At 53.3% G+C, this 115,343-nt stretch carries 83 protein-coding genes and 16 pseudogenes (2 of these 99 running past the window's edge); 57 read left to right on the top strand and 42 right to left on the bottom strand.

The features are described 5' to 3' along the window. Nucleotides 1–521 carry the 5' portion of an osmolarity response regulator transcription factor OmpR gene (gene ompR / locus ACQ86O_RS06960; RefSeq protein ID WP_037402839.1) on the bottom strand. 199 nt of this gene lie to the left of the window's left edge, so 521 of the gene's 720 nt are visible here — the first part of the coding sequence; the start codon lies at nt 519–521; its stop codon lies beyond the left edge, outside the window. 472 nt (nt 522–993) lie between these two features. Here ompR and greB point away from each other — a divergent pair, with 472 nt between their 5' ends. The 5 genes and pseudogenes from greB to ACQ86O_RS06935 all read left to right on the top strand — a co-directional run bounded on the left by greB (nt 994) and on the right by ACQ86O_RS06935 (nt 7,428). Continuing rightward, nucleotides 994–1,476: a transcription elongation factor GreB gene (gene greB, locus ACQ86O_RS06955; RefSeq protein WP_431224641.1), complete on the top strand. Its 483-nt coding sequence runs from the start codon at nt 994–996 to the stop codon at nt 1,474–1,476. A gap of 118 nt (nt 1,477–1,594) precedes the next feature. After that, nucleotides 1,595–3,931, top strand: a complete 2,337-nt coding sequence (locus tag ACQ86O_RS06950; RefSeq protein WP_431224640.1) for a Tex family protein — start codon at nt 1,595–1,597, stop codon at nt 3,929–3,931. A 642-nt stretch (nt 3,932–4,573) separates the two neighbouring features. Then, nucleotides 4,574–4,798 carry a ferrous iron transporter A gene (gene feoA / locus ACQ86O_RS06945; RefSeq protein WP_431224639.1) on the top strand — a complete coding sequence of 75 codons (225 nt, stop codon included), beginning with the start codon at nt 4,574–4,576 and terminating at the stop codon, nt 4,796–4,798. Nucleotides 4,799–4,874: 76 nt separating this feature from the next. Continuing rightward, nucleotides 4,875–7,189 (top strand): annotated as a pseudogene (gene feoB, locus ACQ86O_RS06940) (Fe(2+) transporter permease subunit FeoB). Beyond that, nucleotides 7,189–7,428, top strand: a complete 240-nt coding sequence (locus ACQ86O_RS06935; protein WP_431224638.1) for a FeoC-like transcriptional regulator — start codon at nt 7,189–7,191, stop codon at nt 7,426–7,428. The pseudogene feoB and the gene ACQ86O_RS06935 overlap by 1 nt, the downstream one beginning before the upstream one ends. A 45-nt stretch (nt 7,429–7,473) precedes the next feature. Here ACQ86O_RS06935 and ACQ86O_RS06930 read toward each other — a convergent pair whose 3' ends face one another. Both ACQ86O_RS06930 and bioH read right to left on the bottom strand, forming a co-directional pair. Continuing rightward, on the bottom strand, nt 7,474–7,755 hold the full coding sequence (locus ACQ86O_RS06930) for a YdgH/BhsA/McbA-like domain containing protein (RefSeq protein ID WP_431224637.1): 282 nt from the start codon (nt 7,753–7,755) through the stop codon (nt 7,474–7,476). 301 nt (nt 7,756–8,056) lie between these two features. Beyond that, a complete protein-coding gene (gene bioH, locus ACQ86O_RS06925; protein WP_431224636.1) occupies nt 8,057–8,824 on the bottom strand; it encodes a pimeloyl-ACP methyl ester esterase BioH in 768 nt (255 codons plus the stop codon). A 60-nt stretch (nt 8,825–8,884) separates the two neighbouring features. Here bioH and gntX point away from each other — a divergent pair. After that, nucleotides 8,885–9,567 (top strand): annotated as a pseudogene (gene gntX, locus ACQ86O_RS06920) (DNA utilization protein GntX). Nucleotides 9,568–9,625: 58 nt separating this feature from the next. Continuing rightward, nucleotides 9,626–10,201, top strand: coding sequence for a Fe-S biogenesis protein NfuA (gene nfuA, locus ACQ86O_RS06915; RefSeq protein WP_431224635.1), 576 nt, complete (start codon nt 9,626–9,628; stop codon nt 10,199–10,201). A gap of 137 nt (nt 10,202–10,338) precedes the next feature. Here the strand turns inward: nfuA and malQ are convergent, their stop codons facing one another. Then, entirely contained in the window at nt 10,339–12,420 is a 2,082-nt protein-coding gene (gene malQ / locus ACQ86O_RS06910) for a 4-alpha-glucanotransferase (protein ID WP_431224634.1), read from the bottom strand. A gap of 9 nt (nt 12,421–12,429) precedes the next feature. Continuing rightward, nucleotides 12,430–14,835 (bottom strand): maltodextrin phosphorylase, encoded by a 2,406-nt coding sequence (gene malP, locus ACQ86O_RS06905; RefSeq protein ID WP_431224633.1) that lies wholly within the window; start codon nt 14,833–14,835, stop codon nt 12,430–12,432. Between the two features lie 544 nt (nt 14,836–15,379). Here malP and malT point away from each other — a divergent pair. Beyond that, nucleotides 15,380–18,094, top strand: coding sequence for an HTH-type transcriptional regulator MalT (malT, locus tag ACQ86O_RS06900; RefSeq protein WP_431224632.1), 2,715 nt, complete (start codon nt 15,380–15,382; stop codon nt 18,092–18,094). A 62-nt stretch (nt 18,095–18,156) separates the two neighbouring features. On the opposite strand, the gene ACQ86O_RS06895 is transcribed toward malT, so the two are convergent. From ACQ86O_RS06895 to ulaA, 6 genes are read right to left on the bottom strand one after another with little or no spacing between them, the layout of a single operon-like run. Then, nucleotides 18,157–18,843 carry an L-ribulose-5-phosphate 4-epimerase gene (locus tag ACQ86O_RS06895; protein WP_431225672.1) on the bottom strand — a complete coding sequence of 229 codons (687 nt, stop codon included), beginning with the start codon at nt 18,841–18,843 and terminating at the stop codon, nt 18,157–18,159. 2 nt (nt 18,844–18,845) lie between these two features. Further along, nucleotides 18,846–19,703, bottom strand: coding sequence for an L-ribulose-5-phosphate 3-epimerase (locus tag ACQ86O_RS06890; protein WP_431224631.1), 858 nt, complete (start codon nt 19,701–19,703; stop codon nt 18,846–18,848). A 9-nt stretch (nt 19,704–19,712) separates the two neighbouring features. Further along, the gene (locus ACQ86O_RS06885) at nt 19,713–20,369 is read right to left on the bottom strand and encodes a 3-keto-L-gulonate-6-phosphate decarboxylase UlaD (protein WP_431224630.1); all 657 of its coding nucleotides are present in this window, start codon (nt 20,367–20,369) and stop codon (nt 19,713–19,715) included. A gap of 10 nt (nt 20,370–20,379) precedes the next feature. Beyond that, on the bottom strand, nt 20,380–20,853 hold the full coding sequence (ulaC, locus tag ACQ86O_RS06880; RefSeq protein WP_431224629.1) for a PTS ascorbate transporter subunit IIA: 474 nt from the start codon (nt 20,851–20,853) through the stop codon (nt 20,380–20,382). Between the two features lie 10 nt (nt 20,854–20,863). After that, nucleotides 20,864–21,169 (bottom strand): PTS ascorbate transporter subunit IIB, encoded by a 306-nt coding sequence (ulaB, locus tag ACQ86O_RS06875; protein ID WP_039996172.1) that lies wholly within the window; start codon nt 21,167–21,169, stop codon nt 20,864–20,866. 14 nt (nt 21,170–21,183) lie between these two features. Further along, nucleotides 21,184–22,581 (bottom strand): PTS ascorbate transporter subunit IIC, encoded by a 1,398-nt coding sequence (gene ulaA, locus ACQ86O_RS06870; RefSeq protein ID WP_431224628.1) that lies wholly within the window; start codon nt 22,579–22,581, stop codon nt 21,184–21,186. A 419-nt stretch (nt 22,582–23,000) separates the two neighbouring features. Between ulaA and ulaG the strand changes: the two genes are divergently transcribed. The 7 genes and pseudogenes from ulaG (at nt 23,001) to glpD (ending at nt 30,544) form a co-directional block, all read left to right on the top strand. Further along, a complete protein-coding gene (gene ulaG / locus ACQ86O_RS06865; RefSeq protein ID WP_431224627.1) occupies nt 23,001–24,065 on the top strand; it encodes an L-ascorbate 6-phosphate lactonase in 1,065 nt (354 codons plus the stop codon). Between the two features lie 451 nt (nt 24,066–24,516). Continuing rightward, nucleotides 24,517–25,271: pseudogene (ulaR, locus tag ACQ86O_RS06860) on the top strand (HTH-type transcriptional regulator UlaR). A 267-nt stretch (nt 25,272–25,538) separates the two neighbouring features. Continuing rightward, nucleotides 25,539–26,531 carry an autotransporter outer membrane beta-barrel domain-containing protein gene (locus ACQ86O_RS06855; protein ID WP_431224626.1) on the top strand — a complete coding sequence of 331 codons (993 nt, stop codon included), beginning with the start codon at nt 25,539–25,541 and terminating at the stop codon, nt 26,529–26,531. 122 nt (nt 26,532–26,653) lie between these two features. Continuing rightward, entirely contained in the window at nt 26,654–26,980 is a 327-nt protein-coding gene (gene glpE / locus ACQ86O_RS06850; protein WP_431224625.1) for a thiosulfate sulfurtransferase GlpE, read from the top strand. A 153-nt stretch (nt 26,981–27,133) separates the two neighbouring features. Next, complete coding sequence (glpG, locus tag ACQ86O_RS06845) at nt 27,134–27,970, top strand: rhomboid family intramembrane serine protease GlpG (RefSeq protein WP_431224624.1); 837 nt, start codon at nt 27,134–27,136, stop codon at nt 27,968–27,970. A gap of 47 nt (nt 27,971–28,017) precedes the next feature. Further along, nucleotides 28,018–28,776 (top strand): DeoR/GlpR family transcriptional regulator, encoded by a 759-nt coding sequence (locus ACQ86O_RS06840; protein WP_431224623.1) that lies wholly within the window; start codon nt 28,018–28,020, stop codon nt 28,774–28,776. A gap of 259 nt (nt 28,777–29,035) precedes the next feature. Then, nucleotides 29,036–30,544 (top strand): glycerol-3-phosphate dehydrogenase, encoded by a 1,509-nt coding sequence (glpD, locus tag ACQ86O_RS06835; protein WP_431224622.1) that lies wholly within the window; start codon nt 29,036–29,038, stop codon nt 30,542–30,544. Nucleotides 30,545–30,620: 76 nt separating this feature from the next. On the opposite strand, the gene glgP is transcribed toward glpD, so the two are convergent. The 6 genes and pseudogenes from glgP to asd all read right to left on the bottom strand — a co-directional run bounded on the left by glgP (nt 30,621) and on the right by asd (nt 41,617). After that, on the bottom strand, nt 30,621–33,068 hold the full coding sequence (gene glgP, locus ACQ86O_RS06830; RefSeq protein WP_431224621.1) for a glycogen phosphorylase: 2,448 nt from the start codon (nt 33,066–33,068) through the stop codon (nt 30,621–30,623). 24 nt (nt 33,069–33,092) lie between these two features. Beyond that, nucleotides 33,093–34,526: a glycogen synthase GlgA gene (glgA, locus tag ACQ86O_RS06825; RefSeq protein WP_431224620.1), complete on the bottom strand. Its 1,434-nt coding sequence runs from the start codon at nt 34,524–34,526 to the stop codon at nt 33,093–33,095. 83 nt (nt 34,527–34,609) lie between these two features. Next, a complete protein-coding gene (glgC, locus tag ACQ86O_RS06820) occupies nt 34,610–35,887 on the bottom strand; it encodes a glucose-1-phosphate adenylyltransferase (protein ID WP_431224619.1) in 1,278 nt (425 codons plus the stop codon). A gap of 12 nt (nt 35,888–35,899) precedes the next feature. Continuing rightward, nucleotides 35,900–37,883, bottom strand: a pseudogene (gene glgX, locus ACQ86O_RS06815) (glycogen debranching protein GlgX). Continuing rightward, nucleotides 37,883–40,066 (bottom strand): 1,4-alpha-glucan branching enzyme, encoded by a 2,184-nt coding sequence (gene glgB, locus ACQ86O_RS06810; RefSeq protein WP_431224618.1) that lies wholly within the window; start codon nt 40,064–40,066, stop codon nt 37,883–37,885. The pseudogene glgX and the gene glgB overlap by 1 nt, the downstream one beginning before the upstream one ends. A gap of 448 nt (nt 40,067–40,514) precedes the next feature. Next, nucleotides 40,515–41,617: pseudogene (gene asd, locus ACQ86O_RS06805) on the bottom strand (aspartate-semialdehyde dehydrogenase). A gap of 279 nt (nt 41,618–41,896) precedes the next feature. Between asd and ACQ86O_RS06800 the strand changes: the two are divergent. Further along, a complete protein-coding gene (locus ACQ86O_RS06800) occupies nt 41,897–42,490 on the top strand; it encodes a YhgN family NAAT transporter (RefSeq protein WP_431225671.1) in 594 nt (197 codons plus the stop codon). 51 nt (nt 42,491–42,541) lie between these two features. Here ACQ86O_RS06800 and gntT read toward each other — a convergent pair whose 3' ends face one another. Then, nucleotides 42,542–43,858, bottom strand: coding sequence for a gluconate transporter (gene gntT / locus ACQ86O_RS06795; RefSeq protein ID WP_431224617.1), 1,317 nt, complete (start codon nt 43,856–43,858; stop codon nt 42,542–42,544). Between the two features lie 299 nt (nt 43,859–44,157). Between gntT and ACQ86O_RS06790 the strand changes: the two genes are divergently transcribed. Continuing rightward, nucleotides 44,158–44,664: a gluconokinase gene (locus tag ACQ86O_RS06790; protein ID WP_431224616.1), complete on the top strand. Its 507-nt coding sequence runs from the start codon at nt 44,158–44,160 to the stop codon at nt 44,662–44,664. 38 nt (nt 44,665–44,702) lie between these two features. On the opposite strand, the pseudogene gntR reads toward ACQ86O_RS06790, so the two are convergent. From gntR to ACQ86O_RS06775, 3 genes and pseudogenes are all read right to left on the bottom strand, one after another. Then, nucleotides 44,703–45,697: pseudogene (gntR, locus tag ACQ86O_RS06785) on the bottom strand (gluconate operon transcriptional repressor GntR). A 131-nt stretch (nt 45,698–45,828) separates the two neighbouring features. Beyond that, a complete protein-coding gene (locus ACQ86O_RS06780; protein WP_431224615.1) occupies nt 45,829–46,524 on the bottom strand; it encodes a pirin family protein in 696 nt (231 codons plus the stop codon). Between the two features lie 632 nt (nt 46,525–47,156). Then, a complete protein-coding gene (locus tag ACQ86O_RS06775; protein WP_431224614.1) occupies nt 47,157–47,957 on the bottom strand; it encodes a fimbrial protein in 801 nt (266 codons plus the stop codon). A 71-nt stretch (nt 47,958–48,028) separates the two neighbouring features. Here ACQ86O_RS06775 and ACQ86O_RS06770 point away from each other — a divergent pair, with 71 nt between their 5' ends. Then, nucleotides 48,029–48,196: a hypothetical protein gene (locus tag ACQ86O_RS06770; protein ID WP_431224613.1), complete on the top strand. Its 168-nt coding sequence runs from the start codon at nt 48,029–48,031 to the stop codon at nt 48,194–48,196. A gap of 613 nt (nt 48,197–48,809) precedes the next feature. Here the strand turns inward: ACQ86O_RS06770 and ACQ86O_RS06765 are convergent. The 4 genes and pseudogenes from ACQ86O_RS06765 to iolD all read right to left on the bottom strand — a co-directional run. Beyond that, nucleotides 48,810–48,944: pseudogene (locus ACQ86O_RS06765) on the bottom strand (IS6 family transposase); the annotation flags it as partial. 58 nt (nt 48,945–49,002) lie between these two features. Continuing rightward, nucleotides 49,003–49,899 (bottom strand): myo-inosose-2 dehydratase, encoded by an 897-nt coding sequence (gene iolE / locus ACQ86O_RS06760; RefSeq protein ID WP_431224612.1) that lies wholly within the window; start codon nt 49,897–49,899, stop codon nt 49,003–49,005. A gap of 60 nt (nt 49,900–49,959) precedes the next feature. Continuing rightward, the gene (locus tag ACQ86O_RS06755) at nt 49,960–50,973 is read right to left on the bottom strand and encodes a Gfo/Idh/MocA family protein (RefSeq protein WP_431224611.1); all 1,014 of its coding nucleotides are present in this window, start codon (nt 50,971–50,973) and stop codon (nt 49,960–49,962) included. A 34-nt stretch (nt 50,974–51,007) separates the two neighbouring features. Further along, nucleotides 51,008–52,948: a 3D-(3,5/4)-trihydroxycyclohexane-1,2-dione acylhydrolase (decyclizing) gene (iolD, locus tag ACQ86O_RS06750; RefSeq protein WP_431224610.1), complete on the bottom strand. Its 1,941-nt coding sequence runs from the start codon at nt 52,946–52,948 to the stop codon at nt 51,008–51,010. A 552-nt stretch (nt 52,949–53,500) separates the two neighbouring features. Between iolD and ACQ86O_RS06745 the strand changes: the two genes are divergently transcribed. Both ACQ86O_RS06745 and ACQ86O_RS06740 read left to right on the top strand, forming a co-directional pair. After that, a complete protein-coding gene (locus tag ACQ86O_RS06745; protein WP_431224609.1) occupies nt 53,501–55,414 on the top strand; it encodes a bifunctional 5-dehydro-2-deoxygluconokinase/5-dehydro-2-deoxyphosphogluconate aldolase in 1,914 nt (637 codons plus the stop codon). 216 nt (nt 55,415–55,630) lie between these two features. After that, nucleotides 55,631–56,466, top strand: a pseudogene (locus ACQ86O_RS06740) (MurR/RpiR family transcriptional regulator). A gap of 57 nt (nt 56,467–56,523) precedes the next feature. On the opposite strand, the gene iolB reads toward ACQ86O_RS06740, so the two are convergent. Beyond that, a complete protein-coding gene (gene iolB / locus ACQ86O_RS06735) occupies nt 56,524–57,333 on the bottom strand; it encodes a 5-deoxy-glucuronate isomerase (protein ID WP_431224608.1) in 810 nt (269 codons plus the stop codon). 271 nt (nt 57,334–57,604) lie between these two features. Then, nucleotides 57,605–59,110: a CoA-acylating methylmalonate-semialdehyde dehydrogenase gene (locus ACQ86O_RS06730; protein ID WP_431224607.1), complete on the bottom strand. Its 1,506-nt coding sequence runs from the start codon at nt 59,108–59,110 to the stop codon at nt 57,605–57,607. A 533-nt stretch (nt 59,111–59,643) separates the two neighbouring features. On the opposite strand from ACQ86O_RS06730, the pseudogene ACQ86O_RS06725 reads away from it, so the two are divergent. Both ACQ86O_RS06725 and ACQ86O_RS06720 read left to right on the top strand, forming a co-directional pair. After that, nucleotides 59,644–61,088: pseudogene (locus ACQ86O_RS06725) on the top strand (sugar porter family MFS transporter). 34 nt (nt 61,089–61,122) lie between these two features. Then, nucleotides 61,123–61,959, top strand: a complete 837-nt coding sequence (locus tag ACQ86O_RS06720) for a TIM barrel protein (RefSeq protein WP_431224606.1) — start codon at nt 61,123–61,125, stop codon at nt 61,957–61,959. Nucleotides 61,960–62,100: 141 nt separating this feature from the next. On the opposite strand, the gene ACQ86O_RS06715 is transcribed toward ACQ86O_RS06720, so the two are convergent. Then, nucleotides 62,101–62,391 carry a FaeA/PapI family transcriptional regulator gene (locus ACQ86O_RS06715; RefSeq protein ID WP_431224605.1) on the bottom strand — a complete coding sequence of 97 codons (291 nt, stop codon included), beginning with the start codon at nt 62,389–62,391 and terminating at the stop codon, nt 62,101–62,103. 1,130 nt (nt 62,392–63,521) lie between these two features. Between ACQ86O_RS06715 and ACQ86O_RS06710 the strand changes: the two genes are divergently transcribed. From ACQ86O_RS06710 to ACQ86O_RS06665, 10 genes and pseudogenes are all read left to right on the top strand, one after another. Continuing rightward, nucleotides 63,522–64,052, top strand: coding sequence for a fimbrial protein (locus tag ACQ86O_RS06710; protein WP_431224604.1), 531 nt, complete (start codon nt 63,522–63,524; stop codon nt 64,050–64,052). Between the two features lie 195 nt (nt 64,053–64,247). Further along, nucleotides 64,248–64,691, top strand: a complete 444-nt coding sequence (locus ACQ86O_RS06705) for a fimbrial protein (RefSeq protein ID WP_431224603.1) — start codon at nt 64,248–64,250, stop codon at nt 64,689–64,691. Between the two features lie 93 nt (nt 64,692–64,784). Further along, nucleotides 64,785–67,280 (top strand): fimbria/pilus outer membrane usher protein, encoded by a 2,496-nt coding sequence (locus ACQ86O_RS06700; RefSeq protein ID WP_431224602.1) that lies wholly within the window; start codon nt 64,785–64,787, stop codon nt 67,278–67,280. A 78-nt stretch (nt 67,281–67,358) separates the two neighbouring features. Continuing rightward, nucleotides 67,359–68,059: pseudogene (locus ACQ86O_RS06695) on the top strand (fimbrial biogenesis chaperone). Nucleotides 68,060–68,070: 11 nt separating this feature from the next. Then, the gene (locus ACQ86O_RS06690; RefSeq protein ID WP_431224601.1) at nt 68,071–68,700 is read left to right on the top strand and encodes a fimbrial protein; all 630 of its coding nucleotides are present in this window, start codon (nt 68,071–68,073) and stop codon (nt 68,698–68,700) included. Then, nucleotides 68,678–69,625 carry a fimbrial protein gene (locus ACQ86O_RS06685; RefSeq protein ID WP_431224600.1) on the top strand — a complete coding sequence of 316 codons (948 nt, stop codon included), beginning with the start codon at nt 68,678–68,680 and terminating at the stop codon, nt 69,623–69,625. The genes ACQ86O_RS06690 and ACQ86O_RS06685 overlap by 23 nt, the downstream gene beginning before the upstream one ends. Before the next feature lie 11 nt (nt 69,626–69,636). After that, the gene (locus tag ACQ86O_RS06680; protein ID WP_431224599.1) at nt 69,637–70,164 is read left to right on the top strand and encodes a fimbrial protein; all 528 of its coding nucleotides are present in this window, start codon (nt 69,637–69,639) and stop codon (nt 70,162–70,164) included. A 27-nt stretch (nt 70,165–70,191) separates the two neighbouring features. Beyond that, nucleotides 70,192–71,088, top strand: coding sequence for a pilin glycosylation ligase domain-containing protein (locus ACQ86O_RS06675; protein ID WP_431224598.1), 897 nt, complete (start codon nt 70,192–70,194; stop codon nt 71,086–71,088). Then, complete coding sequence (locus ACQ86O_RS06670) at nt 71,019–71,795, top strand: Wzy polymerase domain-containing protein (protein ID WP_431224597.1); 777 nt, start codon at nt 71,019–71,021, stop codon at nt 71,793–71,795. Before ACQ86O_RS06675 ends, ACQ86O_RS06670 begins: the two co-directional genes overlap by 70 nt. After that, nucleotides 71,792–72,415: a LuxR C-terminal-related transcriptional regulator gene (locus ACQ86O_RS06665; RefSeq protein WP_431224596.1), complete on the top strand. Its 624-nt coding sequence runs from the start codon at nt 71,792–71,794 to the stop codon at nt 72,413–72,415. The genes ACQ86O_RS06670 and ACQ86O_RS06665 overlap by 4 nt, the downstream gene beginning before the upstream one ends. Before the next feature lie 441 nt (nt 72,416–72,856). On the opposite strand, the gene ACQ86O_RS06660 is transcribed toward ACQ86O_RS06665, so the two are convergent. After that, complete coding sequence (locus ACQ86O_RS06660) at nt 72,857–73,159, bottom strand: hypothetical protein (protein ID WP_431224595.1); 303 nt, start codon at nt 73,157–73,159, stop codon at nt 72,857–72,859. 564 nt (nt 73,160–73,723) lie between these two features. Next, a pseudogene (locus ACQ86O_RS06655) lies at nt 73,724–74,925 on the bottom strand (NAD(P)/FAD-dependent oxidoreductase). A 305-nt stretch (nt 74,926–75,230) separates the two neighbouring features. Between ACQ86O_RS06655 and pitA the strand changes: the two are divergent. Beyond that, nucleotides 75,231–76,736, top strand: coding sequence for an inorganic phosphate transporter PitA (gene pitA, locus ACQ86O_RS06650; protein ID WP_431224594.1), 1,506 nt, complete (start codon nt 75,231–75,233; stop codon nt 76,734–76,736). Between the two features lie 69 nt (nt 76,737–76,805). On the opposite strand, the pseudogene uspB reads toward pitA, so the two are convergent. After that, nucleotides 76,806–77,140: pseudogene (gene uspB, locus ACQ86O_RS06645) on the bottom strand (universal stress protein UspB). Between the two features lie 627 nt (nt 77,141–77,767). Here uspB and uspA point away from each other — a divergent pair. Together uspA and gdhA are read left to right on the top strand one after the other, a co-directional pair. Then, the gene (gene uspA / locus ACQ86O_RS06640) at nt 77,768–78,205 is read left to right on the top strand and encodes a universal stress protein UspA (RefSeq protein ID WP_142008235.1); all 438 of its coding nucleotides are present in this window, start codon (nt 77,768–77,770) and stop codon (nt 78,203–78,205) included. 183 nt (nt 78,206–78,388) lie between these two features. Next, nucleotides 78,389–79,732, top strand: coding sequence for an NADP-specific glutamate dehydrogenase (gene gdhA / locus ACQ86O_RS06635; RefSeq protein ID WP_431224593.1), 1,344 nt, complete (start codon nt 78,389–78,391; stop codon nt 79,730–79,732). 108 nt (nt 79,733–79,840) lie between these two features. On the opposite strand, the gene ACQ86O_RS06630 is transcribed toward gdhA, so the two are convergent. The 3 genes from ACQ86O_RS06630 to prlC form a co-directional block, all read right to left on the bottom strand. Next, nucleotides 79,841–81,733 carry a bifunctional metallophosphatase/5'-nucleotidase gene (locus ACQ86O_RS06630; protein ID WP_431224592.1) on the bottom strand — a complete coding sequence of 631 codons (1,893 nt, stop codon included), beginning with the start codon at nt 81,731–81,733 and terminating at the stop codon, nt 79,841–79,843. Between the two features lie 178 nt (nt 81,734–81,911). Then, on the bottom strand, nt 81,912–82,658 hold the full coding sequence (gene rsmJ, locus ACQ86O_RS06625; RefSeq protein WP_431224591.1) for a 16S rRNA (guanine(1516)-N(2))-methyltransferase RsmJ: 747 nt from the start codon (nt 82,656–82,658) through the stop codon (nt 81,912–81,914). Between the two features lie 8 nt (nt 82,659–82,666). After that, the gene (gene prlC, locus ACQ86O_RS06620) at nt 82,667–84,709 is read right to left on the bottom strand and encodes an oligopeptidase A (protein ID WP_431224590.1); all 2,043 of its coding nucleotides are present in this window, start codon (nt 84,707–84,709) and stop codon (nt 82,667–82,669) included. Between the two features lie 302 nt (nt 84,710–85,011). Here prlC and ACQ86O_RS06615 point away from each other — a divergent pair, with 302 nt between their 5' ends. From ACQ86O_RS06615 to ACQ86O_RS06580, 8 genes are all read left to right on the top strand, one after another. Further along, nucleotides 85,012–86,019: a hypothetical protein gene (locus tag ACQ86O_RS06615; protein WP_431224589.1), complete on the top strand. Its 1,008-nt coding sequence runs from the start codon at nt 85,012–85,014 to the stop codon at nt 86,017–86,019. Nucleotides 86,020–86,024: 5 nt separating this feature from the next. Next, a complete protein-coding gene (locus ACQ86O_RS06610) occupies nt 86,025–86,858 on the top strand; it encodes an AAA family ATPase (RefSeq protein ID WP_431225670.1) in 834 nt (277 codons plus the stop codon). A 5-nt stretch (nt 86,859–86,863) separates the two neighbouring features. Next, nucleotides 86,864–87,493: a 4Fe-4S single cluster domain-containing protein gene (locus tag ACQ86O_RS06605; RefSeq protein WP_431224588.1), complete on the top strand. Its 630-nt coding sequence runs from the start codon at nt 86,864–86,866 to the stop codon at nt 87,491–87,493. 161 nt (nt 87,494–87,654) lie between these two features. Next, nucleotides 87,655–88,923, top strand: coding sequence for a protein kinase domain-containing protein (locus tag ACQ86O_RS06600; protein WP_431224587.1), 1,269 nt, complete (start codon nt 87,655–87,657; stop codon nt 88,921–88,923). Nucleotides 88,924–88,979: 56 nt separating this feature from the next. Continuing rightward, on the top strand, nt 88,980–93,218 hold the full coding sequence (locus tag ACQ86O_RS06595; RefSeq protein ID WP_431224586.1) for an AAA domain-containing protein: 4,239 nt from the start codon (nt 88,980–88,982) through the stop codon (nt 93,216–93,218). Nucleotides 93,219–93,220: 2 nt separating this feature from the next. After that, the gene (locus tag ACQ86O_RS06590; RefSeq protein ID WP_431224585.1) at nt 93,221–93,820 is read left to right on the top strand and encodes a hypothetical protein; all 600 of its coding nucleotides are present in this window, start codon (nt 93,221–93,223) and stop codon (nt 93,818–93,820) included. Continuing rightward, on the top strand, nt 93,817–95,082 hold the full coding sequence (locus tag ACQ86O_RS06585; RefSeq protein ID WP_431224584.1) for a hypothetical protein: 1,266 nt from the start codon (nt 93,817–93,819) through the stop codon (nt 95,080–95,082). Before ACQ86O_RS06590 ends, ACQ86O_RS06585 begins: the two co-directional genes overlap by 4 nt. A gap of 374 nt (nt 95,083–95,456) precedes the next feature. Next, a complete protein-coding gene (locus tag ACQ86O_RS06580; protein ID WP_431224583.1) occupies nt 95,457–95,699 on the top strand; it encodes a helix-turn-helix domain-containing protein in 243 nt (80 codons plus the stop codon). A gap of 642 nt (nt 95,700–96,341) precedes the next feature. Here the strand turns inward: ACQ86O_RS06580 and ACQ86O_RS06575 are convergent. The 3 genes from ACQ86O_RS06575 to ACQ86O_RS06565 form a co-directional block, all read right to left on the bottom strand. After that, complete coding sequence (locus ACQ86O_RS06575) at nt 96,342–96,680, bottom strand: DUF2645 family protein (protein WP_431224582.1); 339 nt, start codon at nt 96,678–96,680, stop codon at nt 96,342–96,344. Continuing rightward, nucleotides 96,677–96,847: a hypothetical protein gene (locus ACQ86O_RS06570; RefSeq protein ID WP_431224581.1), complete on the bottom strand. Its 171-nt coding sequence runs from the start codon at nt 96,845–96,847 to the stop codon at nt 96,677–96,679. Before ACQ86O_RS06570 ends, ACQ86O_RS06575 begins: the two co-directional genes overlap by 4 nt. Before the next feature lie 508 nt (nt 96,848–97,355). Then, nucleotides 97,356–97,619 (bottom strand): Arm DNA-binding domain-containing protein, encoded by a 264-nt coding sequence (locus ACQ86O_RS06565; protein ID WP_431225669.1) that lies wholly within the window; start codon nt 97,617–97,619, stop codon nt 97,356–97,358. Nucleotides 97,620–97,778: 159 nt separating this feature from the next. Between ACQ86O_RS06565 and ACQ86O_RS06560 the strand changes: the two are divergent. From ACQ86O_RS06560 to gorA, 9 genes and pseudogenes are all read left to right on the top strand, one after another. Then, nucleotides 97,779–98,620 (top strand): annotated as a pseudogene (locus tag ACQ86O_RS06560) (23S rRNA (adenine(2030)-N(6))-methyltransferase RlmJ). 192 nt (nt 98,621–98,812) lie between these two features. After that, nucleotides 98,813–99,667, top strand: a complete 855-nt coding sequence (locus ACQ86O_RS06555) for a tagatose bisphosphate family class II aldolase (protein WP_431224580.1) — start codon at nt 98,813–98,815, stop codon at nt 99,665–99,667. A gap of 493 nt (nt 99,668–100,160) precedes the next feature. Then, nucleotides 100,161–101,462, top strand: coding sequence for a tagatose-bisphosphate aldolase subunit GatZ (gatZ, locus tag ACQ86O_RS06550; RefSeq protein ID WP_431224579.1), 1,302 nt, complete (start codon nt 100,161–100,163; stop codon nt 101,460–101,462). Further along, nucleotides 101,455–101,958: a PTS galactitol transporter subunit IIA gene (gene gatA, locus ACQ86O_RS06545; protein WP_431224578.1), complete on the top strand. Its 504-nt coding sequence runs from the start codon at nt 101,455–101,457 to the stop codon at nt 101,956–101,958. Before gatZ ends, gatA begins: the two co-directional genes overlap by 8 nt. Next, nucleotides 101,955–102,237: pseudogene (gene gatB / locus ACQ86O_RS06540) on the top strand (PTS galactitol transporter subunit IIB). The gene gatA and the pseudogene gatB overlap by 4 nt, the downstream one beginning before the upstream one ends. 4 nt (nt 102,238–102,241) lie before the next feature. Then, a complete protein-coding gene (locus tag ACQ86O_RS06535) occupies nt 102,242–103,624 on the top strand; it encodes a galactitol-specific PTS transporter subunit IIC (RefSeq protein ID WP_431224577.1) in 1,383 nt (460 codons plus the stop codon). 47 nt (nt 103,625–103,671) lie between these two features. Then, a pseudogene (gene gatD, locus ACQ86O_RS06530) lies at nt 103,672–104,719 on the top strand (galactitol-1-phosphate 5-dehydrogenase). A gap of 125 nt (nt 104,720–104,844) precedes the next feature. Next, the gene (locus tag ACQ86O_RS06525; protein WP_431225668.1) at nt 104,845–105,633 is read left to right on the top strand and encodes a DeoR/GlpR family DNA-binding transcription regulator; all 789 of its coding nucleotides are present in this window, start codon (nt 104,845–104,847) and stop codon (nt 105,631–105,633) included. A 121-nt stretch (nt 105,634–105,754) separates the two neighbouring features. Beyond that, entirely contained in the window at nt 105,755–107,107 is a 1,353-nt protein-coding gene (gene gorA, locus ACQ86O_RS06520; RefSeq protein WP_431224576.1) for a glutathione-disulfide reductase, read from the top strand. A 127-nt stretch (nt 107,108–107,234) separates the two neighbouring features. Here gorA and ACQ86O_RS06515 read toward each other — a convergent pair. Next, nucleotides 107,235–107,443 (bottom strand): annotated as a pseudogene (locus ACQ86O_RS06515) (IS1 family transposase); the annotation flags it as partial. Nucleotides 107,444–107,634: 191 nt separating this feature from the next. On the opposite strand from ACQ86O_RS06515, the gene ACQ86O_RS06510 reads away from it, so the two are divergent. The 5 genes from ACQ86O_RS06510 to ACQ86O_RS06490 all read left to right on the top strand — a co-directional run bounded on the left by ACQ86O_RS06510 (nt 107,635) and on the right by ACQ86O_RS06490 (nt 111,323). Next, nucleotides 107,635–108,141, top strand: coding sequence for a hypothetical protein (locus tag ACQ86O_RS06510; protein ID WP_431224575.1), 507 nt, complete (start codon nt 107,635–107,637; stop codon nt 108,139–108,141). 14 nt (nt 108,142–108,155) lie between these two features. Next, a complete protein-coding gene (locus ACQ86O_RS06505; RefSeq protein WP_431224574.1) occupies nt 108,156–108,590 on the top strand; it encodes a hypothetical protein in 435 nt (144 codons plus the stop codon). Beyond that, complete coding sequence (locus tag ACQ86O_RS06500) at nt 108,583–108,819, top strand: hypothetical protein (protein WP_431224573.1); 237 nt, start codon at nt 108,583–108,585, stop codon at nt 108,817–108,819. Before ACQ86O_RS06505 ends, ACQ86O_RS06500 begins: the two co-directional genes overlap by 8 nt. A 44-nt stretch (nt 108,820–108,863) precedes the next feature. Beyond that, on the top strand, nt 108,864–109,649 hold the full coding sequence (locus tag ACQ86O_RS06495; protein ID WP_431224572.1) for an SPASM domain-containing protein: 786 nt from the start codon (nt 108,864–108,866) through the stop codon (nt 109,647–109,649). Between the two features lie 126 nt (nt 109,650–109,775). Further along, complete coding sequence (locus ACQ86O_RS06490) at nt 109,776–111,323, top strand: hypothetical protein (RefSeq protein ID WP_431224571.1); 1,548 nt, start codon at nt 109,776–109,778, stop codon at nt 111,321–111,323. A gap of 61 nt (nt 111,324–111,384) precedes the next feature. Here ACQ86O_RS06490 and ACQ86O_RS06485 read toward each other — a convergent pair whose 3' ends face one another. From ACQ86O_RS06485 to nagA, 4 genes are all read right to left on the bottom strand, one after another. Further along, nucleotides 111,385–112,212, bottom strand: a complete 828-nt coding sequence (locus ACQ86O_RS06485; RefSeq protein WP_431224570.1) for an autotransporter outer membrane beta-barrel domain-containing protein — start codon at nt 112,210–112,212, stop codon at nt 111,385–111,387. After that, on the bottom strand, nt 112,173–113,015 hold the full coding sequence (locus ACQ86O_RS06480; protein ID WP_431224569.1) for an autotransporter-associated beta strand repeat-containing protein: 843 nt from the start codon (nt 113,013–113,015) through the stop codon (nt 112,173–112,175). Before ACQ86O_RS06480 ends, ACQ86O_RS06485 begins: the two co-directional genes overlap by 40 nt. Further along, a complete protein-coding gene (locus ACQ86O_RS06475; protein WP_431224568.1) occupies nt 112,931–114,529 on the bottom strand; it encodes a S8 family peptidase in 1,599 nt (532 codons plus the stop codon). The genes ACQ86O_RS06480 and ACQ86O_RS06475 overlap by 85 nt, the downstream gene beginning before the upstream one ends. Before the next feature lie 397 nt (nt 114,530–114,926). Further along, nucleotides 114,927–115,343: the 3' end of an N-acetylglucosamine-6-phosphate deacetylase gene (nagA, locus tag ACQ86O_RS06470; RefSeq protein WP_431224567.1), read on the bottom strand. The gene runs 792 nt beyond the window's last position; the window shows 417 of its 1,209 coding nt (coding positions 793–1,209); its start codon lies beyond the right edge, outside the window; the stop codon is at nt 114,927–114,929.

The following is a 115,343-nucleotide window of genomic DNA, read 5'->3' as shown; positions in this document are numbered from 1 at the left end:
CTGACCAAAGCCTTCAACACGGCAAACTCACCGCTGGTCAATGGCATAGGTTCATCTTCACGGAACATTTCGCGCGTGCCGAGGTTCAGTTTGAATTTACCGAAGGCAATCACGGCTTCTTCCTGAGAAGGCGCTCCCGGCAATTCATTGGCCTGGCGGCGCAGTACCGCGCGGATACGGGCCAGCAACTCCCGTGGGTTGAACGGTTTGGGAATATAGTCGTCAGCACCAATTTCCAGCCCGACAATACGATCTACCTCTTCACCCTTGGCGGTCACCATAATGATCGGCATCGGGTTGCTTTGGCTACGCAGACGACGGCAAATTGACAACCCGTCCTCCCCCGGCAACATCAGATCCAGCACCATCAGATGGAAAGACTCACGCGTCAGCAAACGATCCATTTGCTCAGCGTTGGCTACGCTGCGTACCTGGAAACCCTGTTCGGTTAAATAACGTTCTAAAAGCGCACGCAGGCGCATGTCATCATCGACGACCAGAATCTTGTGATTCTCTTGCATTGTCTTACTCCCAAAGGCTGTATTGCCTGATTCTAGGCTGTGGCCCGCACTGATGCGTTGATCCCGCTGGCGGCTATTTGGCAACAGCCTCGTATTGTTAAAAAACCGCATCATTACTGACAGCGTTTAATGGTATACATTCTAGACGAAATTGTTACAAAGCTTATTCTTTTGCCCAAATATCAACAATTTTCACTCAAATCAGGGCTATTAAACTGCGGTGATTTAACACCGCCCACAGAGAAAAGATTACCTGCCCGAGGGATTTCATGTTGGCCGCTTTAGCGCATTCGTGTGCCCGCGTCATTTGTACATCCCTGTACAGCACAGCCAGGCACCCACCCTGGCGCTTCCTTAAGGGGTGACTGAGCGCTGCTGCTTGAAAGACGACGGGTACAGGAGGTTACTTTATGCGAGAATCCCCCTAAGACCAACAGCAATTGCCCCCTGTGACTTGATGGATCGATGATTGATGAAAACAATGCTGATCACCCGAGAGGGTTACAACAAACTAAAGCAAGAACTGGATTATCTCTGGCGGGAAGAGCGCCCGGAGGTCACCAAAAAAGTGACCTGGGCGGCCAGCCTGGGGGATCGGAGTGAAAATGCCGATTACCAATACAATAAAAAGCGTCTGCGTGAGATCGATCGCCGGGTGCGTTATCTCACCAAGTGCCTCGAACAACTGAAAATCGTCGATTACTCGCCGCAGCAGGAAGGCCGTGTATTCTTTGGTGCCTGGGTAGAGATCGAAAACGATGACGGCGATCTCAAACGTTTCCGCATCGTCGGCTACGACGAAATCTTTGGCCGCAAAGACTATATCTCCATCGATTCCCCGATGGCCCGTGCGCTGCTGAAAAAAGAGGTTGGCGATACGGCCACGGTACAGACACCGGCTGGTGAAGCCTTCTGGTCGGTCAATGAGATTGAATACGTCAAAGAGCGCGAATAATTCGGGCTTTTCCGAATGGCTTTCCCTGCTTGAAAAACCACGGGTGACTGGCATTTTCTCCCTGCAAACCGTATAACTGTCCCCCTATTGATTATCGTCCCTAACAGATACCTGACCTATGACTGACCCACTGAGCCGCATTATTGCAACCGAACTACAGGCCCGACCGGAGCAAGTTGACTCCGCTATCCGCCTGCTGGATGAAGGTAATACCGTGCCGTTTATCGCACGCTATCGTAAGGAAGTCACCGGGGGCCTGGATGACACCCAACTGCGTCAGTTGGAAACTCGCCTGGGCTATCTGCGTGAACTGGAAGATCGCCGCCAGACCATCCTCAAATCGATTGAGGAGCAAGGCAAGCTGACCGATCAACTGGCAGGGGCGATTAACGCCACCCAAAGCAAAACCGAACTCGAAGACCTCTACCTGCCATATAAACCCAAGCGCCGCACCCGCGGGCAGATTGCTATCGAAGCCGGTCTGGAACCGCTGGCCGAATCACTGTGGCAAGACCCGCAACAGCAGCCAGAACAGCTGGCCGAGCAGTTTGTGGATGCCGAAAAGGGCGTTGCCGATGTCAAAGCAGCGCTGGACGGCGCGCGCTATATCCTGATGGAACGCTTTGCCGAAGATGCCACCCTGCTGGCCAAGGTGCGCGACTACCTGTGGAAAAACGCCCATCTGGTGTCCCGGGTTTTGGAAGCTAAAGAAGAAGAAGGCGCGAAATTCCGCGACTATTTCGATCACCACGAACCTATTGCGCAGGTGCCTTCACACCGTGCACTGGCGATGTTCCGTGGCCGTAATGAAGGCGTACTGCAACTGGCGCTGAATGCCGACCCGCAGTTTGAAGAAACCCCGCGTGAAAGCCAGGGTGAGCTGATTATCATTAATCATCTCAACCTGCGCCTGAACAACGCACCGGCCGATGCCTGGCGCAAATCCGTGGTTAACTGGACCTGGCGCATCAAGGTGCTGCTGCATCTGGAAACCGAACTGATGGGCACCGTACGTGAGCGTGCAGAAGATGAGGCCATCAACGTCTTTGCCCGTAACATGCACGATCTGCTGATGGCCGCACCTGCTGGTATGCGTGCCACCATGGGCCTCGATCCCGGTTTGCGCACCGGGGTCAAAGTGGCGGTTGTCGACGCGACCGGCAAGCTGGTTGCCACCGATACGGTCTACCCACACACCGGGCAGGCGGCCAAAGCCGCCACGGTGGTCGCTGCGCTGTGCATCAAACACCAGGTTGAACTGGTGGCCATCGGCAACGGCACCGCCTCACGTGAAACCGAGCGTTTCTTTGCTGAACTGCAACAACAGTTCCCGGAAGTCAAAGCCCAGAAAGTGATCGTCAGCGAAGCGGGTGCTTCGGTGTATTCCGCCTCTGAACTGGCCGCGCTGGAATTCCCGAACCTTGATGTTTCCCTGCGTGGCGCAGTTTCCATCGCCCGCCGTCTGCAGGATCCGCTGGCGGAGCTGGTCAAGATCGATCCTAAATCCATTGGCGTTGGCCAGTACCAGCACGACGTCAGCCAGAGCCAATTGGCGAAGAAACTGGACTCGGTGGTAGAAGACTGCGTGAACGCAGTCGGCGTTGATCTCAATACCGCCTCGGTTCCCCTGCTGACCCGTGTAGCTGGCCTGACAAAAATGATGGCGCAGAATATCGTCACCTGGCGCGATGAAAATGGCCGGTTTAACAACCGCGAACAGTTGCTGAAAGTCAGCCGCTTAGGGCCGAAGGCCTTCGAGCAATGTGCGGGCTTTCTGCGCATCAACCACGGTGATAACCCGCTGGATGCCTCAACCGTTCACCCGGAAACTTACCCGGTAGTTGAGCGCATTCTGGCCGCGACCCGCCAGGCGTTGCAGGATCTGATGGGCAACCCAAGCGCGGTACGCAGCCTGAAAGCCAGCGACTTCACCGATGAGAAATTCGGGGTGCCAACGGTAACCGACATTTTGAAAGAGCTGGAAAAACCAGGCCGCGATCCCCGCCCGGAATTCAAAACCGCCACCTTCGCCGAAGGCGTGGAAACGCTGAAAGATTTGCAGGTAGGCATGATCCTGGAAGGATCCGTCACCAACGTCACCAACTTTGGCGCCTTTGTCGATATTGGTGTTCATCAGGACGGCCTGGTTCATATCTCTTCATTGGCTGACAAGTTTGTGGAAGACCCACACACCGTGGTGAAAGCGGGCGACATCGTCAAAGTGAAGGTGATGGAGGTCGATCTGCAGCGCAAGCGTATCGCACTGAGCATGCGCCTGGACGAACAGCCGGGTGAAGGTTCCCCACGCCGTGGCGGTGGCAACAATAACGCCCCGGCACGCGACAACACTTCTCGCCAGCCAGCCACGGCCAATAAAGCCAAACCACGCAACAACGCCCCGGCAGGTAACAGCGCCATGGGTGACGCGCTAGCCGCCGCGTTTGGCAAAAAGTAATAAAAACACCAACCCGTTCCTTCTCCTTCGGGGGAGGGAACAGGTGAAAGGCATCACCTCCAGCATCCAATTTTTGATGTGCAGCAAGAAAAAGACATATTTTTGTACCGAATAATTTCGCATTAGGCCCACCCGATCATTAATTGCCTTTCAGTCAGTCTCTTCCTCTTTTATTAACATGGCGATTAACACTGGCTTTGCCGCTTGATGATTCTGCCTTAAACACAAATAGTTACCCCTCTCATTTACAGAAAGAGATGTTATCGGATCCTTAACAGGAATATTTCAAGCGATCCTACAAGGTCAGACTTGCTTAAAAAATGTTTCAGAACGCCAGTCAAACGTACAAATTTGCAACCTTATTAACTTATTGCGCCCATTTGCACTGCTTTTGGCTTAATGCTAAAACTATGCCATCAAACAGCCGCATGCCAAATGTGACTGCACTTACAATTTTTGACCAATGCCCACACTTCTTGTATTGAATACGATAATCGTTATCACTATGATTCTGCGTGTATGCTGAACGACTTTTAGGGTCGGCGATCCAGGCCCCATTTACCGTAATTCGCAGGTAGTCTGGGCGGCAAATAGTTCTGAAAGCGACGTTCCAACTCAGCGTCCAAATCACGAGAAGGCAACATGCGGCTTTTTCCTAAAAAGACATACAAGATCACCGGCTTCTCCAGCGAAATCAGCCCGGCCTATCGCCAGAAGTTGCTGTCGCTCGGCATGTTGCCCGGCTCGACGTTCGACGTGGTGCGCGTTGCACCACTTGGTGACCCGATAGAAATTAGAACGCGCCGTGTCAGCCTGGTGTTACGCAGAAAAGATTTGGACCTGATCCTGCTTGATGGCCAACCCTAATTCGCCATCCCTCGACTCAGGCTTTTGCCATATACCACTCATGGCCGCTATTAATTGACTGATATCACGTTGGATTATGAAAAAAATCACTGTTGGCCTAATCGGTAATCCGAATTCAGGGAAAACCACGCTGTTTAACCAGCTCACCGGATCGCGCCAGCGGGTAGGTAACTGGGCCGGGGTAACGGTCGAACGCAAGGAAGGCCAGTTTAGTACCCCGCAATCTCAGGTCACGCTGGTGGATTTACCCGGCACTTACTCGCTAACCACCATCTCTGAACAAACCTCTCTGGATGAGCAGATTGCCTGCCACTATATCCTGAGCGGCGATGCTGATTTGTTGATCAACGTGGTCGATGCCTCCAACCTGGAACGAAATCTCTACCTGACGCTGCAACTGCTGGAGCTTGGCATTCCGTGCATCGTAGCGCTCAATATGCAGGACATCGCCAAAAGCCAGCATATCGAAATTGATATCTCCGCCCTTTCTGCACGCCTCGGTTGCCCGGTGGTGCCCTTGGTTTCTACCAAAGCCGACGGGATTGGCCCCTCAAGCAAGCGGTTGACCACCATCAGCTCAATGAACTGAAAGCGCTGGTCAATTATCCGCCGTTGCTGTTGAACGAAATAACCCGGCTGACCGATGCTATGCCGCAGAATTTGCCAACCGAGCAGCGCCGCTGGTTGGCGCTGCAAATGCTGGAGGGTGACATCTACAGCCATCAGTTAGCCGGTAACGCCAGTGAAATGCTGCCGCAGGCCAGGCTGGCCCTGCAACAGCAGCAGCAAGAAGAACCCGCGTTGGTGATTGCCGATGCACGTTACCAGTCTATCGCCACCATTTGCGATGCGGTCAGTAACTCCCAGCAGGCGTTGCCAAATCGCCTGACCGAAATACTCGATAAAGTGATTCTCAACCGCTGGCTGGGGGTACCTATCTTCCTGCTGGTGATGTATCTGATGTTCCTGCTGGCGATCAATATCGGCGGTGCGTTGCAGCCGATTTTCGATCTCGGCTCGGCCGCCATCTTTATCCAGGGTATCCAGTGGATTGGCTATACCTTGCACTTCCCGGATTGGCTGACTATTTTCCTGGCCCAGGGCGTAGGTGGCGGTATCAATACCGTGCTGCCTCTGGTGCCCCAGATCGGCATGATGTACCTGTTCCTGTCATTCCTGGAAGACTCCGGTTATATGGCTCGTGCGGCGTTTGTCATGGACCGCCTGATGCAGGCTCTCGGGCTGCCGGGTAAATCCTTCGTTCCGCTGATCGTCGGCTTTGGCTGCAACGTACCCTCGATTATGGGCGCACGCACGCTGGATGCGCCCCGCGAACGCCTGATCACCATCATGATGGCGCCTTTCATGTCCTGCGGCGCGCGTTTGGCCATCTTTGCGGTATTTGCTGCGGCCTTCTTTGGCCAGGACGGCGCCAGCGTGGTGTTCTCGCTGTATATGCTGGGTATCGTCGTCGCGATCCTCACCGGCCTGATCCTGAAGTACACCATCATGCGTGGCGAAGCATCGCCATTCGTTATGGAACTGCCGGTCTACCACGTGCCGCATATGAAGAGCCTGCTTCTGCAAACCTGGCAGCGTCTGAAAGGCTTTGTACTGCGCGCCGGTAAAGTTATCGTGATAGCCAGCATCTTTATCGGCGGCCTGAACAGCTTCTCGTTTAGCGGCAAACCGGTAGACAACATCAATGATTCGGCGCTGGCGTCGGTTTCAAAAGTACTGACTCCACTGTTGCAGCCAATGGGTGTGCACAGCGATAACTGGCAGGCTACCGTCGGCCTGGTTACCGGGGCAATGGCGAAAGAAGTGGTGGTTGGTACGCTTAACACGCTGTACACCGCAGAGCACATCACCAATGAACCTTTCGATGCAGAAAACTTCAACTTGCTGGATGAACTGGCCGCCGCCGCACAGGAAACCTGGCAGGGCCTGAAAGAGACCTTCAGCCTCAGTGTGCTTTCCAACCCAATCGAAGCCAGCAAGGGCGATGGGGAAATGGGCGCTGGCTCTATGGGTATGATGAGCAGCAAGTTCGGCACCTCGATTTCTGCTTACAGTTACCTGATTTTCGTGCTGCTTTACGTGCCTTGTGTCTCGGTTATGGGCGCTATTGCGCGTGAATCCAGCCGTGGCTGGATGACCTTCTCAATTCTGTGGGGGCTGAATGTGGCTTACTCGCTGGCGACATTGTTCTATCAGGTAGCCACGTTCAATCAGCACCCGCAATACAGCATGATAGCCATTGTGTTGGTGTTACTGTTCAACGCGTTGGTGTTACTGAGCTTGCGTAAAGCCCGTAGCCGCGTAACCATTCGCCTGCGCAGTGCAGCACCGGCAGCCTGCTGCCAGAAGCCGCAAAGTGACTGCCACTGATGGCCAGCCTGCTGCAAATTCGTGATGCGCTTACCCTACAGGGCAGCGCTCAGGCACAGCAGTTGAGCCGCCAGTTGGCTACGCCCTTGCCGTTGGTGGAGGCGATGCTGGAGCGTCTGACTGCGATGGGGAAAGTGGAGCGTATTGAGCAGGATAGCCGTGAATGCCTGAGCGGCAGTTGCAAAAATTGCCCACAAGGTCAGGCTTGCAACACCGTGATTTATCGTTGGAAAAACTGAAGACAGGGGCGCGATACGCAGCTGCGCCCCTTGCTTGCGAGGGTATTACTTATCTTTGTACACTTCAGCTACAGCGCTGAACTTACCGTGCTCACGAGCTGCCAGCACAACATAATACTGACCACCTTTTTCATCAGCCAGTTTGGACAGTTCTTCTTTCAGATCCATGGGATCGGTCGCTTGGGCCGTTGAGGTTACGGTACCAATTTTCTCGTACTTACCCGGATTCTTATCCAGATCTTCTTTGGTTAGCAGCGTTGCGGCCATCGCGCTGAAAGACACCGAACCTACAATCAATGCTGCAACTATCATCTTTAATGATTTCATGACCATACCTCTTAATGGATAAATTAGTTGTTATGAAAGCTCCTGACAAATAAATGCGTAATCAAATCTGGCTGCCGCGATATCCAAGAGCCCCGTTGCTTTCCATGACGAAGCTCTTTTCCCAGAAAAAACCGCTAAAGAGAAAAAAACATTCAGCTTTTTTCACTTTTCAGCCACGCATTTACCCCTTCAAGTATTGAACAGGTTTGATTTTTATCCACCTATTGGCTAATGTTTTAGCGCTCTTTTGTGCTTTTCTTTACTGCAATCAATACGATATTCCCGCCACTCCCTGCCCCTGCTAGCTTGCCGCGAATTGGCAAATAGTGCGGGAGAACTCCTCTGGATGAGAAATGAAAGGTGCATGGGCCGCTTTTGCTATCACGATCGAAGAGGAATTTGGCCACAGCTCGTCCAACAAGTTGGCCACCTTGCGCGGCACCAGCCCATCAAGATAGCCATAAATACGCAACACCGGCAGCGTCAGGGCCATTAATTGCTGGCGTTGATCGACGGTTCGCAGCATCTCCAAGCCACCATTCAGCACCTCGACGCTCGGCATAGGTTGGTTGAGAACCACGTTTTTCAACAAGCGCGCATCCTGACGGGCACTCTCTGTTCCCAAAGTTTGTAACGCCAGGAAACGTTCTACGGTGCGTTTGAAATCATCGCTAAGCTGCTGCTGAAAACCACTCAGCACTTCTGGGCGGATCCCCGGCCACTGTTCTTGCGCCGTAAAACAAGGGGAAGAAGCCACGGTAATCAGCCCTGCCACCCGCTCAGGTTGCATAAGCGCTATTTGCCCGGCCACCAACCCACCTAGCGACCAACCTAACCAGTAGGCTCGCTCAGGCGCTGCTACCAGCAGTACTTCGGCCATCTGCGATAATGAGAGGGCACCGTACCCCTGACTGCGACCATAGCCGGGCAGGTCCACCAGGTGCAGACGAAAATGCGGGGCCAATCGCTGCAACATGCAACCCCACACTTCAGCATTCAGCCCCCATCCGTGCAGCAACACAAGATCGCGATCGCCCTCTCCCAGGGTGTGCCAATAAAGCCCTATCATCAGTTAATGTCCTTCTTACTTGTGATCTTTCAAACTACCGATAAGCGGAAGCAAAAGACTATGCTACCAATCTACAGCTGCTGTTGGCTATGCCAGCAACCCTTAGTACTGCAACCACAGGGTTTATGCAGTTACTGCCTGCGTTCGTTGCCCGCCAAACCCTGCTGCTGCCCACGTTGCGGTCTGCCGAGCGGCGATCCGCACCAAGCCTGCGGGCGCTGCCTGCAAAAACCCCTCCCTGGCAGGCACTGGTTTTCGCCACCGACTACCGCCCGCCAATCAGCACCCTGATTAAGCGGCTCAAATTCCAGAAAATGCCGGCACTGGCCCCTACATTGGCACGCCTGCTGCTACTGCACTGGTTACAGGCTCACCGAGAGCAACATCTGAACAGACCGGAAATCGTTTTAGCAGTACCCTTACAGAACAAACGTTGCTGGCAGCGCGGCTATAATCAAAGCGATCTGCTGGCCAAGCCGCTGGCCCGCTGGCTGGGCTGTGAATATCGCCCCGCCGCCTTGTGCCGCATCAGGGCAACGTTGCCGCAGCAGCAATTGATAGCGCGCCTGCGGCGGCGTAATCTGCGTGGTGCTTTCCATTGTGAGGGAGACCTGACTGGGCGGCATGTGGCACTACTGGATGATGTCGTAACCACTGGCAGTACGGCGGTGGAAATAGCTACACTGTTACATAAACAGGGCGTCGCATCGTTACAGATCTGGTGCGTCTGCCGCACGTTGTAGTACCAGGGCAATGGGCGTATTATAACCTACTATAGAAGTCAACTACTGAGCTAATGCTATGATTCGTATAACAGATGCTGCACAGGAACACTTTTCCAAACTGCTGGCAAACCAAGAAGAAGGCACCCAGATCCGCGTTTTCGTGATCAACCCGGGCACGCCAACGGCCGAATGCGGCGTTTCTTATTGCCCGCCTGATGCGGTAGAGGCAACGGATACCGAACTCAAATTCGAAAAGCTGTCTGCTTACATCGATGAGTTGAGCACGCCTTATCTGGAAGATGCCGAAATCGACTTCGTGACCGATCAGCTCGGTTCACAACTGACGCTGAAAGCCCCGAACGCCAAAATGCGTAAAGTGGACGAAAATGCGCCACTGATGGAGCGCGTAGAATACGTACTGCAATCACAGATCAACCCACAACTGGCTGGCCACGGTGGCCGCGTAACGCTGATGGAAATCACCGAAGACGGGCTGGCTATCCTGCAGTTTGGCGGCGGTTGCAACGGGTGTTCCATGGTTGACGTTACGCTGAAGGAAGGGATCGAGAAAGAGCTGTTGCAGAAGTTCCCTGAACTGAAAGGGGTACGAGATCTGACCGAGCACCAACGCGGCGAACACTCTTACTACTGATAAATCCGCCGTGTTTCAAACGGCAGCGTTACTACCTGCGCTTGATTACCAGGTCCATCCTTGGACCTGGCCCTGTTAGGGCCGCTGCATGCCGTGTGCTACAGGTCCGTATTGAAAAAACTGCGCGGCTGGCACGATCACCCAACCGAAACCTTGCGCCGCCGCTTATCCAAATCCTTCAATAAGCGATTCACCTGCCGATCGGCGAACATCTCTTCCAACGTATGACTCAGCTTGCGCCGCCAGTTGGGATACTGCTCGCTGGTCCCGGGAATATTGACCGGCTCCGCCATATCCAGCCAATCCTCCGGTTGCAGGCCAAGCAAGGCGCTGGCGCTGTCGGCGACGTAGCGCTGAAGCCCACGATTCAGTTGCGGGCTCATACCCAGCAATGCAGCCTTCTTACCAACTTTCTGTGGCACACAGCCGTAACGATGCAAGCCATCCAGCAAGCCTTGTTTGGCCCGTTCACGATCGGCAAACAACGTTTTGAGCACCTCTGCATCGGGATACAACCCCAGCTTATTGCCAAGGGTCAAATCCCCGCTTTGCCAGTAGCCACGCAACGTTGGCAGATCGTGAGTGGTGATGGTCGCCATAGCCTGCACCGGATAAGACTGCGGCGCACGGAACTGATTCTCCGCATCGTGCTCGAAATACAACACTTTGTAAGAGTAAACACCGCTGTCACGTAGCTTGCCGATGATCTCCGCCGGCACGGTGCCAAGATCTTCACCAATGACCATGCAGTGATGGCGTTGGCTCTCTAACGCCAACAGCGCCAGCAGATCATCCACCGGATAGGCCACGTAAGCCCCCTGATCGGCGGTTTCACCGTAAGGTATCCACCAAAGACGCAGCATGGCCATCACATGGTCGATACGCAGGGCCCCGCAACTGGTCATATTGGCACGCAGCAGATCGATAAAGGGTTGATAGCCACGCGCCGCCATTATATGCGGATCCATCGGCGGTAATCCCCAGTTTTGCCCCAGCGGCCCAAGGATATCCGGCGGGGCACCTACCGAGGCTTTCAGGCAATACAGTTCCCGTTCACACCAGGTTTCCGCGCCGCCCTCTGCCACGCCCACCGCCAGATCACGGTACAGGCCAATAGGCATCTGCCGCTGCTGGCTTTGGCTAAAGCACAAGGCAAACTGGCTGGCAGCCAGCCATTGCAGCCACAGGTAAAAAGTGACTTCGTTCTCATGTTGCTTACAGAACGCCTCCACCTGCGGGCCGTTACCTTGCTGGTACTCTTCCGGCCAGGCAGGCCAGCCCCACATACCCTCGTCTTTGGCTGAAAGGTGCGCATGCAGCGCATCATAAGCCGCCTGCTGATACAGACTGCTGCCCCCTTCGCCAACGAAGTGTTCAAACTGCTGCTTCAACACATCTTTGCCGTTACGGGCCTGAAACTGCGGAAAAGCCAGCTTCAGCGCCGCCAGTTTCAACTGCATAACAGCGCTGTAATCGACCAAATCACTATTACGGGCTTTCGCCAACAGCTTTTGCGTCGCCGCCTTGTTCCACCATTTCTGCGCGGCCTGGTTGAGCTGAAAGTCCTCCACCGCGTTGACGTCGATGTACACTACATTCAGCCAGCGCCGCGAAGAAGGGCTATAAGGGCTGGCACTTTCCGGGCTGGCGGGATACAACGCATGGACCGGGTTAAGCCCGACAAAAGCACCGCCACGCGCTCCAACTTCGGCAACCATGGCCTGCAAATCGCCAAAATCGCCAATACCCCAGTTACGATCGGAACGCAGGGTATAAAGCTGCACGCAGGCACCCCACAGCTTCTTGCCGGTCAGCAGGGCATCCGGTTCATAACAACGTCTGGGGGCGATAATCAGCCGGCAGGCCCATTGCTGCTCGCCCTGAGTCAAGGTAAGTTGGTGATAACCCAGTGGCAATTCCCCCGTCAGAGTCAAGGTTTTACGCGCACTGGCGCGGCCCTGCTGCTGGGTGCCATCTTCCAGGCGCAAAACCCAATGGAACTCTCCACTGCCACCCAGCGGCAATGCCACCGGGTGATCGTGATAAAAGACTTTAACCAGCGGTAAAGGAGCCGTTTGCAGATGCAATGGGGTGCTGTTCATTGCCTCCAGCAGTTTGCGTTTGGTCTCTGGCGAAATAGCCTGCCGCTGTCCATGGGCATTGATGTAATCGGCAGCAATCCCGGCCTGGGAGGCTGCCTTATCGATACCTTTACTCATTCGCTCTCCTTAACGCTTGGCTTGCCAGATGCGTTGCTGGTAGTCACGGATCGAACGATCCGAACTGAACATACCCACGCGTGCGGTGTTAAGGATAGTGCGACGCGTCCACTCATCGCGGTCACGGTACAGTTTGTCTACCTGCCGTTGGGCTTCGCAATAGGAAGCAAAGTCCGCCAGCACCAGATACGGATCGCCGCCTTCCAGCATACTGTGCAGCATCATGTCGAATGCGTGTTTATCGCCGTGGCTGAATGCGCCACTGGCCAGCTCGTCCAGGATAGCCTTCAGATGTTTGTCTTTCTTGCGATAGCTCAGCGGATCATAGCCTTTGGCCAACAGCGCCTTAACCTGGTCCACGGTGTTACCGAAGATAAAGATATTGTCTTCACCCACCTGCTCGGCGATCTCAACGTTAGCCCCATCCAGCGTACCAACGGTAAGCGCACCGTTCAGCGCCAGTTTCATATTCCCGGTACCCGAAGCTTCTTTACCGGCCGTGGAAATCTGCTCGGAAATATCAGCCGCCGGGATCATCAGTTCAGCAACAGAAACGCGGTAATCCGGAATAAAGACCACTTTCAAACGATCCTTGACGATCGGATCGTTATTGATCTTCTCTGCGGCCTGATTGATCGCATAGATGATATTTTTCGCCAGGTAATAGCCGGGTGCCGCCTTGGCGCCAAACAGGAACACGCGTGGCACCATGTCCAGGTTCGGGTTATCACGAATCTGGCGATACAGTGAAAGAATATGCAGCAAATTCAGGTGCTGGCGTTTGTACTCGTGCAAACGTTTGATCTGTACGTCGAAGATCGCATCCGGGTTGAGCGTCAACCCCATTACGCTGTGAACGTAGTTGGCCAGCTTTACTTTGTTATCACGTTTGATCTGCTGGTACTGCTGGCGGAAAGCGGCATCATCGGCGTATTTTTCCAGACCTTTCAGCGCATCGAGATCGTTGGCCCACTCCACCTTCAACTGGGTGTCGATAAGCTGTGACAACGCCGGGTTACATTGCTTGAGCCAGCGGCGTGGCGTGATCCCGTTAGTCACGTTGTGGAATTTATTCGGCCACAGCTGGTGATATTCCGGGAACAGGTCTTTTACCACCAGATCCGAGTGCAGTTGCGCCACACCGTTGACCGCAAAACCACTGACCACGCACAGGTTCGCCATGCGCACCTGCTTGTTATGATGTACCGCCAATTTGGCCCATACGGCGTCATCACCCGGCCAGTGTTTGTCCACCAGTTGCTTAAAGTTGGCGTTGATCTGCTTGATGATAGAGAAATGGCGAGGCAGCAGGCTGCGCACCAGCTTCTCATCCCAGCACTCCAGCGCTTCCGGCATCAGCGTGTGGTTGGTGTAGGCAAACGTCTTGCTGGTGATCGCCCAGGCAGCTTCCCAATCCAGTTGATGCTCATCCAGCAGGATACGCAGCATTTCCGGAATGGCGATGGTGGGGTGGGTGTCATTCAGTTGGATCACTTCGTACTTCGGTAAATCTTTAATTTTGCGCCCGGCCTGATGGTGCTTACGCAGAATATCCGCCACCGAGCAGGCGCATTGGAAGTACTGTTGCATCAGGCGCAGGCGTTTGCCAGCCTGATGATTATCATTCGGATAGAGCACCTTGGTCAGTTTGGCCGCTTCAACGCCCTGTTTCTCCGCCTGCAGGAATTTACCGTCGTTGAAATCCCCCAGATCAAACGGATGAGAATGCGTTGCCTGCCACAAACGCAGCGGCTGGGTCACACCATTACGGAACCCAAGTACCGGCAGATCCCAGGCTTCTCCACGCAGGGTCAACGCCGGGTGCCACAACTCGCGGCCATCGGCCAGTTTTTCTACTTTGCCACCAATGCCGACATCCACCGCCAGCGCCGCATTATGACGGAACCACGGGTAGTTCTCACGCTGCCAGTTATCCGGTGCTTCCTGCTGATGGCCCTCTTTGAACGATTGGCGGAACAGCCCATATTGGTAATTGAGGCCATAGCCGGTAGCCGGTTGCTCCACCGTGGCCATAGAATCCAGGAAACAGGCGGCTAAACGCCCCAAGCCCCCGTTGCCCAACGCCGGGTCGGTTTCCTGTTCCAACAGGTCCGCCAGCTTGATGTCCTGCTCTGCCAACACGCTTTCCACCGTCTCATACCAGCCGAGGTTGATCAGGTTGTTGGCGGTCAGGCGGCCAATCAGGAATTCCATTGAGATGTAGTTCACATGACGCAGCGATTTACCGCTTTTACGCGGCGCTGGCTGCGCAGCCAGCTGTTCGGCAAGCGCCGCGCTCACCGCCTCCCACCATTGATGCTGAGTCATCTGCTGTGCGGTGCTGAGGCCAAAACGCTGCCACTGACGAGTCAGCGCAGCCAGAAAAACATCCTTTTTAAGCATAGGCTGTGACATAGGAAAAACTCTCTATCAAATAAATGGGCCAATTTTTTCACTATCGTGCCGGGGAGAACACACAACAGCATCATCCCGCCTAGGGATTAGCTGGGGAGGAGGGTTGGGGCGTAGCTGAAACTGTGATCCCGGGCACTTTTTAATACTCTTCCATGAAGCAAAAAAGCCCGCCGACCAAGCCGGGGACCACTGGATACAATCCCATGACGTTAACATAGGCTATTTGAGTCGATGAAGATTTGTACTTAGCTTCAAATAACATAAAAACATTGCATTCACTATCGCAAATCTGGCTATGCTACAAAAATGGCCAGGGGCGAATATCTGAGCAATCGCAAAAAAGTGTGATCGGCAGCAATTTAACTCCAAGCCAAAGCCTAAGCTTGTTGCAATAAGTTTAATGATGTTCGAAGTTAAACAGGGGGATTAATTACGAGCTACAAAATAATTAACTCATCCTGGTTATTGGAATAGCTTCACGGCAAGATTTGCTCTTTGGGGCAATCCTTCGGCGGCGGGAACCGCACTTTACATCTGGAATATTATGCTGATCCCATCAAAACTGAGCCGCCCGGTACGGCTGCAAAATACCGTGGTACGCGATCGCCTGCTGGCGAAGTTGGCCAGCACTGCAAACTATCGCCTGACATTGGTCAATTGCCCGGCAGGATACGGTAAGACGACGCTGATAGCCCAATGGGCGGCGGGCAAATCTGACCTGGGGTGGTACTCGCTGGATGAGAGCGATAACCAGCCCGAGCGCTTCGCCAGCTATCTGATCGCCGCAATACAGCAGGCCACCGCTGGGCACTGTGTGAAAAGTGAAGCACTAAGCCAGAAACACCAGTACGCCAATCTGTCGGCATTATTTGCCCAGCTGTTTATCGAACTGTCCGACTGGCACCAGCCTTTGTACCTGGTGATCGATGATTACCATCTGATCACCAATGACCAGATCCATGAAGCCATGCGTTTCTTCCTGCGCCACCAGCCAGAACACCTGACGTTGCTTCTGCTTTCCCGCACATTGCCACCTCTGGGGATCGCCAATCTTCGCGTACGCGATCAGCTATTGGAGCTGAACTCGCAGCAGTTGGCATTCACCCATCAGGAAGCCAAGCAGTTCTTTGATTACCGCCTGAGCTCGCCGCTGGAGCAACATGACAGCAGCCGCCTGTGTGACGAAGTAGAAGGCTGGGCGACGGCGTTACAGCTGATCGCCCTCTCCGCCCGTCAATCCACCTCTTCCCCTCAGCAATCCGCCAAGCGTCTGGCCGGGCTGAACGCCAGCCACCTTTCTGATTATCTGGTGGACGAAGTGCTGGATCGCGTCGATGCCGATGCCCGGGCATTCCTGTTACGCTGTTCGGTACTGCGTTCGATGAACGACGCGCTGATCGTGCGCCTGACAGGGGAAGATAACGGCCAGCAGCGCCTTGAAGAACTTGAACGCCAGGGGCTGTTTATCCACCGCATGGACGATAGCGGTGAATGGTTCTGTTTCCATCCGCTCTTTGCCTCGTTCCTGCGCCAACGCTGCCAATGGGAACTGGCCCTGGAGTTACCAAATCTGCACCACGCCGCCGCAGAAGGCTGGCTGGCATTAGGCTACCCAGCAGAGGCGATCCACCATGCGCTAGCGGCCAGCGACGTCAATATGCTGCGCGATATCCTGCTGCAACACGCCTGGTCACTGTTCCACCGCAGCGAATTGGCCCTGCTGGAAGAGTGCTTGAATGCGCTTCCCTATGAACGGCTGATCCAGAATCCGAAACTGGCGCTGCTACAGGCCTGGCTGGCACAAAGCCAGCACCGCTACAGCGAAGTGAACACCCAGTTGGAGCGCGCAGAGCAGGCCATGCGCAATCAGCAGATTTCCATAGACCAAACCCTGCATGCTGAATTTGAGGCGCTGCGCGCCCAGGTGGCGATCAATGCAGGCAAACCGGAAGAGGCCGAACGGCTGGCAACCGAAGCGCTGAAGTTCTTGCCTCTTTCCAGCTATTACAGCCGCATTGTCGCCACCTCGGTCATCGGCGAAGTCCATCATTGCAAAGGTGAGTTAACGCGGGCGCTGCCAATGATGCAGCAGACCGAACAGATGGCACGCCGCCATCAGGCTTATCACTATGCGCTGTGGGCGCTGTTGCAACAGAGCGAAATCCTTATCGCCCAAGGGTTCCTGCAGGCCGCCTATGAAACCCAGGATAAGGCCTTCGAGCTGGTGCGTGAACAGCATCTGGAACAGCTTCCGATGCACGAATTCCTGCTGCGCATCCGCTCGCAAATCCTTTGGTCGTGGTCACGGCTGGACGAAGCCGAAGAGGCGGCCCGTGAAGGGTTGAAGATTCTAGCCAACTACCAGCCACAGCAGCAGTTGCAATGCCTGGCGATGTTGGCGAAATGCTCGCTGGCGCGTGGCGATCTGGATAATGCCAATACTCACTTGCTGCGCAGTGAAGCCCTGCTGCACGGCTCGCAATATCATCGTGACTGGATAACCAACGCCGACAAGCCACGGGTGATCCATTGGCAGATGACCGGCGACACCGCGGCGGCAGCTAACTGGCTACGCCATACTGAAAAACCGGGGATGGCGAACAACCATTTTATGCAGGGCCAATGGCGCAATATCGCTCGTGTCCAGATCCTGCTTGGGCAGTATGACGAAGCCGAAGTGGTGCTGGACGAGTTGAATGAAAATGCACGTCGCCTGCGCCTGGTGAGCGATCTCAACCGTAACCTGCTGTTGAGCAACCAGCTCTATTGGCAGATGGATCGTAAAAGCGACGCACTGCGGGTATTGATTGAGGCGCTTTCGCTAGCCAATCGTACCGGGTTTATCAGCCATTTTGTTATCGAAGGGGAAGCGATGGCGCAGCAACTGCGCCAACTGATCCAGCTCAACACACTGCCAGAGCTGGAACAGCACCGTGCCCAACGAATTTTGCGTGATATCAACCAGCATCATCGGCATAAATTCGCCCATTTTGACGAGAACTTCGTCGATAAACTGCTGACGCATCCGCAAGTGCCGGAGTTGATCCGCACCAGCCCGCTGACGCAGCGTGAATGGCAGGTGCTGGGCCTGATTTACTCTGGTTACAGCAACGAACAGATCGCCAATGAGCTGGCCGTGGCCGCGACCACTATCAAGACGCATATCCGTAATCTGTACCAGAAACTGGGCGTCGCCCATCGGCAAGAAGCGGTTCAACAAGCCCAGCAGTTGCTGAAAATGATGGGCTACGGCGCCTGAATCCCCTCTCGCCGACCCTCTTCCAAAGGGAGAGGGTTAGGCGTCGCCATCCACCAGAAAGGTTACAACTGCCCATAATAAGCATTTGGCCCATGTTTACGGGTGAAGTGCTTTGCCAGCAAATGGGCGTCGATATGGCTCAGCGCCGGGTTAATACCACAACTGATCCAGGCCATTCTCGCCACCTCCTCCAGCACCACCGCATTGTGAACCGCCTCATCCGGTGAGGCTCCCCAGGTGAATGGCCCATGCTGATAAACCACAATCGCTGGCGTGTGCATCGGATTATGTTCACCCAGCGTCTCCACAATTACGCGCCCGGTTTCCAACTCATAGTCTCCTCCAACCTCCTCAACCGTCAGGCTGCGGGTGCAGGGGATATCTCCGGCAAAATAATCGGCATGCGTGGTACCCAGCGCCGGAATTGCCCGGCCCGCCTGCGCCCAGGCGGTGGCATGTGTGGAATGAGTATGCACAATGCCGCCCAATTGCGGATAGCGCCGATACAACGCCAGATGGGTTAGCGTATCTGATGAGGGCCGGAAACGCCCTTCCAGCACCTTCCCTGCCAAATCCACCACCACCATATCGGCAGCCTGCATTTGCTCATACGGGACGCCGCTGGGTTTGATCACCACCACCCCAAGCTCGCGATCTATGCCGCTGACATTACCCCAGGTATAAGTCACCAGCCCCTGCGCAGGCAGCGCCATATTGGCAGCAAACACCTGCTGTTTAAGTTGTTCCAGCATCACTCGGCTCCTATTGCCAGCCCGGCATGGCGCATGCGCTCCACGACCCAGGCCCGAGCGGCCCGCACTTCCTGCAGCGGATCCGCCGCCTTTTCGCTCCACATCTCGATCAGATACGGGCCGCGATAGCCACTTTGCTGCAAGGCGGTAAAGCAACGTTCAAAATCCACCACGCCTTCACCAAATGGCACATTCTTGAAGACCCCGGGCCGGGTGTCTTTCACATGCACCGCCACAATGTGCCCACGGCCCGCCATCAACTCCATCGGCACGTCGTTATCCCAGGCGGAAAGGTTGCCGATGTCCGGGTAAAGCTGGAACCAGGGATTATTGAGGTAATGGGCGTAACCCAACGCCTTGCTGATGGAGTTCATCAGCGGGTAATCCATAATCTCCATGGCCAACGTCACCTGCGCACGGCTGGCCATTTCGATCGCCTGCTGCAATCCATCGCGGAATCTTTCGCGTGTATTATCATTGGCCTGCTGGTAGTAAACGTCATAACCTGCCAGTTGGATCACCCGGATGCCGGTATCCTGCGCCAGCCGGATGGCTTTTTGCATGATCTCCAGCCCCTGCTTACGCACCAGGTCATCCTCACTGCCCAGGGGAAACCGCCGGTGAGCACTCAGGCACAAAGAAGGGACGCGCACGCCGCTCTTGGCCACGGCATTCACCAATGCCAGACGCTGTTCGCGGCTCCAGTCCAGGCGGGCTAAACGGCTGTCGCTTTCATCGACCGACATCTCGACAAAATCGAACCCCAACTCACGCGCCAGTTGCAGGCGTGCCAGCCAGTCTTCCCCACCCGGCAGCGCTTTTTCGTAGATGCCCAAGGGCACGGCTTGCTGCAACATGATGGTTCCTCAGCCCCACAGTTGGGCGATTGCACGTTTAAACTCGCGGGCAGCGGCCACCGGATCGGCAGCATCACGAATACTGCGGCCAGCAATAAATACGTGGATAGGGATGCCCTGGAACAGCGGCAAATCCTCCAGCGCCAGCCCGCCGGTGACGGTCACTTTAAAGCCCATGCTGGCAAGACGTTTGATGGCTGTGATATCCGCATCGCTCCACGCTACCCCTGCGGCCTGCGCGTCGCGGCTACGGTGATAAACCACCTGTTGAATACCCACCTCACGCCACTGCTGCGCCTGCTCCCAGGTCCAGAAACCGGTCAGTTCGATCTGCACGTCGCCACCAAATTCTTTTGCCACTGCCAACGCGCCTTTGGTGGTGTTGATATCGGCACAGCAAATCACCGTGATCCAATCCGCATTGGCTTCAAAGCACATGCGCGAGAGAATGTGGCCAGCGTCGGCGATCTTGGCATCCGCCAGCACGATGCGGTCTGGGTACAACGCCTTCAGATCACGCACCGCACGCACCCCTTCGGCCACGCACAGAATGGTGCCAACTTCGATAATATCGACCTCATTGGCAATTAAGCGCGTGGTGCGGTATGCGTCATCCATCGACTGGTTATCCAGCGCCACCTGTAACATCGGTAAAGTGTTTGCCATCTTGTTCTCCTTAATGGGTTGCCGCGGCGGCAGTAGTTTGGTTAATCAGATCCAGCACCTGCTGCGGCGTGCGGCAGGCCCGCAGACGATCGAAGTTGGCTTCATCCTCAAACAGATTAACCACTTGCAGGATGCCCACCTCCTGATGCGTTTTGGCATCTACCGCCGCCATGGTGATCAGAATGTCGATCGGGTCGTTATCGTCGTCTCCAAAGCAGACCGGTGTTTTCAGCGTTACCAGGGCGAAACCGGTTTTCAGCACGCCCTCCTCCGGCCTGCCGTGGGGCATCGCCAGCCCCGGTGCCAGCACAAAGTAGGGGCCGAACTGCTCAACACCCGCCAGGATGGCGTTGAAATAGCGCGGTTCCACCACGCCAGCCTTAACCAGCAGATCGACACCTACCTTCACCGCCTGCTGCCAGTCCTGTGCTTCAGCCTGCAACAGAATTGAGTTGTTGTGCACCAGCGAATCACTAAGCTTCATTGCCGCTGCCTTATTTAATATCTTTAGGGAAATGGGCCCCGATCACTTCCATCAGCTTGGGGCCAAAATCGGCGGCGGAAAGCATATTGCGCACTCCCACCACATATTTGTTACCACTGACGGTGATTTCATCCGCCACATGGGTAGACGCGATGATGATGTCAGCGCCGCTTAACTCGGATTTGTATTCCCCCACCGCGCAGCTGTTCACCGTATGATCTACACCTTGCTGAGTGAGGAATTGGTCGACTTTCATTTTCATGATCATGGAACTGCCTTGCCCACAACCGCATACCGCCAGAATTCGTACCGTCATGATGTGCTCTCCAGTTAGTTTGAAGCCGATTCAGTCAATTGTTTTTCCGCATCTTCTTGCGCGCGCAGCGTGCGCCCGGCAAAGAACATGTACAGCAGCGCAATAACGATCACCACGCCCATAAACCACAGGCCAAAGCTCAGGCCCTGCATCAGCGGCGGTGCCAGAATTGACCAGTCCGCCATCCCCATCCAGGCGCTCAAGCCGGTCAGTTTGATGGCCCACACGCAGCCAAAGATTTCGATCATGCCCATCACCAGACAGATTTTCATCGCCGCGCGCCAGCCGCCGAAATGGTTGGCAAATACGCCAATGGTGGCATTGGAGAAGAACATGGGGATAAAGCCGGGGATGATCATGATTGAGGAACCGATGGCCAGCAGAATGCCGACGGCAATCAATTGCCCGATGGTGCCCCACATAAAGCCCCACACCACTGCATTGGGGGCGAAGCTGTAAATGGCGGCGCAGTCGATGGCCAGCACGGCGCCTGGGATCAGGCGCTGGGAAATACCGTTAAAGGCCTCGGTAAGCTCGGCAACGAACATCCGCACGCCCTGCACGATGATAAATATCGCTACGGCGAACATCAGGCCGGTTTGCAGGATGTAGATTGTCCAGTGCGTTTTCCCGGCCATCTGCTGCAGGGTGTCTAGCCCGAACGAGCAGAGAATGATGCCGAAAAACACCGTCATCACGATGGCGGTAGAAACGATGTTGTCGTGGAAAATATTCAGCCAGCCAGGCAGCTTGAGGTCTTCTACGCTGTCTTCTTTTTTACCGAGATATGGGGCTATTTTATAGGCAACCCAGGAGGCAAACTGCTGCTGGTGACCAATGGAGAAACCGCTGTTTTCGGTCACTGCCTGGGTCGGTTTGAACATCATGTTGGAGGTGATCCCCCAATACAGCGAAGCTATCAGGGCGCTGCACAAGACGGTGGTCCACATGTCATAACCGGAAATGTAGAAGAACACCGCAATCAGCCCCACCTGCTGAAACATGATGTGACCAGTCAACATGATGGTGCGGATACCGGTCACCCGCCGCAGCAATACGTAGATAATGTTGAGCGCCAACGCCAGCAGCACCGCATACCCCACCCAGCTATAGGCATCCCCCATCCGTTCGATGGTCGCCATCATTGAGGCATAGGTGTCGGAGATGGCCCCGTTGATGCCATACACCTCGGAAAGTTTGGCCACCACCGGCTTGAAAGTACCGGTCAAAATGCCGGAGCCGGCTTGTAACAGCATAAAACCGATGATGGTCTTGATGGTGCCTTTGACGATCACCGCCGCGCTTTTGCGCAGCAGTAAATAGCCCAGCATCGTAACCAGGCCCAACAACAGCGGCGCGTTGGTCATCACCTGATTAAAAAATACGGTGAAGATGGTGTAAAGGGTTTCCATACGGCTCTCCAGGTAGCGTTTGGCGATATCTGATGCGCTAAGGGGCGCTGCTGGTATCTGGCCAGGGCGTTAGCATTAACGCAGGGATAGCATCACCATACCAATCACAACGAATCACCAAAAGATCACAAATGATTATTTGTGAGCGACCTCGCAAGTTATATGGAAATTTTCTGTGCATTCAATAGGCTGCATTTTTAAATCAATTATTACCCATTGAATTAATTACAAGTTAATTCTGAACGTGGCGAGGTTAAAGCGTTTTTACCTGCCAGATTCGCGTGGTTTTGGTCGCTATTACCAGGTTGTAAGATGAAATAAACGGTGCTAGATTCAAGCAAAAGGAATCACAACAAATCATTAAATGACAAATTGTGATTACATCTGATACTAAACGCCCTGATTATGAGGACTGAATCATGAGTAAAGTCACTACCATCACGCGAGAATCCTGGATACTGAATACCTTCCCGGAATGGGGTTCATGGCTGAATGAAGAAATTGAGCAGGAGCAGGTCGCACCGGGCACCTTCGCCATGTGGTGGCTGGGCTGTACCGGTATCTGGCTGAAATCAAAAGAAAATGCCAACCTGTGCGTCGATTTCTGGTGCGGCACCGGCAAGCAGAGCCACGGTAACCCATTGATGAAAACCGGCCATCAGATGCAACGAATGGCCGGCGTTAAAAAACTGCAGCCCAACCTGCGCACCACGCCGTTTGTCCTCGATCCCTTTGCGATCAGACAGATCGATGCGGTGCTGGCCACTCACGATCATAACGACCATATCGACGTCAACGTCGCGGCTGCGGTGATGCAAAACTGTGGGGCTTCAGTGCCGTTTATCGGGCCACAAAGCTGTGTGGATATCTGGCTGGGCTGGGGCGTTCCACGCGAGCGTTGTATCGTGGTGCGGCCTGGGGATGTAATAAAAATCAAGGATGTGGAGATCCTTGCGCTGGATGCCTTCGACCGCACGGCCCTGATCACTTTGCCGGTAGAGCAAAAAGCAACGGGCATGCTGCCAGACGGCATGGATGAGCGGGCGGTCAATTACCTGTTCAAGACGCCGGGCGGTAATCTCTACCACAGCGGCGACTCCCACTACTCCAATTACTACGCCAAACACGGCAACGATCACCAGATCGACGTGGCACTCGGCTCCTACGGTGAAAACCCGCGCGGCATTACCGATAAAATGACCAGCGCCGACATCCTGCGGATGGCGGAATCGCTGAATGCCAAGGTCGTGATCCCGTTCCATCATGATATCTGGTCGAATTTCCAGGCCGATCCGCAAGAAATCCGTGTGCTGTGGGAGATGAAGAAAGACCGGCTGAAATACGGCTTCAAGCCCTTTATCTGGCAAGTTGGCGGTAAATTCACCTGGCCGCTGGACAAGGATAACTTTGAATATCACTACCCTCGCGGCTTTGATGACTGCTTTACCCTCGAGCCGGATGTGCCGTTTAAATCCTTCCTGTAACGGCTATATACATAATCATTCAAGAGGCTTGTTAATACTGTGAATAATGCGAGTTGGCCGCTCTTGCACATCCATGCATTCGCGGCAGGCGTACATCCTTGTACAGCACAGGCAGGCGGCGAGCTTGGGAGGCCCCAGGCGCATAGATAAACGCGGTGACCGGGGTGACAAACCTGTCGGGGCAAATCGGCCAGGAACCGCTTTGAATGCCGCAGGCGGCAGCCCGTAGACGGAATCACAATAGATTGATTTCTAACAGATTTGAACACTGCTTGCCGCAGTCCTTACAGGATCAGGTCCACGGATGGACTAATAGCCAGGCGTCGCCAACGCACCTGCAACCTGAAGTATGACGAGTATATATGCGCACCTTTGCACACAGATGATTCAAATCGTCAGCAAGTGCGCATATAATCCTGGAATAACGTTCTTATTTCCTGATGGAGCTCACATGACCGAATCACAACGCCATAATGCCATCCTCGATCTCTTACAGCGTCAGGGGCAAATTTCTGTGGCCGACGTGATTGCAGCCTTTGAGATCTCACCTGCAACGGCCCGCCGCGACATCAACAAACTCAACGAGACTGGCAAGTTGCGCAAGGTGCGTAACGGCGCCGAAGTAACCAGTACCCCTCGCCCTGCCTGGACCCCCTCAATATCCACCAGACTCAGCATCTGGATGAGAAAATGCGTATCGCCAAAGCGGCCGCACAGCTTTGCCAGGCGGGGGAAAGCGTGGTAATCAACTGTGGCTCCACCGCGTTCCTGCTGGGGCGTGAAATGTGCGGTAAAGAGGTGCAGGTGATCACCAACTACCTGCCGTTGGCCAATTACCTGATTGAACGTGAGCACGAAAGCGTGGTGATCATGGGCGGCCAATACAATAAAAGCCAGTCCATCACCCTGGCCCCACAGGACGGTGATGCCAGCCTGTATGCCGGGCACTGGATGTTCACCAGCGGCATTGGCCTCACCACCGATGGGTTATACAAGACCGATATGCTCACCGCCATGGCCGAACAGAAAATGCTCAACTATGTCGGCAAACTGGTCGTGCTGGTTGATAGCAGTAAGGTCGGCCAACGGGCCGGGATGCTGTTCAGCCGCACCGAGCAGATTGATATCGTCATCACCGGGCGCGATGCCGATCCCGCGATAGTAGAACAACTGCGCCAACAAGGTGTTGAGGTAAAACTGGTTTGATCAGCAAATTAACCTGGGGGTATATCCCCTCAGGATAATTCCTGATTCCGTTAATATATTGACCGATGCCCTAACTATAATATCGTTAATTTCACTCATTTGGTTAATACTTTGCGAGTAATACATCAACTAAACATATATATTTGCAAATAACCCTCTTCGTTATATCTCATATCCATAAGATGTATTCTTATTTGGTGCTTTTCTCCATGACTTTAGCCTTTCATCTCAGTAATATTGCGCCAAATTTCCATAGGAGTTGGGATAGTGGCAATAAAAAGGATTTTTCTTACCCTGGCCGGTTTATATCTGGTCGTTCCCCCAGCAATCGCAGCCAGCGCTAATTCAGCCGTGGATTACCACAATCGGGCCGATGCCGGTGCTTATCTGGGTAATCAGTTCGCCGCGTCGTTATTATTTACTCAAACTCTGCATCAACGGATAACCGCCCCAGGCGATAGCCAATTCTGGATGCGCGGTTCGGCTTACCATACCAAGAACCTGAGCGTATCCGAAGGTGACCTGCCGATAGATATGGATCGCCAGGTATTTATTCTGGGTGCGGACCTGCTGTCATTACAAGGTGGCACCCAGGAATGGACCATGGGGCTGATGAGTGGTTACGGCCACGCCAAGAGCAGCGCCAAAAATGCCTTGACCACCTCAGACGGTGAAGTGAATGGTTATTCTGTCGGTGCCTATAGCACCTGGTATGAAAATATCCAGGATCATTCCGGCGCTTATGTCGATTCCTGGCTGCAATATGCCTGGTTTAATAACAGCGTGACCCATTCGCCGGCCAAACAGGATTATGACAGTACCAACTTCAGTATTTCACTGGAGGCCGGTTATGCATTCCTGCCTTTTTCAAATCGCGAGCTGGTTATCGAGCCTCAGATCCAGGTTATTTATAATACCTTCGATAGTGATGATTATTGGGATGCCAACGGGGTAAAAGTTCACCAGGGTGAAATACCAGACTTCACCTCACGCGTCGGTATTCGTTGGTACAGCGATCAAGACGATAATACTACCGCTTATCTGTCAACCAACTGGTGGCATCGCAACGGCAGTAATTCCGTCTATTTTAATAATACGCGGGTAGAAACCAACGCCCTTGACGATCTGTTTGAAGCGAAAGTCGGCATTCAGTCCCCTTCAAGTTACAGCATGCAGCTGTGGTTTGAAGGCGGAGCCACTATGGGTTCCAACCGCTATCAGGACTATGGCGCTTCGTTGGGCTTGAGCTATCGCTGGTAATGTCGCTGGCTGCCGTGACCTGGAAGACGAAAGGGCTAAAAACCCTTTCGTTGCTCTGGTCTTAATCGTGCCACAATTGGATACAATGGTCATAACCCCCAATTACGAGGCACTTTGACGTTATGGAACAATTTGAGGCGATCAGCGTTGAGCAGGCACACCTTCGCTTGAAAGAAGGCAGTGCCACGCTGGTCGATATTCGCGATCCACAGAGTTTTGAGGCTGGGCATACGCCGGGCGCATTTCATCTGACCAATGCCACCCTACCCGCGTTTATGCAGCAAAACGAGTTTGATCGCCCGGTGATGGTCATGTGCTATCACGGCAATAGCAGCCGCAGCGCTGCGCAGTATCTGCTGCATCAGGGGTTTGATGCCGTGTATAGCATTGACGGGGGTTTCGAAGCTTGGGCCCGCCAGTTCCCACAGGAAATAGCAACCTCTTCATAATCCCGCCAGGCCATCTGCATGGGTGGCCGCCATCGAATTTTCCTGGTTTTTATCAGAAGTTGCCTCTGCTCAGGATTTCAGCGGTATAATCAGCCATCAACGCCGCCGGTACTCAAGCTCGTGGCTAACGTCATCAACCTAAACGGAAAACCTATGGTTCGAGTGATCGCCGTATCCAACCCTCGCCTTGCGCAAGCCTTTGTTGATTATATGGCCACGCAGAGGGTTGCACTTGAAGTCCGCGCAACCGGCGAGGCAGCCGAAATCTGGCTGGCGGACGAAGCCCATCTCGAGCAGGTACAGCACGAGTTACAGCAATTTTTGCTCGATCCCCTCAACAGCCGCTACCAGGCGGCCAGTTGGCAGGCTGGCAATACCGACGCCGGTTTGCATTACCAACAATTTTCTTATCTGCAAATCATCCGCAGCCAAGCCGGGCCGCTGACACTCACGGTAATGACCCTGTGCATTCTGATTTACATTCTGATGCAGGTGCTGGGTGACGACACCGTGATGTTCTGGCTCTCCTGGCCGCAAAACAGCTCGCAATACGGTCAACTGTGGCGTTGGGTCAGCCATGCATTCCTGCACTTCTCGTTGCTGCACATTACCTTTAATCTGCTGTGGTGGTGGTATCTGGGTGGTCCGTTGGAAAAACGCCTCGGTGCCGGCAAGCTGTTTGTCATTGCCGTGGTTTCGGCCTTCTTCAGCGGTTGGGCGCAGTCTCTGTTCAGTGGCGCATTGTTCGGCGGCCTATCCGGGGTGGTCTACGCTCTGATGGGTTACGTCTGGCTGAGCGGTGAGCGCGCACCAGAACGAGGCCTGAATCTGCCACGGGGCCTGATGGTATTTTCGGTACTCTGGCTGGTTGCCGGTTATTTCGATATCTTAGGAATGTCGATCGCCAATGCGGCACACATAGCCGGTTTAGTGATAGGGTTATTGATGGCATTCTGGGATACGCGACATCGCGCGCACAACGAACAATAACAACCAGGTACTTATAAACCTGTATACCGCTGTATTAGGGGATTATCGTGAAGCAAACACAGCGTCATGACGCAATTATCGAATTGGTGCGCCTGCAGGGTTATGTCAGTACGGAAGAGTTGGTGGAGCATTTTGCAGTCAGCCCGCAAACCATTCGCCGTGATTTAAATGACCTGGCCGACCAGAACAAGATACAACGCCATCATGGTGGTGCCGCCTTGCCTTCCAGCTCGGTCAATGCCGCCTATCACGATCGTAAAGTGATGTGGTCGGAAGAGAAAGCGCGTATAGCTCAACGCGTCGCTAGCCAGATCCCTGATGGCGCAACGCTGTTTATCGATATCGGCACCACGCCGGAAGCGGTCGCCCACGCGCTGATGGGCCATAAGAATCTGCGCGTCGTCACCAACAACCTGAACGTTGCGACCCTGCTCACCGCCAAAGAGGATTTCCGCCTGATCCTGGCCGGTGGCGAAGTCCGTACCCGCGATGGTGGCATCATGGGTGAAGCTACTCTGGATTTCATCTCCCAGTTCCGTCTTGATTTCGGCATTCTCGGTATCAGCGGCATTGATATGGATGGCTCATTGCTCGAATTTGACTATCACGAAGTGCGCACCAAACGCGCGATTATCGAAAATTCCCGCTGCGTCATGCTGGTTACCGATCATTCCAAGTTTGGCCGCAACGCGATGGTTAACCTGGGCAATATGAATCTGATCGACTACCTGTTTACCGATCAGGCTCCGCCGCCAAGCGTAATGAAGATCATCGAACAGTACGACGTGCAGCTGGAACTCTGCTGATCTCTTCCCCTCACTGCAATCCTCTCCCGTGCGGGAGGATTGGAGTGAGGAGCTTTGCTTGCCGCGACGTCTCTCGCCCCCCAAAACCCACTCAATAATATCCCTCCTATTTGTATAACTACTATCACCGAACTGTTACCTCTATCACGCAAGAATGTTTTTGTTTGGTTAACTCTTGGCTTGTCTGTGGGTTTTTGATTACAATCATGAGCGAAAACGAACATGAAAGAGCTATTTCGAACATCTGGAGGAAGTTGACGTGGAAACCAAAGACTTGATCGTTATCGGTGGCGGTATCAACGGTGCCGGCATCGCAGCAGATGCGGCCGGGCGCGGGCTGTCCGTCCTGCTGCTGGAAGCGCAAGACTTGGCCTGCGCTACGTCTTCCGCCAGCTCAAAACTGATCCACGGTGGCCTGCGCTACCTGGAACACTACGAATTCCGCCTGGTCAGCGAAGCGCTGGCCGAACGTGAAGTTCTGCTGAAACTGGCTCCGCATATCGCCTTCCCAATGCGTTTCCGCCTGCCGCACCAGCCACACTTGCGCCCAGCCTGGATGATCCGCACCGGTTTGTTCCTGTACGATCATTTGGGTAAACGCACCAGCTTGCCGGGCAGCAAAGGGTTGCGCTTTGGACCAGAGTCGGTCTTGAAACCGGAATTAAAGCGCGGATTCGAATATTCTGACTGTTGGGTAGACGATGCGCGTCTGGTGGTGTTGAACGCTCAAGCCGTAGCTGAACGCGGTGGCGAAGTGCGCACCCGCACCAAAGTAACCCGTGCCTGGCGCGAAAACGGCCTGTGGATGGTCGAAGCCACTGATATCGACAGCGGTAAAACCTTTACCTGGCGCGCCAAAGGCCTGGTTAACGCCACCGGGCCTTGGGTGAAGAATTTCTTCGATGACGGCCTGAAGCTCAAATCTCCTTATGGTATCCGCCTGATCAAAGGCAGCCATATCGTGGTACCTAGGGCGCATAATCAGCCACAGTCTTACATCCTGCAGAACGAAGACCACCGTATCGTGTTTGTTATCCCGTGGCTGGATGAGTTTTCCATCATCGGCACCACCGACGTGGAGTACCACGGCGACCCGAAAGACGTGAAGATCGACGATAACGAAATCGACTATCTGTTGAAGGTGTATAACGATCACTTCAAAAAACAGCTGGGCCGTGACGACATCGTCTGGACCTATTCCGGCGTGCGTCCGTTGTGTGATGATGAATCCGACTCGCCGCAGGCAGTGACCCGCGATTACACCCTGGATGTTCATGATGAGCAGGGTAAAGCCCCGCTGCTTTCGGTGTTCGGTGGCAAACTTACCACCTACCGCAAGCTGGCAGAGCATGCGATGGAAAAACTGGCTCACTATTACCCGGGCTGCGGCCCGGCATGGACCAAAAACGGTTCTCTGCCAGGTGGCAACATCGGTGGTGACCGTGATAGCTATGCCGCCAAGCTGCGCCGCCAACACGGCTGGTTAACCGAGTCACTGGCACGCCGCTACGCCTGCACCTATGGTAGCCACAGCGAACTGATCCTGGCCAATGCAGGCAGTCTGAGCGATCTGGGTGAGGATTTCGGCCACGATCTGTACGAAGCGGAGCTGCGTTATCTGGTTGATAAAGAGTGGGTTACCGAACTGGACGATGCTATCTGGCGCCGCACCAAGCTGGGTATGTGGCTCAGTGAAGCTCAGCAGGCGCGGGTGAAAACCTGGCTGGCAGAACACGCGAAACCCAAAGCATTGTCATTGGCTTCTTAAACGAAGCAGGCCCAGCATGCTGGGCCCGAAGAGCATGAGATGCCGATCCGAGGGCCGGGTAACCGGCCCTTGGCTATTACAACTTTATCGGTTTGATATCCCAGATCTCGTCTGCGTATTCCTGGATCGTGCGGTCAGAAGAGAAATAGCCCATATTGGCGATATTCAATATCGCGCGCCGGGTCCAATCATCCTGATTGAGATACACCTCATCCACCTTGTCCTGCGTATCCACATAGCTGCGATAATCCGCCAGCAACTGGTAGTGATCCCCCAGATTGACCAATGAATCAAACAGGCTGGTGTAACGCTTTGGCTCTTCAGGGCTGAACACACCGGTTGCGATCTGCGTCAGAGCCAGATGCAGTTCTTCATCCTGCTCATAATACTGACGTGGGTTGTAGCCATTGCGGCGCAGCGCCTCCACCTGTTCGGCGGTGTTGCCGAAGATAAAGATATTCTCTTCACCTACATGCTCCAGCATCTCGACGTTGGCACCGTCCAGCGTGCCGATGGTCAAGGCACCGTTGAGCGCAAACTTCATGTTACTGGTCCCTGACGCCTCGGTCCCCGCCAGCGAGATCTGTTCGGAGAGGTCTGCCGCCGGAATGATCATCTGTGCCAGGCTCACCCCATAGTTAGGGATAAACACCACTTTCAAATCATCATGCACCCGTGGATCGTTGTTGATCACCTTCGCCACATCGTTGATCAGGCGGATGATCTGTTTAGCGGCATAATAGGCCGAGGCGGCTTTCCCGCCAAAAATCACCACGCGCGGTACGCGTTTGGCTTGGGGATCCTGCAAGAAGCGGTTATATCGCGTGATCACATGCAGTACGTTGAGCAACTGCCGCTTGTATTCATGGATACGTTTGATCTGCACGTCGAACAACGCATCCGGGTTGACCACCACATTAAGCTTTTTGGCAATGTAGCTGGCCAGCCGCTCTTTGTTCTGCCGTTTAGCGGCCTGAACCGCCAGCAGGAAGCTCGGGTAATCCACATTAGGTTTGATTTCGCCGAGTTGGCTGAGGTCGGTACGCCAGTTATGGCCGATGCTGTCATCCAGCACCTTCGACAGTGGCCGGTTGGCCAATCCAAGCCAGCGGCGCGGTGTCACCCCGTTGGTTTTATTACAGAAACGGCCTGGGAAGATACGGGCAAAATCGGCAAACAGGGATTGCACCATCAGTTCGGAGTGCAATGCTGATACGCCATTCACCTTATGGCTGGCTACCACGGCCAGCCACGCCATCCGTACCCGCCGCCCATTGATTTCATCGATCAGGGATACCCGCGCCAGCAAGGCATTATCGCCCGGGACCACCTGTTTGACGTACTTGAGAAAATGATCGTTGATCTCGAAAATAAGCTGCAAATGGCGCGGCAGGATCTTGCCGAGCATATCGACCGGCCAGGTTTCCAGCGCTTCGCTCATCAGGGTATGGTTGGTGTAGGAGAACACCTTTTCCACCACCGCCCAAGCGTCCAGCCAGCTGAATTTGTGCTCGTCGATCAGCACATGCATCAGCTCGGGGATAGACAACACCGGATGGGTATCATTGAGGTGGATGGCAATCTTGTCGGCCAGATTGTCGAAGGTTTTGTGCATCGTCCAATGGCGATTGAGAATATCCTGGATGGTCGCCGAAACCAGGAAATACTCCTGCCGCAAGCGCAACTCCCGCCCCGAATAGGTGGAGTCATCGGGATAAAGCACGCGCGAAACGTTCTCGGAGTGGTTTTTATCCTCTACGGCGGCAAAATAGTCGCCCTGGTTGAATTTACCCAGGTTAATTTCGTTACTGGCCTGGGCGCTCCACAAGCGCAGCGTGTTGGTGGCGTCAGTATCAAACCCAGGGATCACCTGATCATAGGCAATCGCCAGGATCTCTTCGGTCTCTACCCAGCGGGCCTTGGCTCCTTCCTGCTGAATGCGGCCGCCAAAACGCACTTTATAGCGGGTATTGTGGCGCGGGAACTCCCACGGGTTACCATACTCCAGCCAGTAATCCGGTGATTCCATCTGCTGGCCATTAACCATGTTCTGCTTGAACATGCCGTATTCGTAACGGATCCCGTAGCCACGCCCTGGCAGTGCCAGCGTCGCCAACGAATCCAGGAAGCAGGCCGCCAACCGGCCCAAGCCGCCATTGCCCAGGCCTGGATCGTTTTCCTCTTCAAGCAATTCGCTCAGGCTCAGGCCCATTTCGTCCAGCGCATCTTCAATATCCTGGTAAATCCCCATGGATAACAATGCATTCGACAGCGTGCGGCCAAGCAGAAACTCCATCGACAGGTAATAAACCTGACGGACATCTTGCGAAAGCTGAGCGCGGTTAGAGCGCAACCAGCGTTCCACCATCCTGTCGCGCACCGCAAACAACACGGCATTAAGCCAGTCGTGCTGGGTGGCGATAGCCGGATCCTTGCCGACAATAAACATCAGTTTATAGGCGATAGAATGTTTCAGCGCTTCAACACTGACCGTGGGTGAGGTGTAACTAAACGGTGAAGTCATAGTAATTCAATCCCAAGTGCGTGATTACAACAAGCGTTGATAAAGCGACAGATATTCCTTTGCCGCGACTTGCCAGCCAAAATCCAGACCCATGGCGTGGCGTTGTACGTGATGCCAATGTCTTGGCCTGCTCCACAATACCAGGGCACGCCGAATGGCATTGCCCAGGGCTACGGCATCACAATCATCAAACACAAATCCACTGGCGGTTCCGTCGGCCAGGTTTTCCAGCGCACAATCCACCACCGTATCTGCCAGCCCACCGGTGCGGCGCACCAGTGGCAAAGTGCCATATTTCAGGCCATAAAGCTGCGTTAACCCGCAAGGCTCGAAACGGCTTGGCACCAGGATCACATCTGCTCCGCCAATAATGCGGTGGGAGAAAGCATCGTGGTAGCCAATCTGCACGCCGACCTGCTCTGGATAATCGGCCGCAGCCGCCAGGAAAGCTTGCTGCAATACCGCATCACCGGCCCCCAACAGCACCAGTTGACCTCCTTGATCCAGCAAGGCTGGCAGCGCCTCCAGTACCAGATCCAACCCTTTCTGGTTGGTCAGGCGGCTGACCACAGCAAATAGCGGCAACGACTCATCCACCGTCAATCCCATCGCTTTTTGCAGATGGACTTTGTTCTTGGCTTTATTTTTCAGGTTATCGGCATTGTAGCGCGCTGGCAGGCGCGCATCATGTGCCGGGTTCCAGATCTTCTCGTCAACTCCGTTGAGAATACCGCTCAACCGGCCCTGCCGCTGGCGCTCCTGCAGCAGCCCTTCCATGCCGTAACCGAACTCCACCCGCGTGATTTCACGCGCATAGGTTGGGCTGACGGTGGTGATATGGTCGGCGTAAAACAGGCCGGCCTTCAGGAAGGACATCTGCCCATAAAACTCCAGGCCATAGATATTCAAAAACGACGACGGCAGCCAGAGCTCTTGCATATGATGAGCAGAGAACAGCCCCTGGTAGGCCAGATTGTGCACGGTGAAGATCGAGCGAGCCGGGTGACCATTGGCCGCCAGGTAGGCGCAGGCCAAGCCGGCATGCCAGTCATGGGCATGCACCAGTTTTGGCCGCCAGTAATGATCCAGCCCCTTCGCCAGCTCACATGCCATCCAGCCCAGTAAGGCAAAGCGGCGGTGGTTGTCCGGGTAAGCATTCATCGACTGATCATGGTACGGGCTGCCCGGCCGATCATAAAGCCAGGGGGCATCGATAAGATAAACACCCACCCCATGATAGGTGCCGTAACGCAGGCCAACCCGCCCGGCAAAAGAATCGATCTCGGCCACCAACACGGTATCCGGGATACCATTACGCACGTCTGGGAAAGCCGGTAACAGCACCCGAACGTCCACTCCCTCGGCAATTTGTGCTGCCGGTAATGCGCCAACCACGTCTGCAAGCCCACCGGTTTTAAGCAGCGGAAACATTTCAGAACATACGTGTAAAACCTGCATTATCACTCCTGGAATTCGGCAAAAACTAATTTGCAGAGATAGAGGGCGCACTGGCTGCGCCCTCGGTTTGGCATGCGTAATAACTACAGTTTCGACAACATCTCACGCGTGACCAACACAATGCCCTCTTCCGAGCGATAAAAACGCTTGCTGTCATCTTCAGCGTTTTCACCAATCACCATCCCTTCCGGAATATGACAGGCACGATCAATGATGCAGCGGCGCAGACGGCAAGAGCGGCCAATATTCACATCTGGCAGTAATATGGAAGAGTCGATAGTACAGAAAGAGTTCACCCGCACCCGCGAGAACAGCACCGAATGCACCACCACCGAGCCGGAAACAATACAGCCACCAGCAACCAGCGAGTTCATGGTCATCCCGTGGCTACCGGAACGGTCCTGTACAAATTTGGCTGGCGGCAGCGGCTCCATATAGGTACGAATCGGCCAGGCGCGGTCATACATATCCAGTTCTGGGGTAACCGAAGCCAGATCGAGGTTGGCTCGCCAGTAGGCTTCCAGCGTACCAACGTCACGCCAATACGGCGGAAGATCGGCATTGGAAGTCACGCAGGAAATCGTAAATGGATGAGCCCAGGCAGCTTTTTGCGCAGTGATTTTAGGGATCAGATCCTTACCGAAGTCATGGGTGGAACCCGGCGTCGACATGTCCTCTTCCAGCAGCTTATACAGGTAGCTGGCGTTGAAAATATAGATGCCCATACTGGCCAGCGACATATCAGGATCGCCAGGCATGGCCGGTGGATCCGCCGGTTTTTCAAGGAACTCGAGGATCAGGTCATTATCGTCAACCTTCATGACCCCAAACTCGCTGGCTTCCTTACGCGGTACCGGAATACAGGCGACAGTACATTCCGCGCCCTTCTCCACATGGTCGATCAGCATGCGCGAGTAATCCATTTTATAAATATGGTCGCCTGCCAGGATCACCACGTACTCCGCTTCATAGCGGCGGATAATATCAAGGTTCTGGTAAACCGCATCTGCGGTGCCTTTGTACCAATGCTCGGTGCTCAGGCGTTGCTGGGCAGGCAGCAGATCGACAAATTCGTTCATCTCTTCGTTGAGGAACGACCAGCCGCGCTGAATATGCTGCACCAAGGTATGAGAATGATATTGGGTGATCACGCCCATACGGCGGATCCCTGAATTCAGGCAATTCGACATGGCAAAATCAATGATGCGGAACTTACCACCAAAGTGCACCGCGGGCTTGGCCCGGGTAGACGTTAAATCTTTCAAACGCGAGCCACGGCCACCTGCCAGAATCAAGGCAACGGTTTTATTCGGCAATTGGCGCGCCAACATCAGAGGGTCTTTATTTTCAAATCTAACCATAGCTGACTCCTTTTAATTTTTATCTACCAGCACGCAAAGAGAATGCGCAACCTGGCACCAGGCAGGTAAAACCGCCTGCGAATTGTCCTGAGTAAAGGGGGCTACAACCTGCCAATCGCCCTCGGGTAACGTCATCTCAACGGCTTGCTGCGTGGCATTGAAAACCAGCAACCAGCGTTGCGACAGGCGGATTTGCATATAGCGCCCCCCTGTTCCCACTCTTGCGCACTGAGCGGTTGCCCCTGCGCGTTCAGCCACTGCACGCTGCCGTCCCCCTCCTGCCACCAGCGGTCGCCCTGCAGAGCAGGGATCTGCTGGCGCAAGCGGATCAGCGCGGCTGTGTATGCGGTGAGTGAGTCATCCGCCTTGGCCCAGTCGAGCCAAGTGGTTTCGTTATCCTGACAGTAAGCATTGTTGTTACCTTGCTGGCTATGCCCGTGCTCATCACCGGCCAGCAACATCGGTGTTCCTTGAGCCAGGATCAGCGTGGCAAGAAGCACCCGCTGGCTGGCCTTGCGGTGTCGCAAAACGGCATCGTCAGCAATCAGGCCTTCAATACCGTGGTTAAAGCTAAAGTTTCGGTCACTACCATCGCGGTTTCCTTCGCCATTGGGCTGATTATGCTTCTGGTTAAAACTCACCACATCCTGCAGGGTAAAACCGTCGTGGGCCGTCAGCATATTGATGCTGGCATAGGGCGCGCGCCCACGTTGGTTGAATACCTCACTGGAGGCGGCAAAACGCTGGGCAAACTGGCCAAGTGACAGCTCGTTCTGTAGCCAGAAACGGCGGATATCATCACGGAAATGGTCATTCCACTCAGCAAAACGGCCAGGAAACGCCCCAACCTGATACCCCCTGGGCCAATGTCCCAAGGCTCGGCAATCAGTTTGCAGCGCCCCAGCGTATCGTCCGCCAGCATCGCCTGAAACAGCGGTGCATCGCGGTCAAACTCCGGCGTGCGGCCTAAAACAGTGCCAAGATCGAAACGGAAACCGTCGACATGGCATTCGCGCACCCAAAAACGCAGACAATCCATCACCCACGCGACACCCGCTGGCCGATCCAGCCGCAACGTATTGCCGCAGCCGGTAACGTTATCGTAGTCACCATTGTCGGTTAGCCAGTAGTAACTCGGGTTATCAATCCCCCGCAGCGACAGCGTTGGCCCATCAACATCCAACTCTGCACTGTGGTTAAACACCACATCCAGGATCACTTCGATCCCCGCCTTGTGCAGTGCTTTTACCGCATCGCGAAATTCACGCAGTGGGGTCATGCCGGTGGTCAGGCTGGTGTAACGATTGTCCGGCGCAAAAGGCGCCAGCACGTTGTATCCCCAGTAATTGATCAGCCCGAGACGCTGCAGACGCGGTTCGGTGGTGTGCTGCTGAACCGGTAGCAATTCAAGCGCCGTAATACCCAGCCGCTTGAAATAGGCAATCATCACCGGATGACCCAATGCGGCAAAACTGCCACGCAATACCGTCGGGATATCCGGATGCAGCAGCGTCAACCCGCGAACGTGTGCTTCATAAATAATAGTCTGTCCCCAGGGGGTAGCAGGCGGCCGATCGTCCTCCCAGTCGTAACGTTGGTCGATCACCACGCATTTTGGCACCAATGGGGCGCTGTCCTGGGGATCCGGCTGATCATATCCCCCATGCAGATGCAGGTGGTCCGCAACCGGCCCCTCTACCGCCCGAGCCGCTGGATCGAGCAACAGCTTATTGGCGTTAAACCGCAAGCCTTTTTGCGGTTCGAACGGGCCATGCACCCGAAAACCATAACGCAGCCCCGGTTCTCCCCCAGGTAAATAGCCGTGCCAGATATCACCGCTGCGGGCGGGCAGCGGTATGCGTGTCTCACGATGCTGCGCATCAAACAGGCAAAGTTCGACCTGTGTGGCATGGGCGGAAAACAGGGTAAAGTTGATGCCATTGCCGTCGTAATAAGCCCCTAAAGGCGCGGCGAGACCCGGCGTCAGCTCTATCATCAAACCTCCCGCCGCAGGTAAACCGTGGCCAACGGCGGGACCATCACGCTGATCGAATGCTCACGGCCATGGCTGCCTACCGGTTCAGAAATCACCCGCCCCTGATTACCGGCATTACTGCCGTGGTAGTGGTGCGAGTCGGTATTCAGGATTTCCTGATATTCACCGGAGCGGGAAATCCCGATGCGGTAATTAGGGCGAGGCACCGGAGTAAAGTTGCTGATAGCGATCAATTCATTCCCCTGTGAGTCGTAACGGGCAAAGGCGAATACCGAGTTTTCATGATCGTCTACCACCAGCCATTCAAAGCCGTCTGGGCGATAATCGCGCTCATACAATGGTGCATTATTCTGATAACAGTGGTTAAGATCGCGCACCAACCGCTGGACACCGTGATGCCAGCCGTCCAGCCCTTCCACCAGGTGCCAATCCAGGCTGCTGTCGAAATCCCATTCACGCCCCTGAGCAAACTCGCTGCCCATAAACAGCAGTTTCTTGCCCGGATGCGCCCACATAAAACCGTAGTACGCCCGCAGGTTGGCGAATTTCTGCCAGGCATCACCCGGCATCCGATCCAGGATAGAACGTTTTCCATGCACCACTTCGTCGTGGGAAATCGGCAGCACGAAGTTTTCGGTATAGGCGTAGAGCATGCCGAAGGTCATCAGGTTGTGATGATATTTACGGTGCACCGGATCGCACTTCATATAGTTTAGCGTGTCATGCATCCAACCGAGGTCCCACTTGTAGTGGAAACCTAAACCGTTGGCATCCGGCGGCAAAGTCACCCCCGGGTAATCCGTCGACTCTTCCGCCAGCGTCACCGCCCCAGGCAGCTCTTTACCCAGCGTCTGGTTGGTGTAACGCAGGAAGGAAATCGCCTCCAGGTTCTCATTACCGCCATAGTAATTCGGCACCCACTCGCCTTCGGCACGGCTGTAGTCGCGATAGATCATCGACGCCACCGCATCGACACGCAAAGCGTCGATACCAAAACGCTCCAACCAGTAAAACGCATTGCCCGCCAGATAGTTGCGTACCTCATTGCGGCCATAGTTGTAGATCAGCGTATTCCAGTCCTGATGGAATCCTTCGCGGGGATCGGCATATTCATACAGCGCGGTGCCGTCGAAGTTCGCCAGGCCGTGGGCATCGCTGGGAAAATGCCCCGGCACCCAGTCGAGGATCACGTTCAGCCCGGCCTCGTGGGCAGCGGCCACAAATGCCTTGAACTCTGCCGGGGTGCCGAAGCGGCGCGTGGGCGCATACATACCCAGCGGCTGATAGCCCCAGCTACCGTCGAACGGATGTTCGTTGATGGGCAGCAGCTCAATATGGGTAAAACCCATTTCTTTAACGTAAGGGATCAACTGCTCAGCCAATTCTTGATAGCTGAGCCAGAAATTATTGTCGGTATGGCGGCGCCAGGAACCCAGATGCACTTCGTAGATAGCGATCGGACGGTCAAAATCATTGGCCCGTCGCCTTTCAGGGGTGCTTTCGACCACGGCTGGCAGCGGCGTAATCAGAGATGCCGTTTCTGGCCGCATCTGCGCTTCAAAGGCATAAGGATCGGCTTTCAGCTGTATATTGCCGTAGCAGTCGATAATCTCATATTTATACAACTGCCCGGCCTTCACGCCCGGTAAAAACAGCTCCCAAATACCGTTTTCCTGGCGCAAGCGCATCGGATGGCGCCGGCCATCCCAGAAGTTGAACTCACCCACCACGGAAACTCGCTGGGCGTTCGGCGCCCAAACGGCAAAACTGACACCTTCAACACTATCCAGCACGCCGGGATGCGCGCCCAACCGCTCGTAAGGCCGCAGATGGGTACCTTCGGCCAGTAGCCAGCTGTCGATATCCTGCAGCAAAGTGCCAAATCGGTAGGGATCTTCCAGCAGTTGCTGGTGGTCGCTCCAACTGACTTCAAGTTGATAACGGAAAGGAGTTTTACGGCGAGGCACGATTGCGCTGAAGAAACCACGGGCATCTTCGCAATTAAGCTGTACCAGACGTTTACCTGTCTTACTCTCTATAAGCCACACGGTGCCAGCATCTGGTAACAGCGCACAAATCTGCAGCCCGCGTTCAGTAACATGCATGCCAAGCAATGCAAAAGGATCGGCATAGTGACCGGCGATTATCTGGTTAATCACGTCACGTTCGGGAAGTACAGGCATGGCATTCTTCCTTTGATTAAGAGCCTGATTCTGTTAGGGCTACGTAGAGCAAAAAAGCAGCCGTTGCACCATCATGCTATTCATTTGCTACCTAAAGCGTGATTTCGGTCGGTAATTGATTAATCGATCACCGCCCAGGTCATAATTTCGCTCTTTATGGTTGTTTTTCAGGCAAATCTTCAGCCTTGATGGGAATTTATTTCCCCACCCTGTAAGCATAGACAAACCAGCCAAAAGCACTGCCTTGTCGAGAAGGAAAATTTTTCATCTAAACGCTTGTGGAAAGGCCAACCATGACGGTTGTTATCGAATTGATATCATCATGTTATAGGTGGGATTTATCCCGGTTTCATCGCCTTTATCCAAAGCGAGATCGAAAGGGGAAAATTTTAAAAACAAGGCTTTAGAGGGCTGAAAGAGATCAGCCCTCAGGAAGTTTAGCTTAAGCTTAGAGCAGGATACGCAGCATGCGGCGCAGCGGTTCTGCCGCGCCCCACAATAGCTGATCGCCCACGGTGAAGGCGGAAAGGTATTCCGGCCCCATATTCAGCTTGCGCAGACGGCCAACTGGCGTGTTCAGCGTGCCCGTTACGGCTGCAGGCGTCAGTTCGCGCATGGTCAGTTCACGGTCGTTCGGGATCACCCGCACCCAGTCGTTATGCGCTGCCAGCAATTGCTCGATCTCCGCCAACGGTACATCTTGCTTCAGCTTCAGGGTAAATGCCTGGCTATGGCAGCGCAGTGCCCCGACGCGAACGCACAAACCGTCTACCGGAATAATGCCGGAAGTATTGAGGATCTTGTTGGTTTCCGCCTGGCCTTTCCACTCTTCGCGGCTCTGGCCATTATCCAGCTGCTTGTCGATCCACGGGATCAGGCTGCCAGCCAAAGGAACGCCAAAGTTATCGGTTGGCAGTTTGCCGGAGCGGGTGGCCTCTGTGACTTTACGTTCAATATCCAGGATCGCCGAAGCCGGATCCTGCAGCTCTTTTGCCACATCGGCATGCAGCATCCCCATCTGGGTCAGCAGTTCACGCATATGCCGCGCGCCACCACCGGATGCCGCCTGATAGGTGGCAACAGATGCCCACTCCACCAGATTGTTGGCAAACAGACCGCCCAGCGACATCAGCATCAGGCTGACGGTGCAGTTGCCGCCGACAAAGGTCTTGATCCCCTTGTTCAGCCCTTCCTGGATCACTGCGTGGTTTACCGGATCGAGGATAATGATCGCATCATCTTTCATACGCAGTGAAGAAGCGGCATCAATCCAGTAACCCTGCCAGCCGCTTTCACGCAGCTTTGGATAGATTTCATTGGTGTAATCACCCCCTGGCAGGTAATAATGATATCGAGCGCGCTCAACGCCTCAATATCATAGGCATCCTGCAGCGTGCTTTGTTTGCCGCCAAACGCCGGAGCGGAAGCGCCAAGTTGTGAGGTAGAGAAAAATACCGGGTGAATAGCGTCAAAATCGCGCTCTTCAGCCATACGCTGCATGAGCACGGAGCCGACCATGCCACGCCAACCAATGAAACCAACGTTTTTCATATTTACAGTCCTGCCTTGGAGGATGACTATACTCAAAGCCTTTCAAGGAAGGGCAAGAGATAGAGTTAAGTTATACCCGTCGCCTTTCAAACTGCAACGTTGTTACCTGCACCAGCTGCAACTTGAAATTCATAAGGTATATAAGTTATGTGACTATCTCCCCACCTTACAAAATGTCGGCGCGGGCGCAAAGTGAATTTATTCGATAGGCGGGCAATTCTAAGCAATGCATCTAATGGGCCGGGGTTTTAGCTCGTTTTTTCTGGTTTTGAGGTAATGATGACTGAGATGATTTCGGCAACGGTGTTGCTGTTTTTAATCATGGATCCACTGGGCAATCTGCCGATTTTCATGTCGGTACTTAAACATCTGGAACCCCGCCGCCGCCGGGTGGTGCTGATCCGCGAGCTGCTGATCGCCCTGCTGTTGATGCTGGTGTTCCTGTTTGCCGGTGAACGTATTCTGGCCTTCCTTAATCTGCGCACCGAGACCGTTTCAATCTCCGGCGGGATTATCCTGTTCCTGATCGCCATCAAGATGATTTTCCCTACTCAGGAAGGGAGCAGTAGCGGCCTTTCGGCCGGTGAGGAACCTTTTCTGGTGCCACTGGCTATTCCGTTGGTGGCCGGGCCTTCAATTCTGGCGACGCTGATGCTGCTTTCGCACCAATACCCGAACCAGCTTTCGCATCTGGTGGGGGCATTGCTGATTGCCTGGGGGTTGTCTGCCGCCATCCTGTTGATGTCGAACCTGTTCCTGCGGTTGCTGGGCAACAAAGGCGTCAGCGCATTGGAAAGGTTGATGGGATTGATTCTGGTGATGCTCTCTACCCAGATGTTCCTGGACGGAATTCGGGCTTATCTGAAACTGTAACCGCAGGAGCGCAGCATAGTGCTGTACGGTGCTGCGCTCCACGGCTCAGGCTTAAATCACCATCGCCAACAGCAGGCAGCCAATCAGGCCACAGACCGAAATGATGGTTTCCAGCACGGACCAGGATTTGATGGTTTCCATAATGGTCAGGTTGAAGTATTCCTTGAACAACCAAAAACCAGGATCGTTAACGTGAGAGAAAATCACGCTGCCCGAACCGACTGCAATCACCATCAGCTCAGGGCTGGCACCGGTAGTGGCGATCAGCGGAGCCACGATGCCCCCGGCAGTGATAGCGGCTACGGTAGCGGAGCCCAGAGCAATACGCAGTAATGCGGCAATCGACCAGGCCATCAGGATAGGTGAAACGTTGCTGCCATGCATCATTGCCGCAATGTACTGCTCTACACCGCTGTCTACCAGCACCTGTTTGAATGCACCACCACCGCCGATAATCAACAGCATCATGGCAATGATTTTGATGGAGTCACTGATGGTGCCCATCACTTCATCCATAGTACGGCCACGGTTCAGGCCGAAGGTGAAGATGGCAATCAGCACCGCGATCAGCGTTGCCATAACCGGGTCACCAAAGAACTCGGCATAAGGCAGGAACACATGCCCCTTGGGCAAGATCATTTCTGCCACGGCGCGCAGCGCCATCAGGATCACCGGCACCAGAGCGGTCGCCACGCTGACACCAAAGCCTGGCATTTCTTCTTCGGTAAAGGTTTTCGGGTTGTACAGACCAACCGGAACCGGCTTATCGATCCCTTTCAGGAAGCGGGCATAGACCGGGCCTGCCAGGATCACCGTTGGGATCGCCAGCAAAGTGCCGTACAGCAGGGTTTTACCCATATCGGCATGGAAGATGGTCGCGATAGCGGTCGGGCCCGGGTGCGGCGGCAGGAAGCCGTGGGTTACAGACAGGGCTGCGGCCATCGGCACCCCGACATATAACAATGGGATACGCGCAGAGGCCGCAATGGTGAACACCAACGGCAGCAACAGCACGAAGCCCACTTCATAAAACAGAGCAAAACCGACGGTGAAACCGGTCAACACGATCGCCCATTGGATATGCTGTTTACCAAATTTGGCAATCAACGTGGTGGCAATACGCTGCGCACCACCGCAGTCCGCCAGCAGCTTACCGAGCATGGCGCCGAAGCCCATAATCAGCGCCAGGCCACCCAGCGTACCGCCAACACCGGCCTTGATAGAACTTATCACCTTGTCTACCGGCATGCCTTGCATGACACCGACCGCCAGAGCGACCAGAATAAGCGAGATAAAGCCGTTCAGTTTAAAGCGGATCATCAGCAGCAGTAGCATGGCTACGCCGACGGCAACAATCACTAATGGCATAATTTTTCTCCAACTCTTTTTATCACTTGGCCTCTTCGCAACACAGCGGCGAAAGTGGGTATTTTGTTTGGCCCTATCCTGGTGTTTTAAATAGGCAGTTGAGTACAGCGGTAACCCAATGGAACCAGCTCACAACTCACAACGTAGCAGCCCGAAAGATGAGGGTTCTCCCCTTGGTCTATCCTTTGTGATAACAGTCACATCTCCATTTGTTACCCGTATCATGATACCGGTAACATGATAAGATTCGGAACCATCGACCAAGGCAAAATTCGTATTCTGAGATAGAGATCAAACTTATGGCGGGAAAAAGCATCATCTTGATGGGCGTCTCCGGCAGTGGTAAATCCACGATTGGCGCGGCTGTAGCAAGAGAAATCCAGGCAAAATTTATTGATGGCGATGATTTGCATCCCAGAGCCAATATCCAGAAGATGGCCAGTGGGCAACCGTTGAACGACGATGATCGCGCCCCATGGCTACAACGCCTTAACGATGCGGCATACAGCCTGAACCATAAAAACGAAACCGGGATTATTGTCTGCTCGGCGCTGAAACGCCGCTATCGCGATCTGCTGCGCCAGGATAACGACAACATGGTTTTTGTCTATCTGAAGGGCAGCTTTGATGTGATCCTGGCCCGTCTGCAGGCCCGCTCCGGGCACTTTATGCCTACCGAGCTACTGAAGAGCCAGTTTGACGCGCTGGAAGAACCCGCCGCCGATGAACAAGACGTGATTTGCGTTGATATTGATACTGATATCGAAGGGGTGGTCAGCCGCTGTGTTGCCGCACTGAAGCCATAAGCTGATGGCCCTGGGCGCAGCCAATGCCGCGCCCAGCTTTAGATGCTGCCGCCAGGTGCCACGGTAAAACCAACGTCCACCATGCGAGGGGAAACGGTTTCTCCACGCAGACGTGCCAACAGGCGCTCCGCTGCAAGCTGGCCCATATGCTCACGCGGCGTCAGAACGCTGGCCAGCTTCGGCACCATCACCTGGCCGATATCATGGCCGTGGAAACCGGCAATCGCCATATCCTGCGGGATCGACAACCCCTGACGCTGGCATTCAAACGCCGCGCCGATCGCCAGATCGTCGTTGGTGCAAAAATACTGTCGATTTGCGGGTAATCCCGCTGCGCCTCACGCAACATTTCACTGCCAGCAGAATAGGAAGAAGAACGTGCGGTCATGACGCTGTAGGTTTCAAGGCCCGACTCACGCATTGCCTGTTCGTAACCCTGCTGCTTGATAATGGTACGCTCATCCTGACGCGCACCAAAGTACACCACGTGGCGATGGCCACGAGCGATAATTTGCTGGGTCATCTGGCGTGCCGCTTCAAAGTTGTTGAACCCTACCGCCAGATCGATGCAGGGCGATACGCAGTCCATCAGCTCAACCACCGGGATCCCCGCGACTTCGATCATCTTCAGTGTACGTGGCGTGTGGTGTCGTTCAGAGAGGATCAGCCCATCGATATTATAAGAAAATAGCGACGTCAGGCGCTCTTCTTCACGCTCCGGCAAATAACCGTAGTGCGCCAGCATGGTCTGGTAATTATGCGCATCGGTCACGCTCTCGATCCCACGCAGCACTTCGGCGAAAACCTGGTTGGTCAGCGAAGGTAATAACACTCCGATCGCACGGCTGGTGGCGTTGGAAAGAATATCCGGCGCGCGGTTGGGAATATAGCCAAGTTCATCCAGCGCCAGCGCAATTTTTTGCTGCAAAGCGGCGGAAACCTGATCTGGGTTACGCAAATAGCGGCTTACCGTCATCTTGGTAACGCCAACCTGATCTGCGACGTCTTGAAGTACCGGCCGTTTTTTCTTCATTATCAATGAACTGGCTAACCGTGATTGGGCGCTCAGTTTAACAAAAAAACGGCTTACCGGTATTGTTGGTTATACGGCAACCAGGCTCAAAAAAGGGCTCAGCATGCTGAGCCCTGGCTACCCTCCGCAAATCACACCGGCGGCAGATCAAACAGTAAAATCTCGCTGTCTTCATCGGCATGAATCGACAATGCACTCTCATCCCAAATCGCCAACGCATCGCTAATACCGGCTTTCTGCCCGTTGATCGTCACGTTACCGCGCACCACCTGGACCCAAATGCGGCGCTGTGCCTGGATTGGATACTCAGACTGCTCATCTTTATTCAGCGCCCAACGCGACAACGTCATGTCCTGGAACACTTTCAGCGACCCTTCTCTGGCATCCGGGGACAACACCAGTTGGCGGCCCTGCGGCGCGTCGAACATACGCTGCTCATAACGAGGCTCCAGCCCGACCTGATCCGGGATAATCCAGATCTGATAGAGATGCAACGGACGATCGCTGTTGGCGTTGTACTCAGAGTGACGCACGCCAGTACCTGCGCTCATGATCTGGAACTCACCGGCATTAATCTGTTCTTTATTGCCCATGCTGTCCTGATGTTCCACCGTACCGCTAAGCACGTAGGTCAGGATTTCCATGTCTTTATGCGGGTGAGTACCAAAGCCCTGGCCTGCATCGATCACATCTTCGTTGATCACCCGCAGCGCCGAGAACCCCATAAAGTCTGGATCGTAATAGTTGGCAAATGAGAAGGTGTGCCAGCTGTCCAGCCAACCATGATTTGCATGACCGCGATCTTGTGCCTTACGTAAATAAATCATATTCAACTCTCCTCAACGTTTTCTACAGTCTAGCCCTGGCAGCAGAATATGAAAGCGTAAAAATCTAACCCCTCTGTTCAAAAAATTAGATGAAGTTTTAAGAGGAATTGCAGGGAATTTGTTTAATCGGCAGGCACAGAATTCAGGCAAAAAAAGCCAGCACCCGAGCTGGCTAAGTAAATACTGGAAGCAATGTGAGCAATGTCGTGCCTTCAGAAAACAGTATCAAAGGTTGAAACTCTCTCTGAACGCATGACAATAATAATCATTATCATTCTCACCTGTAAAGCGTTTTTTTGACCAATTGGAAATAAAATTGGCTCGGCAAGGTAAACAGATAATTTTAGTGGTTATTCAAAAGGTAAACGCAGAGGAGAAGAAAAAGTGGGCGAGATTGTGGTCCGTCACGTGGAAAGTAAAGATGCGGAAGCCTTGTATCAGCGAATCTCGCATCCTGCCGTTTACCGCGACACGCTACAACGGGCTCTGTCGCATTAGCGTTAAGACGTTAGCAAAAAAAGACAGCCGATAGTCTGGCCGACAGGGTCAGATAACAACGAAATAAAACAGCCTATTATCTGACAAGCTCTTAATGCGACAGCCCCCAAAACCTCATTCCCCCAGTAAGCCGCTCACTGATAGGTCATAGTGAAAGACATCATGCCGTTGGCCTTACCCGAAGTGATATGATCTCCCGTCTGGTAATACCGCGCTTTTAATGGCACCGAAAAAGCGCCATTGGTGGAAATCGAGCCCAACTCAATATCTTCACCCAATGGCATCGGTTGATCATTGCGCAACAGTTGGATCCCAACCCCGGTCGCCGCGCCAGCGCCGCTGGCAACGTTCACCACACCTTTTGCCGCATCGAAAATATCCCCCTCCATTCTTATTTTGACTTTTATACCGGCGTCGCAGTTCATGGGCAGGTTGAAGGATTTCGTATGGTTGTCTCCCGGAGTGGAGTTCTTGCCGTTAAAATTCTTTTTCGGCACTTCTTTCATATCGACCGGAATGTTGGTGGTGTTCAACGTGCAAGCCGCGGAAGTGATATTAAACGCGTTAATGCTGACGACCGCTTCCGGCTCCGCCATAATGACCAAGTTGTTGAGCAGTACGAAAGCGCCAACCGGGCCGCCGGAAACGGTCCCCGAGCCCGTCACGGAGGCGGTTTTAAAATAAGCAATCAGCAGGTTCCCCACCAACTGCGGCGCGACCATGCCCGTTGAACTCTCACAGAGCTTCAGTGTATCCGCCTGGCCACGTATGGTGTTGCTGCCGGAGATGAAACCCGTGCCCCCTGCACAATGTGAGGTTATCCCGCTGATGGAATATCCCACGCCCGGCACGTTGGTTTTATAGATCCGGCGGCCATTGAGCATGGAATCGAAAGTCCCGTAAGCCTTGATGCCAAAGGTTTGACTTGCAATCACACCGTCTTCATGGTCAACACAATTGTACGTATTGATAGGGGGTGACAATTTGGGTACCAATGAGCGAGCCAATGGGCAGGTCACGTCCGATCGTCACATTCTGCGGTGACACGACAGTAGAGGGTTGCATCGTGGTGCAGTTCCATGCCTGCGCGACACCGGCAAACATCCACAGCGACAGTAACGTTAATAGTCTGTACATCATTGATACCGGCAATAAAAATTGTCATCAGAGATGACGGAGTGTGATAAATCCATAAAGCTGTCCTTTTTTGATGTATTCTCTGTCATCGTTCCGTGTCTGTGATAAGCCTCATGCTTTTTTAAATCTACAGAAGATCCAGAATGACGGCATTAAAAAAAACATAGCATTCTCTCGACAGAATAATATCAATCGCACACTCTGTTTTTTGTTAAAAACAGATGCCAATCTGAAAGTTCCCAACACAAAATGGTGTCATACACCACCAAACAAGCAGAAATAGAGATTAATTATCCGTGTTGATATTGCGTGAAATTTTTCTTATCCGCGGGTTTTTGATAGTTGAAAACTATAAATCCATAAAAAATGGAATTCTCTTAGGAAATATAGATTAAGAAAATCTACCAATGTATCGCGTTAAGAGGACTATATTATTACCCTGTTAATAGGAGGTTAAAATCAGAGAGTCCTTATATTGATGTCGGCAAATTCCTTCATCTGTAGGACGAGAGTTTATGAGGGCAATTTTGAATATCGCTCTCCGGACGTTCATCGAAGTGCAAGAATGCTGCCGTTCTTATAGTTGCTGGCGAATACGACAAGTGGAGGGTTCTTTCACATTAGCGCCGAGAAGTTAGCAAAAATAGACAGTCAACGACAATGCCGCACTCTGCCATCACCTCTTCGAGGTTGCGCAGGCTCAGGGCATAGGCCGGATACCAGAGAACACATTGCGCGATAATATCAACGGGATCATAGAGCCGTTTTAAAAGCGCATAAACCAAAAGGGGGCGATCCCAGGTTCACCCCCTCTCATACACACCGCAATACCCATAAAATGACTTACAGCCCGGTAGTTTCCCGGATATAGCAACGTGCTTTCACTGCGTACTCAAACGGATTGGCCAGTGCCGGATCCTGCTCGGCCTCTACCACCATCCATCCTTTATAGCCCCGTTGGTCCAGCAGCTTGAACACTGGCCGGAAATCGATCGCGCCATCTCCAGGCACGGTGAAAGTGCCTTTTTTCACCCCATCCAGGAAACTCAGCTTATTGGCCTTCACCTCTGCCACTACTTCGTCACGCACGTCTTTCAAATGCACATGATTGATACGCGGCAGATATTTCTCCAGGATCGCCAGCATCGCCTGTTGGCTACCTTCAGAATAATAGGCATGTCCGGTATCAAAAAGCAGGTAAACATCGTCATTTACCATGCTCATATAGCGGTCGATCTCTTCGGTAGTCTGGATACCGGTTCCCATATGGTGATGCAAACAGACTTGCATTCCCTTGCCCGCGGCAATTTTCGCCAGCTCATTGTACCCTTGCGCCACCCACTGCCACTCTTCATCACTGAAGTTAGGCTTCTCTGCAAATACTGCCTTGGCAGTGCCCTGAATGCTCTTGCTCTGCTCAGAACAGCCAATCACTTTCGCCCCCATGGCATGCAGGAAGTTCATATGATTAACGAATTCATCGATGGTTTTTTCCTTCAGGCCATCGGCAAAATAGGTGCTGAACCAGGCATTACAAATCTGGATGCCGCGGATATCCAGCATCGGTTTCAACACCTTGGGGTCGCGTGGGTATTTGCTGCCCACCTCGCTGCCGGTGAAGCCAGCCAATGCCATTTCACTGACGCACTGCTGGAACGTATTTTCTTTACCTAGCTCAGGCATATCGTCATTCGTCCAGCCAATCGGGGCGATAGCCAGCTTTACGTGGTCTTTATTCATTTTCAGCCTCAATCATTCAGGCGCTGCCGGCCCTCTTCCTCGCCGGTCTGGCCAGGGAAATTATTTACCGTAGAAACCAGGGCGGACAGGTAACGTGATCGGTACGACTTCGCCGCTGAGCTGTGCAGCAATACAGGCATCCGCCGTTACCGCAGCCGCATAACCATCCCAGGCAGAAGGACCGGTTAGCCTGCCTTCCTGCACATCGTTGATAAAGGCTTGCAGCTCAACATCATAGGCATCAATAAACCGGTCTTTCCAGTCGACCAGGATCTCGGTGGAAAGCTTGGCGCCACTGCGCATTTGCACCGACGAAGGTTCTGGCAGTTTGGCAATGCCGCTCTCCCCTACCACTTCGCACTGAATGTCGTAACCGTATTGGCAATTCACAAAGATTTCGACGTCGATACGGGTGCCTTTGGCCGTTTCCATCAACACAATCTGCGGATCTCTAAGATGCGGAAAGGCCTTGGTGCTTTTACGCGGGAACACCACCTGCACCGAGACATAATCGTCATCCAGCAGCCAGCGCAGCACGTCTATCTCATGAATCAGCGTGTCGGTAATGGCCATATCCGTGGTATAGGCTTCGCCCACCCTTGGGTTGCGGTGGGCACAGTGCAGCATCAGCGGTTCGCCGATCTGGCCGCTTGCCAGCACCTGTTTCAGTGCCCGATAACCTTGATCGTAAGGGCGCATAAAGCCTACCTGCACCAGGCGTTTGCCGTGTTTGGCTTCGGCTTCGACGATGTTCTTGCAACCCTGCGCCGTCACCGCCAGCGGTTTTTCACAAAATACCGGCTTGCCAGCGGCAATGGCGGCAAGCACAAACGCTTCATGGCTTGGCCCCCATGATGTAACCAGCACCGCCTGCACGTCTGCGGAATTGATCAAATCATGGCCGTTGTCATACACCTTGGCATCCAGCTTCAGTTCACTGACAACCTTGGCGGCACTTTCCTTGTTGATGTCATTTACCGCCACCACACGGCTGCCCTGCAGCACTTTGCTACAACGGCGAATGTGATCCCTGCCGATGGCTCCGGTACCAATAACTCCAATATTCAATGTCATGTTCGCTATCCTCGTAGACAGTAGACGTTTGTTATCAGTAGTCGCGGGCTTTATCGATGTTCTCTTGCAGCTTGCGGGCGACTGCGATGATTTTTTCACTTTCGGCCACCTGGGCACCGCCCACGCGCCACCAGCTGAGATAGTTGTGCACCATGGTTTTCGGCAGCACTTTGATATCCAGCAGGGTAGAAACCGTTTGGTTACGGGCATCTTCCAGCGCTTCAATCAGTTGCTGTTCGGTGGTTACGCGGTAGGTTTTGCAACCGTAAGCGGCTGCCAGCATGGCGAAGTCGACCGGCACAAAATTGCCATCCAGCTTGCCCCCTTGCGGGTTGCGGAAGCGGAATTCGGTGGTGTAACTGCCCATACCGTGCCCCATCTGCAGATTGTTGATGCAACCATTCGTCATGTTGTCAAACAACACCACGTTGATTTTGCAACCTTCCTGAATGGCGGTGACCAGTTCGGAATGCAGCATCATAAACGCCCCATCCCCAACCATCGCGTAGACTTCACGCTGTGGTTCCGCCAGCTTGACGCCTAACGCGGCGTTGACCTCATAGCCCATGCAGGAGTAACCGTATTCAACGTGATAACCCTGTTCGCCCCGGTTTTGCCAGACACGCTGCAAATCCCCCGGCAGGCTGCCAGCAGCGGCGACGATGACGCTGTCCTGTGGCAGATGCTGATTGAGTACCCCCAGCACCCGGCTTTGGGTTAAAACTGAGCCGGTCTTTTCAATGAATTCGGCGAATACGCGCTCCCGATCGAGGCTATCGTCGATTTCAGGCACAAAACCTTCCCCGGAATAGGTCACCTGATAGACGCGTGAGGTTTCTTTTTGCTGCTCCTCGAGCGCCTCAGCGATGGACTCTTGCCAGCCGGAGCGGTAATCCGCCTGTGCCAACAGCGTACCGAGAGAATCCAGAGCCGTACGGGCATCCGCCAAGAGCTGTAAGCCGTCCAGTTTGCCCGCATCAAACGCGCTGACGTTGATGTTAAGGAAGGACACATCCGGGTTTTGGAACAGCCATTTGGACGAGGTGGTAAAATCGCTATAGCGGGTACCGATACCAATCACCAGATCGGCCTGCCTGGCCAACATATTCGCCGCCAGACAGCCAGTTTCGCCAATGCCGCCAACATTATAAGGATGAGCTGAAAGCACCGTGCCTTTCCCGGCCTGGGTTTCGGCAAAGGGTATATGGAACCGTTCGGCAAACTGCTGCAGCGCCTGCCCGGCCTGCGAATACTTCACGCCGCCCCCGCAGATCAGCAATGGTTTGCGCTTGCCTACCAGCAATGCCAGCGCGTCCGCCAGCATGCTTTCGCTTGCCGGGCGGCGTTCAAGACGGAGTAGCCGCTTATGGAAGAAATAGTCTGGGTAATCGTAGGCTTCGCCCTGCACGTCCTGCGGCAGACATAAGGTGACGGCACCGGTTTCTGCCGGATCGGTCAGTACGCGCATAGCATTGATACAGGCGCTCATCAGCTGTTCCGGGCGCACAATGCGATCCCAGTATTTGCTGACAGCGCGGAAAGCGTCGTTAGTGCTGATGCTGAGATCGTAGGATTGCTCAATCTGCTGTAACACCGGATCGGGCTGGCGCGAAGCATAAACATCGCCAGGCAACAGCAGTAAAGGGATCCGGTTAGCCGTGGCGGTGGCCGCCGCGGTGATCATATTGGCTGCACCAGGGCCGATGGAGGAAGTACAGGCATAGATCTGCTGGCGGAGCTTCTGCTTGGCAAAACCGGTGGCGGCATGCGCCATGCCCTGCTCATTACGCCCCTGATGCACCAGCAGGCTGCCACAGTCTTGCTCCAGCGCCTGGCCCAGGCCGAGTACGTTACCGTGGCCGAAAATAGCAAAAATACCCTTTACGAACTTGGTTTCAACACCGTCGACCAGCAGATACTGGTTATCTAGAAACTTGACGAGTGCTTGTGCCATAGTCAACTTGTTCTTACCCATTTACTCACCCTTTCAAATAGCGTTATCCCTTCCCACTTCCTGGCCGTTGCTTGAAAGCGGGTGGGGTAAATCTTGTATGGGTTGTTACGGACTGTACATTCAATAAGCAACTTGAAACGTGCTTCGATTATAAACAAATATTTTTTTCATAAAATATGATTACAGAAAAAACATTTCATTTTGAGATAAAGATCCCATAACAGCCAAAGCCATAATCCCCATATATCTTTCTGATTCAATGAATTGACCAAAAACCAGGCCACAGCAACTTTTGCCATCAGACATTCCAAAGCGGGCGGTTCCCTCAGGACTACGCCAACGCCAGCATAGCGTCTGTATGTCAATAATAGAGGCGGTTCAACCCGTTACAGCGCCGTTTCACTGCCCTTTGGCCTAGGGTAAGGCGGTTTTAAATGCATCACATTTTCGGGGTGTGAATTTCATTTAACATTGAAATTGAAATTTTTATTCCTCATAATTCGCCCATGCTTCCTGCTTACCTCCTTTATCGGGTCGCAATCGGGTTTTGCTTAATGACATAAGGAAACGGGTATGGCTACACAACGAAAGCGGCTTGATGTCATTTGCCTTGGGCGAATTGCCGTCGACTTCTATGCTCAACAGATTGGTGCACGCCTGGAAGATGCCAGCACATTCTCCAAATACCTTGGCGGCTCTTCCGGCAATGTGGCTTATGGCACGGCGATCCAGGGCTTGAAGTCTGGCATGCTGGCCCGTGTCGGGGATGAGCATATGGGGCGCTTCCTGCGGGAAGAACTCCAGCGTGTCGGGGCCGACACACAAAGCCTGATTACCGACCGGCAACGGCTGACTGGCCTGGTGATCCTGGGTATCAAGGACCAGGAAACCTTCCCGCTGATTTTCTACCGTGAGAATTGCGCCGACATGGCCCTCACCCCCGAAGATATTGATGAAAGCTACATTGCCTCTTCACGCGCTTTGGCGATCACCGGCACGCATCTTTCCCATCACAATACCCGCGCAGCGGTGCTAAAAGCGCTGGAATATGCCCACCGCCATGGGCTGCGTACCGCACTGGATATCGATTACCGGCCGGTACTTTGGGGTTTGACCTCATTAGGGGATGGCGAAACCCGCTTTGTTGAGTCGCAGAAGGTCACCCACGAGTTGCAGGAGGTTCTGCACCATTTCAACCTGATCGTGGGTACCGAAGAAGAATTCCATATCGCCGGTGGCAGCACCGATACCTTGCAAGCGCTGAAAAATGTGCGCCAGGTGAGCCAGGCCACTCTGGTATGCAAACGCGGGGCACAAGGGTGCTCGGTTTTTGAAAGTGAGATCCCGGCAAGCTGGCAGCAGGTTAAACTGCATTCAGGGGTTCGGGTTGAAGTGCTCAACGTACTCGGTGCCGGGGATGCATTCATGTCTGGCCTGCTGCGCGGTTATCTCAATGATGAAGGTTGGGATCAGTCCTGCCGTTATGCCAATGCCTGTGGCGCACTGGTGGTATCGCGCCACGGTTGCGCCCCGGCAATGCCGACCAAACAGGAGCTGGACGACTACCTGCTGCGTGAACAGGCAGTGAAACGCCCGGATCGCGATGCACGGCTGAATCATCTGCACCGAGTTACCACGCGTAAACAACAGTGGCCTGAGCTGTGCGTCTTTGCCTTTGATCACCGTAAACAACTGGTGGAGATGGCGCAGGAAGCCGGGGCCAGCACCGAACGCATACCCCAGTTAAAAACCCTGCTGTTAACCGCAGCCCAGGCCGCCGCGGATGAGGCCAAGCTCCAGGGCAACAGCGGTATTCTGGCGGATACCACCTATGGCCAACCGGCATTGAATGCCATTACCGGCCAGGGTTGGTGGATTGGCCGCCCGGTGGAATTACCCGGTTCCCGCCCTTTGCGGTTGGAACACGGCAATATTGGTTCACAGTTGATCGATTGGCCGCAGGAGCATGTGGTGAAATGCCTGGTGTTCTACCACCCGCAAGATGCCGAAGCATTGCGCCATGAGCAGGATGAACTGATCCTTGATATCTATCGTGGCTGCTGTAAATCGGGCCATGAGCTGCTGCTGGAGGTGATTTTACCAGAAGGCAATGCCGACGAAGATCAGCGTAACTATCTGGAGATATTGCAGCATTTTTACCAGTTGGGAGTACAGCCAGACTGGTGGAAACTGCCGCCGCTGAGCGCTGCCAACTGGCAGAAAGTAGGGGAGTTGATTGAAACCTATGATCCTTTCTGCCGCGGGGTGCTAATCCTTGGTTTGGATTGCCCGGAAGACACCCTGAAAGCCGGTTTTGCCGCTGCCGCAGATGCCCGTTGGGTGAAGGGTTTCGCGGTTGGCCGCACCATTTTTGGCGCACCTTCGCGCCTTTGGTTGCAGGGTAAAATAGACGACGCCGGGCTAATCGAACAGGTGAAACGGAAATACCTGGCACTGATTGGTTTCTGGCGGCAGTATCGCCCCTGATCTGTTGCAAAATAGATCACGTCTCAATTCCCCCTTAAGGTGATTTTCTCCGCTTTAAGGGGATTTTTTTGCCGATTTTCTGTGAACTCACGCAAGGTGTAATGGAATAAATCGCTTTTTGATGAAATGAAATTTCCACTCCATCTGATAGAATGAACAAACAATAATTCAAGCGTATAAACCGATACGCTTCAGCCAATACTGCGAGCCGAATGGATGAATAACCCAACTCAACTTTCGCTGTTACAAGACGAGATCCGCCGCCGCTATGAAACGCTGAGCAAGCGTTTAAAACAGGTGGCGCGTTACATTTTGGATAACAGTAACAGCATTGCTTTTGATACCGTTGCTTCCATTGCCGCACAGGCCAGCGTGCCGCCCTCTACCTTGATCCGTTTTGCCAATGCCTTTGGCTTTAGCGGTTTTAACGAAATGAAACAGGTCTTCCGCCAGCACTTGATGGAAGAGACGGTAAACTACACCGAACGTGCGCGTCTGTTCCGCCAAACTTCTACCGACGATAGCGTCGCCCCGGAAAAACCAGCGGAAATCCTCAACGTCTTCACGATGGTTAATGCGCAGGCGCTGCAGCAATTGGCGATGCAAACCAGCGCAGAACAGCTGGATCGGGCGGTAGAACTGCTGAATAACGCGGATAATATTTACGTGATTGGCCTGCGCCGCTCGTTCAGCGTGGCCTCTTACCTGACCTATGCCCTGCGCCACCTGGAAAGGCGCGCGTTCCTGATCGATGGGTTGGGGGGATGTTTACCGAACAGCTCAGCATGGTGAAGCCAAGAGACGTGGTGATCGCCATCAGCTACTCGCCTTATGCCAAAGAAGCCGTAGAACTGGTGGAACTGGGGGCCAAGCAGGGGGCGCAGCAGATCGCCATTACCGACAGCCAGGTCAGCCCGCTAGCCGCCTTCAGCGATGTCTGTTTTGTGGTGCGCGAAGCCCAGGTCGATGGGTTCCGCTCGCAGGTCGCTTCAATGTGCCTGGCACAAACGCTGGCGGTATCTTTGGCCTTGAACAATGCGAAAGACCTCTGATTCGCTGCTAGAAAAAAGGCGCAGCCCTTGTTGCGCCATCACTGTTTCGCCCCCGCCTCAATAACTCTCGCTATTGATCCAGGCGTGATCTTTTTCCCAGGTAAACTTCCACAAGCGTACCGGCCCGGCCATGACATTGAGATAGTAACTATCATACCCAGCCAGGGTGGCTACCGGGTGATAACCACGCGGGACCTTCACCACGTCACGGTTATAGACCGCCATGCACTCATCCAGTGAACGATCGTCGGTATAAACGCGCTGCAGGCAGAACCCTTGCTCAGGGTTAAGGCGATGATAGTAGGTTTCTTCCAGGTAAGTTTCGTTAGGTGAATTTTCCTGATCATGCTTATGGCTCGGGTAGGAGCTGGTATTCCCCTCGTCGGTATAGACCTCCACCACCAGCAGGCTGTCCGCTGGCTGGCTATCCGGCAAGATATTATGTACCAACCGCTGGTTGCGGCCTTTACCCCGCCGCTCTACACCTACTTCTGCCGGGGTGATCAAGCGTGAAGGCAGATGGCTTTTAGCGGGGGCGCTGCACACCGCCAATTCCAGCTCCGTTTCTGCCGTGACCTCAACCCGATCGTGGTGTGGCACATAAACGGCATAAGGGGGAGTACGCTCGAACGGGCTCATGCGCTTACCAATCTGCGGGTACTGCGCATGCAAAGTTGCCACAGAAGCCCTCCCCGCTACCAGAACCAGGCATAGCTCGTTATCGCCGCTGTCCAGTTGTAACGATTGCCCGGCCTGTAACCGATAGGCCTCAAACCCGACATAACGCCAGTGGGCATTCTCCGGGGTGATGGATTGTATCAGCCCCTGGGCATCCGGTTGCTGGCATTTGGAAAGCAGTGAAGACATAACAATTCTCCTTTTTAACCCCGTCGTCTTTCAAGCCGCAATGGCCGCGATACCCATGAAATAACGGCCACATCTGCCGAATGCAGGTCAGTTAAGCAAAACAACGCCTGATTAATGAATACCCTGTTAACAGTAACGCCGCCTCCGTTTGGGAGAGGCCGGGGCGGGAGCTTTACTGGGTCCGTTTTCCCCTCCCCATGATCCCTCCCCGAAGGAGAGGGACCCGCTTAGTGGTAACTGACCATCTTTACCGCCCTGCCTTGGCGAAGGTTTAGCCCAGCGTAGGCATGCTGTATTCAGATACCGTTTGCTGCCCGGTTGGCCAACGCGCGGTGGTGGTCTTCATGCGGGTATAGAATCGCACACCATCACTGCCATGTACGTTAAGCGCACCGAATACCGAACGTTTCCAGCCACCAAAACTGTGAAAAGCCATCGGCACCGGAACCGGTACGTTAACCCCCACCATCCCTGCCTGAACTTCATGGACAAACTGGCGGGCATAATGGCCATTGTTGGTGAAAATGGCGCTACCGTTGCCAAATTCGTGGCTATTCACCGTTTCGATGGCGGTGTGATAATCCGCTACGCGAACAATACCCAGCACCGGCCCGAAGATCTCTTCGCGGTAAATACGCATGTCGGGCTTCACGTTATCAAACAGGGTGCCGCCAACATAATAACCTTGTGGATACCCCGCTACCTGATAATGGCGGCCATCAACGACCAGCGTCGCGCCTTCTGCCACGCCAATATCGATGTATCCCAGCACTTTTTTCTGATGGGCGGAGGAAACCAGCGGCCCCATTTCATTTTCCTCACCGCCCTGCTTCATTCCGGGGCCAACACGCAGTTGGGCAATCAGCGGTTTCAGTTTGGCGATCAGTTTATCTGCCGTGCTGTCCCCCACCACCACCGCCACCGGTAGCGCCATGCAACGTTCACCCGCAGAGCCAAATGCACCGCCCATCAAGGCGTTGACCGTGGCATCCAGATCCGCATCCGGCATCACTATCGCCTGATTCTTCGCGGCACCAAAGGCTTGAACGCGCTTGCCATGCGCACTGGCAGTCGTGTAAATATGCTCCGCCACGGTAGAAGAGCCGACAAAGCTCACCGCCTGGATCCGTGGATCGGTACACAATTGCGATGCCTCTTCGTTACCGCAATGAACCACGTTGAACACCCCGTCTGGCAAACCGGCTTCTTTCAGCAGCTGCGCCAGGCGCACCGAGGCCGAAGGCACCAACGCCGGGGGTTTAAGCACGAAAGTGTTACCGCAGGCCAGTGCGATAGGGAACATCCACATCGGCACCATCGCCGGGAAGTTAAACGGGGTGATGCCTGCCACCACGCCCAACGGCTGCATCAGCGAGAAGCTGTCGACTCCGGTGCCCACATCCGCAGAATATTCGCCCTTAATCAGGTGCGGGATCCCGCAGGCAAACTCCACCACCTCCATGCCTCGGGTCAGTTCGCCGAGCGCATCGGAGTAAACCTTGCCATGTTCGCTGACGATCAACTGCGCCAGTTCTTCCCGGTGCTGTTCCAGCAGCGCCTTGAAATTAAACATAATGCGTGCCCGGCGTAGCGGCGTGGTATTCGCCCAGCCGGTAAACGCCTGATGGGCAACATCAATAGCCTGTTTCACCTCGGCGGCGGTGCTTTGTGTTACGCAGCGTTCAACCTGACCGGTTGCCGGGTTATGCACGTCAACGGTCTGATTACTGCTGCTCAGGCAAACCTGCCCACCAATAAAGTTACCCACGGTTTTCATCTCTCACCCTCTTTTAAGTCTGCTATCGCCTCAATTCCGGCACCGCCACCTATCGTGGCATTTATCCCCCCGCAGGCTGAGGCTCGCAGGCAGGCTAAATCCTGACCAGATGAAGCAAACTCTATTTCATTGAAAAAAAGTTTCAAATAAAATATTTTAGAAAATTTGTTTTTATAGCCAGCGATCGCAAATTTACTCTGCCGGATAGCGCTTTAAACGCGGATCAGCGCACAGCAACGTTATCCAGCCTGGGCACAAACCAATGCAATAACCCCTGACTTATATACGAAAATTGATTGGGCAATGAGCGAGACAATGTTTCTGTCAGCGACACGGGTTGTGGTGGCTCTTTCACTTAATTATAGTGAATTTTTTGAACTGGATCTAAAAATCAATATTTCATTATTCACTAAATATGAAATAAATGTTCTTGTTCAGAGAAGAACAACTCGAGACAGGCACGGTTCACCCCTCTGCCCCAACCCTACAAGTCACCCGGTGAGCAGAGGCCAGGATAAAAATCGGAGCAACCTATGTCACATCAGCGTAAACACAATACTGGGTATATTCTGCGTATCTGCGGGATTGCGGCACTCGGTGGCATTTTGTTTGGTTATGATACCGCCGTGATTTCCGGCGCAATCGAAGCCCTTAAAACCTACTTTGATCTCAGCCCGGCACAAACCGGCTGGGCCGTTTCCAACGTGGTGGTCGGTTGTGTGGTGGGGGCATTTGCCGCCGGGCCGCTGGCCGGGCGCTTTGGCCGCAAAAAGCCCTGATGCTGGCAGCGCTGCTGTTTACCCTCTCTGCCGTTGGCTCTGCTCTTGCCCCGACCTTCACCTGGTTTGTTATCTATCGCATTATCGGCGGCCTGGCGGTGGGGATCGCCGCCACCGTTTCACCAATGTATATGTCAGAAGTTTCGCCAAAAGATATGCGTGGCCGGGCGCTCAGCATGCAGCAATTCGCTATCGTATTTGGTCAGATCCTGATTTTTTACGTTAACTTCAAAATTGCCAGCATGGCCAGTGAGGCATGGCTGGTTGAAATGGGTTGGCGCTGGATGTTCGCTTCCGGCGTTATCCCCTGCCTGCTGTTCTGCGTATTGGTTTTCATTATCCCGGAATCACCTCGCTGGAGCGTGATGGTGGGTCGTGAAGATCAGGCCTTGGCCATGCTGACCCGGGTCTCAAACGCGCAGCATGCACAAAGCGTCTTGGCAGAGATAAAGGAATCGGTTCGTCAGGATGAGCAGAATCATAAGCAAAAGCTCAACTACGGTGATGTGCGGGTGCGTTTTATTCTGTTTGTCGGCTGCATGATAGCCATGCTGCAGCAGGTCACCGGGGTTAACGTCATGATGTATTACGCCCCTGTGGTGCTGAAGACCGTCACCGAAAATGCACAGGAAGCCCTGTTCCAGACCATCTGGATCGGCGTATTACAGCTGGTCGGTTCGGTGATTGGCGCGATGCTGATGGATCGCCTGGGCCGTATCCCACTGATGCGCTGGGGCACTCTGGGCACCATTGTCGGCCTGCTGATCACCTCTTATGCCCTGTATACCCAGGCTACCGGTTACTTTGCGCTGTTTGGCATGCTGTTCTTTATGGTGTTTTACGCCATGTCATGGGGTGTGGGTGCCTGGGTGCTGGTCTCCGAGATCTTCCCGAACCGGATGCGTTCTCAGGGGATGAGTATTGCCGTCGGCTGTATGTGGCTGGCCAATTTTGTGGTATCGCAAAGCTTCCCAATGATCAATGACCAACCTTATCTGTTCTCGACCTTCCATGGTGCCTTCCCGATGTGGATATTTGCCGCCTGCTGCCTGTTCAGCTATTGGTTTATCGGCCGCTATATTCCGGAAACCAAAGGGGTATCGCTGGAAAGAATGGAGGACGTCGTCATGGCGAAACGCTATCGCCAGCCACCACAGCAGGAAGTGAACCCCGCGCCGGTAGAGCATGGCAAATCCTGAAAACTGCCATCAGCGAACCCTGGAGGGATGCACCATGGCCATTGCCTTAGAGCGTTTTTGTATCAACCGTAAGATTGCCCCCAATTTGACGCTGGAGAAATTTTTGCACCTGGTAAAAAACTGCGGGCTCAGCAAAATTGAGCTGCGCAACGATATGCCGGGCGGCAAAGTGACCGATAACCTGAGCACAGAACGGCTGAATGCATTAGCGGCGGAATATGGCATCGAGATCGTTACCATTAACGCTCTGGGGATATTCAATCTGCTGAAAGATAAATCCAGGCTGATGGAAAATGCCGAAGCGTTGCTGGCGCAGGCCAGAGCGATCCATTGCAAGGCGCTGGTAATGTGCCCCTCTTGCAACGCGGATGACCGGCGCAGCGAGGCACAAAAAAGAGAAGATACGCTGGTTGCACTGCAGTTGCTGGCACCGCTGTTCCAGCAATACGGCGTCGAGGGTTATGTGGAACCTTTGGGTTTTGGTCTCAGTTCTCTGCGCTCTTCCTTACTGGCACAGGCAATCATTGGCGATTCCGGCATACCTTACAAGATAGTGATGGATACCTTCCATCACTATCTGAGCGATGTACCTCAGCAGGATTTTGACTCACAAATCCAGGTTGAAAACATTGGCCTGGTGCATCTTTCCGGCGTTGAAGACCCGCGAGTCAAAGGTGCGCTGACCGATGAGCAACGTATTATGCTGAGTAATAAAGACCGGTTGGCGAGCCGTAATCAGGTACAGAATCTAGAACGCCTCGGCTATCAGGGCATCTACTCCTTTGAGCCGTTCTCTTCACAACTGAATCAATGGACAGAAGGCGATATCGAGCGCGAGATCCGCCAAAGTATCGCGTTGCTGCAACAATAGCCGCAAAGCTCCCCTCTCAGGTTTTCTGCAAGGGGAGCTTTGTGTTATGAAAAAACGCGCAGGCGAATGCCTTTGCTGGTGTTAGCCGACTGAACCGCCGTTAAAGCCAGCGTAACAAATTGAATTTTAATGACTAAAAATTCACTCACTTCTCAGACCAGCCCGTTCGATGCTGATATACCAGCGCAAAGAGTTATTAATACTGCGATGGGTGCAACGAACCTTGCCTTCCTTCTCTAATGCCAGAAGCAGCGTGCGCGTGACATAAATGTTTTCACCGCACCTATCCGCCAATTCCCGCGTTTTCGGCCACTGCTCCGGTGGTGGCGGCTCCTGCATCATGTCTGGAGCCCTACGCTCCGAACACAAACCTTGTAACACGTTTAGCATATGTAACTTCCTGACTTCATATGTTAGTGGCGTCTGTTCCATGGTTTTTCTCCTGATTGTTACTCTTGAGTTCCCTATCCGGCGGCATCAACTGGGGCCGCCTGGCATCACAAAAACGGACAAAATATACTGGCGACTTTTGCAGACTTTGGGTTGCCCCTAGGCCCGAGCCTGGAGATCAATCGCAGCGCAGCAGGCAAATCAATTAAAAAAACTGCTTCAACCATCGCCCTGCAGATAAATAGACTTAAGGGAAATAATCCTTTCCAAACTTGGTACCTCCGCTTTTTCACATAAATTCATTAAGAATTTTCCGTGAAAATTTTTTCACGAAAAGTTATTTATCACCGTTTTTACCCTTTCAACCTCTGGCTATAAAAAGTTATTTTGAATGCAACATTTATAGCGCACGCGACTCTACAGGCAAGACCAGGTTCCGCTATCAATGCTCTCAAGCCACAATACCTCACCCCTAAAAATATTGTGGAAAACAATTTTCCTCAGAACAATCCCATACCTATAATCTATTAGATTTGCTACTACTATGACCAGAGATAAATAATAATTTTCAAAACTCGAAATTGTTATCACTTTGTTAAATAAGAAGAAATTCATGAAGCTCTATCAGAGTGTTTTATTCATTGAATTCACATTAAAAACAATAAGTTAAATTTGATTTTCGGTTTTGTATTCACATCAGAAGATCCGCTATCCGAAGAGAATTACAGCCACACGATATTACGAATTGTAGCGTGACAAGTTGATTCTGCGATCTAATATCTCGCATATTATATTTTTTATAGTTAATTATACTAAGATATGTTTGTATACGATCTATTGATTTTCAGGATTATATATTTCTATTTATATTTGGTTTTATATTCTGAATATGATGTTATTTAATAAAACAGGTTTTCAATCGCCTCATTTATTTGCAAGAATATTCCCAGCAGGACGCTATGGTGATATTCATATTTTGCATTCCATGCAGGCGGCTTTTTATGCCTAACAACGTCTTGCGTAATTCATAGCTGAATTATGCAGGTCGTGTATTGCCCGAGCCCAGGGAAGCGGCTCCGACTGCGGTAGCAGTGACATGACGTTGCGGTTATCGCAGGTGATTTAGATGTGTTCTTCTTTTTATTTAAATAATCTCTACAGGAAATTGAGAAATGAAACTGAATAAATTAATGCTGGCAACTGTGATTGCTTTCTCTACTGCATCTGTTGCTCAGGCCGCATCTAACCAGGGCAGCGGTACCGTAACCTTCAACGGTGACATTATTGATGCACCATGCAGCGTAGCGCCGGAATCGGTAGATCAAACCATCGAAATGGGCCAGATCAGCAGCCGTGTACTGGCCAACCAGGGCAAATCCAGCTCACAGCCATTCAGCATTGAGTTAAAAGATTGTGATATTGCCACGCAGAAAACCGTGAAAGTCGCTTTCACCGGTACCGCAGTGGAAGGCAACAACGACCTGCTGGGCCTGGTGGGTCTGGCGAAAGGTGCAGGTATCCAACTGGTTGACGGTGCTGGCAAGAAAGTGGATCTGAACGGCGTTCCAACGGATGCCACCACTCTGCTGGCCGGTAACAACACGCTGCAATTCGCCGCTTACCTGCAAGGCAGCACCGCGTCTGGCGCAGTCGAACCGGGTGATTTCACCAGCGTGGCGAACTTCACCCTGGCTTACCAGTAAGACCCCGATGGGGATGCCTGCCCGGCATCCCCCGCATGACGCTCGAAGGCTAACAGCGAGAGAACAGGCCACAACAGGGAGATGCCAACATGACAGCCCGGTTTTGGGGGTGCTGCTTGTCACACTCAGTGCCTGCAGCGCCACAGTAGCAGCAAAGGATCAAGGCTCTGGCATCGTGCATCTGGGGGAGAGATCGTGGAGACCCCTTGTGGGATCGCCAGTAACAGCCTGGATCAAACCATTGATTTTGGCCTGATGTCGATGGCCGATGCGGCTCCTGGTTCAGAGCCGTTACTCATCAGCAGCCGCCAGTATTTTCAAATCGAACTGGTGAATTGCACGTTGGCAAGCCAGGTAAAACCCGGGTTTTTCTACCGCGCAATGAACGTCGTTTTTGATGGCATGCCAGATAACGAAGAACCCGAATTATTGGCGATCTCCGGTGATGCCAAGGGAGTTGCCATCGAATTACTCACCGATGAGGGAAGCCGATTACCTCTGGGCAAAAGCACGGCGGATTATCTGCTGGTTGACGGCCACAACAGATTGAGCTTCAGCGCGCAGCTGAAACTCCACCCAGATTATGCACGGGCTGGCGGGTTCAACTCTTTGGTGAAATTCACCCTGTCTTATCTTTAGTTTTATTTTCTGCCAGTGCCGTGAACGCACTGAAGGACACCAGATTACGTATCCAGGTCGTACGGATGACCTGTTATCAGGCGCGGATTTGCCATGAGTGATTATTCTATGACGTCATTAATGACACGGAAAAAAACACAAACTATCGTCATTCTATCTTTCCTCTGTGGGCATCCGGTCTTTGCAGATACGGAATTCAATACCGACGTATTGGATATCGGCGATCGTAGCAAAGTGGACTTATCACGTTTCTCAGATGCCAATTACGTCATGCCCGGCACCTATCTGCTGGATATCAAGTTCAACCAGAAACCGCTGCCACAGCGCAGCATCCAATACCTGCCAACAGCAGATAAAAAGAGCAAAGTCTGCCTGCCGCCAGATCTGATTGAGAAAATGGCATTGAAAGAGAGTGCCGCGAAAAAGGTCACCCTGTGGCATGACAGCCAATGTGCCGATATCAGCGCCATCGAAGGAGCAACCATTTCCGATCGCATTGGCGGTGGCGTATTGGCGATCACCATTCCGCAGGCCTGGATGAAATACTCCGATCCTGACTGGACGCCGCCGGAACAATGGGATGACGGTATCCCTGGCCTGTTACTGGATTACAGCGTCAGTGGGCAGGTTGGCAAGCAGAGCCATAACGGCAATACGTCACAAAACTTCAGTAGCTACGGCACCGTGGGGGCAAACCTCGGCTCCTGGCGTCTGCGTGGTGATTATCAGAGCAATTTTAATCAGCAGGCTGGCGAGCGCACCCATAATTTCGACTGGAACCAGATTTATGCCTATCGCGCTCTGCCGATGCAGGCCGCCAAACTGACCGTGGGAGAGGTCTTCCTCAACTCCAACGTTTTCGATTCTTACCGCTTCACCGGGATAAACCTGGCCAGCGATGAACGCATGTTGCCGCCGAGCCTGCAGGGCTACGCGCCTGAAGTGCGCGGCATTGCCAAAAGCAACGCAAAAGTGACTGTCTTACAGGAAGGCCGCACGCTGTATCAGACGACGGTGCCAGCCGGGCCGTTTGTGATCCAGGATCTCAACAGTTCGGTACGTGGCCGGTTGGAAGTCCGGGTTGAAGAGCAGGACGGGAGCATATCCACCTTCCAGGTTGATACCGCCACCATCCCTTATCTGACCCGTCCTGGCTATGTGCGCTATAACATCGCGCTGGGCCGCCCTTCCAACTATAACCATAACCTGCAGGGGCCATTCTTCTCAGCCAGTGATTTTTCCTGGGGGATGAGCAATGCCTGGTCGCTGTATGGCGGTGCATTGCTGGCCGGTGACTACAACGCCTGGGCGCTGGGCCTGGGCCGAGATCTCAGTATCTTTGGTGCCATGTCAGTAGACATGACCCAGTCCTTCGCACGCCTGCCAGATGAACCAACGGCCACTGGCATGTCATTCAAAGTCAATTATGCCAAGCGTTTTGACGACTACAACAGCCAGATCACCTTCGCGGGTTATCGCTTCTCTCAGCGCAAATTCATGAGCATGGCGCAGTATCTGCAGACGCGTTACAACAACTATGAAGATCAGTACAGCGGGCGTGAAAAAGAGCTGTATACCATTACCGCCAGCAAAACCTTTATGGCACAAGACAGCGTCAAAGCGATCACCGCCTATCTGACCTATTCGCACCAGACCTATTGGGATGCCAGTGCACAGAATCGCTATGGGCTTTCTGCCAGCAAAATGTTCAGCATTGCCGACTTCAATAACGTGACGGCGTCTCTGGCAGCGTTTCGTACCACCTATCATGGCAAAACCGACGATAGCGTCATGCTGAACTTTACCGTGCCGATCGGCGATCGCCGCCGCATAGGTTATTCACTGCAAACCAATAACAGCGATGTCACTCAGGTGGCCTCTTATAACGACTATACCGATCCGAACAATACCTGGCAGCTCAGCAGTGGCTTCAACCAGGACGGCAAACCTCTGGCACGTGGCTATTACACCCACAATGCCTCCTTCGGGTCGCTCAATGCCAACGCCTCTTATCAGCAGGATAACTACTCTTCGGTGGGCGGCACCTTCCGCAGTGGCATTACCGCCACCCGGTACGGCATCGCGGCGCATCAGAACTCCAGCAATGGCGGCACCCGCCTGATGCTGGATACCGGTGGTATCGCCGGGGTACCTATCAATAACGGTCGCGCCTACAGCAACGGTTTGGGTTTGGCGGTTATTTCAGACATCACCAGCTACTACAACACCGATACGCGAATTGACGTCAATAAACTGGCGGATGACGTAGAGGCAACCCGCTCCGTGGTTCAAGGCACATTGACCGAAGGGGCCATTGGCTATCGCCGTTTTGAAGTGGTGAAAGGCAGCAAACTACTGGCGGTGATCAAACTGGCCGATGGCACTGAGCCGCCGTTTGGTGCCGCGGTGTTGAATGAAAATGGCCGTGAAATGGCGGTGGTGAGTGATGAAGGGTCGGTGTACCTGACCGGCGTGCAACCGGAAGAGAAACTGGACGTCGCCTGGGAAGGTCAGCGCCAGTGCCGTATCACCATTCCTGGCACCGCCAAGCCGCTGGACCTACTGCTGCTGCCATGCAGCAAACTGTAATCCGTAACAACACTATGAGAGTTGATGAGTATGAATAAGTCTGTGGTAGCAAAAACAGCCGTTGTCAGCCTGGCTTTGATGGCTGCCCTGCCCGCCGCCAATGCAGCGATATCGCTGGATCGTACGCGTGCGATTTATGTGGGTGACGCAAAATCCATCAGCCTTAACGTGATTAATGAAAACAAAGAATTGCCATTCCTTGCCCAGTCATGGCTGGAAAATGAACAGCATCAGAAAATCACCGCCCCTCTGGTGGTATTACCACCGTTGCAGCGGGTGGAGGCCGGTGAGCGCAGCGTGGTGCGTATCACCAAGACTGCTGGCGCCGAGCGTCTGGCGCAGGATCGCGAAACCCTGTTCTATTTCAACCTGCGTGAGATCCCGCCGAAAAGCAGCAAAACCAACGTGATGCAATTGGCATTGCAGACCCAGATCAAGCTGTTCTACCGGCCACAAGCCATCGTGGTCCCTAAAGGGCAGATTTGGCAGGAGAAACTGGTGTTCCGCAAAAGCGCCAATGGCATGACGATTGAAAATCCAACGCCATTTTACATCACTCTCACCGGCATGGCCCGTGCTAGCCAGAAACAGGGGGCGGCGCGATTGACGATTTCCAGGCCATGATGTTGGCACCAAAATCCAGTGAAACCGTGAAACTGCGCGACAGCAACCTCAACAGCTTTGTCGTGACGTATATCAATGACTACGGCGGCCACCCGGAACTGCGTTTTCAGTGCAATGGCAATCTGTGCAACGCCGCACCAGACGCTGATAAATAAGGAGAAACGGCATGGAAGTATTTACCGCTAGCCGCTTGCGGCCCCGACTGCTGGCCACCTTATTGCCCTTGCTGTTCCTTGGCAGTAACGGTGTGCAGGCGGTTTCGATGCTTGAGGCTATTGAAGGCACCAGCGGCACCGTCAGTTTTTACGGCGGCCTGCTGACTTCTCCCTGCAGCCTGACGCCAGACAGCCAGGATCAGGCGATCGACCTGGGTGAAGTTAACGCGGCAACCTTCCAGCATGCGGGGGATCAAAGCGTGCCAGTTCGTTTCCGTCTGTCGTTTCGTAACTGCCTGCTGGGAGCACGGGCGGTGATAGCGAGCCCGACCGGGCAGCGGGATGGCGAAGCTACGCGCCTCTATTTACAGGGTGAACAGGCCGCCACGCTGGTTTTTCTGGGTGACAGCGATGTGCATAACCCGGGCCTGCTGAAGCTCAATGGAGGCGTACAAGGGGTGGGCCTGCGCCTGAAAGACGATCAAGGCCGGATCTTATCGCTTAATCAGCAAAGCCGGCCCTACATCTTACAGCCAGGCAACAATACGTTATGGTTCAGCGCCCAGTTGGAATCAACGCAGAGATACACCCAGGCAAACCGGTTTGGAGGCATCGTTCATGTCCAGATTGTTTACTTATAAACGTACATTGACCTTGCTGGCCTGCCTGAGCGCTTCATTCAGCGTGCAGGCACTGGAATGCCATCTAAATACTTCCAGTGGCATCACCGAAGAGAACGAAGATATTGGCCAGTTGAAAATCCCCGCCACTTTGCCGATGGGCAGCCGGTTATGGACCTCACAACCGATGAGCCGTGATGTGATGTGTTGGGGGTATAGCAGCGTACCCGGTGGCGAATGGGTTTACTTCTATCCCAATCCCGATGAACGGCAGATTGCCGCTGGGATTTCCATGGGGGTCATTTATAACGGGGTTGATTTGGGGATACTGAACACCAAAGCACAGACCGATATGTTCCGTTATCCAGACAAGCCACAGCTCGGCCACGTCAACTATCAGGTCTATCTGCAAAAAACCGGGGATATTACCACCGGCGGTGCCAGCCAGATTTCGGTATTCCAGCTCGACGGGGTGCTGGGGATCAACAACAAGCCGGGCAAAAACTACCGGTTTACCCTGACCGGGATGGACAAGATCCAGGTGATCCAGTGTTCCGCCTCCGTGGAGTTGACCACGCCGGAAGGGGTGGATTTTGGCGAGATCCCTTCCTGGCGCGCCGGTGAAGGTACGGTCGCCAGCAAAGATTTCACCGTGATCATCCGCAAAAATGGCTGTAGCGATAATTTCAGCCTGAATGCCAACTTTATGGTGAAAAACGGCTCCTTGGTCGATACCACCGGCCTGGATATGGGCAACGGATCAACAATGCGTATTTACGACAACTCCAACCCCAAATGGATTAAATATAATCAGTTCGACAGTTTTGCTGATATGACCGGCAAAGATCAGGTGCAGAAATCCTATACCGCCTCTCTACAAGCTTCAGGTGAAGGACAAGAAGGCGATTTTAAAAAGACGCTCATTTTGCTGATTAACTATATTTAACGGGGGGAAAGATGAAAAATCACCTATTCCTGACAGCCTTATTCAGCATTGCCAGTTTATTTTGCCTGCAGGCCAATGCCGATGATAAAGAAATTGATTTCTTCGGCACCGTGGTTAATCGCCCTTGCAATATCGACTCACAATCTGCCGATCAACTGGTGGATATGGGAACGGTGATCATTAAAACCCTTTACCGTTATGAGCACACCACGCCGGTGCCGTTCAGCATTGTGCTAACTGATTGCAAAACCAATGTTTTCAATGCGGTCACCGTTACCTTTAGCGGCGCTGAGGATGGTGAGTTACCGGGTAAACTGGCCATTAACAACGGAACCAATGGTGCCGCGATAGCGCTGTTTGACGCTAAAGGGACAGCAATCAATTTAAATCAGGCCACGGATGCAACCGCAATACAAACGGGCACCACCACCTTGAAATTTTCCGCTTACGTTCAGGGGCATCCTTCAGCAATAAAAAACCGAACCATTACCGAAGGCGAATTCAGTTCTGTGGCCAATTTCGTACTGGCTTATCAGTAAAAAAATCCTTCGCAGGATAGCGTTATTATGCCAAATAAGAGTGCAGCCTGGTTATTCGGGCTGCTGACGTTTTATTTTGTTTTTGCCATGCACATTTACTGGCCTAATCGGGGCGGTAGTGGATTTTATTTACCTTGGAATATGGTGGGGGTCATCCTGCTGGCCGTTATTACCCTGGTAACCCTGGTAATGGCACGGCCACCGCTGGCTGGGTCACACTTTTTTAATTACCTGGCGTTGGGAGCGGTCATTCTGTTATTACCGCTGTTATGGACCAAAGCGCCTTATTTCGGGGAAGCGTTACCCCGATTTATCGGGCTGTCGGTTGGCGTAGCTGCCTATTTTTCCCTGCTGCAATATCCATTGAACCGCCAGTGGCGTCATCGGCTGTTGGTCCTGCTATTGGCAGCTACCGTCATCGAAGGCTGCTGGGCACTGCTGCAATACTTCTGGCTAATGCCGGATAACGCCATTCCTTACGGTATTTTCCAGCAGGTTAACATGCTGGCCAGCTTTATGGCCTGCGGGCTGGCCCTGGCGCTCTATCTGCAATGCGGTCCTGCCAGCCGACATCTGCAATGGCTGAGCGGCCTGATGCTGCTGATGGCTCCTTTTCTGCTGCTCATCTCATTTTCGCGTATTGGGTTACTGGCTTTTGTCCTGCTCACACCCTGGCAATTGGCGATTATGTACCGTGTTTCCCGCCCCCGCTGTGCTCTGGCCGCGTTGCTGATCCTGGCCGGTGTGCTTGCCGCGTTACTGATGATTGAGATCAAGGGAGCGCCACGCGCGATCACGACCTTTTCAACCCTCAGTTACCGGCTTATCGGCTGGCAGGAAGCCTGGGTAATGCTGTGGGGAAACCGTTACTGGGTTGGGGTTACGGCAGTTTTCAATATCAGTTTCTGCATCATATTCATCTGACACAACCTGATTTGCCGTTGAGTTTCAACCTCTCTCATCCCCATAACGAATTATTGCTCTGGGCGGTGGAAGGCGGCCTGCCAAGCCTGTTGGGGATAGCGCTACTTGGGCTCGGGTTATGGCGATTGCTGCGCCGCCGCCTGCGGTTCCCGCGAGAACCTGCGCCCTGGATCGCCATGCTGCCGATTGCATTGCATATGATGGTGGAATACCCGCTTTACCTTTCCGCCGCACACGCCATCTTCCTGTTGGTGATCCTGCGGGTCAGCGACGTACGGCTCACGTATCGGCGGGCCGCAGGAACACAGCGGTTCGCACGCATTACTGCCGGCGGCCTATCGTTGCTCACTCTTCTTTATATGGTCAACGGTCTGCACAGCGCTCTGATTATTAACACCGTCGAAAAACAAGGGTTAAAACCTTTCGATACCCTGCAGCGCGTTATTACGCCCACCCCTTGGCAGACGCGATACGACTTCGATATCCACCTTCATCAGTTACTGCAATACCCGCAATCAAAGGATATTGCCGCACTGCGGGGATATCAGCGGTGGGCAGAAAATGAAATCCGCGTACGGCCAGAGGCCAATATTTACTTCAACCTGATATTGGTCAGTCGATTATTACTGCAGCCGCAACGGGCAATAGATTTACTGTTTGAAGCCCAGCGACTGTTCCCGGAAGACATGCGCTTTAAGGAAGAATGATGCTTAATATCCGTTTCACTTTGTTAGACAGTAATAACTTCTTTCAACAGGGGCTACTGCACGTTTTAAAGGATTTTCACGACTCTTTGAATGAATGCTATCGGCTTTATTCTCCGTTGACGCCCGTGGAACTCAAAGCCGTTGAGAACATTGAGATTATTTTCCGTTCTCAGGAGGAGCGCTGGGGTTGCGCCCGCTGCTATCATAGCGCCTATCAAACGCCACACCATCGGCAAATGACGGTCATGATCCTCGATGAAAAAGAGTGTTGTACGCTTAAAAGCCCGGCGCAATTCAGCATTAACCGGGAAGATTCTGTTGCTATGGTGCGCCAGAAACTGCGGCTGGCGGTGGAACATTTTGGCCATCATCCCTGGGCTTCGCTGCATGCCAGTGGCCTTTACTATTGCCAACGGTGCCGGATTGCCAGACTCAGCAGTTGTGAAAAGAAAGTGTTGAAACTGATGAGCACCGGGATGTCGGCCTCGACTATCGCTGATATGCTGCATCGCAGCCAAAAGACCATCAGTTCACATAAACGCTCAGCGATGCGCAAACTGAATGTCAACAAAAGCACTGAGTTGAATAAAATGCTGCTGAGTCAGATGGGATTGGGATGAAATCGCCAATATCAAAAGGCCAGTACAGGACGGCTGGCTCTATACCCGTCGCCTTGCAAGCTGCAGCGTTGCTATCCGCACTCAATGGCCAGGTCCATCCGTGGAGCTGGCCCTGTCAGGCCGCTGCATACAGCGTTCAGATCTGTTAAAAATCATATTCCTTACCGGCTGCCGCTGGCGGCATTCAAATTGGTTCCTGACCGAATTTTCCCGGCAGATTTATCGCCCCAGTCACTGACTCCAGGAGATGCACCAGTTGGCCGCTTGGCTATAACTTGAAATTCATAGGATATATTAATTTATTGAGTCTTTAAGAACGGGTTTTATTAATTTGCTAAATAATATATCTATCCAATCTCATCATCACATATGAAATATTATTAAGAAGAAATCCAGATAACAATATTAATTGCAATACGCGCCATCCAGCCATAGCTGAATTTATGATGCCACTTGAGCGCTCAAATAATCTAGCGCACTTTGGCTGTAGCTTGCGCCGGGTTCCAGCTTTTTGATCAGACCTTTAGCCTCCAAGATTATGCCAAGTCGATGTAATTCCTGGTGCTGCGGCAGCACATCGGCAAAAGCATTCAACAGGATAATCGACGGCATAATTTTTTCTGCACAGGTGCCAACAGCGTTGGGTTCATCACCCCTGGCAGGGCAAGGTAAATTATCAGCATGACGATGCTGACATGCCTGCAACAAGGTAAGCGCCTGTTGAATTTCATGATTCCATGGCATGACTACATTCCTCTAAAGCTTATTTTTACCAAGATATGAATAATAAACAATATGTTAGCGTGTGTTATCTACTCATAACGGAGACAGCACAACCCTAAGACCAAGCAAATCTCCTCTAACAAGATAGATTTTTTCAGGGACAACGCTTTGATGTAGGTCACATTGCATAAAGATAGCCAAGACTTTCATATTGATTATCCAGAGGTTCCGGCATTAAAACATTTTTAGGTTGATTCCTGCGCTATTCCATTTTTACTGGAGTAGCACAAAATTTCTCAGCGTATTACGCAGGCTTCATCCCTGTGGCAATACAGGGAAAATGACGGTTATCTTCAATTTCTGAAGCGGTTTGAGTAGTCAAGAAGATACTTACTGAATACGAAATTGTCCTGACCAGAATCCGCCAGCCTTCCATTCGATTAGCGGAAAAGCCCACGATCGCCGTTTCGCTGCACGACGCAAAATGCTCCCGGTATAGTCTCTTTGCCTGTTCTGTCAAAAGAGGGCGACCAAGCATTCACACACCACCGCAAATGCCGATAAGAATACCGGCCATCGGCATCATTATTGGGTTTGTGCGGCAGCCAACGCCTGCGCGCAAGCCCAGGCAGAACTCCAGGCCCATTGGAAGTTATACCCCCCAACCACCCGGTCACATCCACCACCTCGCCAATAAAATACAGGCCCGGCACCTTGCTGGCTTCCATGGTTTTGGAAGACAGCTCTTTGGTATCCACGCCGCCTAATGTCACTTCTGCGGTACGGTAGCCTTCGGTGCCGTTGGGTTGCACACGCCAGTTTTGCAAACTTTCGGCCAAAGCGGCCTGCTGCGTCGGGGTTAACTGCTTCAATGTGGCTTCCGGCAACTGCCCGAGCTCTTGGAGCAATTCCACCAGGCGTTTCGGCAGGTGCAGAGCCAAGGTGTTTTTCAGGCTTTGGTTAGGGTGCCCCTGCCGCTGCTCATTCAGGAAGGCCACCAGATCTAACGTTGGGAGTAAGTTAATGCTTACAAACTCACCTGGCTGCCAGTAGCTGGAAATTTGCAGAACTGCCGGGCCAGACAGACCACGGTGGGTAAACAGGATGCTTTCGCGGAAACAGGTACCACTTTCCGCAGTGATCACTGCGGGAACCGAGACGCCGGAAAGCGCCTGAGAGTGCTCGAGCAGCGGTTTATGCAGAGTAAAAGGCACTAAAGCTGCCCTGGTGGGTAATACTTTGAGGCCAAACTGCTCCGCCAACTGGTAGCCGAACGGGGAAGCCCCCAGGCCGGGCATTGAAAGCCCGCCGCTAGCCACAACAAGTGAGTGAGCACTCACCACATCTCCATTCAGCGCCAGCTCAAAACCCTTATCTGTTTTTTCTACGCTGAGGACTTCACTGCGCAGGCGGGTGGTCACCTGACCCAGTTCACACTCCTTGACTAACAGATCGACAACCTGCTGCGCGGACTCATCGCAGAACAACTGACCCAGCGTTTTTTCGTGGTAGGCAATGGCGTAACGATTGATCAGATCGATAAAGTCCCACTGGGTGTATCGCGCTAATGCCGACTTACAGAAATGTGGGTTGCTTGAGAGGTAAGCCGCCGGTTCGGCGTACATATTGGTAAAATTACAACGCCCACCCCCGGACATCAGGATCTTGCGGCCCGGCTTTTTGCCGTTGTCGAGCAGAAGCACCCGGCAGCCGAGTTGCCCTGCCTGAGCAGCACAAAACATCCCTGCGGCACCCGCACCAATGACGACAACATCAAACTGTTCCACCTGAGCCTCTCTTTGCAATAAACCACAATAATAGCGGCAAGAAGCGCACATTTTACGCCAAATACCCCTCAGCACGCCGTTAAATCAGCGGCGGACGATTGTAAATGCATCCGCTTATCAAGCCAACGTAAGAAAATGTTAATGCAGGTAAATGCTGGTAACACGCTGAAATTACTTTGATTACCAGCGCGTCTTGTCCCCTCTGTAACATCGAAATCAAAAAAACGTCATATTTTCCTTTTCCCCGACACCTGTTGTCACCGATAATGCGCCGCGTTCATGTCCACAAACCTGGCGTAACGCTTATGCTACATTTGTTCGCTGGCCTGGATTTCCATACCGGCCTGATGTTAATACTCGCATTGTTATTCGTGTTATTTTACGAAGCTATCAACGGCTTCCATGATACGGCCAATGCGGTTGCTACCGTAATTTACACCCGTGCTATGCGCTCGCAGATTGCGGTCGTGATGGCAGGCGTATTCAACTTCCTTGGCGTGATGCTCGGCGGTTTGAGTGTTGCCTACGCCATTGTTCACCTGTTGCCAACCGATCTGTTGTTGAACGTCAGTTCAGCTCACGGATTAGCCATGGTCTTTTCCATGTTGTTGGCAGCGATTATCTGGAACCTCGGCACCTGGTATTTGGGTCTGCCAGCCTCCAGCTCCCATACGTTGATTGGTGCCATCATCGGTGTCGGTCTGACCAACGCGCTGGTAACTAGCACGTCCGTGGTCGACGCACTGAACGTGCCTAAAATGATCAGCATCTTCCTGTCATTAATCTTCTCTCCGCTGGTCGGGATGATGATTGCCGGGCTGATGGTGTTTATGCTGCGCCGTTATTGGAGCAGTACCAAGAAACGCCAGCGTATTCATATGACGCCAGCAGAACGTGAGAAGGTCGATGGCAAGCGTAAGCCACCGTTCTGGACACGTATTGCGTTGATCCTCTCCGCTGTCGGGGTGAGCTTCTCCCACGGTGCCAATGATGGTCAGAAAGGTATCGGCCTGATTATGCTGGTGCTGATTGGCGTTGCTCCCGCAGGCTTCGTGCTCAATATGAACGCGACCGGTTATGACATCACCCGTACACGGGATGCCGTAGCTCACCTGCAGCAATTCTATCAGCAGCATGGCGATTCCCTGGCTCATGTGATCGCGCAGACACCACTGGTACCAGCACCTGAAGATGTCCCGCCAGCGCCAAATCAGCCCGTGGAGTTCCACTGTGACAGCTCGCGTGCTCTGATTGCCGTAGAGCGTTCTCTTGGCTTGCTGAACAATCTGCAAAGTTACGATCAACTGACGGTAGAACAGCGCAGCCATCTGCGCCGCCTGCTGATGTGCGTAACGGATACCGCAGATAAAGTGGCAAAACTGCCGGAAACCTCCGTAGACGATCAACGCTTCCTGAAAAATCTGCGCTCGGACCTGTTGCAAACCGTTGAGTATGCACCGATCTGGATTATCGTGGCAGTGGCCTTGGCGCTGTCCCTCGGTACCATGGTGGGTTGGAGACGTGTTGCCACGACCATTGGTGAGAAAATCGGTAAGAAAGGCATGACCTACGCACAAGGGGTGTCGGCACAGATGACTGCCGCACTGTCTATTGGCGTGGCCAGCTACACCGGTATGCCCGTTTCTACCACGCATGTACTGTCTTCGGCGGTTGCCGGGACGATGATCGTGGACGGTGGCGGCGTACAGAGTAAAACCATAAAGAACATTCTGCTGGCCTGGGTGTTGACCCTGCCGGTGTCGATTGTCCTTTCCGGCGGCCTTTACTGGTTGGCGCTAAAAGTGATTTAAGCGTTTCACAGCATAAAAATGGCGGCCCATTAATCATGGCCGCCTTTTTTTGCTCTGAAAAACCGGGCGCTAATACCAAATTGCCATCGCTACCAGGCTGATAACCACCAGCCCACACAGCGAGGAAGTCAGTACAAACTGGCTACGCACACGCTGACAACGACGGATAAATTCCGGATCGTGGTGCTCAACATAACGCTGCGCAAAGATATAGCGCACCAGCCGTATCTGTTTGCTCGGTTGGCCGTGCGAAGTAAAGAACCCCCGCCATCGACGTATTGGTACAGTAACGGGTCGCAGCCGCGTAAAACAAATAGCAGCGCACGCAGAGAAGAGAAATACCGAGCCATGTTAACCACACATACCACACACAAAGCCCAAAACAGCGCGACGGTACTGATCATGATTGCCCCCTCAAGGCGTTGTTATCCCGGCCAACCGCCGGGCCAACGGCCCTACCTCTTACCCAATGCTGCCGGAGCTTTCAGCTCCCATCCCCCTAGCACCTTACAGGCCCTGGCTCCCCTCTGCAGTGACCGGCCCGGCATCGATACGCAAAGTTGCCTGGCGGCTGAAGAGGAGAGAGTGAGGCCTACATTCACTATTGTAGGATAATGAAACGCAAACCGACCCAGGCGTTATATAAAATTTACCGTAATTGCTAAATTTTTCGCCCGACAGGCTGCGGACCCCCCGCGCTACGCCCAGGGGTATTTAGACTATACTTCTAACAAGAATGCTTATAATTCAATCGGTCAAGCAGCCATTTAGCGCATATGCCCGATGAATTTCTAGTTGCAGCGCTGTTACCTGCAGCTTGCAAGGCGACGGGGATAAGCAATAGGCTTTTTCGCCGCACCGTGTAAAACTAAAGAGGTAGCGGTAAACAGGGTATTTTGATGCAATGCATTGTGATCTCCCCAACAATCACAGTGTTATCTGGATGGTACTATGCAGGTAAGGCGAAAGCGCCAAGTTGGAACACCGAATGCCTGCCCCCTTTAATCGGCATATATGGAAGGAGTATTCTCATGGCTTATAAACACATTCTGATTGCGGTTGACCTATCACCGGAAAGTAAAATCCTGGTCGAGAAGGCCGTATCAATGGCGCGGCCATACAATGCGAAAGTCTCCCTGATCCACGTTGATGTTAACTATTCCGATCTGTATACCGGCCTGATTGACGTTAATCTTGGCGATATGCAAAAACGTATCTCTGAAGAAACCCACCATGCGTTAACCGAGCTGTCGCAAAATGCCGGTTATCCGATTACCGAGACCCTGAGCGGCAGCGGCGATCTGGCGCAAGTGCTGGTAGATGCCATCAAGAAATATGATATGGATCTGGTGCTGTGTGGCCACCATCAGGATTTCTGGAGCAAGCTGATGTCTTCGGCACGCCAGCTGATTAACACCGTGCACATCGATATGCTGATTGTGCCGCTGCGTGATGAAGAAGAAAAGTAAGCACTCGCAAACCTGCTTTACCAACGCCCGCCTGTTGCGGGCGTTTTTCATGGAATAACCCATATTTATTGCTTGTTAAACAACCGCCCCCCAGTGATATAGTCGATACAGACACAACATCCTCCCCAACTGTGAGATACATCATAAAAACAGGGGAACCCAAATGCTAAACAGGAGTTATCCATGGAACAGGCTGTATCGCTAGAATCCTTTCTAAAGTCATTACAACGTCATAATTCGCACCAACCAGAGTATCTGCAGGCAGTTCGGGAAGTTTTTACTTCGCTGTGGCCATTCATCGAACGCAACCCACATTATCGCGATCACGCCCTGTTGGAACGCCTGGTAGAGCCTGAGCGCATCATTCAGTTTCGCGTTAGTTGGATAGACGATCAGGGCAAAGTGCAGGTTAACCGCGCTTACCGTATTCAGTTCAACTCGGCAATCGGGCCTTACAAAGGGGGAATGCGCTTCCACCCTTCGGTCAACACCTCTATTCTCAAGTTCCTGGGTTTTGAGCAGACCTTCAAGAATGCTCTTACCACGCTGCCAATGGGCGGCGGCAAAGGCGGTTCGGACTTTGATCCGAAAGGCAAAAGCCAGGGCGAAATCATGCGTTTCTGTCAGTCATTGATGACCGAACTGTACCGCCATCTGGGTCCGGATACCGACGTACCTGCCGGGGATATCGGCGTTGGCGGTCGTGAAGTGGGCTTTATGGCTGGCATGATGAAAAAACTATCCAACAATACCAGCTGTGTGTTTACCGGTAAGGGTCTGTCTTTCGGCGGCAGTCTGATCCGCCCGGAAGCAACCGGTTACGGTCTGGTTTACTTCACAGATTCCATGCTGCAACGCCATGGTCTGGGCTTTGAAGGGATGCGTGTCGCGGTTTCCGGTTCCGGTAACGTAGCGCAATACACCATTGAAAAGGCGCTTGAACTGGATGCCCGTGTGATTACCGTTTCCGATTCGGGCGGTACCGTGGTTGATGAAGCGGGTTTCACTACCGAAAAACTGGCACATCTGGCAGAAATCAAAAACCAGCGTTATGGTCGGGTGGCCGATTACGCCCGCGAACGCGGCCTGACCTTCCTGGCGGGCGAGCAACCGTGGAATGTGCCGGTAGATATCGCCCTGCCATGTGCGACCCAGAACGAACTGGATCTGGAGGCGGCACAAGTGCTGATCCGCAACGGGGTTAAAGCCGTGGCAGAAGGTGCCAATATGCCTACCACCATCCAGGCTACCGATGCCTTCCTGGAAGCTGGCGTCCTGTTTGCACCGGGTAAAGCAGCCAACGCAGGCGGTGTGGCAACCTCTGGGCTGGAAATGGCGCAAAACGCCGCACGCCTTAACTGGAGAGCCGAGAAAGTGGATATTCGTTTACGTCATATCATGTCGGATATCCATCAGTCTTGTGTCGAACACGGTGGCGAAGGCAAGCAAACACATTACGTTCACGGGGCCAATATTGCCGGGTTCGTTAAAATTGCTGACGCAATGCTGGCTCAGGGCGTGCTCTGATCCCTATTTTGGGGGAATGTGTTCACCGTTTTGCCCTATAAAACTATGCCGGCCCACCAGCCGGCATTTTTTTGGCCCAATTTATAAGAGAGGTGGGGTGAAGGGTACTCAGTTAATCGCCTCGATAATCACTGCCCGATCCCGCAAACGCTGTTTGATAACCGGATCGGTCGCCGCTTGTGCCTGTTGTTGCAACGCCGCCACTTGCTGTTGTTTGGTTTGCGGATCGCTAAACAGCAATTCTTTGACATTGATGGAAGCCACATTGCTGTAACGCCCATCGTCAGTGGTTGGCACACCGATCTTGCCTTCATTCAGCAGTTTTTCCACTATCTGGCGTTCACGTTCGAATCCTTCCAGCCCCACCAGTTCCCAACGATGCATCGCCTTACCCTGATACTCGCCGTTCTTCACCTCGCTCAGATAGCGAATGGTGAGATTACGGATAGTCCCAGCCTCTTCACCAAACTCCGCCTTGGTATCGGACAGCACCGGGAACTGCATTCCTTCCAACACACCGCCTTTTTGCGTCAGATGCCCCATGCGGTAACTGTTCATCCCCAGGCGGACAGGCATATCATCAGTCACTGGCGTGCCGTCATTGAGTTTAAGATTGGTGATACGTTGCCCGACGGGCTGGCGCAGATCGATGCGGTAGGTCACACCATCAAAAAAGTCATTGGTAGAATATTTTGAAGCCCGGCGCTGCGGATTAAAGCTGTAGGTCACATCCCCATCCTGTTGCTGATTGAAATAATCCCCTACCCACTCCATATACTTCTTCAACTCTTTGCCGGTAAGCTGATAAACGGTGATTTCACCGCCAGCATATTGATAATTGAAGGCGATATCCTTCGCAGTAATGGTACCCACATTCAGCTTTGGCCGATCGTTATCAATCTGCAACGCAATCACCTGCGCCTTGGGGGCATAGTAACGGGCGGCTTCCTGATACAGTGCGCTGATGCCGGTATCCTGAATATGTACCTGCGGGATGCCTTTCACCGCGTCCGGCGGCACCAGATCCTGGCCGGTCAGTTGGGCAATCGGCCGGTTGGCATTAGCCCGCAGGAGGGTATGGAATGGCTGGTAAATCTGCTCCAGCTTTTTGTCAGAGGCCATCCCGTTGATTGGGTAGGTATAGCTGTCTTTATTGATCAGCACATACTTGCCATTTTGCTGCTCAAATTGCAGATCGATACGCGATAGTGCACGGCCATATTTGTCCGGCTCGGTGACAATCACACCATTAATCACCTCTTTATCTACCTTCACGTGCATATGCCCGGCCACGATAGCCGCCAGCTCCGGGTTAGCCCGTGCAATATCCCCGACACCGGTGCCTGGCCGCTGGTTCTCATTATCGATCCCCATATGAGCCACCAGCACGATGGCGTCCACCTGGTCGTGGATCTGCCGGATAACATGGTTAACCGCCTGCACCGGATCGGTAAATTTCAGGCCGTCAATGCGATCGGTTCCTTTGGCAAACTCGGCGGTCATCGGCGTGTCCATACCAATAATGCCGATCTTAACCCCTTGGCGTTCAACAATCTTATAGGCAGGCAGATAAGGCTTGCCGCTTTCCCAGAAGATATTGCCTGCCAGCGCAGTGCCCTTAAATTGGTTTAACGAGGTCGATAGCGCTTTCAGGCCAAAATCAAACTCGTGGTTGCCCATTACCCACACGTCATAGTTGAGTGCGTTAAAACCAAGGATCATCGGACTGGTTTTGTCATTCTTGAAGGTTTCGACAAAGTTGCCCTGAATGGTATCCCCGGCATCGACCAGGATCACGTTCGGCTGCTGGGCACGCACCTGATGCACCTGAGTGGCAATCTGGCTCAGGCTACCTGCCAGGTTTTCAGTATCGGTGGAGTAATCCCAAGGCACAAAGGTGCCATGCAGATCCGAAGTGCCCAGAATGGTGATATTTACCGGTTCGACAGCCATAGCAGAGGTACTCAAGCAAAGCAGCAGGGAAAGCAGCGTCTTTTTCATAATTATTTAATTATAGGTGATTGTAATTAAATCGAATTATGAGAGGTGCATCTCAGGCTTACCAGCAACATTGCAGAAGGGGCATGGAAATTGTGAGGCAGCTCAATGTATGACCATCATGCTTGCCCCGCACCTAATGTTTTGCTGCGGGGTGAGGGGCAAATCTGATGGATAAAGATTACAGAGGCATATAAATATCGAAGCGGTGATTCTTGGTAGTGCTGGCCGCGTGCGCAGCAACATTTGCCAGAGGTGGCGCGTAGTCCGGGCGTTTCACCACGACTCGTTTGATCGCCAGCCTGCGGGCCGGTTCTAGCAGACCATCGGCATCGTCATCACTGCCCACCAGCGATTGGAATACCCGCATCTCTTTCTTGACCAGCGCGCTCTTCTGCTTATGTGGGTACATCGGATCGAGGTATACCACCTCCGGGCGCGGGTCGAGATTCGCCAGCGCCGTCAGGCTGGAGGCATGCAATAGCGTCATGCGCTCACGCAGCCACGAGCCAATCTCCGGGTCCTGATAACCACGCTGCAAACCGTCATCCAGCAAGGCGGCCACCACTGGATTACGCTCCAGCATACGCACCTGGCAACCCAGCGATGCCAGCACAAAAGCATCACGCCCCAACCCAGCGGTAGCATCCACCACGCCGGGCCGGTAGCTGCCCTTAATACCCACCGCTTTGGCTACCGCCTCACCACGGCCACCACCAAAACGCCGCCGATGCGCCATCGGGCCTGCGATAAAATCCACGTAGATCGCCCCGAGTTTTGGCTCATCGCGCTTACGTAGCTCCAATCTTTCTGGCGTCAGCACCAGCGCCATCAGCGCGTCCGCATCGGACACCAGTTGCCAGCGCTCAGCCAAAATAGACAAGGCGCCGGGATCGGCGCCTGCTTCACACAATAAAAACACGCTCACGAGGCGGGTTATCCTTTAATACCATAATGGCGCAGCATAGCATCCAGCTTGGGTTCGCGGCCACGGAAGCGTTTGAACAATTCCATCGGTTCTTCGGAACCGCCACGGGACAGGATATTATCCAGGAAGGATTTACCGGTCTCGGCGTTGAAAATTCCCTCCTCCTCAAAGCGCGAATAGGCATCTGCCGACAGTACTTCCGCCCACAGATAGCTGTAGTATCCCGCAGCGTAGCCCCCGGCGAAGATATGGCTAAACGCATGTGGGAAGCGGCCCCAGCTAGGCGAAGGCACTACCGCCACCATTTTCTTCACTTCAGCCAGCGTTGGCAGGATCTGCGCGCCTTTTTCCGGGCTGTATTCAAAGTGCATGCGGAAATCAAACAGGCCAAATTCTAATTGGCGCAGGATAAACAACGCCGCCTGGTAGTTTTTCGCTTCCAGCATCTTGTCCAGCAAGGCTTTCGGCAACGGTTCACCGGTCTGATAGTGGCCAGAAATAAACGCCAGCGCTTCCGGCTCCCAGCACCAGTTCTCCATAAACTGGCTTGGCAATTCCACCGCGTCCCAAGGCACACCGCTGATACCAGCCACACCGGCGGTGTCGATTTGCGTCAGCATATGATGTAAGCCATGGCCGAACTCATGGAACAGCGTAGTGACTTCGTTATGGGTAAACAGCGCAGGCTTGTCACCCAGCGGACGGTTGAAGTTACAGGTAAGGTAGGCAACCGGTTTTTGCAGTTCGCCGTTGGCTTTGCGCAGGCTGCCGACGCAATCGTCCATCCATGCACCGCCCCGCTTATTCTCGCGAGCATACAGATCCAGATAGAAGCTGCCACGCAGTTCGCCGTTGGCATCGAACAGATCGAAGAAGCGCACGTCTGGATGCCAGGTATCCACATCCTTACGTTCTTTGGCGGTGATGCCGTAAATACGCTTCACCACTTCGAACAGCCCTTCTACCACCCGCTGTTCCGGGAAGTACGGGCGCAGTTGCTCATCGCTGATCGAGAACAGGTGCTGTTTCTGCTTTTCACCGTAATAGGGGATGTCCCAGGCTTGCAGCTCGTCAACACCGTAATGCTGTTTGGCAAAGGCGCGTAACTGGGCCAACTCTTGTTCTGCCTGCGGGCGAGCACGTTTCGCCAGATCGTTGAGGAAGCCGATCACCTGTTCCGGATTTTCTGCCATTTTGGTGGCCAGCGATTTGTCCGCATAGCTGTCGAAACCCAACAACCGGGCCAGCTCATGGCGCAGCGCCAGCGTTTCCGCCATCACCTCACTGTTGTCCCATTTGCCGGCATTCGGCCCCTGATCGGAGGCTCGGGTAGCAAAGGCACGGTACATTTCTTCTCGCAGAGCCTGATTATCGGCATAGGTCATCACCGGCAGGTAGCTCGGCATGTCCAACGTCAACAACCAGCCTTGCTGTTCTTTGGCCTGGGCCATCGCCTGGGCTTGCGCCAACGCACTTTCCGGCAGGCCGCTCAGTTCATTGACATCGGTGATCAACTTGCTCCAGCCCATAGTGGCATCGAGCACGTTGTTGCTGTAGGTAGACCCCAGTTCGGACAGCCGCGCGACGATTTCACCGTAACGCTTTTGTTTTTCTGCTGGCAGACCAATGCCCGAAAGCTCAAAGTCACGCAGCGCATTTTCCACCGACTTGCGCTGAGGAGCCGTCAGTTTGGCAAAGCCTTCACCCTCTTTCAGGTTGCGATAAGCCTGATACAACCCTTCATGCTGCCCCACCCAGGTGCCGTATTCGGAAAGCAGCGGCAACGCTTGCTCGTAAGCTTCACGCAATTCAGGGCTGTTTTTCACCGAGTTCAGATGGCCGACAGGCGACCAGATGCGTGACAGACGATCGTCAGATTCAGCCAGCGGCTGACACAGATTTTCCCAGGTAAACGGCCCAGGCTGAGCCACCACGCGCTCCACCGCAGCACGGCAATCAGCCAGTGCGGATTGCACCGCAGGCACGATATCTTCAGGGCGAATAGCCGAAAACGGCGGGAGGGAAAACGGCGTCAGCAACGGATTTGTCATAAAGAAAGTCCTAATTGGGGTTATGGCCAGATGTTCGTATCGGGCCAGATAAAGTTAAAGTTCTAACTAACATGGTGCCAATTGGTTGGAAAATCAATGGCAATACTTATGATTCGCTCCCCCTCAGGCATCATTCGTCCAAGAGCTGGTGCACAGAGCAAGCGAGTACCTACTATCCGCCATCCCCCAGATGAATTATCCTTGCTGTAATTAAGGACAATCGGCCTTTTCGCCATTAGAGCCGTGGCTGACTCGCATGCAAAAGAACCGGCGCAAATTTTGCCGGAAAACAAGGACTCTCAATGCAGCAATCTTTTCGTTATCAGAAGCCTCGCTGGATGCGTGACTTGTTGCGCTTTTTACCCTTAAAAAGCCAGTTCGTGCTCTCGGGTAACGTGCGCGATCTGCAAGCCTGTGAGATTAGCCCAGAGATAATCACCCCGCTTCCCTTTAATCAGTCTTTGCATAGCGCCCTGCGTGAGGCGGGTTATCAGCATGTGGTGGTGTTTAATCCGCTCAACGGTTTTGAGCCGATGGTGGCTCCGGGAGAAGACCCGGCCCCGGCGCAAAAGCGGTTAAGCCAGCTGGGCCTTACGGTGGTAGAAGGCCGCGCCAACGGCGGAATTGACCTGTTGAACACCACACTTGAACGGCTGGTAGAGCTCCCCGGCGAACCTATTGCGCTGATTATTGATTTCGCCTCCTGCCTGATTAACCACCGGGATAACCTCTCACCGGTAGAGCACAGTCTGTTTACCCGCGCATTAGTGCTCTCTCATCAGGCCCGTGCCCGCCCCTACGGTGAGCAACGTCAGGCCTTTTTTAATAGCGTATTGTGGGTGGTAGAAAAAGAGGGTGATTTGCCGGATTGGTTTTTGATCAATAACCCACTCATTCGCCATATCCCGGTTGCCAAGCCCGATCGCATTGCCCGCCATGCGTTAGCACCAGCGCTGTTACGTTCCCTTGCGGGGCAACCTGCTGATGTCGCCCTACAACAGAAAGCCGCCCAGGAGTTTGTTGACGAAACGGAGGGATTACTGCTGCTGGATATGAATGCAATTGCACGCCTGGCTCGCATTGAAGGCGTAGCACCAGACCGCATCAGCGATGCGGTTCGTCGTTATAAAGTGGGGATTACCGAAGATCCCTGGCTGAAAATTGAAAAAGATAAAATTCGCCAGGCCGCAAACACCATCCAAAAAAGAGTCAAAGGACAGACGCACGCGGTTACCCATATGCTGGATATTATCAAGCGTGCGGTGACTGGCGTCGGTGGCGGCAAACAAGGGGGCGCCCTCGCGGTGTAGTCTTCCTGGCCGGGCCAACCGGGGTAGGCAAAACCGAGCTGGCCAAAACCGTCACCGAGTTACTTTTTGGCGATGAAAGTGCCTATATCCGCTTCGATATGTCCGAATTTAGCGCCGAACATGCCGACCAACGGCTGGTTGGCGCGCCACCGGGATACATTGGCTATAACGTGGGTGGTGAACTGACTAATGCCATCAGGGAAAAACCGTTCAGCGTGGTGCTGTTTGATGAGATTGAAAAAGCGCATCCCCGGCTGATGGATAAGTTCTTACAGATTATCGATGATGGTGTATTGACATCCGGCCGTGGGGATCGGGTCTACTTCTCCGAAGCCTTGATTATTTTCACCTCCAATCTGGGCATCTACCGTCTGGATAATCAGGGAGAGCGAGTGGCCAACGTGCGGCCAGAAGAACCCTTCGAAACGGTGCAGAAGAACGTGAAAGCAGAGATTGAGCGCCATTTTAAACTGGTTCTCAACCGCCCCGAACTGCTTAACCGTATTGGTGAAAATATTATTGTCTTCGACTTTATACGCCCCGATGTTGCCGAGCAGATATTTAGCCAAATGACCGAGAACATGCTGACCGGGCTGACTAAATTAGGGCTGAAGGTAACGATAAACGAATCCGCCTTGACGCTTCTACGCCAACTTTGTCTGGCGGATTTATCCAACGGCGGGCGAGGTATCCGAAACCATCTTGAAGCGCATCTGGTTAACCCGCTTTCACGGGCGTTATTTGATATGGACGCGCAGCCGGGCAATAGCTATCAGATTACAGGGCTGCTGTCCGGCGCATCCACACAGTTGGTTTTGGCCAGGCAACAGGAGCCGTAAAACTGATGACCGTGGGTTTATCACGTTTGCATTTCCCGGTGACCACGCTGGGGCCAGGAAAACGCATTGGCATCTGGTTTCAGGGATGTTCGCTGCGCTGCACCGGATGCCTCTCGCCAGAGACATGGCGTTTTACCCGGGACAAGGTAGCGATTGAAGCGCTGATGGAACAACTGCGACCATGGTTTGCGCAGGCCGATGGCATCACTATTTCTGGCGGTGAGCCTTTCGACCAGCCTCAGGCATTAAGCAAATTGCTGGCCGCCATTCGCCAGGATTTTAACGGTAATATTCTGGTATTCAGCGGCTACACCTATGCTGCAATCCACGCTTTTCTACCGCCGATGGCAGGCTTGATTGATGCGCTGGTTTCCGGCCCGTTTGAGCAAGACAGCCCACAAACCCTGAAGCTGCGGGGAAGCGATAACCAGGTTTTACATTTGCTGACCGCCGTGGGTAAAACGCGTTTTAGTGTTTTCCACCAGCAGTTAAATGATCAAGAAAAAGTCTTGGATATGACCCTTGATCGGCAAGGGAAAGTCAACCTGATAGGGATCCCTCGCCGTGATGATTTGATTCGCTTAAGAGCGATCCTTGAACAACAGGGACACTCCTTTACTCCAGTAACCAAATAATTCAGCGCCCGGAACTTACCGCTATGATGCGTTTTTGCCCAAATTGCCACACGGAACGTGCATTAACAGAGATTTTCTGTGAGGGCCACATCAACGATTCGCCCTGCAGTTGGGATCTCTCTTCCGAGCCTATTCACGCCAAGGGATGGCGACCCATAGCGGTGATCAGCGCTGAAGATATTGTGCAGGAAGCCACTGATAACCTCGCAGCATTACAGGAAACAGCGCATTGCCAGAACGGCCACCCGATTGAAGAGGGGGATCTGATCTGTATGCAATGCGGCGCTGATGCTGCCGATGCCACCATCCCCCCACACCACACCACCACACCCTTGATGGATACCGGCGTGATAACCCAGATTGGCCACTGGAAAATCCTCCGCCGAATTAACCATAATGACAGTATCCGCGAACGCTATCAGGTGCAGCATCAGCAAAGCGGCCAGCAAGGGATACTGACGCTGTATACCTACGGTGCAGAGCCCGATATGGCGGTCTATCAGGTGATCCGCAACCTGCCGCGTGAGCATGTTCCCGAGATCCTTGAGACAGGCCGTTGGAACGCCAGAGCCTGGCAAGTGGCAGAGGAAATGACCTTTGGCTCTCTGGCCGATTCTGCAACCACCGGGGACTTCTGGCAACCGGAAGAAATCCCGCACATCGTTAGAGAGCTGGGCAGCGCCTTGTCCAGCTTTGCCGAACATGGGTTACGCCACCGGAACCTCCGGCCCGGCAACCTGCTGATTCGCACCCGCCACCCGCTGGATATTGTGATTATCGAGTTTGGCTCTGCCTGTCTGTCCGAGTTCGATCTGGATATCGTTTCGCCATTAGAGATCACGCGTTACAGCGCGCCAGAAACGTTAGCCGGTGGCGTAGCCGCAGCCTCTGACTGGTGGAGCCTGGGGATCATTGTGCTCGAGCAGATCACTCAGGGCAGCTGCTTTGAAAATATTCATCCTCATGCATTTTTAATCCAGGTGCTGGCTAATGGCGTAACGTTGCCCGAGCAGCTCGATCCGCATTTACGGCTGTTGTTGCGTGGGTTATTAACTCGCGATCGCCACCAGCGCTGGCAGTGGCCGGAAGTACAAGCCTGGCTGGATGGCCGGCCAGTAACCGTCGCGGATATAACGCACCCAGCCTCTGACAACCAACATGTGGGTATTACGCTTAACCTTCAGCGTTACACGCAGCCCGCCATGTTTGCACTGGCCGCAGCAGAACAGCATCACTGGCAGCAAGCGTTAGAACTGATGCAGCGGGGAACCCTTGTTTCATGGGCTCAGCAGGCCGGTTTAGACACTGCGCTACTCACCCGGCTGCAGCAGGCCATTGAGCTGGCGGATCTTAATGATGACTCACGCCTGATGCTGGTGTTAAAGCTGCTCAATCCCAATATGCCTTTGATTTTGCAGGGGAGATTGTAACGCCTTCCTGGCTGCTGGAACATCCGCTGGAAGGCTATGCCCTGCTGCTCAGCCCATTGCCTGATTTCCTGGGCAAGATGGAGGCCGGGCATTGGCTGTTCCAGTTAAAAGCACGGCAGGAGAAGGTTCGTTTACGCGGGGAAAACCTGAAGATAGCGTTTGATGAAGACACCTTGCGCATTCATTTACTGGCTACCTCACGGGCCCGGTTGCTGGCAATTTGGGAGGAACAGCGCAAGCTCTTCCCGGAGACACCACACAGTGGGCTGAGAACGCTTATCGACCGGCGTAATCTAAACGAAGATGACCTGATCCTGCTGCTCAGCGCCGATATCGGGCAATTCACCCCGGCAGAAATCCTGCTGGAACAGGCCAGCGCCCTGGCGTCACTCTACGAGATAACCCATTTTGATCTGGAACGGGCGCAGGCATGGCTGACGCAACCCCGCACGGAGATTTATCAGCTGTTAGCTGAACGTATCAATGGCTTTAACCGCTGCAACATCGCCGATATCGACGGTTGGGCGGAGCACTTTCTGCTGACGCGTCGCCTGCCGCTGGAGCAGGCGCTGGTAATGCTGGCCATACCGCCAGAACGTTGGAGGGTGCCAGAAAAACAACGCTATATCCGCCAGGTTCTGGATTTCTTCCAGCGTAAAATTAGCGCCGCGACGATGCGCGGTTCCCTGGTTCGCATGAGCATCAGCCCACATGCAGGGCGCGTCGATCTGTTTGAACTGGGCGGAGAGAGAAAGAGCGCCGAAGCGCTACTTAATCATTTATTGAGCCGCAATCGTCAATCGATCTCCGTTGATAGCCAAACCCTGCTGGATAACGACCTGGTAAGCGGGCGGTTGCGAACTTTGAGTGCGCAAACCCAACTCTATACGCGGGATACCGGTATTAACGGCATGTATCTCGGGTTCCCTTTTATACTGGTTAATACCCAGCCCAAGCAGATGAAACCGCGTATTGCGCCATTATTGCTATGGCCGGTAAATATCAATATGGAAGCGGGTATTCGTGGGGTTGCCAGCCTGCGTTTCGATCACGATCGCGGGGCCGTGTGTTTGAACCCGGCGCTGGAGAATTTTGTTGGTATCCCCGCAGTAAAACAATGGCAGGCAGTTGTCGACCAACTGCTGAGCCAGGCCGCCCTGAGCGCCGAAGAGATTATTGAAAGCTTGATGACCCTGGTACCCGCCCGGGAAAACCAGTTGGTTCGTTTACCACCATTGCAGGTTGAAGTCCCGGAGAACGCCAGCCAGTTGGTTTGTTCTGCCGTGTTGTTCCACGCGTCATTTATCGGCCAGGCTATTAGTGAAGATTTACGTCAGTTGAGCCACCAGTCGCCTGGCGGCACATCCCTGGAAACCGCGTTAGGCCTGAAGGATGATGTTAGCGCCGACGTTCAGCCAATCCAGGCAGCAGGGTGCTATTTTACCGCCGCCAGCGATCCCTCTCAGGAGTCTGCCGTCCTGGCGGCCCGCAATGCCCCAGGATTGTTAATTGAAGGCCCTCCGGGCACCGGGAAGAGCCAGACAATCGTTAACATGGTCGCGGATGCCATTGGCCAGAAACGCAGCCTGTTGATTATCTGCCAGAAACCGGCGGCGCTGGAGGTGGTGTTTAAACGGATTATGGCAGGCGGCCTGGGCGACAGAATTGTGATGGTTAAGGATGCCCAGAAGGATCGCGACACCATTATCCGCAACGTTCGCACCCAGCTCGAGACGCTGTATAAACCCGCAGATATCAGCACGGTTAACCCTTGGGTAACCTCCAGAGAGAAGACGGGCCGCCACCTTGACCAGTTAGAGCAGGAACTGGATGGCTATTACCACGCCTTATACCAGCAAGATGGACCAACCGGTATGAGCTACCGGGATTTGCTAAGCGAACTGATGCAGCTTGAGACGCATGCCGGACGTCTGGAACTTCCCGCTCTGCAACCGGTACTGAAAGATTGCACTTTCGAACAAATTGAGGAAATCAAACGGGCCATTATTCCCGTGATGACAATCTGGCTGGAAGCCGGTTACGAGCAAAGCCCCCTGGCACAACTCAGCCCATTCTTGTCTAACCAGGCCACGCTGCATGATTTTACCCGCCGTTTCGCGTTGTTTTGCCAGATTGAACAACAAAGGGACAGAGCACTGGCTAACCCACACCACGCCTTTGACGTAGAGGAAAATGCCAAACACCAGCGCAGCCTGGCAGAATGCCAGGCGGCACTGGCATCATTGACGCCGGCAGAATGGCTCAATCTGGCACAATGGCTACCGTTGTTTTACGCTCATAACGGCAGCATCGTTCAGGGTGGGCAAGTTTTAACTCAGTTGGAGCAACTGTCTGGCCGGCTGCAAGAGATCGACTCTTCTGGCAGTGACCCCTTGATGTTTGAGCCCTTGGCAAATTGCGATAGCCAACGGCTATTGCAGTTAACCGCAGCGGCTGCAGAAGCACAGCAACGTGGGTTGTTACAGGTGATTAATCCCTGCTATTACCTGCGCCGCCGCAAATTAAGGTCTTTCCTGCTGCAGCAAGGCCTGCAAAGCAACCCAGATGACGTGGCTCGCCTACTGATTTCCGCTCGTTCAGAACACCAATGGCGTGGCGTCAGAACGGAACTGAACCGTTTGCATCAACGCCTGAATTTACCGGCCATAGGGCTTCTCGACAGCCTGGGATTAACCAACCGATTAGGTAGTACGCAGCGGGATCTCCGCCTTGTCGCCGGGCTCTATCAGCGGTTGTCTGGCTCGCCAGATATTCATCGCTTAGTACCGGCGATTGTTGAGCATCAACAAGCCGGTTTTATACAGGAGTGTGAAGAGATCGCCGCCGCGGTTGAACGTTGCCAAGCTCGTGTGGCGAGTTCAGATGCGCTGGAAAATCTGCGCGATTGGCTGGAAGTATCGGCCACGCAGGCGTTCACCAGGGCTATTCATCACCACCTCCCTTTAACCGCTACGCTTGAAGCCATTACCGCAGCGTTACCTTCACTGGCAGCCTATCAGAAATTCCGCCCCTTTGCGGCCCAGTTGACCCCTCTCAGCCTGACGATCCTGGGGGTTTTGCGCCAGCAGGAAACCCTGCTGGCTGGCGTCAATCCGCAACAATTGCAGCGGGTGGTGGCCCAGGCGCTGGATCGTGAAGTGCGTTTACTTTGGAAACAACAATTGGAGTGGCGCTCGCCGAATTTGCTGCAGGATCAATCGGCTATCAATGACAAAATTGAGCAGTTAGCCACGGCCGACAGCCAGATGAGAGCGTTGAACAAACTGGAACTGACGGAAGTTATCAAGACGGGCAGTATCAGCCCACTGCGGGAATGGGAAGAAATTACCCGCCTTACCGGCAAGCGTGCTCGTCGGTTACGGGAGTTTATTGAACAGGGCAGCACGCTGGGGCTGATGCAGCTAAGGCCTGTGTGGCTAATGACCCCGGATGTTGCCAGCCAGGTATTGCCGCTAAAGGCCGGATTATTCGATACGGTGATTTATGATGAAGCTTCACAGATGCCCGTGGAATACGCCTTGCCTACTCTGTTTCGCAGCCGGAACATGGTCGTCAGCGGGGATGAGAAACAGATGCCGCCATCGGCTTTCTTCTCCGGTAAAGGCATTATTGATGACGACCCTGACGACGATGAAAACGAGTTTGAAGGAAATAACAGCCAGCAAGAAGAAACGGCGGTGAGTTGGAACTATCGGCAAATCAGCGATTGCCCTGACCTGTTACATCTGGCCCGAACCGTATTACCGATACAAACTCTGGCAATTCACTATCGCTCTGCTTATCGCGAACTGATCAATTTCTCCAATCATGCCTTCTATGAGCGTCGGCTAAATATTCCGGTCCAGCATTCCGGCAAGGTTATTGGCGCGGTTAAACCGATCTCCCTGATGATGGTAAACGGGCTATATCAAAACCAGAGCAACCAGCAAGAAGCCGAGCAGGTCGCCACCCTACTGGCGGAAATTTGGCAGCAGCCTTATGCAGAGCGCCCTTCGGTTGGCGTGGTGACTTTTAACCAGAAACAGGCGCAGCTTATCCAGAATGTGCTGAACGCCAACGCTGAAAAAAATGAAGCCTTCCGCCTGGCTTATTACCAAGAGCAGCAACGGGTGGAAAATGACGAGGATATGTCTTTCTTTGTGAAAAACGTGGAAAACGTGCAGGGAGATGAACGTGACATGATTATCTTCTCCACCACCTTTGGCCGTAACCAGCAAGGCACTTTCCGGCGTAATTTCGGCATTCTTGGCCAACAAGGGGGGAACGGCGCTTAAACGTGGCAATCACCCGCGCCAGAAAGCAGGTGATGATTGTTTCCTCCATGCCAATTGAAGAGATTTCCGACCTGCTCTCTACCCGTCGCCAGCCGGATATCCCCCGAGACTTCCTGCAAGGGTATCTGGAGTATGCCCGCAACTTATCGGCTGGGGAGTTTACCCGGAGCCAGACGCTGCTGACGCGCATGGACCGTACGGAATTAGCCAGCAGCGCTCAGACCGAGCAGCAAGATGGCTTTGTGCAGTCTGTCGTTGAATATATCCGCTCGCAGGGCTGGTTAATTGCCGCGTCCCAGCAGGATGGGGCGTTCTATTTTGACTGTATTATTGAAGATCCGCTCACGGGCCGATATTTACTGGGTATTGAGTGCGATATGCCGCGCCATGCGCTGTTACAACGGGCCAGAGCGCGTGAACTCTGGCGCCCTTCTGTATTAAAACGGGTCGCGCCGTTGCGCCATCGCATCTCTATTCAGCGTTGGTATAACCATGGCCCTGAAGAACGCAGCCGCTTGAAACAGGCCATTTTGCAAGCCATTGGCGTGGAGCGGGCCTCCGTCGCTACGACCAAACCTACAATCAGCGAGGAAAGCGCATGAGTTCGTCAGTCCATATTATTCGGGCCAGAAGTGAGGACATTGCCGAATACCGTCGTTCGATAGCTTGTCTGAGCGCGTTGATGCAACAGTGGGATGCGCTTAATCAACAGCATAGCGATGCCGACCCGGTGAAGATCGAGCAGATACGCCAGCGTTATCTGGAAATGCAGCGCTATGGCGCCGACATTCGCCGCCATAGCGCCGAGGGATTCGCCCATTTGATCGGGCAAATTCCAGGTATGATTGAGTTTGTCCGCCAAGATATCGAGCAGGTGCAGGAAGCGCTGATTGAGCAGCATACCGAGCAGCGTCAACGGCTACGCGCGCAACAGGGAAGCGCCAATACAGGGCAGATTTTAAGTCAGATCATGTTGACCATAGATAAACAACCAACGCGTTTGACCGAGCAGCAGCAGGCGCTGGCGCAACGCCTGAAGGAGCCAGAGCCAGCGGTTTCGCCCCATCCGTCAGGGCATCAATACAATCAACGTTTACAACGCATCGACAGACATATTGCCGAGTTGGTCGTACTGGATCCGCAACGGGATATGGCTTCATTTACCCAGCGAGTCGCGGAGTTGGAGCGGCTACCACAACTGCCAGACTGGAATATGCTGAGTGACTCACTGACGCTGGATTTGGCTGACGCCACCCGTGCCACCCGAATGCTGGTGGAAAAAAGGCAGCAGCTCAGTCTGTTGGCAAACGGCCTTGCCAGCTATAACCACCCCGACGTTAGCGCAATGATTGAGCGTATTAATCGGGTGCTGACTTCCCGCGAATTACCACTCCTGATCGAAGCGATCGCTGCGGCTCAGGCCGAAACAGAGCAACAACAGCTGAAAATTGCCGCCTTGGCCAGACGTGAGGCCGTTCTCGATGGATTGGCAAAACTGGGGTATGAGGTGCATGAAAGCGATGCCGGAGCCTGGCTGGCTGAAGGGAAAGTGGTAATACGTAAACCGGCAACGCCAGGTTACGGCCTTGAGTTAGCTGGCGCACAAGGGAGTGAGCGCTTTCAGGTTCGGGCAGTGGCCTTCTCTGAACAACGAGATACTCAGCGCGATGGGGATATTGAGTCGATCTGGTGTGGAGAACATCAGAAACTCCAGCAAATACTGGCAGAAACCGGTGATACGCTGACCGTTGAACGTGCGCTGGTGGCAGGAGCCTCTGCGCTCAAGGTTGCCAGACCAGCCAACTCATCGGTAGAGCAGAACGAATATCGCCATCATGTGGAGAGAAGCCGTAGCCTGGATTAAGGGGCCGTTACCGCACATCAAGACGAAAATGCTTTTACCGTTTTATCGGTGAGACAGTTTATACTCGACGCCATATAAGGTTGAATTCGCTTTCTGCGATCTACAGCTCACCACCAAGTCTCAATATAACTCATTGATTTTAATGCATAGTTAAAAATCAGGATACACAAAAACGCCATGTTAAGTTACCGCCACAAAAACAACAACAATATTTAATACATTGATTTATATTGGTTATTTTTAAATTTAGCATAAATAAATTCTAATTCGTGATCCACTGTGTGATTAACGTTTCGGGATGATCACGCGATGCGTCTGTAGTCACTCAAGGGGTCATTCATATATGTTCATTACTACCATCAGGAAGGATAAACGTGCCAATCAACACGGAGCAGAAACTACGCCAGCTAAGACTTGCACAAGGACTGACACAAAAAGAGTTTTCGGAACTACCAGGACTGAAGCTTGGGTCGGTAAAAAACTACGAAAGCGGTCATAGCACCGTAGGATTGATGATCGTTACAACCATTTTGCGGCATGAGCGATTTCGCAAATATACATTATGGGTAATATGTGATGAAGCTCGACCAGACTCAGGTCAAATTGGACTTGAATAAACTACGTTGCGCTCCTTTTCGGTGCTTTCCCCGGTTCGCAACATACTCAAGACTACCAGCAAGATACTACCTGTGATCGAGCAATCAGCAGCATAATCGCTTGTGCCTATACCTGATGGCCCCTATTCTATATTCCCTTCCCTGAGCCTTACCCCTCAGCGATTCCGTTGTCCCCTTGCAACGAGCGTACAATGCAGCATCCAAGGCACCAACATTGCCGATAGCTATCGGTTCCTGATCGTTTCTGCCGCAGAGCATCCTTAAACTGCTAGCTCCCCCTTATGTCTGCCTAGTGTGACTGTAAGCCACAGATCCCATCAACCAAACAGCGCGGACTGACGGGCGGCGGGTATCACCCTCCCGGTGACTCACTCGCCCTGCGGCACCTGTCGCCGCCTCTCCCGATGAACGGGGCGGGGCTGATGTGGCCCGTCTGTTCCGGTGCCCCCTGTACCACCCAGAACACCCTACGGCTGGTGCCCAGGGTGGCACCTGCTGAAGCAGCTCATCGACCAGGCAGCTCCAGGATAACGTGGTATCTGGGGGCAGATCTGCCCTGCTGGCCCCGCCCTATTGAGGTAAACTACAGACGAGTAGCAGACAAAGCCACAGGTCGCGCCAGTATTCTCATGTGGAATATATTCAGTTAACACACGCGGCGTATTGTCCCCAGAATGACCACCACCAGTAGACAATAACCACAATCAGTCCAAAGCCATAGAGGACCGCCTTGAAGACATTCCTAAATATGATGTCTCGTACCAGAGCTATCAGGAGCGGCGTTCCCAGGAAGAACAAAAACAGCGGAGCTGTGATGTCTCTCGTGTCATCCGGGTCAAGGGGTACGCTGCACACGCTGTCGCCTGGTTCCCGCATCCAGTCATATTCGCCTATGCTAAAAACCTGCATGCATAGATAAACGAGGATAAAATATCCACCTAGGGAGAGGATTTCGACCAGCCTTTTTTGGTACGTTTTCACCAGTTTATTTCCAGCAGCCTTTTGATGTGGGGGCGGATAGACAGCAGGCGCTCGCCGTAGGAGATGTAGGGCCAGTTGGGATCACCTTTTTGGAGGTTGCCACTCATCCACCGGATGAAGTCATCCCGCTGGCGTTCAATCCCCCGGTTGTAGCGGATCCCGGCCATTCTGTACTGTATATCTGTTGGGTGCAGTGTGGCGGCATCCGGGTAGTCATAGAGGATCAGGTCTCTGAGATGTTGCGCGATCTGGTATTTGTTTCCGATGGAGTCAAGGGTGCAGCATCCCGCGGAGATGAGTCCCTGTTTTTGCCCTTGATAGTGAGGTAGATGTTATTTGCCATGTCAGTCTTGTCCTTGGGTAGTTTTCCCCCGAAAGGCCATTCCTTGCCAGGGTACGTTCGGTACAGCTCAATTCGACTGGTGGGAAGGTGGGCAAAAGTGGTGCAAGGATGGTCGCCTGTTTGTATGAATGATTTTTACTGGCGCAATGACTGCTTTTTATGCTCCGGATTCTAGGTAAGTCTCGAGAATAATTCAATTGAAAGGTGAGGGTTATTTATGCAATTTAAGCGAGACTCGTAATAGGTGGATGGAAACATTGCTTCGCCTGCAGTAGATCGTATGCCCACTGATCCGTCATATACTGGCGTACCTGTCCTACGGGGGCGCTTGGCTACGTTGGCGCGCCTGAGCAGTGTGGCTGGGTAACTATCCCGTGACTCGCCCGCCCCAGTAGCCCCCATGTGGGGTCAGTCCACCCAAGCCTAGGCCGAGAAACCTTTGAGATACGCCCTTCCAGCTTGTACTGGTAGAACCAACTTATAACGCCGTTTTTGCTAACACGAATCATCAACCCACCACCGTCAGATAGGGTATATTCCCTGTCATGCCCTCCCACCGTGAGAGCTTTTAACTTTTTATCGGTAAGACGGTTTATACTTGAATATTCCGGATTTCGTGATCAACCACGTGATCTACGGTTTACCGCAAAAACCCGAAAACATCAACAAACACAAAGACATCATGCAACACAAAAACTCTATAATTTGTTGATATTAATAGAAATAAATAAAACATCAGGATACACAAAAACGCCATGTTAAGTTACCGCCACAGTTTTCACGCTGGCAACCACGCCGACGTGCTCAAGCACACCGTTCAGAGCCTGATCATCGAAGCGCTGAAAGAAAAAGATAAGCCACTGCTGTATCTGGATACCCACTCCGGTGCCGGGCGTTATCAACTGAGCAGTGTGCACGCCGAGCGTACCGGGGAATACCTGGAGGGCATCGGCCTGCTGTGGCAACGTGACGATCTGCCAGAAGAAATGGCGGCCTATATGAGCGTGATACATAACTTCAACCGGTCGGGTACCCTGCGCTATTACCCAGGTTCGCCGCTGATCGCCCGCCAGTTGCTGCGCCCACAGGATAAGCTCCATTTGACCGAGCTGCATCCGAGCGACTTCCCGTTGCTACGCGGTGAATTCCAGAAAGATGAACGCGCCAAAGTGCAGCGTGCCGACGGTTACCAGCAGCTTAAATCCCAGTTGCCGCCGCCATCACGCCGTGGCCTGATCCTGATGGATCCGCCTTACGAGATGAAAACTGATTATCAGGACGTGGTCGCAGGCATTCAGGAAGGCTATAAACGTTTTGCCACCGGCACCTATGCCCTGTGGTATCCGGTGGTGCTGCGCCAGCAGATCAAACGCATGCTTAAGGATCTGGAAGCCACCGGTATCCGCCGTATTCTACAGATCGAACTGGCGGTGAAACCCGATAGCGACCAACGTGGGATGACCGCTTCAGGCATGATTGTGATCAATCCCCCTGGAAGCTGGAACAGCAGATGAACAATGTGCTGCCATGGCTGCACAAAACCCTGGTGCCAAGCGGTATCGGCCATCACCTGGTGAACTGGGTAGTGCCAGAATAAGTTTTTATTATGGTCGCCTGCCAGGGCGACCTTTTGCTTTTCCCTTGTTGAAGCTCCCTTCCCAACGGCATTCTGCCTCGATCTTTTTCCGATCCGCATCACAGCGGTAAAATAACTGTTTGCTTATTTTAACTTTCGATTAGATGATGCTTATCGAAAGTTATCGTAAATAAAGAAAACCGGAGGCATGCGGTGTACATCATCTCAACCAAAAATATGCTGCTGAAAGCGCAACAACAAGGCTTTGCCGTACCAGCCTTTAATATTCATAACCTGGAAACCATGCAGGTGGTGGCGGAAGCTGCAGCAGAAATGCGCTCGCCGGTGATCCTCGCAGGCACCCCAGGCACTTATCTGTATGCGGGTACCGCCAACGTGGTGGCGATTGTCCAACAACTGGCTGCCGAATACAGCATCCCGTTGGCGGTGCATCTGGATCACCATGAAACGCTGCCGGATATTGAAAATAAAGTGAATGCCGGGATCCGTTCGGTGATGATTGACGGCTCCCATCGGCCATTTGCTGAAAATATCGCACTGGTGCGGCAGGTAACCGAGTATTGCCATCGTTATGATGTCAGCGTGGAAGCAGAACTGGGGCGGCTTGGCGGCGTTGAAGATGGTATCAGCGTCGATGCCAGAGATGCATGCTACACCTCTGCGGAGCAGGCCGAGGAGTTTGTTCGAGCCACCGGCATAGATTCACTGGCGGTGGCGATCGGTACGGCTCATGGGCTGTACCAAGGCACGCCAGAGCTGGATTTCACCCGCCTTGGGCAGATCCGCGATCGGGTTAGCGTGCCGCTGGTGCTGCACGGGGCGTCGGGTTTACCAGACAGCGATATTCAGCAGGCTATCCGGCTGGGAGTTTGTAAGGTTAACGTGGCGACCGAGCTGAAAATCGCCTTTTCGGATGCGCTGAAACAGCATCTGGTGCAGCACCCGCAGGCCAATGATCCACGCGACTACATGCAGCCAGCCAAGCGGGCAATGAAGGCGGTGGTTAAAAAGGTCATTCAGGTCTGCGGCTGCGAAGGCAGGCTTTAGGCGGTAAGCATGTGTGATTTCCCCTCGCCCTGACGCTCTCCCGAAGGGAGAGGGGATTGACCGCACAACCTTTTGGCGTCTGCACCCAGGGAGAGAACGAGCCTCCGTTGTCTCTGCCCCAACCACCACGGCACACGGCCCCCTGCTCTTCGTTATGAGCTCCTCAGCCATGCTGTATTTTCACTCCAATCCTAATCACGACACCGCACGGCTCCCTCTCCTTTGGGGTGTGGATTGGGATCAGGGGACAGCGAAGCTTGAAAACCACTTTCACTTTATTGCGTATCCCCTTCCCTGATTTTCCAGAGTAAATTTAATAATATGATTTTAATCATAAAAAATAAAAATTCATGCGTGTCATCCCCAACACACTGAAAGCTGAAGGAGTCAAAAACCGCAGCAAAGATTTCGATCTTGATCACGAATAATACAAAATAGCATTGCTAACCTTTCGAAACATTACGATTATATTCGTAAGAAAACGGAGGGTAGTATGAAAAATATTATAGCAAGACACAAAGCGGGCGAGCCGATCGGTATCTGCTCTGTCTGTTCGGCACACCCGTTAGTGATTGAAGCCGCATTACGCCTGGATCTGAACAGCAATCGCCAGGTGCTGATCGAGGCCACATCCAACCAGGTCAATCAGTTTGGCGGTTACACCGGTATGAAACCGACAGACTTCCGCCAGTTTGTCAGCGATATTGCGGCCACCGTCGGTTTCCCGCTTTCCCGGCTGCTGTTAGGGGGCGATCATCTGGGTCCCAACTGCTGGCAAAATGAACCCGCGGCCAGCGCAATGGAAAAAGCCGAAGTGCTGATCGCCGACTACGTCAAAGCCGGATTCAGCAAGATCCATCTGGATGCCTCCATGTCCTGCGCCGACGATCCGATCCCGCTGGATCCGCACACCGTAGCTGAACGCGCCGCACGCCTGTGCAACATTGCCGAACAGGTTGCCACCCCGGAGCAAAAACAGCAGTTGACCTATGTGATCGGTACCGAAGTGCCGGTCCCCGGCGGTGAGTCTTCCGCCATCGGTCGCGTGCATATTACCCGCGCGGAGGATGCCGCAGCCACGCTGGAAACCCATTATCAGGCGTTCCGTCAGGCCGGATTGGCAGCGGCAATCCCCAGAATTATCGCCGTAGTAGTGCAGCCCGGCGTGGAATTCGATCATTCACAGGTGATCGCTTACCAACCGGAACTGGCCAGCGAGCTTTCGCAGTTTATTACCACCACGCCATTGGTTTATGAGGCGCATTCAACCGATTACCAAACTCGCGAAGCCTACCAGCAGCTGGTGCGCGATCACTTCGCCATTCTCAAGGTCGGCCCGGCTCTGACGTTCGCCTTGCGCGAAGCGATATTTGCTCTGGCCAATATCGAACAGGCCTTGGTTGCCCCGGAAAAACGCAGCCAGATCCTGGCGGTGATTGACGCGGTGATGCTCGACGAGCCGGATTACTGGAAAAAGTATTATCACCCGACGTTCAGCCGTTCGCTGATCGATCTGCACTTTAGCCTGTCGGATCGTATCCGCTATTACTGGCCGCACCCACGCATCGCACAAAGCATGACCATTCTGATGGATAACCTCGGGCAGCAGGAGATCCCCGGTGGCCTGCTCAGCCAATATTTCCCGTTGCAGTATCAGCGGGTGATGGAGCGCAAGCTGGCGAAAGCGCCTCACGCGCTGATTATCGACAAAATTCAGGATGTGCTGCGCGCCTACCGCTTCGGCTGTTCCCCGGCCGAACAGCAAACGGTTTCCCTGGAGGCAAGCCATGCATAGCAGCCAGTTATTTGTCCGCACCGGCATCAGTTTTGCCGATGCCCAACAGGCGCTGGAGCATATCGGCGTCACCATGCTCGATGCCGGGGTAGTGCATAACAGCTATCCGCAGGCGTTGCTGGCCCGTGAGAGCGCTTATCCCACCGGTATCGCCCTTGAGCAGCACGCGGTCGCCATTCCTCATTGCGAAGCGGAACATGCGCGGGTTCCGGCTATTTATCTGATCCGCCCTGACCGGGCCGTGCCCTTTGCGCAGGCGGATGATGACGGGACGATCGACGTTTCGCTGATTATCGCGCTGATCGTGACCGACCCGGCCGCACAGTTGGTTTTACTGCGCACGCTGTTTGGCCAGTTGCAACACCCCGAATTTATTAATGCGTTACTGACCGCACCGGAAAACGAATTGGGCGAAATTTTTGCGCAACAGGTTTTCAATTCGCCCTCCACCTCCCGACCACAACAAAAAACAGAACCTGAAGGAGCAACACTGTGAAGCGAAAAATTATCGTTGCCTGTGGGGGCTGTAGCCACCTCAACCCTCGCCGCAGAAGAAATCAAAGAACTCTGCGCGGAACACCATATCGAGCTGGATCTGGTGCAATGCCGCGTGACCGAAATTGAAACCTATATGGATGACGCCGATCTGATCTGCACCACCGCGCGCGTCGACCGGGAATTTGGCGATATCCCCCTAGTCCACGGCATGCCGTTTGTTTCCGGCGTCGGCATCGACGCGCTGAAGCAAAAAATACTGACCATTCTGACGGAGTAGCCCCATGTTTACCGACATCATGCGTTACATCCTCGATCTTGGCCCGACGGTGATGCTGCCAATAGTGATCATCATCTTCTCATTGATTCTGGGCATGAAACTGGGGGATTCGTTTAAATCCGGCATCCATATCGGCATCGGCTTCGTGGGGATCGGGCTGGTTATCGGCCTGATGCTGGACTCGATTGGCCCAGCGGCAAAATCAATGGCCGAGCAGTTCCAGATTAACCTGCACGTGGTAGATATCGGCTGGCCCGGTTCGTCACCGATGACCTGGGCCTCCCAGATTGCGTTGATCGCCATCCCGGTAGCAATTGCGGTGAACATTGTGATGCTGCTGACGCGCATGACGCGCGTGGTTAACGTAGACATCTGGAACATCTGGCACATGACCTTTACCGGTGCCATGGTGCATCTGGCGACCGGTTCCTACTGGCTTGGCATATTGGGTGTGGTGGTTCATGCCGCTTTCGTCTACAAGTTGGGGGATTGGTTCGCCAAAGACACCCGTGATTTCTTCGGGCTGGAGGGGATTGCCATTCCGCACGGTACCTCTGCCTATATGGGGCCGATCGCCGTATTGGTGGACACCATTATCGAGAAAATCCCAGGCCTGAACCGCATTCACTTCAGCGCAGACGACGTGCAAAAACGCTTTGGCCCGTTCGGTGAGCCGGTGACCGTCGGCTTTGTGATGGGGTTGATAATCGGTGCTTTAGCCGGTTATGACCTGAAAGGCATCCTGCAACTGGCAGTCAAAACCGCCGCCGTAATGCTGCTGATGCCACGGGTGATCAAGCCGATCATGGATGGCCTGACGCCAATTGCCAAGCATGCCCGCAAGCGCCTGCAAGCTCGCTTTGGTGGCCAGGAGTTTCTTATCGGCCTCGATCCGGCGCTGCTGCTGGGCCATACCGCCGTGGTTTCAGCCAGCCTGATTTTTATCCCACTGACCATTCTGATCGCGGTTATCGTGCCGGGCAATCAGGTGCTGCCGTTCGGCGATCTGGCTACCATCGGCTTCTTTGTCGCTCTCGCGGTTGCGGTGCATCAGGGCAACCTGTTCCGCACGCTGATCTCGGGCTTCATCATCATGAGCATCACCTTGTGGATTGCCACCCAGACCATCGGGCTACATACCCAACTGGCCGCCAATGCCGGGGCGCTGAAGGCGGGTGGCGTGGTGGCCTCGATGGACCAGGGCGGCTCACCGATCACCTATCTGCTGATCCAACTGCTCACCTGGCAGAACGTGATGGGTCTGCTGGTTATCGGCTTTATTTACGCCCTCGGGGTATTTCTCACCTGGCGCCGTGCCCGCCGATTCGAACAGGCTGAGGCAGCCGCCAAACAGCAGATAGCAGCAAGCCTTGACGCTGTGTCCTGATCCTCTGGGGGGTTGCCCCCAATTCTTTTGATTACGGAGTTCAAGTTATGCAATCAGTCGTGATCCACACGGAGGGAGCAGTGCGCGTTGAACAACGCCCAGACCCTACCATCCAGGCTGCCGATGAAGTATTGGTTCGGGTAGCGTATTCGGGGTTATGTGGTTCAGATATTCCACGCATCTTCGCCCAAGGTGCCCATTTTTACCCGATTACGTTGGGGCATGAATTCAGCGGGCGCGTGGTAGCCTGCGGCGATGAGGTCACCGACCTGCAACCGCAGGATGCTGTGGCTTGTGTCCCGTTACTACCCTGCTTTGACTGCCCTGAATGCCAACGACACTACTATTCGCTATGTAAGCATTACCAGTTTGTCGGCTCCCGCAGCCATGGCGGCAACGCCGAGCTTATCGTGGTGAAACGGGCCAATCTGGTGAAATTACCCGCCAACGTCAGTTTGCTGCAGGGGCTTTTATTGAGCCAATCACCGTCGGTCTGCATGCTTTCCAACTGGCCGGTGGCTGCCAGGGCAAAGAGGTGATCGTGATCGGTGCCGGCACTATCGGCCAACTGGCGATTCAATGTGCCAGAGCATTGGGCGCATGCAGCGTCACGGCGATCGATATCAACGATGAACGGCTGCAACTGGCACGTAAAATCGGTGCTGACGAAGCCTTTAACAGCGCAGAACTCAGCCCACAGCAGATAGCGGAACGCTTGCAGGAAAAGCGCTTCGATCAGTTGATTCTGGAAACGGCAGGCGCACCGCAAACGGTCAGCCTGGCGCTGGAGATCGCGGGGCCACGCGCACAAATCGCCTTAGTGGGTACCCTGCATAAAGATCTGCATCTGTCTTACAGCACGTTCAGCCAGATCCTGCGCAAAGAACTGACGCTGCTGGGCAGTTGGATGAACTATTCAGCCCCTGGCCTGGGGAAGAGTGGCGACAGGCTTTGAAGCTGTTCCAATCGGCAGCGCTGGCGCTGGAACCGTTGATTGCCAGCGTTGATCGGCCACAACAGTATGCCGAAAGCGTTGCCGCCCTGGCCGGTGGGCCCATGCAGGGCAAAATCATGCTCAAACTTTCTGAAGACTGATCGCCCGATGGCTGCCCCAGCGCAGCCATTATCCTGCTCCATCTCTCATCTCCCCGATCTTAATGCTCCCCTTTCATATCCCTTTCGCATAAAATAAAAGCAAAACATTTCGATAGGTCAGAATGATGAACTCTTTTGAAAGACGAAACAAAATTGTCGACTTGGTTCAGCACAATGGCAGCATATTGGTCAGCGATCTTTCGAATTCCTTCGGAATTTCTGAAGTGACTATCCGCGCTGACCTGCGCCTGCTGGAAGAAAAAGGCTTGCTGATCCGTTTCCACGGCGGTGCCGCTAGGCCGGGCAGCCCGTTAGAATCAGAAACCGAAGCCCCTAAAAGCAGCGGTGAAGTTATCCTCGAAGAGCGCTACCAGTTGGCGAAAGATCCGAAGAAGCGCATTGCGTTAAAAGCAGCGGCGTTGGTCAATCCCGGCGATACAGTGATCCTCGACAGCGGCAGCACCACCATGTTGATTGCCGAAGAACTGGTGAAAATGGGCAATATCACGGTGATCACCAATAACCTGCCCGCGGCCTTTGCCCTTTCCGACAATAAAGACATTACGTTAGTGCTGTGTGGCGGCACGTTGCGCCATAAAACCCGCTCGATGCACGGCTCCATTGCCGAGCTTTCCCTACAGGGCATTGCCGGTGACGTGATGTTCGTGGGGGCCGATGGCCTGGACGCCACCAACGGCATTACCACCTTTAATGAAGGCTACTCCATCAGCGGCGTGATGGCCCAGGCAGCCAAGCGCGTGGTGGCGGTGGTGGATTCCACCAAGTTCGGCCGCCGGGGCTTTAACCTGGTATTGCCGATGAGCAAGATCGATATGATCATCACCGACACCGGGATCAGCAGCCAGGATCGTCAGGCGCTGGATCGGGCAAAACCGGAATTGGTCATCGTATAAGGCCTGACAGGCAGAGGATCACACCGCTGCCTATTGCAGCCATCGACGCAATCTTTGCGACAACCCCCATCAGGCGTTAAACTCTTACGCTCTCGATTCACGCAACTCATGGAAAACCCAGATGACGAAACATTACGATTATCTAGCAATTGGCGGCGGCAGCGGCGGTATCGCATCGATCAACCGGGCAGCCATGTATGGCCAGAAATGCGCACTGATTGAAGCCAAAGAGCTTGGCGGCACCTGCGTTAACGTGGGTTGCGTACCGAAAAAGGTGATGTGGCACGCGGCGCAGATCGCCGAAGCTATCCATCAATACGGCCCGGATTACGGTTTCGATACCACCGTGAACGCCTTTGACTGGAAGCGGCTGATCGCCAACCGTACCGCCTACATCGATCGTATCCACACCTCCTACGACAACGTGCTGGGTAAAAACAAGGTCGACGTAATCAAAGGATTTGCCCGCTTTATTGACGCGCATACCGTGGAAGTCAACGGCGAGAAAATCACTGCCGACCATATTCTGATTGCCACCGGTGGCCGCCCAAGCCATCCGTCGATCCCTGGTGCAGAGTACGGCATTGATTCCGATGGTTTCTTTGAGCTCGAAGCGATGCCTAAACGTGTCGCCGTCGTGGGCGCTGGCTACATCGCGGTTGAAATTGCCGGCGTGCTGAACGCGCTGGGTGCCGAAACGCACCTATTCGTGCGCAAACACGCCCCACTGCGCAGCTTTGATCCGATGATTGTAGAAACCCTGGTTGAGGTAATGAATACCGAAGGGCCAAGCCTGCATACCGAATCCATTCCAAAAGCCATCATCAAAAACGCCGACGGCAGCCTGACGTTGCAGTTGGAAAATGGTAACGAGTTCAACGTCGACAGCCTGATCTGGGCGATTGGTCGTGAGCCAGCAACCGACAACCTGAACCTGGCAGCCAGCGGTGTGAAAACCAACGCCAACGGCTACATTGAAGTCGATAAATTCCAGAACACAAACGTGCAGGGCATCTACGCGGTAGGCGACAATACCGGCGCAGTTGAGCTGACCCCGGTGGCCGTTGCCGCTGGCCGTCGCCTGTCTGAGCGCTTGTTCAACAACAAGCCGGACGAACATCTGGATTACAGCAATATCGCCACCGTGGTATTCAGCCACCCACCGATCGGCACCATTGGCCTGACCGAACCTGAAGCGAAAGAGAAGTTTGGTGAAGACCAGGTAAAAGTCTACAAATCTTCTTTCACCGCAATGTACAGTGCCGTGACCCAGCATCGCCAGCCGTGCCGCATGAAGCTGGTATGTGTGGGTAAAGAAGAGAAGATCGTTGGCCTGCACGGCATTGGTTTTGGCATGGACGAAATCCTGCAAGGCTTCGCCGTGGCGATAAAAATGGGTGCGACCAAGAAAGACTTCGACAATACCGTGGCGATCCACCCAACCGCTGCAGAAGAGTTTGTTACCATGCGGTGATTGGGTAGAAAACGCGCAGTTGCGGTAGAAATAGATAAAGATGGCCGTGTGGTTTACCCTGCGGCCATTTTTTTGCTGTTATTCAGCGCGTTTCTATTTTGAATGTGGTGCCGGTCATGATTCCAATTTACTGAACCTGTTTTAGGGTCAGATAATGCCCGGTAACCTTGCTATCAAGTTGTATCGATTTTGAGTACGACAACGACGTTCTCTCCAGCCTTGCCCGATGCTGCCTCAGGTTCAGATTATGCCGCTCAATGCGCTGTGCCTATCGCTTGCTGATGACGTGCAGTTTCCCTTCAGACGTGACTCGTACAATGGCCAGCCCTCTGTCATCACACCGTCAGAAACAGAACAGGAAGGACACAAGACGGAAGCCACAGGAATACCTCAAAAACCCCCTCATGCACTCAATCAGTCAGTTGGAATCATCACCGGCCTTGCCTACCAATAGTGGACACGTTACTAAGTGAGCAACTGAGTTATAATGCGAACCTGTTTGCGACGAGGTTTAAACGGAACTGGCAATGATGACATGGACAGTCTACTGCAATCCGGTTGCCGATATGGTCGGCCCCTGGTTTCTGGCGTTTTATCTACTCTACTGCCTACTGCTGATGTGGTTGGTGTCGCGTGCCCGGCGCCGCTATCTTCGGTCTTATTCCCCTTACGGTTCAGGCCCGGTTTCGCTGCCGGCAAAAGTTGATCCTTACTATGTTGCCTGGCTAAAAGGCGGTATCGACCAGGTGCTGATGCTGGTCATGATGCGCCTCTCCTATAAAGGGCTGTTAACTGCCGGGAAGAGTAAAGAGAAAACTTTTACTCGCCCTCAGGGCGATATCCCAGAACAGCTTAACCGGTTAGAGCGATGGGTGCTTTCCTGTTTTGAATCAGGGCATGGGCAAAAAAAGGGCGAGCGTTTTCTGCCCTTCGTCCGCTCTATCAGGAATTTAATGCCCAGGCGCAGCGAGATGGCTATACCTACCCGGCAAATTATCAGCGCGCCAGTCTCGGCATTCTGTGGGTCGGTTTAGTATTGATGCTCGGCATGGGGGGCTACAAGCTGACCATCGCTACATTGAAAGGCCACCATAACATCGTGTTGCTGATTGCCATGATGCTGATTTTCGGCTGGATCTATTATGCGATTTTCCTGCGTAATCGTGCTGGAAAAGCCAACGTCACGGCCAAAGGGGAAAAGTTTCTCAGCCGCTTAACCGCCTGCTTGCCCCAGGATGAAAAATCCCTTAAACAGCTGGATATTGCCATGGTAGCCATTGCGTTGACGGACGATCGTGAAATCTATTCGCGCTGTGCTTTGGGGCGCCAAGCCTATGAGCTGGGGTTAATCTACCCGCTCAGTGCGGCGGCGGTAGCTTCTCATCATTCATCAATGGGCAACTACGATTCTGGAAGTAGCAGCAACAGTGATTCTGGCAGTTCAAGTGGATGCTCAGGCTGTGGTGGGTGTGGCGGTGACTAGCGGATTACTTATCCCCATTCGCCTGATTGACTCCGTTGACCCCGTCAGGCTTAGCCGTTTAACGGTGCAATGGCATATTACCGACCGGTGCAATCTGCGCTGCCAGCACTGCTATCAGGATAGCTATCGTCATCACGGGCCGGGCATGTCAGGCCTCAAGCAGATTGCACAACAGATTTTTGAGCTGCACCGCCAGGTGGGGGCGATAACCCGATACCTTTACAGTTAACACTGACCGGTGGAGAACCCTGTTCACACCCAGATTTCTCCGCGTTGCTTGAATATCTGGCGTCCCATCCCGGCGCGCCGTCTTTAGCCATCTTGAGCAATGGTTCCGCTATCGACGAACGCTGGGCCGCGCAGTTCTCCCGGCTAAAGGTGAAGTTTGTTCAGCTTAGCGTAGAGGGCACAGAACAGACGCATGACGAGATCCGTGGAAGAGGCCATTTTCAGCAGGTGCTAACCGCGACCAAACATCTGACCGATGCCGGGATCAGAGTGCTGTGGTCTTTCACCGCCCACAACCGGAATAGCCAGGAATTCGTGCAGGTTGCCGAGCTGGCCCACCAGGCGAAAGTAAACCGACTGTGGTCTGATCGGCTGATACCAAACGATCATCGGGATAGCCCCTTAACCCTGAATCCTCAGCAAAGTTCAGATTACTTCCGGCAAATGGGGCTGGCCAGAGAGCAGTTGCAAGCTAAAGCGGATAATCAGACCGAGATTGCCATGATCCGCGCGCTACAGTTTCAAGAGGCAGGGGATCAGCCTTATCGCTGCAGCGCCGGGGCAGAATTGATTACCATCATGCCCGATGGCAGCGTGCTGCCTTGCCGCAGATTGCCGATTAACGTCGGTAATCTCTGGCAGAGGCCACTGACAGAAATCTATCATCAGGCACCGCAGTTACGTGAGCTCAGGGGGTTTTCCGCACCGCAAGAATGCCGCTCATGTTTATATCGTACCAACTGCCGGGGCGGTCTGCGCTGCCTGGCCTATGCCCGGTATAAAGACCCCTATCGCGCCGATCCAGGCTGTGGCTATCGGGCAGCAGACTAAGCTCATAACGGGTTTCGGCGTTTCCTTCGTCCGTTGTGCATACCCTGCCAGCCCAGCTCACAGACAAAACCCGCCATTTTCTATATTCTCAGAGACCTGACTCCAGACCCGACGTTGAGACCCATCGTGAACAGCTTTGATCTGTCCTTGTTAAAATATATCCAGGAACACAGCCCGGTATTAATCGAGGATGTTACCTCCAGGTTTGGCAAAACGATGTCGACGCTAAAGCGCTCCATGAAGGAGATTAACGAATTTCTGGAGCCTGATTTCCATCTGCATCTCGATGGGCCTTCGATCGTTACCGCCATCACCTATCGGGAATATATTGCCTTTCTGGAGCATATTCCGTTTAACCGCTATATCACTACCGCAGAAGAACGCATTAAAGACCTCAGCGTGGCGCTTTGCCTGCAAGAGGTGGTGAATAAGAGCGAGTATTACCGCAAGTTCAACGTCAGCCCGACCACGCTTAAAAACGATAACCAGGCGCTGTCAGCATTTTTAGAGGCAAATCATCTCGCCGTTACCGCCATCCCCAAACAGGGATCGCGGCTGGAAGGTGACGAAATTCTCCTGCGTATCGCAATCTGCCTGACAATCCTTAAAACCGTGGAGATTGGTGCGGATCATCTGCTGGTGCCGCACAAGGCCAACGAGCCGATTAATAAATCCATTGCCACGCAGTTTCTAAAGGCGTGCCAACAGGACATCAGCGCCGCCGCCGAGCTGTATCAACAACGCCTGAGCCACAAGGTTACGCTGGGCTATAACAGCAAAAAGTACTTTCTGGTGTATATGAGTATTGCGTTGCACCGCATGAGGCGCGGGCACCAGCTTACTCACAGCGAAAACTTGAATTTTATTCAATCCGGCGACTTTGCGCTGCTTGGCAGCGAACATGAAAATCGCTTTCTCGACCTGCTGATCTCATCACTGACCTACACGTGGAGACCCTTTGATCTCTATGACCCCACTCTGATTACGCTTGTTGGCCGCCTGTGTAGCTCCCTCACTCCGCTGCTGCGGGCAAAAATACACAACGCCTCGCCCTTCTTCGCGGAAGTCTATCAGTTTGTTTACTCAACCATCGTGCAAAACAAGTTCAATCTGTACTTCGACGATAAAAAGCTGCACCAGGTTCAGACCCGGCATGCTCTGCTTTATCAGGGTGTTACTCAAGCCACCGCGCCCATAGCGCAGCATTATCAGACCACATTTTCGACCGTACACCTGTCAACGCTGGTGCTGATCCTGAAGAAATACGAGTTGCAGAACCGCGCTTACAGTGAAGATAAGAAACGCGTGATTATTGTCACCAATTCATCCGAAAGTAAGGTGGGTTATTTTAAGGAAGTCCTGAAGTCGCACTTTCATATCGAGATTGTCGGCTACGTAAATATCAATGAATTGCACCGGCTCGAACAGGCGTCGTTTGATTTACTGATCACCTTTACCAATAAAATATCCAGTTATCTGAAGTATTATCAGCTTGATTACATCAAGGTGAATTTCTATTTGAGCCGGGATGATATCTCGCTACTCAGCAAACACGGGCTTTCCCGCGCCAAGAAGAAAATCCCCGCAGGGGAGTTTATCCAGGAGACCGAAGGATTGGATCGCGAGCAACTGCGTGCCCTGTTAGAACAAAAATACCCCGACTTTTTCATTTGACCAGAAACAACCACCAGCCTTGGCCAGTGGTTGTTTTATCATGAAATAACCCACCCCAACTTTAGAAGTCGATCTTCAACTTGGCGTAAATGCCGTTTGAGGTGATATCGCTGTTATAAGCACCGGTGTAGGACACACCGAAAGTGGTCGCTTTACTGAGCTTGGCTTCAATACCCACGCCGACACCCAACAGGTTAGACAGCTTGCCACCCTCGATTTTAGCCACTCCGTTATCAGCAAGGTACATGGTCGCTTCTGGGGTGGTGTCACCGAAGAAGTGCATACCATACAAATCACCTTTCAATGCCATATCCATATTACCCAGGGTAAATGGCACAGAGGAGCGCACGCCAAGGGTGGTGATTTGCAGATCCTGGTTATCAACCTCGGTGGTAAACGTCATGTTGTTAACCGTTTCCGAGTAGCCATCAGATTTGATATGCATCCAGCTGAGGCCGAAATAAGGCTCAACGGAATAGCTATCCGTGTTGAATCCTGAATAGGCCGCCTCTGCAAACAGCTGGGTAATATCCACATCCTGGGAAACGGAGTTTCTGCCGACCTGATCGATCACCCGCAAACTACGATTAGCATCACGATCCTGCTTGGTATACATGGCACCATAATTCAGCGAAGCCACATCGGCGATTTTGGAAATGCCGTAAACCCCAAAGTGCAGGTCGTCGCTGTCGATTTTACCGCTATTACCCCCTTTGAAGTCAGTGCTGCCTGCCCCGAAATACAGCCCCAGTTTAGTGCTGTCGCTGACATCGATTTCACTACCGATCAAGGCTGCGAAGAAATCGACATCCATGCTGGATTGGTTGTAATCCACCGTGGACCAGCTACCTATCGGTGCCATCCAGAAGCGGCCCGAACCGTCGGCCATTTCAACAGAACGCCCACCCCCAAGCCAACCGCTTGATCTTTGATAACCCGCGACATCGTCATGGAATTAACGATGCTGGCATTTTGCGCATTCAGGTACATGTCATTGCCAAGGGAGTCGAAAGTATTGCGAACCCCCTCACCAGACGCCATGAGCAAGGAATCGAAAAGCGTACCGGTGCCGGTGCCTTCAATCGCATTGGCGATGGAACGCCCATTGCGGTTTGAAGCGTAGGAGGCAAAGTTCACGTCATTATTGCGGCCAAAGCTGGCAGTAATGGCATTACCGGAGATATCGACCTTGGTGGTGAAGAAGGCATACTGAGGCGTGGCAATGGCCTTATCAGCATCGGTTAATGTGTCTGCCATGACGCTCCCGATAGCAACAGTGCCATGGTTAAACACATCCGCAAACACGTCTTTATCGTTGGAACCCACGGTAATCATCGAACCCTGGTTAAAGGTTAGCTGACCCACGTTGACATGTTCATCCGTGCTGACCACATAAGTACCACCAGCGTTGACATCAATGTTGGCCTTATGGCTTTCAGTGGATGCCAGTGGACCCTGCAGCGTAAACGTATCGTTATAGCGGCCGATTACCCCGAACTTGCCGCCGTTTACCGCCACGGTGCCACTGCCAAATGATTCTGTGAAGCCATACAGGGCACCGCTCTCCACGGTGGTGTTACCCTGATAACTGTTATCGCCGGTCATAATCAGCGTACCCGCACCAAGCTTGACCAGGGAACCGGTATAAAGATCGGCGTCAATCTTGGCCTGAATAGCAGCCGCGCGCGCCACGTAATATTCTTGCCGCCATTTTTCCGCATCTGCCTGGCTGACAATGTGATCCGTCGGATCGCTGTTGCCGTCAATGACGACGAAGCTGTTACCCAGTTCATAGTCCCCACCGGCCGCAATCCCCTGATCTTTATAATTCTGCAACCAGGCGAGATCTTCTTGCTCACGCGCATCCAGCGCCTTCTGGCTGATGCTGTTGCTCCAGACATCCAGCGGCGTATTGGCCATGTTGTATTCAACCTTGCCAAGGAACTGGCCAGGCCCATACATGCCTTTATCAAGATCCGGCACCCCCAGCCGTAGCGGACATCTGGCACGCCGTCGGCGGCGGTCCAACCGGCCAAGGTGCTGCCGTCCGGGTTCTGGTGGCTGGCGGTGGTGAACATCACGTCACGAACCTGGATAGCATTCATATCCTGGTAACGAGAGAGCAGGACGCCCATGGCACCCGCCACGTGCGGAGCAGACATGGAGGTACCGGATGAGTTACCCCAGCCAGCCGCACCGGTCGTCGCGTTCACCGTGGTTGAGTAGATGCCATTTCCCGGCGCAGCAACGGTCCACCATTTGGCCTCGCCAGCCTCGTTCCAGGTATAAGAGAGTGAATACTCATCGGTGGTCCCCGCCACTCTTTGCAACCCTGCCACAGCAATCCAGTGCTGCTCGGCTTCAGGATGATAGTAGGGGTAAAGTGCGCGATAGAATGGGTTGGCAAAATCACGGTTGCCGGTAGTAAATATTTGCACCACGGTGGTCCCTTTCACCGCATCATAGGCCGCATCGACAAAGGAAGGATTCGATCCGTAGACCTGGTTGAAATAAAAATACTCATATTCTGACTGGGTCATGTTATTGGCCGGTATATGCACCCCGGTGTTGCCACCATCGCTACCGGTCGAGCCGTTATCAACAATGCGGATATTGGTACCCCAACTGTTGTTAATCACCTCGGCACCGGAATCAACCAGCGCTTTCCATCCCGTGTAGAAGAACTGGTAATCCTGGAATGGGCCATAGTTATTGCCGTCGGTACCGCCAGTATTACCGACATAAATATCTGCCCCCCAAGCGACGCCATGCATGCCTTCGCCGTCACGATTAGCGCCAACGGTGCCGGTTACGTGGGTTCCATGCCCATCGTTAACACCCGCTACCCATTGGCCGGTAATATCGAATGCTTCACCCTCGGTATATTCGCCCTGCGCCCCCACGGCCGATTGCGGGTAACGTAAACCGGAAGAACCATAGGTACCAGTAGCTTCAACCGCATGGAAGCGATCGCCGTTGAGGTCCGGATGGATAAACAGCAGAGCACCGGAATCCATCACGCCAATCTTAACCCCCTGCCCCGAGTAGCCCAGCGCATAGGCGCTGGAGGCTTTCATCGCCGTTATGCCCCAATCCTTACTGTACTCTTCGCTTTCCCAACTGGCTTTATCACCAATCTGCCCTGCTTCTACGTAAGCGGCGGTAGCTACACCGGCCATCGGCAAGGTCGCGGCGGTAATCGCCAAAGCAATGAGTGACTTGTTGAGCTTTACTTTTTTTGTCTGGTTTAGATTTATTATATTTTGTTCTTGATAAGCCCTATTAAAAAATACCTTTGAAATCAAGTTCATGTCGATATTCCTTGTTATAATGCTCACAGAGATATTTCTTTGTGCCAAGTTGGCCACATCTTTTTTATTGATTTTTATACCCTTTCAGACAAGCACGATTAGTTTGCTCGCTTTTCAACCTGACACATATTGATAAATATCAACATAATTTTTTACAGACCTTCAAAAAATTAGATTATGTGATGGCCTTCATCAATCAAGTCACTGAAATTTTTTGAGGTTGGCACGATGGAGGAGTGAGCAGGTTGGGGGGCTGAGCGGCTAGCGAATGTGGCCGCTCCTTGGCAGTGGTTTACAGCGCCTGGCGAAGGCCCCGGCAGTAAACTTCCAGCAGGTTCAAATCGTCATCCAGCACCAGAATATCGGCATCCTTGCCAGGGCATAACGAGCCTTTCCGCTCTTGAGCACCCGCGAGCAACGCCGGGTTTTCACAGGCGATGCTGGCTACCGAAACCAGCCCGTTATCCAGACGATCGACGATGTTTCTCACAGAATCCAGGAAATTCATCTCCAACTGCTTTACCGCGTCATAATCGCAAGGGCAGACATGGCGCGTGTCGCCACCGTCTGAGGCGATCTCCAGTTGCCCCTGCCTGATACGAAATGTCTCTTTGCGCAGATAATGATAAAACTCATAGCCTTCAGGGAAATCCACATAGCCCATACAATCGCTCATCAACACCATGCGGCGATCGCCTTTCAGACGATA

Origin of the sequence: Serratia sp. L9, from assembly GCF_050632285.1 — a bacterium.
GTDB lineage: Bacteria > Pseudomonadota > Gammaproteobacteria > Enterobacterales > Enterobacteriaceae > Chania.
This window is presented reverse-complemented; position numbering and strand designations above follow the sequence as displayed.

Excerpts from the sequence above, each read along its gene's own strand:
- gorA (WP_431224576.1), top strand. The coding sequence starts at position 105,755 with ATGACGAAACATTACGATTATCTAGCAATTGGCGGCGGCAGCGGCGGT.
- gatA (WP_431224578.1), top strand. The coding sequence starts at position 101,455 with ATGCATAGCAGCCAGTTATTTGTCCGCACCGGCATCAGTTTTGCCGAT.
- ACQ86O_RS06585 (WP_431224584.1), top strand. The coding sequence starts at position 93,817 with ATGAGTTCGTCAGTCCATATTATTCGGGCCAGAAGTGAGGACATTGCC.
- bioH (WP_431224636.1), bottom strand. The coding sequence starts at position 8,824 with ATGATAGGGCTTTATTGGCACACCCTGGGAGAGGGCGATCGCGATCTT.
- pitA (WP_431224594.1), top strand. The coding sequence starts at position 75,231 with ATGCTACATTTGTTCGCTGGCCTGGATTTCCATACCGGCCTGATGTTA.
- ACQ86O_RS06680 (WP_431224599.1), top strand. The coding sequence starts at position 69,637 with ATGAAAAATCACCTATTCCTGACAGCCTTATTCAGCATTGCCAGTTTA.
- ACQ86O_RS06665 (WP_431224596.1), top strand. The coding sequence starts at position 71,792 with ATGATGCTTAATATCCGTTTCACTTTGTTAGACAGTAATAACTTCTTT.
- glpG (WP_431224624.1), top strand. The coding sequence starts at position 27,134 with ATGGTTCGAGTGATCGCCGTATCCAACCCTCGCCTTGCGCAAGCCTTT.
- ACQ86O_RS06790 (WP_431224616.1), top strand. The coding sequence starts at position 44,158 with ATGGCGGGAAAAAGCATCATCTTGATGGGCGTCTCCGGCAGTGGTAAA.
- ACQ86O_RS06930 (WP_431224637.1), bottom strand. The coding sequence starts at position 7,755 with ATGAAATCATTAAAGATGATAGTTGCAGCATTGATTGTAGGTTCGGTG.
- ACQ86O_RS06950 (WP_431224640.1), top strand. The coding sequence starts at position 1,595 with ATGACTGACCCACTGAGCCGCATTATTGCAACCGAACTACAGGCCCGA.
- ACQ86O_RS06770 (WP_431224613.1), top strand. The coding sequence starts at position 48,029 with ATGGGCAGGTCACGTCCGATCGTCACATTCTGCGGTGACACGACAGTA.
- ACQ86O_RS06755 (WP_431224611.1), bottom strand. The coding sequence starts at position 50,973 with ATGACATTGAATATTGGAGTTATTGGTACCGGAGCCATCGGCAGGGAT.
- ACQ86O_RS06800 (WP_431225671.1), top strand. The coding sequence starts at position 41,897 with ATGACTGAGATGATTTCGGCAACGGTGTTGCTGTTTTTAATCATGGAT.
- ACQ86O_RS06505 (WP_431224574.1), top strand. The coding sequence starts at position 108,156 with ATGGGGGGCTACAAGCTGACCATCGCTACATTGAAAGGCCACCATAAC.
- ACQ86O_RS06630 (WP_431224592.1), bottom strand. The coding sequence starts at position 81,733 with ATGAAAAAGACGCTGCTTTCCCTGCTGCTTTGCTTGAGTACCTCTGCT.
- ulaA (WP_431224628.1), bottom strand. The coding sequence starts at position 22,581 with ATGGAAACCCTTTACACCATCTTCACCGTATTTTTTAATCAGGTGATG.
- iolD (WP_431224610.1), bottom strand. The coding sequence starts at position 52,948 with ATGGGTAAGAACAAGTTGACTATGGCACAAGCACTCGTCAAGTTTCTA.
- glgC (WP_431224619.1), bottom strand. The coding sequence starts at position 35,887 with ATGGTTAGATTTGAAAATAAAGACCCTCTGATGTTGGCGCGCCAATTG.
- ACQ86O_RS06730 (WP_431224607.1), bottom strand. The coding sequence starts at position 59,110 with ATGAAAACCGTGGGTAACTTTATTGGTGGGCAGGTTTGCCTGAGCAGC.
- gatZ (WP_431224579.1), top strand. The coding sequence starts at position 100,161 with ATGAAAAATATTATAGCAAGACACAAAGCGGGCGAGCCGATCGGTATC.
- feoA (WP_431224639.1), top strand. The coding sequence starts at position 4,574 with ATGCGGCTTTTTCCTAAAAAGACATACAAGATCACCGGCTTCTCCAGC.
- ulaB (WP_039996172.1), bottom strand. The coding sequence starts at position 21,169 with ATGACGGTACGAATTCTGGCGGTATGCGGTTGTGGGCAAGGCAGTTCC.
- ACQ86O_RS06660 (WP_431224595.1), bottom strand. The coding sequence starts at position 73,159 with ATGCCATGGAATCATGAAATTCAACAGGCGCTTACCTTGTTGCAGGCA.
- glgP (WP_431224621.1), bottom strand. The coding sequence starts at position 33,068 with ATGACTTCACCGTTTAGTTACACCTCACCCACGGTCAGTGTTGAAGCG.
- ulaG (WP_431224627.1), top strand. The coding sequence starts at position 23,001 with ATGAGTAAAGTCACTACCATCACGCGAGAATCCTGGATACTGAATACC.
- iolB (WP_431224608.1), bottom strand. The coding sequence starts at position 57,333 with ATGTCTTCACTGCTTTCCAAATGCCAGCAACCGGATGCCCAGGGGCTG.
- ACQ86O_RS06745 (WP_431224609.1), top strand. The coding sequence starts at position 53,501 with ATGGCTACACAACGAAAGCGGCTTGATGTCATTTGCCTTGGGCGAATT.
- ACQ86O_RS06675 (WP_431224598.1), top strand. The coding sequence starts at position 70,192 with ATGCCAAATAAGAGTGCAGCCTGGTTATTCGGGCTGCTGACGTTTTAT.
- ACQ86O_RS06780 (WP_431224615.1), bottom strand. The coding sequence starts at position 46,524 with ATGATTTATTTACGTAAGGCACAAGATCGCGGTCATGCAAATCATGGT.
- gdhA (WP_431224593.1), top strand. The coding sequence starts at position 78,389 with ATGGAACAGGCTGTATCGCTAGAATCCTTTCTAAAGTCATTACAACGT.
- iolE (WP_431224612.1), bottom strand. The coding sequence starts at position 49,899 with ATGAATAAAGACCACGTAAAGCTGGCTATCGCCCCGATTGGCTGGACG.
- greB (WP_431224641.1), top strand. The coding sequence starts at position 994 with ATGAAAACAATGCTGATCACCCGAGAGGGTTACAACAAACTAAAGCAA.
- nfuA (WP_431224635.1), top strand. The coding sequence starts at position 9,626 with ATGATTCGTATAACAGATGCTGCACAGGAACACTTTTCCAAACTGCTG.
- malP (WP_431224633.1), bottom strand. The coding sequence starts at position 14,835 with ATGTCACAGCCTATGCTTAAAAAGGATGTTTTTCTGGCTGCGCTGACT.
- ACQ86O_RS06690 (WP_431224601.1), top strand. The coding sequence starts at position 68,071 with ATGGAAGTATTTACCGCTAGCCGCTTGCGGCCCCGACTGCTGGCCACC.
- ACQ86O_RS06715 (WP_431224605.1), bottom strand. The coding sequence starts at position 62,391 with ATGGAACAGACGCCACTAACATATGAAGTCAGGAAGTTACATATGCTA.
- prlC (WP_431224590.1), bottom strand. The coding sequence starts at position 84,709 with ATGACAAATCCGTTGCTGACGCCGTTTTCCCTCCCGCCGTTTTCGGCT.
- ACQ86O_RS06510 (WP_431224575.1), top strand. The coding sequence starts at position 107,635 with ATGATGACATGGACAGTCTACTGCAATCCGGTTGCCGATATGGTCGGC.
- ACQ86O_RS06890 (WP_431224631.1), bottom strand. The coding sequence starts at position 19,703 with ATGTTGCAGCAAGCCGTGCCCTTGGGCATCTACGAAAAAGCGCTGCCG.
- ACQ86O_RS06720 (WP_431224606.1), top strand. The coding sequence starts at position 61,123 with ATGGCCATTGCCTTAGAGCGTTTTTGTATCAACCGTAAGATTGCCCCC.
- ACQ86O_RS06935 (WP_431224638.1), top strand. The coding sequence starts at position 7,189 with ATGGCCAGCCTGCTGCAAATTCGTGATGCGCTTACCCTACAGGGCAGC.
- ACQ86O_RS06605 (WP_431224588.1), top strand. The coding sequence starts at position 86,864 with ATGACCGTGGGTTTATCACGTTTGCATTTCCCGGTGACCACGCTGGGG.
- uspA (WP_142008235.1), top strand. The coding sequence starts at position 77,768 with ATGGCTTATAAACACATTCTGATTGCGGTTGACCTATCACCGGAAAGT.
- ACQ86O_RS06885 (WP_431224630.1), bottom strand. The coding sequence starts at position 20,369 with ATGGCAAACACTTTACCGATGTTACAGGTGGCGCTGGATAACCAGTCG.
- malT (WP_431224632.1), top strand. The coding sequence starts at position 15,380 with ATGCTGATCCCATCAAAACTGAGCCGCCCGGTACGGCTGCAAAATACC.
- ACQ86O_RS06570 (WP_431224581.1), bottom strand. The coding sequence starts at position 96,847 with ATGGCCGGGATCCGCTACAACCGGGGGATTGAACGCCAGCGGGATGAC.
- ACQ86O_RS06710 (WP_431224604.1), top strand. The coding sequence starts at position 63,522 with ATGAAACTGAATAAATTAATGCTGGCAACTGTGATTGCTTTCTCTACT.
- ACQ86O_RS06485 (WP_431224570.1), bottom strand. The coding sequence starts at position 112,212 with ATGGCCGACGGTTCGGGCCGCTTCTGGATGGCACCGATAGGTAGCTGG.
- ACQ86O_RS06535 (WP_431224577.1), top strand. The coding sequence starts at position 102,242 with ATGTTTACCGACATCATGCGTTACATCCTCGATCTTGGCCCGACGGTG.
- glgB (WP_431224618.1), bottom strand. The coding sequence starts at position 40,066 with ATGCCTGTACTTCCCGAACGTGACGTGATTAACCAGATAATCGCCGGT.
- glgA (WP_431224620.1), bottom strand. The coding sequence starts at position 34,526 with ATGCAGGTTTTACACGTATGTTCTGAAATGTTTCCGCTGCTTAAAACC.
- ACQ86O_RS06525 (WP_431225668.1), top strand. The coding sequence starts at position 104,845 with ATGAACTCTTTTGAAAGACGAAACAAAATTGTCGACTTGGTTCAGCAC.
- ACQ86O_RS06685 (WP_431224600.1), top strand. The coding sequence starts at position 68,678 with ATGTCCAGATTGTTTACTTATAAACGTACATTGACCTTGCTGGCCTGC.
- ACQ86O_RS06615 (WP_431224589.1), top strand. The coding sequence starts at position 85,012 with ATGCAGCAATCTTTTCGTTATCAGAAGCCTCGCTGGATGCGTGACTTG.
- malQ (WP_431224634.1), bottom strand. The coding sequence starts at position 12,420 with ATGAGTAAAGGTATCGATAAGGCAGCCTCCCAGGCCGGGATTGCTGCC.
- ACQ86O_RS06700 (WP_431224602.1), top strand. The coding sequence starts at position 64,785 with ATGAGTGATTATTCTATGACGTCATTAATGACACGGAAAAAAACACAA.
- gntT (WP_431224617.1), bottom strand. The coding sequence starts at position 43,858 with ATGCCATTAGTGATTGTTGCCGTCGGCGTAGCCATGCTACTGCTGCTG.
- glpE (WP_431224625.1), top strand. The coding sequence starts at position 26,654 with ATGGAACAATTTGAGGCGATCAGCGTTGAGCAGGCACACCTTCGCTTG.
- ulaC (WP_431224629.1), bottom strand. The coding sequence starts at position 20,853 with ATGAAGCTTAGTGATTCGCTGGTGCACAACAACTCAATTCTGTTGCAG.